Genomic DNA, 111,219 nt, shown 5'->3' on the forward strand with positions numbered 1-111,219 from the left:
GTGTCTGCAGATCTGCCGCCATTTTCGTGTAGAACGCCTGCGCGGCGGGGCCGTTCTGATCATGAATTTCGTTATTCACGGTCACGCTGGTGACCGGACCGGACGCGGCCAGAGCAGCGCCTGCCGACAGGGCCATGACACTGGTCAGAGCAAGGATGCGTTTCATCTTGTTTCTCCATCTGCGCGGGCTGCGATAAGCGCCGCTGTTATGGAAAGTGAACGCATGTTGACGCGAACGGTTCCTTGAACGGCTGTGAGGCCGCGCGGGAAACCGGCGGGTTTGGCGGTTTTATGCCTATGGAATAAAATAAAAAACCCCGAGCACGGACTCGGGGTTTTCGGTGGGTCTTTCCGCGCCGGACTTGCGCCGGTCTGGTATCGGTTAGGCCAGAAGGGTTTCGGTCGAGCTGAAGAACATGGCCTGGCTGACCGCCGATTGGACCTGCGTCTCGGTATAGGGTTTGGTGATCAGGAAGGCCGGTTCGGGGCGCTCGCCTGTCAGCAGACGCTCGGGGAAGGCGGTGATGAAGACGACCGGCAACTGGTCGAACTGGGCCAGAATGTCATTAACGGCATCAATCCCCGAGGAATTGTCGGCCAGCTGGATGTCGGCGAGGATCAGGTCGGGTTTCTCGCGGGCGGCAAGCTCGACAGCCTCTGTGCGGGTGCGGGCGATGCCCGTCACCTGATGGCCGAGTTCTTCGACAATCGCGCGGATATCCATCGCGATGATCGCCTCATCCTCGATGATCATCACTTTGCCAGCCACCGAGTTTTCCATCTCGCGCATGGCTATTTCTACCAGCTCTTCGGCCTCGGCGGTCTCGATCTGCATGATCGAGGCGACCTCCTCAAAACGGAACCCCTCGATGGTGTGCAAAAGCAGGGCTTCGCGGGTGTTGGGCGTCAGGCTTGCCATATGGTCCTGCGCGCGCATCTCGAGGCTGCCCTCGGCTTCGCCCAGCGGCGCGCCGGCAGAGGCCCAGACAAGATGGAAGGCATGGAACAAAGCCACCTTCGGATCCGTTTCATTCTTGAAGATCGCTTCTTCGGCCAGGATCGCCTCAAGGGTCGCCGCCGCATAGCGATCACCCGTGTCTTGGCTCCCGGTCAGCGCACGGGCATAGCGGCGCAGGTAGGGCAGGTTCGCAGCGATGGCGCCGGCGATATCGGTGGGCATGTAAAAACTCCCAAATTTTCGTTTTCCAAGGAACCAACTCCATTGTCCTGCGTTTGGTTCCATGCAAAATAGCTGTGATCGGAACCATAGGTATGACCAACGAAATGGCTGACGACAAGTCGCGAGCCAGCATAAAGGAACAGATCAACAGGAACCTCAAGAAGGCTTACGAGCAGGCCCTGAATGAAGATGTTCCCGATCGCTTCAAAGATTTGCTGGCACAACTACGTGCTAAGGAGGGCGACAAATGACATCGCCCTCCTCTGACACGAACAAGGTCGAAGATCCTCGCGACGAACTGCCCGAACATCTCCCGGCCCTGCGTGCCTTCGCGATGTCTTTGACGCGCAATTCCGCGACCGCAGATGATCTGGTGCAGGATACGATCGTCAAGGCGTGGTCGAATATCGAGAAATTTCAGGTTGGCACGAATATGCGCGCCTGGCTGTTTACGATCCTGCGGAACACGTTCTATTCGGATCGCCGCAAACGCAAGCGCGAGGTGGCCGACCCTGATGGTGTTCACGCCGCAGCCCTGTGTGAACGGCCCGCCCATGACGGGCGTCTGGCGATGAATGACTTCATGGTGGCTTTTGACAAGCTGACCCCCGAACATCGCGAAGTTCTTATTCTTGTTGGGGCATCCGGTTTCTCTTATGAAGAGGCAGCCGAGACCATGGGGGTCGCGGTCGGAACGGTGAAGAGCCGTGCCAATCGTGCGCGTGCACGACTGGCGGAGATGCTGAAGCTGGAGGAGGGCGAGGATATCCTCTCCGGTATGGATGCGACTTCGCTGGCTGTAATGAGTAAATCGGGGACTGCCGCTGCATGATAAGGAAAGAAGGATCGACGGGGTCGTTCATCGACCGTCTCGGTGTGCGTCTGGCGATCTTTCTGGCAGTGGCCCTGTTCCCACTGCTGCTGATCTCGGCCATCCAGTCGAATTCACTGCTGCAAGAGGCACGGGCGCGGTCGGAAGCCGCGCTTATGGGCGAAACCCTGCAGGCGGTCACGGGCGAGACGCGGCTTTTGCAGCAGGCGCAGGCCGAAGCGCGTTTTCTGGCCTATACCCTACCGCCCTTGCTGGGGGATATGGACGCTTGTAGCGCGCAGATGCGCAAAGTCGTGGAAGCCGATCCTGCGCTTTCCCTGGCCGCTTTCGTGGATAAGGACGGGCAGATGGAATGCTCGTCCCGCAGCGTGTCCTATGATTTTTCGAACAACAAGTATTTCCAGAAGCTTCTGCCACTGGACACGCCGAATTTCATTCTCAATCCGCATGGGCCGGTCTCCGGCACGGCGGTGATCGGTGCGACCCATCCGGTTTATGACAAGGATGGGAACAAGCTTGGCTTCGTCAGCTTAAGCCTGCCGCATTCTTCGTTGCTGCACCGTGATCACGAGGACGACACATTGGGATATGATGTCGATAATTCGTTGATGATCCTGACATTCGACACCAGTGGCGCGGTGCTCACCTCGTCGGGCGATCTTGCCCTGACCAAAGACTATCTGCCCGCGCATCGCGCGCTGAAGGCGCTGGCGGGAACCAATGCTGTCACCTTTACCGCGCGGGCGAACTCGGGGCAGGAACGGGTCTATTCGGTTCTGGAGCTTCTTCCGGGGCAGCTTTATGCAATGGGAAGCTGGCCTGCAAAAGCCTCGATCTCGATGAACCCGATCGCCGATGTGTCTCCGATTCTGGTGCCGGGTCTGATGTGGCTTGCCAGCCTGCTTGTGGCGTATTTCGCGATGCAAAAGCTGGTGATCGGCCATATCAAGCGGCTGTCGCGTGCGTTGCGTGGTTTTGCCTCGGGGTCGCGTCGTGTTGGGAACCTGAACTATGCCGGTGCGCCGAAGGAAATTCAGGATCTGGCCCTGTCTTACGAGAAGATGACAGAAACCATCCTGCATGACGAGGCCGAGCTGGAGGATATGATCCACCATCAGGAGGTGCTGCTGCGCGAGGTCCACCACCGTGTGAAGAATAACCTCCAGCTGATCGCCTCCATCATTTCGATGCAGATCCGCAAGGCCCGCTCGCCCGAGGCGAAAGACCTGATGAAAGGGCTGCAGGAGCGCGTGATCAGTCTGGCAACCATCCACCGCGGGCTGTATCAGACATCGGGCTTGACCGATATCACGGCCAACGAGCTTCTTCCCGATATCGTGCGCCAGATTTCCGCACTGGCAACAGGGCCGGAACGCAGGATCGATATCGGTTGTCATGTGGATGAGATCCGGCTGACCCCCGATCAGGCCGTGCCGCTGTCGCTCTTGCTGACAGAAGCCATGACCAATGCGATGAAATATGCGGGCACGGTGGACGGGTCGCGCCCCGATCTGCAGATTTCCCTGCGGAAGACACGGAAGGGCTATGCCTGTCTGGCGCTGGAAAATTCCGTGGACGAAAATGCGCCGCCGGCCTCGCCGGATACCAGCTCGGGGCTGGGATCGCAGCTTGCACAGGCCTTCGTGCAGCAGCTCAACGGGGATTTGCAATCCTCGCAGGAAAATGGCCGCTATCGTCTGACCGCCGAGTTCAAGCTGGCGGAGTTGCAGGAGGCAGAGCTGCGCCATGCCCGTGACGACGAAGATGATGACGAGGATGAGGAAGAAGAATAAGGGGCCGTTTGGCCCCTTTATTCCTTAATGCTGCACGGTGTCAGGCCTTGGCCAGTGCTGCCTTGAGCCGCTCGAAGCTGGCTTGGGTGTTTTTGGTTTCGGCTTCGGCGATAAAGCCATCCAATGCCGGCCAGACCTTGATGGCCTTATCCACGACAGGATCGGAGCCTGCGGCATAAAGCCCTGCCTGAATCATCATCTCGGCTTTGTCATAGGCACCAAGCAACCGTCGTGCCTGTTTGATCAGTTCATTTTCCTGCGCTGTCGCGGCATCCGGCAGGGAGCGCGAGACCGAGCGGAGAAGATCGATGGCGGGGAACCGGCCGCGTTCGGCAATCTTGCGGTCCATGACAACGTGCCCGTCCAGCGTCCCGCGCAGGATATCCGCCACCGGTTCTTCCATATCAGAGCCGGGGACCAGCACCGAGAAGACGGCGGTAATATCGCCCGCCCCCTCCGGCCCCGGGCCGGAGCGCTCGGCCAGCCCCATGATCTGTTGGGATGTCGAGGGCGGAAAGCCGCGTAGGGTCGCGGCCTCGCCACCGGCAAGGGCAACCTCGCGATGGGCTTCGGCAAATCGGGTGATGCTATCGGCCAGAAACAGCACATGCTTGCCTTGGTCGCGGAAATGTTCTGCGACGGTCATCGCCGCCAGCGCACAGCGCCGCCGGACCAGTGGCGATTGGTCGGAGGTCGCAGCGATAATGATCGAGCGTGCCATACCTTCCGGTCCAAGAACCTTTTCAACGAATTCACGCAGCTCGCGGCCACGTTCACCGATCAAGGCGATCACCGCGACATCGGCTTCGACCCCCTTGGCAAAATTGGCCAGAAGCGAGGATTTACCCACGCCAGACCCTGCAAAGAGGCCGATACGCTGGCCTTTGACAAGGGGGAGAAGGGTGTTGAATACCGCAAGACCGGTCTCCAACCGCGCGCCCAGACGACGGCGTTGGGCGGCCGCCGGCGGGCGGGACCGTATGTTGCGTTCGATCGGGCCGCGCATCAGGGGCTGGCCGTCCAGCGGATTGCCGAACGGATCGATGATTCGCCCGATCCAAGAGCTGTCGGGACAGATTCCGGTCTGGCCCAGCAAATCTACCCGGTCATCGATGGCCAGCCCGTCCGCGGCCCCGTCGGCCAGCAATTTGACATGATCTTTTTCAAGCGACAGCACTTCGGCGCCAATTTTCAACCCTGACTGGCAGAGGATTTCCGCGCGATCTCCGAGGGTTGCGACGCGCGAAAGGCCTGTTGCCTCGATCACCCCCTGACCGACACGGCTGATTCTGCCCACTGTATGCACTGCGCCAAAGTCTGAAATTGATGCCCGCAACAGGTCCAAATCTGCATAAGCCATTCTGGCCTCCATTCGTTTTCTAAATGTTTTTTAATGAATCACTCTTAAGCCTTGGTTGAAATCTCAGAGGAGAAGCCTCGGTGTTCGAAAAAATCGATGTGATGAATATGGCTGAGTCGATGGCACGCCACGCCGCTCAGCGCCAATCCGCAGTCTCGCGCAACATGGCGAATGCGGATACCCCCGGTTACAAGGCGCAGGATGTGACGCCTTTTGCCGAAACCTATCAGGAAGAGGTTGCGATGCCGATGAAGGCAACGCGGGCGGGCCATATCGGTGCGGATAATCTGGTGACCTCAGAGGTGACCACCCGCAGTGATCCCGGCACGGCCTCCCCTAATGGCAACACGGTTTCGCTGGAAGACGAGATGGTGAAAGCGGTGGAGACAAAGCGCCAGCATGATCTCGCGTTAACTATATACAAATCAACTTTGAACATTCTGAGAACAAGCGTTGCACGGAGCTGATTATGACTGACTTTGGCGATTCTTTTTCTCTCGCGGCATCGGGTATGAAGGCGCAGGCACAGCGTCTGCGCTATGTGTCCGAGAATATCGCGAATGCGGATACCCCCGGCTATCACCGCAAGCTGACGAAGTTCAAACAGGTGATGGAAGAGGAGGGAGTTACGGGCAAGGTCGAGCTTGGCAAGGTCGATCTGGATCGCTCGGATCTGAAGCAAATCTATGATCCGGGCAGCCCGCTGGCCGATGCGAATGGCTACTATGACGGCTCGAATGTCGATCTGGTGGTGGAAATTGCTGACGCGCGTGAAGCGCAGCGCAGCTACGAGGCGAATATCAAGATGTTTGATCAGACGCGGCAAATGTCCTCGGCTCTGCTCGATATTCTGCGCCGTTAACCTAGGAGAAGTCTAGAATGGACGTGAAAACTTCCTTGGCCGCACAGGGCTATGCCCAAGGCCGTTCCGCTGCACAACTTGGGCTTGAGGGGTCGGGGGGCAATGCCACCGAGGCGACCGAAAATCCGTTTGCAGCTCTGGCCAGCGATTTCGTGGATACCGTCAAGAATGGCGAGGAAACCGCGAAGGCCGCAATGACCGGCGATGCCGATCCCCACACATTGGTGCAGGCCCTGTCGCAGACCGAACTGGCGGTCGAGGCGGCCGTGACGCTGCGCAATAAGGTCGTCGAGGCCTATCAGGAAATCCTACGGATGCCGGTGTAACCCATGAATGATGTCATCTTCTTCGATACGTTGCGCGAGGCTCTTTGGGTCGCGGTGATGATTTCGGCTCCGATGCTGGCTGTCGCCCTGATTGCCGGGGTGTCCATCGGTCTGTTTCAGGCGCTGACATCGGTGCAGGAGATGACCCTGACTTTTGTGCCCAAAGTCGGTGCGATGCTCATCGTTTTCTGGGTGTCCATGTCTTTTATGTCGGAACGATTGGTCGATTTTTTCACCTCGGGCATCATCCCCATGATTGCCGGGAGCTAACTTATGGATAATGCGATTTATGCAACGCTGACCCGTCAATCGGGTCTGATGAAGGAAATGCAGGTGGTGGCGAATAATATCGCCAACACCTCTACCACCGGTTTCCGCAAGGAAGGGGTGATTTTTGCCGAACATGTCGAGGCGTTGGGCAATGACGAGCCGTCTTTGTCGATGGCGCTTGGCAATGGCCGCGAGATCTCGACGCTGCAGGGTGGCCTGACATCCACCGGAAACAACTTCGATTTCGCCATCCAGGGCGATGGCTATTTCATGGTGCAGACCCCGCAGGGCGACGCTTTGACCCGCGCCGGAAATTTCGTGCCCTCCGCAGAGGGGATTTTGCAGAACCAAGACGGCTATCCCGTGCTGGATTCGGGGGGAGGGCCGATCTTTATTCCCGCTGAAGGGCAGCTTTCGGTGGCGCAGGACGGTACGATGTCTGTTGACGGCCAACCTATTGCGCAGCTTGGGGTTTACGACCCTGCTGACCCGAATGGCATGGTGCATTCGGGCGGGACGCTCTTTTATGCGGAAGGGGGCGCACAGGTGCAGGAATTTCCTCAGGTCCTGCAAGGATTTGTTGAGGAATCGAATGTAGACCCAATCACAGAGGTCGCGCGCATGATCGAAGTGCAGCGGGCCTACGAGATGGGACAGAAATTCCTTGATCGAGAAGACGAACGCATCCGCAACGTCATTTCGACGCTGACGAAGTAAGGAGAAGCCTTATGCGTGCCCTACAGATTGCCGCCACCGGGATGGCCGCCCAGCAAATGCGCGTCGAGGTTATTTCGAACAACCTCGCGAATATGTCGACCACCGGCTATAACGCACGTCGTGCGGAATTTGCGGATCTCACCTATCAACAGCTCACCCGTCCGGGAACGATTAGCGCCAGCGATGGCTCGGTCGTGCCGTCCGGCGTACAGCTTGGTCTGGGTGTGCGCCCGACTGCCGTGACGCAGATTCTCGAACAGGGATCTCTGGTGAGCACGGGCGGTGATCTTGATGTCGCCATTGACGGGATCGGCTATCTCGAGGTCGAGATGCCTTCGGGTGTGTCGGCCTATACCCGTGACGGCGGGCTCAAACGTTCGGCAGATGGCGAGATCGTGACCTCGGATGGTTATCCGGTCGTGCCGGGCATTACGATCCCCGATGATGCGACCTCTGTTGCGATCAATACGTCGGGCGAGGTCTATGCCTATTTCAGCGATCAGGTGCAGCCGCAACTGATGGGGCAGCTGACGCTGGCCAATTTCACCAACAAGAAGGGGCTTGAAGCTATTGGCTCGAACCTCTTTCTGGAAACCGGCGCGTCCGGCCCGCCCGTTGTCGGGGAGCCGGGGCAGGACGGGCTGGGGACGCTGCGGCAGGGGTATCTTGAGGAAAGCTCGGTGGATCCGGTGCGCGAGATCACTGAACTGATCAAGGCGCAGCGCGGTTACGAGCTGAATTCCAAAGTGATATCGGCTGCGGACCAGATTCTGAGCGCGACGGTACAGGTGCGTTGATGCGTAGCTTTGCCCCTCTTCTGGTGGCGTTGCTTGCGGTTGCCGGAACCAGCCTTCAGGCCGAAGTCGTTGTGGCGACGCGCACCTTGCGCGCGCAGACCATTCTGACGCCGGATGATCTGGATATCGCCTCTATGGATGTGCCCGGTGCATTGGTGGACCCGATTGACGCGGTCGGTCTTGAGACGCGTGTCGCGATTTATGCCGGACGCCCGATCCGCCCCGAACATCTTAGCCAGCCTGCGATTGTCGAACGGAATCAGACGGTGTCACTGGCATATAATCGTGGCTCTCTGACCATTATCACCGAGGGGCGCGCGCTGGAGCGCGCCGCTATCGGCGACAGCATCCGCGTGATGAATGTCTCCTCCCGCACCACTGTTACGGCCACTATTTCGGCGGACGGTACCGCCTATGTGAACAAGGACTGATTGTCATGCGTCGCCTGAGCCTCCTTCTGATGACCCTTTCGATCCTTGGCTGCCAGCGCCTTGGCGAAGTAGGGCGCACGCCGAGCTTTACGCCGGTGGAAGACACCAATGAATATTTCGCCATGAACACGATCCCGATGCCGGAAATGCCCGAGGACCGCTCGCCGGTCGCGCAGGCCTCGCTTTGGTCCGGCACGCCCAAATCGCTGCTGGGGGACCGTCGCGCGGCCCGCAAGGGAGATATCATGACGGTTGTGATCGAAATCGATGACAGCGCGAAATTTTCCAATTCCAGCGATCGCAGCAGGACGGAATCGCAATCTATGGGGATCCCGTCCTTGTTCGGTATTCCCGAACAGATCAATAAATCCCTGCCGGAGGGGGCCAGTATGGCCAGCGCCGTGTCCACCAATTCGAATTCGTCTTTCGCGGGGGATGGGAATGTCTCCCGTAACGAGCAGCTGACCTTGCGCGTGGCGGCGACGATCATCGATGTTCTTCCCAACGGGGTCCTGCGTGTGCAGGGCAGTCAGGAGGTTCGGGTGAATTACGAAGTGCGTGAACTGATCGTGACCGGCTATGTGCGCCCCGAAGATATCAGCCGCCAGAACGAGATCACCTATGACAAGATTGCCGGGGCGCGGATTTCTTATGGTGGCCGCGGACAGATTTCGGATGTGCAGCAGCCGCGGATCGGGTCCCAGATCGCCGATATCGTGATGCCGTTCTAAGGAGGGCACGATGGGTAAATTGCTTCCGGTCATCTTCGTGATTCTCGGCCTCGCGATTGGCGGAGGAGCAGGGTTCTTCCTGCGTCCTGCGCCGCCGCCTCCGGAAGAGGTGGCCGAAGGAGAAGCCGCTGCCGCCGCAACAGGGGAGACGCATGCCACAGCCGAGGAAGGTCATGGTGAGGAGGGCGGGGAAGAAGGTGTGCCGACCTCCGAGTTTGTTAAGCTGAACAACCAGTTTGTCGTGCCTTTGCTGGATGCGAACCGGGTGCGCGCGATGGTCATTATGTCTCTCTCGATCGAGATGCCGGTGGGTGGCACCGAACGGGTTTATGCCGTGGAGCCGCGTCTGAGAGATTCGTTTCTTCAGGTCCTGTTTGATCACGCCAATAATGGCGGGTTCGAAGGGGTTTATACTTCGACGGACAAGATGGCCGAACTGCGTCGCGCCCTATTGGAAAATGCCCGTTCGGTGGTCGGGCCGGATGTCAAAAGCATCCTGATTTCGGATATCTTGCGTCAGGATAGCTAGGAGCTGGCGCGGCAGGAGAAGAGCGGGGCCAAGCTGCGGCCTTCTGATCTTTGCAGCGCATTCGGATAAGGGATGCTCGCCTTCCTGTGCGCTTCTTTGCCGATTTGCGCGCGGGCTGGGTATTTTCCACAGACTATGTGCGAAGCCTGCGTTGGCAAGCTCCTGTCAAAGCGCCTATATGGGTCCAAAGATAGGAGATTGCGTGTGACGATCTATTTGCACGAGGGGGATCTGCCGGAGGGGCTTGACCTTGGTCCGGTGGTGGCGATTGATACCGAAACGATGGGGCTTGATCCGCGTCGCGACCGGTTGTGCCTTGTGCAACTCAGCAGCGGCGACGGGCATGCCCATCTGGTGAAGATCGCGAAAGGCCAGAAAGACGCGCCGCGCCTCTGCGCTCTTCTGGCCGATCCCGAGGTCGAGAAGCTCTTCCATTTCGCCCGTTTCGATATTGCGGCGCTGTATAACGCGTTCGGCGTGGTGACCGCGCCGGTTTTCTGTACCAAAATCGCGTCTAAAATGGTGCGGACCTTTACAGAACGTCACGGGCTCAAGCTGCTTTTGCAGGAGATTGTCGGTGTCGATATTTCCAAACAGCAGCAAAGCTCCGATTGGGGGGCGGCGGTGTTAACGGATGCCCAGAAAGAATATGCGGCCTCCGATGTGTTGCATCTGCACAGACTCAAGGCCGGTTTGCTGCCGCGCCTGATCCGCGAAGACCGTCTGGAGCTTGCCCAAGCCTGTTTCGATTTTCTGCCAGCGCGTGCGCGTCTTGACCTGATGGGGTGGGATGAGCCAAGCGACATCTTCCACCACTAAGCCGGCATCTCCTTCGATATGATCCGCGATAACCGACATTCCATTCTGGTCGCATGGGCCAAGACAGTACTGCCTCTGGCGGCGCTGGTGCTTTTGTCGCTTGTGTTTCTGGTCGGGCATCGGGTCGAGCCGGGGTCTGTGATCCCCTATTCCGATGTCGATATTGCAGAACTGGCGCGGGAGCCGCAGGTTGTGTCGCCGGAATATTCGGGGCTGACGCAGGATGGTGCTGCCCTTTCGGTGCGCGCGTCCAAGGCCGTTCTGCAACCGATGGGCGCGAATGGCAGCTCGGTGGCCCAGCTCGTCGCGAAACTTCAGGCGCGCTCCGGCCTTGTGGTGGATCTGAACGCCAAGGCGGGTGAATTGCGTCCTGATGCGGGGCTGATCGAGCTGCGTGACCGTGTCGCGCTACAGACGTCAAGCGGATATCGCATGCAATCCGAGCTGGTCGAGATGACGACGGACCGGACCAAGATCGTTTCTCCGGGGGCGGTGCATGGCGAAGCGCCGATGGGCGTTCTGGATGCCGGAGCGATGGAGCTGTCGCAGGCCCAACCCGGTGGCCCGAATAATCTGCTCTTCACCAAGGGCGTGAAGCTGGTATACCAACCCCAAGAATGAAGGTGGGTGACATGCGGCAATTTTTGACGGTGATGATCTTGGGGGCAGGGCTGGCGTTTCCGACGCTGGGCGCCGCGCAGCAGGTGGCTTTCGGGGGGCTGTCGACGGATACCAAGGCACCGGTCGAGATTACCTCTGACAGCCTGCAGGTCGATCAAAGCACCGGAGAGGCCGTTTTCCGCGGAAATGTTCTTGTCGTGCAAAGCGATATGCGCCTGAAAGCCGCAGAGCTGCATGTGGAATACGGAGAAACCCAGAGCGAGATCAACAAGTTGATCGCATCTGGAGGGGTGACGCTTGTGTCCCAGACCGATGCGGCGGAATCGCAGGACGCGGTCTATGACGTGCGCAGCGGCAATCTGGTGATGACGGGAAATGTCCTGCTGACCCAAGGGAAAAATGCGCTATCCGGGAATAAGCTGACGGTCGATATGACCACGGGGACAGGGCAGATGGACGGGCGTGTGCGCACCATTCTGGCACCCGGAGGGCAGTGATGGATCACTCAGCCGAAACGCTTGAACACGGGCTAAGCGTCAGCAACCTCCGTAAGGGCTATCGCAAGAAGGTTGTTCTGCGTGATGTTTCTTTGACGCTGGACCGCGGCGAGGTGGTTGCGCTTCTGGGGCCGAACGGTTCGGGAAAAACCACGTGTTTTTATAACATTGCGGGGCTGATCACGCCGGATGCGGGGCAGGTGCGCATTGATGGCCGCGATGTCACCGGTCTGCCAATGTATCGCCGCGCGCGATTCGGGATTGGTTATCTGCCGCAAGAGGCATCGATCTTTCGCGGGTTGACGGTCGAGCAAAATATTATGGCCGTTCTGGAAATAGCGGTGCAGGACCGTCACCGCCGTCGCGAGCGGCTGGAGGAGCTGCTGAGCGATTTCTCTATCGAGCATCTGCGCAGTTCTCCCGCCCTGGCGCTTTCGGGGGGCGAACGCCGCCGCTGCGAAATTGCGCGCTGCCTTGCGGCGGACCCGAAATATTTGCTGCTTGATGAACCTTTTGCCGGCGTGGACCCGATTGCGGTGGGAGATATCCGCCATCTTGTCGGGCAGTTGAAAGAGCGCGGTATCGGGGTGCTGATTACCGACCATAACGTGCGTGAAACGCTTGAAATCGTTGATCGTGCTTACATCCTGCATGATGGCGCTGTGCTGATGTCCGGAAGCACGGAGGAGGTCGTTAACGATGAAAACGTCCGCCGTGTCTATCTGGGGCAGGATTTCCGCTTTCAATAATATCCCCTATTCCAGACAGAAGTGAGGGCATGGCGTCTGCCCGTCACAGTTGTGTCATACGCCGCAGTGCAGCGACGATCACCCGTTGACTTCCTCTTGGGAACGTTCCCAAATGTAGTCAAATGCGTGATCTGGCTATCATATTCCCGATGCTTCGCGCAGCCCTTGGTTCGGCTGCCCGGTCCGTATTTTTCTTTGCTCGATGTCGGGAACGAGCAGGAAAGGTGTGCCCCCTCACAGAATTTAACCGACTGTAAATATGGTGCCGAGCACCGTGACACAGTCATCAAGGAAGGAGACGCCATGCGTTACCAAATTAGCGGCAAACAGCTTGATATCGGTGAAGCTCTGCAATCCCATGTCAAAACCGAGCTGGGCAGCACGGTCGAGAAATATTCGCAACGACCGACTGATGCCACCGTCGTGTTTTCGAAAAACGCGCATGAGTATATCTGTGAAGCGACCGTGCACCTGTCGACGGGACTGACCGCGCAGGCACGGGGCGTTGCAACGGAGGTCTATGCCGCCTTTGACGCTTTGCAAGAGAAAATGGACAAACAGCTGCGTCGCCATAAACGCCGGTTGAAAGACCATCAGGCCGCACGCACCACCGCAGTTGAATTCGAGGCGGCAGGGCTTTATGTGCTGGCTCCAGAAGAGGAAGACGAATCGACTGGTGCCGAAGGGGGCGATGCGCCCACCATCGTGGCCGAAATGGAGACGCGGGTGCCTACCCTCTCTGTCGGTGATGCGGTGATGCAGATGGAACTCGCGCATAAGCCGCTTTTGGTCTTCCGCAACGAAAAACATGGCGGGGTCAACGTTGTTTATCAGCGTGAAGATGGCAATATTGGCTGGATCGACCCCCGTCACAGCAAGTAAGCGCCTGCACTGAAATGGGCGCGGAAAAAGGACCGATGGATCTATCGTCTCTGCTTCGCCCGGCCGCCGTGCGTGCGGTTGTCAATGTGGCTAGCAAAAAGCGTCTGTTTCAGGATCTGGCAGATATCGCGGCACAGGCCTACGGGCTTGATGCCGCGATCATCGTTGATGCGCTGCAAGAGCGTGAAAGTCTGGGCCCGACCGGTGTCGGGCATGGCGTGGCCTTGCCCCATGCGCGCCTGCATGGGCTGGATCACGTGGTGGGCGTGTTCATGCGCCTTGAGAAACCGCTGGATTTCGATGCGGTAGACCGGCAGCCGGTAGATCTGGTATTCGGTCTGCTGGCGCCCAAAAGCTCTGGTGTGGACCATCTGAAGGCGCTTGCGCTGGTGTCGCGCACAATGCGTAACGAAGATACCTGTAAAAAGCTGCGCTCGAACACTGATCCGGCTGCGTTGCATGGTGTGTTGACCACCACGCAGGGGCTGGCGGCCTAAGCCGACCAGTCGGTAAATCCGAATTGCATGTAATCACGGGGATAGGCGTCACGAACCGCCTGTTCCAACTCTGCCGAATACACATCGCCCAAGGCGATCCGCCCGCAATCGGGCTGCGGCAGGGGGGGCTCATGGGAAAGCCCCGTCGTCGCCAGAAGATAGGCGAGATCCTCCTGAAGACGGTCCTCACGCACCAGAAGATCCGGCGTGGCGAAGCTGGCAAAGGCCTGCAGCATGGTGGATTGGCTGGCCCATAGCTGGTGGACAGGCAGGCTGGTCTGGCTGTTGAGGCTGGATTTCAGCCAGACGGCGAAAGCTGTCAGGGCCGTACGATATGCGTCTTGCTCGAGCGATTGGCCCTCTTTGGGGAGGGGCAGTTTGTAGGCTTTGCGTAAGGTCTCGCGGGTTTCCGCAAAATTCGGCCAGTCGAGGAGCGCCAGAAAGGCCAGATGCACCCGCATCACTGGATGGCGCAGCACCGTGAAACTGCGATGCTGCGGCGTCTGGCGCTTCCATTGGCGCAGGGTCTTTTGCGAAAAACCGTCGCTGATCTCGCCCAGTTTCTGCAACCAGTCGCGGAATTCGGCATCGGGGGCCGGACGAAGCGGCATGTAAAGAAGCCCTGCCTTGTCAACAGCGGTGGCAATGAACCCCGGCACATTCGGCCCGCGACGGGGTTCGAAATTGGGAGTGCGGGAAAGGTTGAAGCGGTCCAGCCGCGCCAGCGAGGCTTCCATCTGGGGGAAGTTGCGCACCTTTTCTTCCAGACTTTCGGGGTTTTGCACAACCAGATTGTCGGGCAGCGCCTCGGGGCCATCCGCCACGCCCAGCCATTTCGCCAGCCCGTTCAGCACCGCAATGTCCTGCGCATCCTCATAATCGATATAGAACGCGGTCTGGCCCGAAACCTGAAGCGCGTTCATGATTTTGATCTGGAAATTCTGCAAGCTTTCCAGATGGTCCTCGAAGTCCGTCGCGTCAAATTCGGCCTGCGCCACGCGGCGGTGCTTGGCATCGCCCAGCTTCCATTGGCCGGTGGAGCGTGCGATCTTCAGGCTCACATAGCTTTCGACCGGATTGCGCGTCAGCACGATCTTGGCGCATTTGGGATCATTGAGCATCAGGCCCAGCACGCGCGGGTCATGTTCATGAAAATAGCGGCAGCCATTCAGACCGGGCGCCTTGCGGATTTTCTTCCATAGCTCTTTGGGATCGGCGTCACGGGCCTCTTTGGAGATCCCCAGAAGATCGGTCCTGTTGGGATAGCCGATCAGGACCGGATTGAACGCCTCGCCGTGGCAATGGGTGTCGGGCAGCATGTTGACCGCCGCTTCCAGCAGGTTCGAGCCGGTGCGCATTTCAGCCAGAATAACGAAGCTTTCAAAATTTGCCATAAGATCACTTTAAAAATTGCGAGCGTCTGCGCCGCGTTGCGTGGGGATCCGGTGTCGAGACGGTCGAGAAATCGCCCATCAGCTGGGGTTGCATGCCTTGGTTCTTGAGGTTCTGCAAAAACTGCCCGAAGCCGCTAAGATCGACCATCTGCGGCGCTTCCGCCAGACGCCGTGCGGCGCGGGGGCTGATCTCGTCGATGATGATCTGCAGATGCTCCATCGGGTTTTCCAGAAATTCCTGCAAATTCCAAAGCCGGATGCGCGCTTTGACATACATCGAGCGCAGGATCTCCAGCTGGGCCAGTTCGATCTTCTGCAGGCGCGCGGCCTCTTTGCGCACCGTCGCGAATGGATCTGTCGAACGATAAAGCGGAATGGCCCATGCGCCCGTAATCACCGAGATCTGTGCATTCGGGTCGGTCGCTGTGAACCAGTTCAGCGCCTGATTGTCACGCGGGCTGAACATGTAGCATTGCCGCTCGCCACGGGAATTCCACATCAGGTTTGTCAGAAAGGCGCGGGGGGCATAGTCGCGCAGCTCGGGGCTGTCGCCCAGACAGCCGTTGAACATCGGATCATGGCCCGAAAACGCAACCTGATCCTTGTCGAAAAGATGGCCATGCACGCGCCCCGCCACATATTTCGACAGCCAGCCTTCGTAATTCTCGTAAAGGTCCGAAAAGCCCTGGAATACCGAATAGGGGCCTGCCGTCTTGCCGTTCTCATGGTCGCGATTGGGATAGCGGGACTGCATATACAGGCCCGGACGGCCCCGCGTGCGCCGTTCGACCGCTTTGGTGAACAGGCGGTCGATCTTCGAGGGGTTGGGCTCTGCGATCTTGGCCGCCGGTTTGCGCTGTTTGAGAAACGTCGCATAAAGCCTGTCGGCCTTGGGCCAGATCTTGCGCGCCACGAAGCAGTCCGAGCGTCGCAGAAGCTGCAAGTGGTCATCATAGAAGATATGCGGCTTGCCCTGAAAATCGAATTTGGTCAGCGTCAGCGACCGGCTCTCGATCGAGGTGGCATAGATCCGCGCCAGCGACTGGAAATAGCTTTCATCCGGTATCCAGACCTTCTTGAAGTAGCGGTCGTAAAGCGGGCGGTCCTTGTCCTTCAGGATGGCGATCAGGGTCTTGCGGGTCAGGCACCACCACTGGCTGCCCATATGCGGCACCAGCCCGTCGGGGATCTTGCGCTGAAATCCGATCTTGCGTTGGAAGGCGACGTAATCATCGAACAGCTTCCGGTGCTTGCGCCATGAGAAGGGGAAGCGCAGGGTGAAACGTTCCATGTCCAGCCCGCCCTGCGTCCAGCCCACTTCCGATGTGGTGACGGATTCGATGAAATCGGTCCAGGGACGGGCATCGAGATAGGCGCGCAGTTCCTCGAGGGGGCGCAGCGGAAGGCAGGAGCCGGAGGCCAGAAAGACATGGCGTGCCTCGGGGTGGCGGTCCAGCATCTGCTCGGCCCCGGCTTGGGCTGCCGCCACCAGAGACCATGTGCCCCACTCGCAGGCGAAACGTTCGCAAAACGAGATATTGGGCAGGTCGGCCAGAGCCGCGACAAAACCGTCATAGGCCGAGGCCGAAACCCGTTTGTCGACATGGATCACCACCGGCGCGTCCTGCGCGGCCCAGTGACGCGCGACTTCGGCGGCGCGGTCCAGTGCGGTATGGCACATCATGACAAACCCGACGCTCATGCCCAGTTGCCCTTCGACATGAGGCCCAGAATCTCAAGCTGGCGCCAGTTGATATATCTTTCGGACCAGCGGCACCAAAGCTCGCCATCTTCCGCCAGCACCTCGGCATAGGCCTTATACTCGCGCGAGGCCGAATAATGCTGCTTGCGGGTGATCTCTTCCGTCACCTTCGCATTCAGCACCGACAGGAATTTGGCATGCAGCAGGCAGCCCGAAGGTTTTTCGCCGCCCCATTCATCATAGACCGTATTGAGCCCGCGCGGCAGCGCCATATGGGTCGAGCTGATATAGACATAGTTTTTCTGCCAGCGGATCAGCGGGATCTTGTTGAGCGAAGGGGCCTCTGCCGGCGCGCTGGCGAAGAATTTGCGCGCGCGTGGTCCGCCCTGAATCCAGAGATTCTGGTAGATCCGGTTTTTCGTGATGGTGTAATTTCCGCTGTCGAACCAGCAGGCAATCTCGAACGGGTTCTGGCCTTCCTCATAGGGCTGCTCTTCCAGCCGCCCCTTGGGATACATATCCAGCAGCATGGCTGGAAAATGCGGGATGTCGTAGGTATCCAGCCAGTCGGTCAGGGCATCCAGCGTGCGGGTGTCACAGAAAGGATAGACGAAGAATTCATCGGGATCGACTGTCAGGCACCAATGCCCCGTGCCATAGCGGCGCAGAAGATGGTTGACCCAGTCCATCCCGAAGCGCGCGCCCTTATAGCTGGCTTTCGTGTGCCAGAGCGAGACATCGGGCTGGGTTTCGAGATATTCGCGCGATCCGTCATCCGAGCCGTTATCGACGATTATGAAATGATGGCAGCCCATCTCGCGGTAATAGCGCAGGAAATAGGGCAGGCGGATACGCTCGTTGCGCAGCGTGACAAAGACCAGAATATCCTCGGTGCGGATGGCACGGGTTCTGTCGGCCAGACAGCTCAATTCGCGGCGTTTGCGAAACGCGCGGAACAAGAACTTTTTCCGTTCCCATCGCAATTTATAAAGCTGTTTCAGTTTCACCTAACCGTCTCGCGCCCGCATTTTGTCTTTCTGCCCGATCTTCTTTTCAACAGGATTAACGGGCCTCGTTGTGCACAAGAGTGCCTGTCTTCTCATGGCGGGTTGATCGGGTTCTTGCACGCTAGGGCATATAGGCGGGCGGGTAAATCAGTCATGGTTGGTCGCACGGATTTCCTTGGCGACTGTGCGTCTAACGCCGCGCAAGCGCCTGTCCGCGGGTGATCAGCCCGCAGGCTTCAAGGCGGGGCGCTGTCGGGCCGCTTTGCGAGGGAGCGCCGCAAAGGGTCGGATTTTCGGTAAGCGCTTCGTAGTAGCGGTGATAGTTCTCGACATGGGTGAAATGCTGCTTGCGGTGCTGGTCCTCGCGGGCGCGGTCCATCGACGAGGCCAGAAACTTGCTATGCAGCAACGCGCCGGTCGTCAGGTTCCGCCGTGCATCGAAGCCGCCATTCAACCGGCGGGGCAGAAGCAGATGCGTCGAGCTCAGATAGGCGTAGCGCCAGTGCCAGCGCAGGAGTGGCGTTTTATGCAGATGGGGGGCGTGATCCGGACGGTCCCGAAAGAACAGGCGTTTGCGCGGGCCGCCACGGATGGAGATATTGCCGTAGCGTGGCTGATACTCCCAGTCATAGCCCCAAGCGTCGAATTCGGTGAGATCGTGCAGGTCATGCGCCTCCGACAAAGGCCCTTTCGGATAGAGATCCAGCATCAGCGCGGCCATGACATCCTGTCCCGCCTGATCCAGCTTGCGGGTCAACCGGGGCAAAGGAAGCCTGTCGTGGTCGGGATAGACCAGAAGCTCGTCGGCATCGACCGTCAGGCACCATCTGCCATGACCATAGGCCAGAAGTAGCCCGTTGATCCAGTCCATGCCGAACCGCGCGGCGCGGTAGCTGGCACCGGTCTGCCAGAGCCAGACATCCGGTTGCGCCGCGAGATAGGCCGTGCTGCCATCCTCCGACCCGTTATCGACCATCAGGAAATGGCCGAGGCCGAGGCGGCGATAATGTTCCAGAAAGGCGGGAAGACGCTCCATCTCGTTGCGCAGGCAACAGAAGAGGACAGGCGCATCGGACGGGGCCGCAAAGGGGCGCGGCGGGGGCGTAAGCCTTCTGCGCGCCATCCATGCGCGCAGAAGAGCGTTTTGTCGTTTTTGCCGCAACCGGTATGCAGACCAGAGCGTTCGGGTCTGCATCGGGCAGGTCTCCTGACTGGGTCAGGAATTATTCTGCATATTCCGGCGCCTGATGCCAGCGCCATGCATCGGCAATCATGGTTTCCAGCTCGGCACGTTTGGGGGTCCACCCCAGCACGTCTTTCGCTTTCACCGACCCCGAGACCAGCACGGCGGCATCCCCCTCGCGGCGGTCGCCTTCGATGATGGGCACTTCGCGATTGGTGACATTGCGCGATTGCGCGATGACTTCCCGCACCGAGAACCCGTTGCCGGTGCCTAGGCAGAAGACCTCGGAGGGTTTGCCCTCTTCCAGCCATTTCAGCCCCAGAACATGCGCATCGACCAGATCGGAGACATGGACATAATCGCGGATGCAGGTGCCATCGCGGGTCTCGTAATCCGAGCCGAACACCGTCAGCGCTGCACGTTTTCCGGCGATTGCATCCAGCATCAGCGGGATCAGATGGGTTTCTGGCACATGTTGTTCGCCCACCTCTGCCTCGGGGTCAGCCCCTGCCACATTGAAGTAGCGGAAGATCACCGAGCGCAGCCCGTGGCTATTGCCGAAATCGCGCAACATATCCTCGATGGCGCGTTTGGACCCGCCATAGGCATTGATCGGGAATTGCGGGGTCTGTTCATTCAGCACCACACCATCCTGATCGCCATAGGTCGCACAGGTGGAGGAAAAGACGAATTTGTCGATCCCTGCATCGGTGGCTGCCTGAATCAGGTTCAGCGCGCAATTCACATTGGTCGCCCAATATTTTGCGGGGTTTTTCATCGACTCGCCCACAAGGGACAGGGCCGCGAAATGCATGATGGCAAGAGGCTGGTACTTGGCAATGACCTCGTCGAGGCGGGCGCGATCGTGCAGATCTCCCACTTCAAGAGGGCCAAATTTGACAGCCTCTTTCCAGCCGGTCGATAAATTGTCAAAGCAGACAGGGACATACCCTGCCTGCTTGAGCGCCTTGCAAGCGTGCGAACCAACATAGCCCGCACCACCTGTGACTAGAACATGTTTGGTCATCTTACTCTGCAGCAGCCCGCATCGTCATGACATCGCCCAGATATTCGGCGAATTCGTCTTTGAGGTCATCGCGTGCCAGACCAAAGGCCACGGTCGCTTGCAGGAAGCCTGCCTTGGAGCCGCAGTCATAACGCTGGCCGTTGAAACGGAAGCCGTAAACCGGATTGCCCGCTTCGATGTCCTGCGCGATTGCATCGGTCAGCTGGAACTCGCCGCCCGCACCGGTGGTGTTGGACTGGATCGCCGCATCGATGTTATGCAGGATTTCGGGGGTCAGGATATAACGCCCGATGACCGCAAGATTGGAGGGCGCTTCCTCGGCTGGCGGCTTTTCAACCATGCCGTTCACCTTATAGGTGTTGCCGTTGACCTGTTCGCAATCAAGCACACCGTAGGACGAGATCTTCGAGGTGGGCACTTCCATCGCCGCAACATAGTTCCCGGGATTTTCGTTATAGGCCTCGATCATCTGTGCCAGACAGGGCTTGTCGGCTGCGATTACGTCATCGGTCAGGATCACGGCGAAGGGCTCATCGCCGATCATCCGGCGCGCACACCAGACCGCATGGCCCAGACCCAGCGCGCGACGCTGGCGGACATAGGCAATGGCACCCGAGGGCATATTGGTTTTTTCAAGCTCTTCGAGGATCGCCGTCTTGTTCTTGGCACGCAGGGAGGCGTCCAGTTCGGGGGCGTCGTCGAAATAGTCCTCGAGTGCGGATTTCCCGCGCGAGGTCACGAAAATGAATTCGGTGATGCCTGCGGCGCGTGCCTCGTCGATGGCATATTGAATCAGCGGCCGGTCAACCAGCGTCAGAATTTCTTTAGGAATAGATTTGGTCGCGGGGAGGAAGCGGGTTCCAAGACCTGCAACGGGAAAGACCGCTTTAGTGACCTTACGTGTCATCAAGCACCTTTTTGGTTTAGGATGCGGAGTTGCATCCATTTCAGTTTAATCAATGTTACACACGAAGTTTGGTTCCAAACAAGATCGCGATGTCGCATCAATTCCCAGAACGCGCGAACGCGCAATTTAGTTCAACGTGTCACGGCATTTTTTAATTTGTTGAGATTTCCGGATTAATCAAGCCGTCCCTCACAGCTTAAGCTGATCTCCGCTGCTTTGGCGAATGGAAAATAACCCTGAGGTTGAGTTAACGTTGCGGAAATTTTATGCGAATTAACCAATTTTTAAATGTTTATAAGAACTGCTCGATCAAATACCGAGCAGTTCTAAACTTTTAGGCGAGTCCCATTTCCGCCATCATGGCCTCGATACGGCTCACATCCGAAGGGTTGTTCAGTTCCCAGAACTGGCGACCACGTGATTCGACCTCGACGCAGAGGATGTCATGGCCGTTTTCGAGGAAGCGCAGCTGCTCCAGCCCTTCGAGCTGTTCGAGCGGTCCGATGTCCCACCCGGGATAGCGTGCCAGTGCTTCGGCGCGATAGGCATAGGCCCCGACATGATGGAAAACGGGCGTCGGTGCATCGGGCGCATAGGTCTGGCTTGTGAAGGGCACGACCTCTTTCGAGAAATAGAGCGCCTGATGGGAGGCCCCGAAGACGGCCGTGGTGCCGCCTACGCGGTCATGGCGACGGTCCTCCTTCAGCGCCTCCAGCATCGCGCCCTCACAACGCAGGACCGGCGTCGCCAGATCCAGATCGCAGCCCTTGATGCCCGCAATCAGCGCCTCGATAAACCAGGGGGGCGTCAGCGGCGCGTCGCCCTGAAGGTTGACCACATACTCGAAGCCACCGCCCAGATTGGCATGGGCCTCGGCGCAGCGCTCGGTGCCATTGCGGCACTCGGGCGAGGTCATCACCACCTCGGCGCCGAAGCTTTCGGCCTCGGCCCTGATGCGCTCGTCATCAGTGGCCACGACAACCCGCAGATCGCCTTGCACCGACATGGCCGCATCCCAGCTCCGGCGGATCAGGGTCTTTTTCTCGCCTGTGGCACCGGTCAGGGCCACAAGCGGTTTCGCCGGATAGCGGGTCGATGCGTAGCGCGCCGGAATAACAATAAGGGTCGACATTATTTTACCAGCAGGACGCCCGGTGCATAGGCGATGAAGAAGGGGTTGCGGAAACCGTCTTTGCCATAAGAGAAGGTCTTGTGATCCTCGAAGTTGATCATAAGGCCGCCCGCGCCACGCAGCACCGCATCCCCTGCGGCGGTGTCCCATTCCATCGTCGGGCCAAGGCGGGGATAAAGATCGGCCTCGCCGGTCGCGACCAGACAGAATTTCAGCGACGATCCGGCCGAGGTCATGTCTTTCACGCCATACTGGCCGATATAGTCGTCGGTCGCCTGATCGCGGTGCGATTTCGAGGCCACCACCATCAGCGCGCGGTTATCGGGGGTCGAAACCGTAATCGGGCTGATCTCGCCGGGCTGCTCTTTGTCGAAGCTGCCTTTTTCCTCGACCGAGCGGCCATCGGCGAGCGTGTAGAAGAGGCGCTTGATCGCAGGGGCGTAAACCACGCCCGCTTTCGGTACGCCGTTTTCGACATAGGCGATATTCACGGTGAATTCGCCGCGACGCTTGATGAATTCTTTCGTGCCATCCAGCGGATCGACAATCAAAAAGGTCGATACTGTCAGATCATGGCTTGCCGCCTGTTCCTCGGTCACCAGAGCCACATCGGGGAATGCCGCGCGCAGCCCGTCCGAGATGATCTTGTCCGCCGCTTCGTCAGCGGCCGTTACGGGGCTGTCGTCGGATTTGGATTTGATCTCGAAATCCGGACCATCATAGATTTCCATGATTCGGTCGCCGGCTTCCAGAGCCAGTTTGCGAATGGTTGGCACGAGCTTTTCATAATCCATGAGGTCTCCAATCCGTCACGTTCGCCGCTTAGTACTGTTTAGGTGTCACAGTTATGATAGGGCATCAAGTAAACAGCAAGTTTTGCAAGACATATTCAGTCCTACGAGGCAGAGTGCGGAATTATGTTCAGAGCGCAACAAAGTAATTCGACAATCGGGTCAACCTTCAGTCTTCTGGAGCTGATCTACCATGCGACGGTGCGTCAAATCCGCAAAACCCACGGCAATGCGCTGGTGGGGCTGCTGATGAACATGATGCAGACGATGATCCTCGTTTTCACCTTCTATGTCATGTATGCGCTGCTTGGTCGCGGCAGTACGGTGCGCGGTGATTTCCTGTTATATATCATGAGCGGGGTGTTCCTGTTCATGACCCATGCCAAGGCCATGAGCGCGGTCTTCGGGGCGGAAGGGCCGACCTCTGCCATGATGAAACACGCCCCGATGACGACCGCCGTCTCGATTACCGCGGCTGCTCTGGGCGCACTTTATATCCAGATGCTGTCGATTGTGGCGGTGCTCTATGTCTATCACGCCGCATTCACGCCGATCTCGTTTTACAACTGGGTCGGTGCCTTGGGGATGGTGATGCTGAGCTGGTTTACCGGTGTGGCGATCGGGATGGTGTTTCTGGCGGCCAAGCCTTGGGCCCCCGACGTTGTGGGGGTGATCCAGCAGGTCTATTCCCGCGCCAATATGATCGCGTCCGGCAAGATGTTTCTGGCCAATACCCTGCCGCACAAGATGCTGGTCCTGTTCAGCTGGAACCCGCTGTTTCATACAATCGACCAAGCACGCGGCTACACGTTCATCAACTACAATCCGCATTTCTCGAATTGGCCCTATGCCCTTTATGTCGGGCTGGCGCTGATGATGATCGGTTTGCTGGGCGAATTTTATACCCGTCAATACGCCTCTGTCTCTTGGGGCGCCCGACGTTAAGGGGGCGAAAACCGCCCCGATCCGGAAGCCCCCGCCACAGCAAAATGCACCGGGGGCTGCCGTCCATGCGGGATCAGCGTTGGGCTTCTACCGCTTCGCGCTGGACAACGTGACCTGCGGTCGAAACGTCCTGACCGAAGCCGTGCACCGTCGAACAGGCCGAAAGCGCGCTGACGGCAACAAGAATAAGGGCGGGGAAAATACGTTTTGTCATGGTGCGACTCCTTTGTCTCTGGGGCCATAACACACGAAAATCATGCAGGTTCCGCAAGTTCCGTCATTATCGTGAATATTCCCGTATGAACGGATTTCTGCCTATGAGCGGTCGGAAATCAGCCGATCGAACATGGTCAGACAGCTTTGCATCTGGTCAAGGCTGACAAATTCGTCAGGCTTATGCGCTTGCGCGATTGACCCGGGGCCGCAGATCACCACATCGGTGCCAAGGGCCTGAAACAGGCCGGCTTCTGTCGAAAAAGGGACACAGGCCGCCTCGTTGTGCCCCGTCAGCCCGAAGACCAGATCGCGGGCCTCGTTTTCCGGCATAGGTTCCAGCCCCGCGACCTCGCCTATGGTTTCCGTCAGGATGCTGGCCTGCGGGTGGGTCTGGCGCATCTCGGCCAGTAGGGTGTCAACATGGCTGGCGACCTCGGATTTCACGAAATGCATGTCATCACTGGTAATGGGGCGGAATTCCCAGTCCAGAACCGCATGATTGGCAATTACATTATGGGCCACACCCCCTTGCAGCCGTCCCACATTCAATGTGGTCCAAGGCGGGTCGAAACGTGACTGCGCAGGGGCGCGGGCCACCAGATGCTGGCGCAGCTCCAACAGGCGGGCAATATAGCGCGCCGCATATTCCACCGCATTCACGCCGCGTTCGGGGGCCGAGCTGTGGCCCTCCAGCCCCGAAAAGGTCACGCTATATTCGCAACAGCCCTTATTGCCCTCGATCACCTGCATCTCGGTCGGCTCGCCGATGATGCAGAGACGGGGGCGGAGGTTGCGTTGGGCAAGCGTGTCGGTCAGTGCGCGCGCACCAAGGCAGCCGACCTCTTCATCATGGGTGAACGCGAAATGGATGGGGTGTTGACCGGCGATGCGCGCCAGATCTTCGGCTTTGGTCAGGCAGCAGGCGATGAAGCCTTTCATGTCACATGCTCCCCGCCCGTAAAGCCGACCGTCTTCTTCCTGCATCTCGAAAGGGTCGGTGCGCCAATTCTGGTCGGCCACCGGCACGACATCGCTATGGCCCGAAAGCACAAGCCCGCCATCCCCCTCCGCCCCGAGCGTGGCCCAGAGATTGGCCTTTTTCCCTGACGGATCGCGCAGGATCTCTACCCTTGCGCCTGCCGCTTCCAGATGGCGGGCGCAATAAGTGATGATATCAAGATTGCTCTCGGCAGAGATACTGGGGAAAGCAATCAGGTCTCCCAGAATAGCCTTTGCATGTTGAAGATCTGACATATTTCCCTCCAAGCTCAGTCTTTGACAAAGAGCTTGCGTTCGATATTGCACAGCGGCTCGGCGGGCCCATCCTCGCGGATCAGGATGGTTTCGGTGGTTTCCATCCCCCAGTCGTCCATCCAGAGGCCCGGCATGAAGTGGAAGGTCATCCCCGGTTGCAGCACGGTCTCATCCATCGCCCTGAGCGAGACGGTATGTTCGCCCCAATCCGGCGGGTAGGAACAGCCGACCGCATAGCCGCAGCGGGCAGGGCGCTCGATCCCCACTTTCAGCAGCTCCGTGTCCAAAGCGCGGGCAATGTCGCAGGCGCGATTGCCGGGGCGGGCGACCTCGATCCCGGCATTCAGCCCCGCCGTCAGCGCCTGCGCCGCATCCAGCATATGCTGCGGCGGCTTGCCCAAGTAAACCGACCGGCAGAGCGGCGCGTGATAGCGCCGGTAACAGCCCGATTGTTCAACGAAGGTCATCTGGTCTTTCTGGAACGCCTCGCCATTCCACGTCAGATGCGGCGCGGAGGCATCGGCCCCCGAGGGCAGCATCGGCACGATGGCGGGGTAATCGCCCCAGCTATCATCCTCGCCCTGAACGGCGGTCTTATACAGCTCGCCCACCAGATCATGCTTGTGATAGCCCGGCTCGATCAGCTCGACCGCGCGCGAGATCACCAGCTCCGAGATCCGCGCGGCACGGCGCATGAAGCGCAGCTCTTCGTCGGATTTAATCAGCCGCTGCCAGTTCACCAGCACCGACGCATCCACCAGCGTGGCGTCGGGCAGCCCCTCGGCCAGAACGGTATGGGCGCGGGCGGTGTAGAAATAGGTCTCCATCTCCACCCCGATTCGCGCCTGACCGTGGCCAAGGATGCGCAGATGCGAGGCGAGGTCTTCCATCGGGTGCACCGTGTCGGATTGCACCATACGGTCGGCATACCACCGGATCTGCTCGTCGCCCATCCAGACGGTGCGCTTGGCACCATTGGCATCCATCATCCGGCCCCACCAGATCGGGTCGCCCTCCATCGTCAGGATAACGCCCTGATGGGTGTAAAAGGACCAGCCGTCATAGCCCGTCAGCCAGAACTGGTTGGATGGGTTGGTGACAAACAGCACATCCAGCCCGCGCTCGGCCATCGAATGGCGCACCAGCGCAATGCGACGTTGATATTCGGGCAGGCTGAAGGGGGCATTCTCGATGGGCATGGAGTCTCCGTCTTGAAATTGCTGGCGTAAACCGGCTGGGGCCGATGGCGTGCGGTGGCGGGCAGCACCTGTTCGGGCGCTGCCTTGCCTATATGGGACACCGCATGCCCTGCGAGCGTCAAACGGAAATCGGCTGCCTTGGCGGAAACCCAAGGCCCATACGCCCCCGAAGGGCGCGTATCTGCTTATTGTCTTGGCGTAATATCCCCTGAATGCAGCACGGGAGCTGCATCGATCGCGCCCGCATCCAGCATCGCGGCGACGCGTTCCAGCGAGGCCACAAGCTGGGCCTGCTCCCAATCGGCCAGATTTTCGAACTTCTTCACAAAGCGCTGTTGCAGGGCGTCGGGGGCTTCGTCCAGCGCGTGGTGGCCGGCTTCGGTGATGACAATATCGGTCTGGCGGCGGTCGATCTCGGACCGCTGGCGCTGCACCATGCCTTTATCGACCAGCTTGTCGACAAGCGAGGTAACGGTGGCCTGACTGACCCCCATGCGGGTCGAGATCGCCTTGGCGGTCGACCAGCCCTTTTCGGCCACCACCTGCAGGACACGGAACTGCACAGGCGTCAGCCCCGCCGATTTCGCAAGGTCACGGCCAAAAAGCTCGGTCGCACGCAGGATGCGGCGCAGGGCAATAAGACTCATATCGGTACGGTCGCTGCTCATACCGTCTCCATAACTGGTTAGAAGCTTCGAATGGCTTAATATCGCAGAGGCGGAGGCGGCGGGCAATTACGATTTCCTTTGCTTTGACTAACGGATATTCCCTTTGTCACTTAGGGTTTCGATGGGTTTATAGCAAATTTAAGCCCATATTTTCAACATTAGAAAAGAAAATTACTTTGAATGTTGAAATTTATACTTCGATGATCTAATTAGATTGACGAAGCAACTGAGGAAGTGGAATCGTGCCGACAGTCGAAGTCATGAAACAGCCAAAGCTTACCTTCCGAAAGCCGGACGCGAAGGACGGGTCGGAAATCTGGTCGCTGGTGTCGCGGTGCAAGCCGTTGGACGAGAACTCGATGTATTGCAATCTCCTGCAATGCGACCATTTCCGCGATACCTGTGTTCTGGTCGAACAGGATGGCCTGCCGATTGGCTGGATTTCGGGATATATCCCGCCTTCGACCCCCAATACCCTTTTTGTCTGGCAGGTGGCCGTGGCGCCCGAAGCGCGCGGTCTTGGCCTGGGCAAGCGTATGCTGGCTCATCTGCTTGACCGCCCCGAGACGGCGGATTGTGCCCGCCTGCAGACCACCATCACCAAATCGAACGAGGCTTCATGGGGCCTGTTCCGCTCTTTCGCGCGCTCTGTTGGCGGCGAATTGACATCGGCTGCACATTTCGACCGCGATGACCACTTCGCAGGCCATGCCGCAACCGAGCACATGGTCACCATCACATTCGAGGAAGAGGCGATGGCGGCGGCCTGATCCGCCCCCTTCTTCCCATTCTCCCCATATCAAACCCAAGAGGTTCTTTATGCCGTTTGACAAAGCAAACGACCGGACAATTTTTACCCAACGCGAATCCGATGCCCGCTCTTACTGCCGTGGTTTCGATACCGTTTTCACCGAAGCCCGTGGTTCGGAGCTGTTCGACGCCGATGGCAAACGCTACATCGACTTTCTGGCGGGCTGTTCGTCGCTGAACTACGGCCATAACGACCCCGATATGAAGCAGGCTCTGGTTGACCACCTGATGGCGGATAAACTGGGCCATGCGCTTGATTTCCATACCGATACCAAGGGCGAATTCATCGAGGTCTTCCGCGACCTGATCCTGCGTCCGCGCGATATGGACCATAAGCTGATGTTCATCGGCCCGACTGGCGCCAATGCGGTTGAGGCCGCGATGAAGATCGCCCGCAAGTCGACGGGTCGTCAGAATATCATCGCCTTCACTAATGGCTTCCACGGGGTGACCATGGGCGCGCTGGCTGCGACCGGCAATGGCTATCACCGTGGTGGGGCAGGGATGATGCCGCAGGGCGTGACCCGCATGCCGTTCGATGGCTATGCAGAGGGCGTGGATTCGGTCGCTCTGCTGGACCAGATGCTGTCGGATGCTTCGGGTGGCGTTGACGCGCCCGCCGCGATCATCATGGAAACCGTGCAGGGCGAGGGCGGGTTGAATGCCGCATCGCCGGACTTCGTGCGCGGCGTCGAGGCCGTGGCCCGCAAGCATGGCGCGCTGTTTATCATCGACGATATTCAGGCAGGCTGTGGCCGGACCGGCACCTTCTTCTCCTTTGAAGAAATGGGCGTGAAGCCCGACATCGTGACCATGGCGAAATCGGTCTCGGGCATGGGCCTGCCGATGGCGCTGGTTCTGGTGCGCCCCGAGCATGACGTGATGGGCCCCGCCGAGCATAACGGCACCTTCCGCGGCAATACCCATGCCTTCCTGACCGCGAAAACCGCGATCGAGAAGTTCTGGGCCGATAATGTCTTCCAACGCCAGCTGGCCGATAAGGCTGTGGTGCTGACGACGGCTCTGTCGCAGGTGGCCGAGATGTTCGATGGCGCCTTCCTGAAGGGCCGTGGGCTGATGCAGGGCGTGGATGTCGGCACCGGCGAACGCGCCTCCGAGATCTGTGGCCGCTGCTTTGAAAAGGGCCTCGTGATCGAGACCTCGGGCAATGAAGACCAGGTGGTCAAGGTGCTGGCACCGCTGACCACGCCGGATGCGATCTTCCGCGAGGGTCTGGACATCCTGATCCAATCGGCCCGCGAAGTCGCTGGCAAGTAATCCGGACTGGCGAATAACCCAGCCCCCAATGAATAGGAGACCACTATGATTGTACGTGATTTCAACGAACTGAAGAACACCGATAAAGCCGTGGCCAATGAGCGCTGGACCTCGGTCCGCATGTTGCTGGCCGATGACAAGATGAACTTCTCGTTCCATATCACCACGCTGGAAGCGGGCTCGGAGCATGAGTTCCACTACAAGCACCACTTCGAGAGCGTCTATTGCATGTCCGGCACGGGGCGCATCATCGAACTGGATAACGACAATAAGACCCATGAGATCAAGCCCGGCGTGATGTATGCGCTCAACCTCCATGACCGTCACCGCCTGATTGCCGATGAGGGCGCGGATCTGGTGATGGCCTGCTGCTTCAACCCGCCGGTGACCGGCAAGGAAGTGCACCGAGAGGACGGCTCTTACGCGCCTGCGGACGAGCTGGAGAAGGCGTAAGCCACTATGGGCAGTGCACCCCAATATCCCGCTCATACCGTCGAAAAGATCGGTGGCACTTCGATGAGCCGCGTGCGCGAATTGCGCGACACACTGTTTATCGGGGATCGCGAAGGGGCCGCGCTTTATGGCCGTGTCTTCGTGGTCTCGGCTTTCGGCGGCATCACCAACCTGCTTCTTGAGCATAAGAAGACCGGCGAGCGCGGCGTCTATGCGCGTTTTGCCGATGCCGATAATGATCACGGCTGGCTGGAAGCGCTGGATGTTGTGGCGCAGGCCATGGGGGAGGCGCATCGCAAGGTGCTGGACCATCCCGCCGATCTGGCGCAGGCCGACAGTTTCGTGCGTGACCGGATCGATGGCGCGCGTAACTGCCTGATCGATCTGGGGCGGCTGTGTTCCTACGGGCATTTCCGGCTGTCGGATCATATGCTGGCGATGCGCGAGATGCTCTCGGGTCTGGGCGAGGCGCATTCGGCCTATGTCACCACGCTGATGCTGCAACGCGCAGGCGTGGCGGCGCGGTTTGTCGACCTGTCGGGCTGGCGCGAAGAGGGCGATCCCGATCTTGAGGGCCGCCTGAAAGCGGGGCTTGAGGGCGTGGATCTGACCTGTGAGATGCCGATTGTCACGGGTTATGCGCAATGCCGCGAAGGGCTGATGGCCGAATTCGACCGTGGTTATTCCGAGGTGACCTTCTCGCGGCTGGCGGCGCTGACCGGCGCGCGCGAGGCGATCATCCATAAGGAGTTCCATCTGTCTTCGGCGGACCCGAACCTTGTGGGGCAGGAGGCCGTGCGCAAGCTGGGTCATACCAATTATGACGTGGCCGACCAGCTATCGAATATGGGGATGGAGGCGATCCACCCCAAGGCAGCCAAGGCGCTGCGTCAGGCCGAGGTGCCGTTGCGCGTGACCAACGCCTTTGAGCCTGACGATCCGGGCACGCTGATCGACGACAAGCCGGCGGATACGCCAGCCGTCGAGATTATCACTGGCCTCGACATTCTGGCGCTCGAGCTGTTCGAGCAGGATATGGTGGGGGTGAAGGGCTATGATGCGGCGATCCTCGAGGTGCTGACGCGCCATGATGTGCGCATCATCTCCAAGGCGTCGAATGCCAATACGATCACCCATTATGTCGATTGCTCGTTGAAGGTGGCGCGGCAGGTGGAGCAGGATCTGAACCGGATCTACCCCTCGGCCAAGGTCTCGGCGCGACCCTTGGCGATGGCCTCGATCATCGGGCGCGATCTGAACGGGCTATCGACCCTGACGCGCGGGCTGCAGGCGATTGCGGCGGCGGGCCATGAGGCATTGGGGGCGACGCAGGGTCCACGCAATGTGGATGTGCAATTCGTGCTGGAGCGCCCGAGCCTGAAGCCGGTGATTGCCGCGCTGCATGGCGAGTTTATCGCGCCCTGCGAGTTGCAGTTGAAAGCGGCCTGAGTTTGGGTTTGTGAATGCGGGAAAGGGGTGCCCTTCGGGGTGCCCCTTTTTCTGTTGGGGGGGGACGGTTTCACCGCGGCCATCGAGGCCCCGGCGAAACCGGTCGGGGGCCTTGCCCCCTCCTTAGCGGCCCGAGGTGAGGGAGAGGAACACGTCTTCCAGATCGGCCTCGGTGGTTTTGACGTCGGCAATGTCGATATGGGCGGCGCGCACCGCGTCGAGGATGGCATTGGCCGAGGTCTTGTGGCGGTTGTAGTCGAAGGCCAGCAGCCCGTCTTCGCGGCGGGTCAGCTGCACGCCTTGGGGCAGGGTGATGTCGGGGGCGTCGCCCATTGGGGTGATCAGCATGGTTTTGGCGTCCATCTGTGCCAGCAGGGCCTCGGTCCTGTCGCGTATGATCAGATCACCATGATTGATGATGGCGATTTCGTCGCACATCTCCTGCGCCTCCTCCAGATAATGGGTCGTCAGGATGATCGTCATGCCTTGTTCGTTCAGCTTGCGGACATTGCGCCACAGCATGCTGCGCAGTTCGATATCCACCCCCGCTGTCGGTTCGTCCAGCACCAGAATCCGCGGGCGATGGACCAATGCCTTGGCCAAGAGCAGACGGCGTTTCATCCCGCCCGAAAGGCTGCGGGCATAGGTTTCCGCTTTATCCGACAGTCCCACCAGTTCGAGGATCTCGTCGGTCCAGCGCTCGGCTTTGGGCACACCATAAAGCCCTGCCTGCAGTTCCAGCAGATCGCGCGGTTTGAAGAAGGGGTCCATGTTGATTTCCTGCGGCATCACGCCGATGGCCGCCCGCGACTGGCGGGGATTCTCATCCTGATCGAAGCCCCAGATTTTCACTTGACCTGCGCTTTTACGCACAAGCCCTGCGAGGATATTGATCGTGGTCGATTTGCCCGCGCCATTGGGCCCGAGCAGTCCGAAGATCGAGCCTTCGGGAATATCAAGGTCCAGCCCTTTCAGCGCCTCTTTCGGGGGCGCATGGCGCGTGCCTGCGTAAGTTTTCCGTAAACCTTTGATCTCGATTGCCGATCCTGCCACTTGCCGGTCCTTTTCGCATTGCTGTATCATGGGCCCGAACCCGGGCGCTTGCTGCCTGTCCCTAATATAGTGGAGCCACCGATGACCGCCACCACCCAGACTGCCGCTACCCCGACCCCTTCTGTGCCGGAAGCCCCTGAAACCGAAATCGTGACGACGTGGAAAGTGTGCTGTGATGGCGGCGTGGGGGCTTTGGGGCATCCGCGTGTCTGGCTGGCCATTCCGCCCGAAACCGGCTTTGTCGAATGCGGATATTGCGACAAGAAATATGTAATCGACCGCGCGCATGCCAAGACGGGGCACTGACCCTGCGGGTTGATTCAATTTGAACCAATGCCCGCATCGCGATTAGGCCCCTGTTAAGCTATTCTTCCTACCGTTGCGTCACGTTTCGGAGGGAAGGATCGTGCTGGACAAGGGCCTGACTGCACTTATTCGCGATAGCTACGCAAAGGCGCTTTTGCGCAGGCCCTGCCTTTTGCAGGATTTCTACCTTTATCTTCTGACCCGCCATCCGGAGATGGAGCCGCTTTTCCCCAGATCTATCGCGCGTCAGGCCGATAAGTTTGCGGGGGCGCTGCAGCTTTTGCTGTCTTATGAAAACGCGCCCGAAGACTTGTCACGGGCATTGCGCCAGTTGGGGCGTGACCATCGCGGGCACGGGGTGCGGGCCGAACATTATCCCGCCGTGATAGAGGCCCTTGTGGCGACTCTGGCGATCCAGTTGGGGCGCGACTGGACAGAGGCCTATGAAACAGCCTGGCGCCGCTTTCTGGAGTTTGTCAGTCGCGAGATGCTGGCCGGTGCATCGGATGAAGCCGCCTGAGAGTTGCAAAATCGGGATTTCAGCCCGATCGCAGCGCAGAGGCGGGCTGCCATATTTGTGCGCGACGTATTCAGCAATGTGAGTACCGGACCGGTTCCGGATCTGCACTTCGCGCCCATCAGGACATCTGCCGGCGCCCTGTCCGGCCCTATCCGTGGGGGGATGCCGGTATAGGCGCCCTGATCGGCGAACAGGATCTGTGCGGTCTGCTGGTCTCACGGGCCACATCGGCTGGCTCATGTCACTGGCGTTGCGCCCATGTGCCTGTAGAAGGTCTTGTAATGAAACAGGGTCTTGTAATGGATCCGGCCGCGCAGATCCCTATGCGCCGCGTCCTGAACCACGGTCACTTCACCAATCCCCTTTCTCTCCGATAGAGGCGCATCCCATAGGGTAACTGGTCGTGTCCTCGGAGAGTTCGCAGGGGTATCTCCCTTCGGGCAAGGTTGTCGGTAACCCGGTCAGACGTCGGGCGGCTTGCTTGTCCGAGGGGGAAAAGAAAGTCCCGGTAGAACTGGAAGAAACCGGCGGATCATGGCAGAACGTCTCGAAATACAGGTATGTAAAAGCTGACCGGAGGGAAGCATATGGCGGAAGGTTTTGGCAAAGGGTGCCACCTGCATCTGATCGACGGATCGGCTTTTATCTTCCGCGCCTATCATGCGCTGCCGCCGCTGACGCGCAAATCCGACGGGCTACCGATCGGAGCGGTGTCGGGCTTTTGCAATATGCTGTTCAAATATGTCGAAGAGGCCAAGGGCGCGGATGCGCCGACCCATGTGGCGGTGATCTTCGATAAGGGCAGCCATACCTTCCGCAATGACCTCTATGACCAGTATAAGGCCAATCGCGAGGCCATGCCCGAGGACCTGCGCCCGCAGATCCCGCTGACCCGTGCGGCCACCGAGGCCTTCAATATCGCCTGTAAGGAACTGGCGGGCTATGAGGCAGATGACATCATCGCCACCCTTGCCCGTCAGGCGCGCGAAGCAGGCGGTCGGGTGACGATCCTCAGCTCCGATAAGGACCTGATGCAGCTTGTCGGCGGCGGGGTCGAGATGCTGGATCCGATGAAGAACGTCCAGATCGGCCCCGAAGAGGTCGAGAAGAAATTCGGCGTGGCCCCCGATAAGGTGATCGACGTGCAGGCGCTTGCGGGCGATTCGGTCGATAATATTCCGGGCGCTCCGGGGATCGGCATCAAGACGGCGGCGCTTCTGATCAATGAATATGGCGATCTGGAAACGCTGCTGGAACGGGCGGGTGAAATCAAACAGCCCAAGCGCCGCCAGACCCTGATCGACAATGCCGACCAGATCCGCCTGTCGAAACAGCTTGTGACACTGGACCCCCAGACCCCCCTTGATTTCACGCTGGACGACCTTGAGGTCCGCGACCCCGAGCCGGAAACCCTGATGAAATTCCTCAACGAGATGGAATTCCGCACGCTCACCCGCCGCGTTGCCGAGAAATCCGGCACCACGCCGCCGCCCGCGCCAGAGCCCGTGGCGAAAGCCACGGGCGGGGCCGCCGAGGCGGGGGGAAGCCCCGTTGAGGCGGCCCCCTTCACCCCCGAAAACTACGTCCATATCAAGGATGCCGCGACGCTTGCCAAATGGCTTGATAAAGCCCGCGCGCGTGGCTGGCTGGCCATCGATACCGAGACGACCTCGCTTGACGAGATGCAAGCCGATCTGGTTGGCGTTTCGCTGGCGATTGAACCCAATGAGGCCGCCTATCTGCCGCTGGGCCATACCGAGGGTGGCGATGACCTCTTCGGTGGCGCGCAGCTTGTGCCCGAACAGATGGGCCTGCAAGAGGCGCTTGCGCTCTTGAAACCCGTGCTGGAAGACCCCTCGATCCTCAAGATCGGGCAGAACATGAAGTATGACTTCAAGATCCTCGCCCGCCATGGAATCCGCATGGCGCCGATCGAGGATACGATGCTTCTGTCCTATTCCCTCCACGCCGGTCTGCATGGCCACGGGATGGATACGCTGTCGGACCGCTATCTCAGCCACCAGCCGATCCCGATCAAGGATCTGATCGGCTCGGGGAAATCGCAGATCACCTTCGACAAGGTGCCGCTTGATAAGGCCGTGGCCTATGCCGCCGAAGACGCCGATATCACCCTGCGCCTGTGGCAACTGTTCAAGCCGCAGCTTCATGCCCAAAAGGCCACCACGATCTATGAAACCGAAGAACGCCCGCTTGTGCCGGTTCTGGCCGATATGGAAATGGCGGGGGTGAAGGTCGATGCCTCGGTGCTGGCGCGCATGTCCAATGTCTTTGCCCAGAAAATGGCGCAGCTGGAAGACGAGATCACCGAGATCGCAGGCCAGAAATTCAACGTGGGCTCCCCGAAACAGCTGGGCGAGATCCTCTTTGATGTGATGGGCGTCGAAGGCGGCAAGAAGGGCAAGACCGGCGCCTATTCGACGGGCGCCGATGTGCTCGAAGACGTCTCGACGATGGAAGACCGCAACCCCGCGGCCGCGAAACTCGCCTCGGCGGTGCTGGACTGGCGCGGGATTTCCAAGCTGAAATCCACCTATACCGACGCGCTGCAGACCCATGTGAACCCCGAGACGGGTCGCGTGCATACGTCCTATTCCATTGCGGGGGCGAATACGGGGCGTCTGGCCTCGACCGACCCGAACCTGCAAAACATCCCCGTGCGCTCGGATGAGGGTCGCCGCATCCGCGAGGCCTTTGTCGCCCCCGAGGGCCGCCGGATCGTCAGCCTTGACTACAGCCAGATCGAGCTGCGGATTCTGGCTCATGTGGCGCAGATCGATGCGCTGAAACAGGCCTTCCGCGAGGGCGTGGATATTCACGCAATGACCGCCTCGGAAATGTTCAACACCCCCGTCGAGGGCATGGACCCGATGATCCGCCGTCAGGCCAAGGCGATCAACTTCGGCGTCATCTATGGCATCTCGGGCTTCGGTCTTGCGCGCAACCTGCGCATTCCCCGCGCCGAGGCGCAGGGATTCATCAACCGCTATTTCGAGCGTTTCCCCGGCATCCGCCAATATATGGAGTACACCACGGCCTTCGCCAAAGAGCACGCCTATGTCGAAACGCTCTTCGGTCGCCGGATCAACACCCCCGAGATCAATGCCAAAGGGCCGGGGGCGGGCTTTGCCAAACGTGCCGCCATCAACGCGCCTATTCAGGGGGCGGCTGCCGATATTATCCGCCGCGCGATGGTGCGCATGCCCGATGCGATCAAGGGCATTGATGCGACCATGCTCCTGCAGGTCCATGACGAACTGATCTTCGAGGTGGCCGAGGCTGATGTGGACCGGCTGATCGCCACCGCCCGCGAGGTCATGGAAGGCGCCGCCGAGCCTGCGGTGAAGCTTGATGTGCCGCTGATTGTCGATGCGGGGCAGGGGCTTTCCTGGGCCGAGGCGCATTGATCACGCGACCGTGACGTAAGGGCTGGCTGTGCAGCCGCCAGCCCCGCGCTAGGGTGGTCCCAAAGGGAGGCCACCCATGCCGCATGATCACCACCATCACCACCACCATCATCTGGACCCGAACAGCGGTGACCGTGCCGTGGTCTGGGCGGTGGCGATCAATATGGCGCTGACGGTTGCACAGGTCGTGGGCGGGGCGCTGGCAGGCTCGATGGCGCTGGTGGCCGACGGGGTGCATAACTTCTCGGATGCGGCGGCGTTGATCCTTGCCTTTGGCGCGCGCAGGCTGGCGCGGCGGGGCCATGATGCGCGTATGACCTTCGGCTGGTCTCGTGCCGAGGTGCTGGCCGCTTTCACCAATTATATCGCACTGATCCTGATCTCGATCTGGCTGCTGGCCGAGGCGGTGGGGCGCATGATCGACCCGCCCGAGGTCGAGGGCTGGACCGTTCTGATTCTGGCAGGGCTGGCGCTGATCGTTGATCTGGGCACCGCTGCGCTGACCTTCAAGCTCTCGAAAGACAGCCTGAATATCCGCGCGGCCTTCCTGCATAATCTGGCGGATGCGGGGGCCTCGGTTGCGGTGATCATCGGCGGTGCGGTGATCCTGATCTGGGACTGGCGGCTGGTGGACCCGATCCTGACGGTGCTGATCTCGGTCTTCATTCTGTGGCATATTTTCGCGGATCTGAAACCCGTCACCAGCATCCTGATGCTGGGCGCGCCCGCCGCGCGTGATAGCGCCGAGATCAAGGAAGCCTTGGGCCAGATCGAGGGCGTGACGGGGGTCCATCATGTGCATCTGTGGCAGATCGATGAAAAGCGTACCTCTTGCGAGGCGCATATCGTGCTGGCCGAAGGGGTGGAATATGCGCCCGTTATCGCGCGGGCCAAGGCGATGCTGGTCGAACGGTTCGGCTTGGCCCATGTGACGCTTGAACCCGAAAGCCCGGCTTTGGGCTGTGCGGATGCCCGCCCCGATCCCCACCCTGCCTGAGTGCTATTCGCGCCACGCCTCTTTGATCCACGGCGTAGGCTTCATGAAGTGGCGCAGATAGCGGAAGGCCGAGCCCTCGTTCTCGGGGCGGTTGGGGAAATTGGCAAGATGGTCGCGCAGGGTAAACCCCTCGCGCCCCTGCCAGCCGCCCTCGATGGCGGTCTGCGGGTAGACCCCGCCCGGAAAGATCACCACGCGGGCATCGGGATGTTTGCGCGCGGGCATCACCCAGTTCAGCGGGAAGACCGGCAGGCATTGATAGCGGAAATGCTGCACCCAGTTCTTCGGGAAAAGGTCGATGCCGCCCGGCGCATTACGGGTCACAAAGCGCTGCTCATAGACATATTCCTCGGCCACGCCCAAAGGATCGGCACAGAATGTCTCTTGCAGGGGCAGGAGCTTGCCCACCGGAAAGCGGAAGCAGGAGGTCTGGCCCAGCCGCTCGAAGGGTTTGGCGGGGTTGCGCGACAGCACCACGCCATCAGGGTCGCCATAGGTAAAGAGATCGTCCAGCGATCCGGTGATCACCAGATCCAGATCCAGAAACAGCACATTGCCCGTCAGGCTGCCCAGCTTCGGCCCCCAAAGGCGCGCCTTGGGCCAGATGCCCTTGCGGGTCTTCGGGATTTCAACCGGAATCTCGGGCAGGGGCTCGGTTTTCACCTCGGGGCGGATGCCCTCGGGGTTGTCGCAAAAGCAGGTGAAGGTGAAGGGCGGCGTGATATTGCGCGCGACCATAGCGTACAGGCGATTGATGAAGGGCGGACCGTATTTGGTGCCCCAGTTGATGCAGATCACCTGCTTGATCATGGCAATTCAGCCTTTCGCCTTGCGGGGTCGCCCCCGTGTCTTCTTGGGGGCGGGCTCCTCGGAGGGAGTGTCCCCTATGATGCGCCTCAGCCATGCAAGCCCGCCTTCGGTGGTCTCGCGCGGCGTATAGTTGGCGCAGACATAGCCGGAATAACCGCCCGCGTCGAGATGGGCGCAAAGCCCCGCCAGATCAAGGGACTCGCCCGCAGGTTCGTGCCCATCGGCCCCTGCCAGCCAGAGATGGCCAAGTTGCGGCAGGTAGGGTGTGATCCATGCAATCGGGTCTTCGCCGGAAGCAAGGGGGCTGCGCAGATCAGCGGCCAGTAACAGGTTTTTGCCGCCGACTTCCGCAAGCACATGGGCACAGCTTGCCAGATCGGGCAGCAGGCTGCCCGCCCCCTCTGGGGTGATCATGAAACGCGCTTTCGGATGGGCTTTGCAGGCGGCCTTGAGATTGCCGATCAGGGTGCCGATCTGCGCCTCGGGTCCCGCCAGCAGTGTCAGGAAGCCGGATTTCAGCACGTCGGCCACCCGCAGGGCCCGCTTGAGATCGCGCAGGAAGCGGTCTTCTTGGCCCGCGACCCCCGCATAGCCCGGCAGACCGCCGGTATAGTTGGGTGGCGGAGCGTCCAGCCCGGTCCAGAACAGGTCGTTCATCACCAGCTGATAGCGCAGATCGGGGGCCGCTGCATCATAGGGGCTGCGCATTTCGACGGCATCGAAACCGGCAGATTTCGCGGCAGAGAACCGGGTCATGAGCGGACGGTCAGAGAAGAGATGATCCAGATCGGCTGCAAATTTCGGCATTCAAAGCTCCGCCATGGGGATGATGGGGAAGAATCGGCCTTCCGACCACAACCCCAGCCAGTCCTCTTCACCATGTTTCCCGCTTTGGGCGAGGTCAACCAGCCTGTAGAAGGTTTTCCTGTCGATCAGCGCCTCCAGACCGCGCCGGATATGTACATAGGGGGAGGGCTCTCCCTGCGCGTCGAGAGTGACGCGGATCGGATGGTCGGCATTGGCGGTGACCGTATCGCCGACATTGGTGGTAAAGCGGATCTGCTGCGTCTCGCCGGTGCCGGTCACGTCGGCATCGACGGCCAGAAAGGGGGTATCGACCACGCGGATGCCCACTTTCTCGACCGGAGTGACCAGAAAATACGCGTCGCCTTCGCGCTTGAGGATCGAGGCGAAAAGCCTGACCAGAGCCTCGCGCCCGATCGGGGTGCCAAGGTAGAACCATGTCCCGTCACGCCGGATTTCTATATCCAGATCGCCGCAGAAGGGCGGGTTCCAGAGATGCACGGGCGGCGGGCCTTTCTGCGTGGCCTGACGGGCCGCTGCTGCCAGCCCGTCGGCGGTGGGGGCCTTCACGGGCTTGTGTGTCTGTGTCATGCGGGCCTTTGAATTAGCTATTTGGTTTTGAGGCGTAATCTGGTTTTCTATATGTAATACTTTTCGCGGAGCATTGTCATGACCGAGCCTACCGATCTTGTCGCTGAAATTGAAACCCTTGGCGCAAAGCTGATGGCGGCAAGGGAATCGATCAATAAGCGTTTCATCGGGCAGGAGCGCGTGGTGGAACTGGTTCTGGCGGCGATGCTGTCGGGCGGGCATGCGCTTTTGTTGGGGCTGCCGGGGCTGGGCAAGACCATGCTGGTGGATACGCTGTCCACCGTGATGGGGCTCAAATCGAGCCGCATCCAGTTTACGCCTGACCTCATGCCCGCCGATATTCTGGGCTCGGAGGTGCTGGAGACCGCCCCCGACGGGGCGCGGGCGTTCCGTTTCCTCGAAGGGCCGGTGTTCTGCCAGCTTCTGATGGCCGACGAGATCAACCGCGCCAGCCCCCGCACCCAGTCGGCGCTGTTGCAGGCGATGCAGGAGCAGGAGGTCTCGATTGCCGGAGAAAGCCGTCCGCTGGGCCGCCCCTTCCATGTGCTGGCCACCCAGAACCCGATTGACCAAGAAGGCACCTATCCGCTGCCCGAGGCGCAGCTTGACCGTTTTCTGGTGCAGGTGAATGTGGTCTATCCCGACCGTGAAACCGAGCGTGCGATCCTGCTGGCCACGACGGGGGCCGAACTGGGCGAGGCGCATGAGGTGTTCACCCCCGACGAGCTGCTGCGCGCGCAAAATCTGGTGCGGCAGATGCCGGTGGGGGCTTCGGTTGTCGAGATGATCCTTGATCTGGTGCGCGCCTGCCGCCCCAATGAGCCCGATGCCTCGGCGCTGGTACAGGACAGACTGTCCTGGGGGCCTGGTCCGCGGGCCGCACAGGCCTTGATGCTGACGGTGCGGGCGCGGGCGCTGATGCAGGGACGTCTGGCCCCTTCGGTCGAGGATGTTCTGGCCTTGGCCGAGCCCATTCTTGTGCACCGCATGGCGCTGAGTTTTTCGGCGCGGGCGCGTGGTGACGACCTGACGCAGATCATTGCCGATGTGGCGCAGGAGGTGGCGTCCAGAGCCGCGAAAGAGGTTGCGGCGTGAACGCCTCCAAAGCTCCGATGACAAAAGCGCCCGTTTCGCAGGCTCCCGTGCTGGGCTTGCGGCGCGAGGCCGACCAGCAGGCGGCGACATTGCCGCCCCTGCTTCTGGCGGCAGAACAGCTTGCGCGCACGGTGCAGATGGGCTTTCACGGCAAGCGCCGTGCGGGAACGGGCGAGGAATTCTGGCAATACCGCCCTGTCCATAGCGGCGACGAGGCACGGTTTATCGACTGGCGGCGGTCGGGTCGTTCGGACAGCCAGTTCGTGCGGGAGCGCGAATGGCAACTGGCGCAGACGCTGCATCTATGGGTGGATGATGCCGCGTCGATGCAGTTTACAGGGGCCGGGACCGGCCGCAATGCCCGACCGGAAAAAGGCGCGCGGGCGCGGCTTCTGGCGCTGGCGCTGGCGGTTCTGTCGGTCCGCTCGGGCGAGCGGGTGGGGCTGACGGGGGCCTTGGTGACCCCCAAGCCGGGGCGCGGGCAGATCATGACGCTGGCGCAGATGATGTCGCAGGCCGGTGCGGTGGATGATTACGGCGTGCCCGAGACCTCTGCCGTGCGGGCGCAATCGAAGGTGGTTTTCCTGTCGGATTTTCTGGGCGATCCGCAACGTATGGCCGAAAGCCTGCGGCGCCTTTCGGAGCGCGGCGTGACGGGGGTAATGCTGCAGGTGCTGGACCCTGTCGAGGAGGATTTCCCCTTTGATGGCCGCACGATTTTTGAATCGATGGCGGGGAGCCTGCGCCACGAGACCCGTAAGGCCGGTGATCTGCGTGCGCGCTACCGCTTGCGTCTGGCCGAGCGGCGCGACAGGCTGGCCCGGATGGCACGGGCCGCGGGCTGGCAGTTTGGAACCCATCATACCGGCGAGACGGCGCAATCGGCGCTTCTTTGGCTGCATGCCGCGCTGGAAAGGGGGCGCTGATGTGGGGTCTTGGACCCGTCGGGTTTACCGCCCCCTGGCTGTTGCTGGGGCTGGTCGCCCTGCCGGTGCTGTATCTTGTGCTGCGCGCCACGCCGCCCGCGCCAGTGCGCCGCCGGTTTCCCGGTGTGGCACTGCTTCTGGGGCTGTCCGATCAGGAAGTGCAGGCTGCGCGCACGCCGTGGTGGCTGATGGCGCTCAGGATGCTGGCGGTTGCTGCCGCGATTGTCGGTTTTGCGGGGCCGGTGCTGCATCCCGTGATGTCGGTGCAGGGCGCATCGGGGCCGCTGGTCATTCTGACCGATGGCAGCTGGGCCTCGGCGCGCGACTGGAGCCGCCGTCAGGACCGGATCTCGCAGGCCCTGGCGCAGGCACAGGCCGACGGGCGGCCCGTGGCGCTGATTTCGCTGAGTGACCCGCCGCCCGAGCCGCCGCCATTCCTGAGCGCCGAGACCGTGGCGCAGGGGCTGGCGGGCGTGCAGCCTATGGCATGGGAGCCGCAGGATATCGAACCGGCGAAGATCCTGCCGAAGGGAAAATTCGAGACGCTCTGGATTTCGGACGGGCTGGACCGCGCCGGACGCGCGGCATTGGTGCAGGCCTTGCAGGCGCGCGGGCCGCTGACCGTCTGGCAGTCTCAGGTGCCGGTGATCGCGCTTGGGCCTGCGCGGATCAGGGACAGTGGCGTCGAGGTTCCGGTCAGGTCGCAAGCCCCGCTGACCGCGACCATCGAGGTCGCGGCCATCGGGCTCGACCCTAACGGGATCGAGCGGGAACTGGCCCGTGTGCCGGTCACGATGGCGGGGGCAGCAGGCGTGGCGCTCTTTGATCTGCCGCCCGAGCTGCGCAATCGTGTGAGCCGTTTTGCCGTGGTGGGCCTCCGTTCCGCAGGGGCGGTGAGCCTGACCGATGATGCGGTCAAGCGGCGCAAGGTGGCGCTGGTGTCGGGCACCAATTCGCGCGAGGGGCTGGAGCTGCTGGACCCTGCCCATTATCTGCGTGAGGCTCTCAAGCCCACCGCCGATCTGATCGAGGGCACTCTGGACGATGTGCTGGTGGCCAATCCCGATGTGATCATTCTGGCCGATATGGCCGAGATTTCCGCTCCTGACCGTCTGGCCGAATGGGTCGAGGAGGGCGGGTTGCTGGTACGCTTTGCGGGGCCGCATATGGCCGCGGCCGATCTGAGCGGCGACCCCCTTCTGCCGGTGCATCTGCGGGCGGGCGGGCGCTCGATCGGGGGGACGATGAGCTGGGGACAGCCACGCCAGCTTGCGCCGTTTCCCGCCGGTTCGCCCTTCGAGGGGCTGGCGGTGCCGTCCGATGTGACCGTGAAGGCGCAGGTGATGGCCGATCCGGCACCGGATCTGGCTTCACGCACCATTGCCGCGCTGGCTGACGGGACGCCTTTGGTGACCCGTTCCAGACTGGGGGACGGGCAGCTTGTGCTGTTCCATGTGGCGGCGGATGCCGAATGGTCTACCCTTCCGCTTTCCGGACTTTTCCCGCAAATGCTTGAACGTCTTGCTATTTCCAGCCGTCCTGCGCAGCCCGATCCGGGCGAGCTGGCGGGCACGACATGGGTGCCGCAAAAGCTGATTGACGGGTTCGGGCGGCTTTCGACCGCCGAAAACGCCGGCGGTGTCGCAGGCGAGACGCTGGCCGCAGGGCCGGCAGGGCCGGATCTGAAGCCGGGGCTTTATACCGCCGATGACCGCGCTGTGGCCCTGAATGCCGTGGCACCGGACCGGCGGCTGGCACCCGCCATATGGCCTGCGGATATCCCCGTCGAGGGGGCGCAGACACAGGTTGCGCGGCCGCTGAAGGGCGCGTTGCTCGGGCTGGCCCTGCTGGCGCTTGTGGTGGATATTCTGGCCTCGCTTCTGCTGTCGGGGCGGCTGCGCGGGCCGCGGGCCACGCATCTGGCCGGAGCGGCGGTTGTGGCGCTGGCTTGCGGGCTGGCGGGGCAGCAGGCCCGCGCGCAAGACCAGATGCCGATTGACCGTGCGATTGCTGCCGCGTCCAATGTGGTGCTGGCGCATGTGGTGACCGGCGATGCCGAGGTGGACCGCATCGCGCAGGCGGGGCTTCAGGGGCTGTCGGACACGCTTTATGCCCGCACCACCGTCGAACCCTCGACACCGATGGCGCTGAATCTGGAAACCGATGATCTGGCGCTTTTCACCTTTATCTACTGGCCCGTGACAGCAGACCAGCCCGCGCCCAGCCCCAAAGCCTATGCCAAGCTCAACCGCTTTCTGCGGGGGGGCGGCATGATACTGTTCGATACCCGCGATGCCGATACCGCCGGTATGGGCGAATCCCCCGAGGGGCAGCGGCTCAAGGCTCTGGCGGCGCCGCTCGATATTCCGCCGCTGACACAGATTCCGCCCGATCATGTGCTGACACGGACCTTCTATCTGCTGGCCAGCTTTCCCGGGCGCTATGACGGGCCGGTCTGGGTCGAGGCGGCGGATGGCAAGGCCGCACAGGCCGAGGGGATGCCGTTCCGTGATCTCAATGACGGGGTGACGCCCGTGGTAATTGGTGGCAATGACTGGGCGGGGGCCTGGGCCGTGGATGCGCGCGGCAACCCGCTGCTGCCGGTCGGGCGCGGCATGGGCGGGGACCAGCAGCGCGAGATGGCGCGCCGGTTCGGGGTCAATCTTATTATGCATGTGCTGACCGGCAATTATAAATCCGATCAGGTGCATGTGCCCGCACTTCTGGAAAGGCTTGGTCAGTAATGAACACCCTCTCGGTGATCTGGGCACCCTTGGTGCCGTGGGAGAGTCTGGTGCTGGCGGGCGTGATCTGCGGGTTGGCCGTGGGGGTCGCGCTCTGGCGGGGGCTGCGCGGCTGGGCCTTGCGGGGCATGGCGCTTGCGGTGCTGCTTCTTGCGCTGGCCCAACCGTCGATCCAGACGGAAGAGGGCAAAAGCCTTTCGGATATCGTGTTCCTGCTGGACGACCGCTCGGCCAGCCAGAACCTGTCGGATCGTAGCGCACAGACCGACAAGGCGGTGGCCAGCCTGACCCGCCAGATCGAGGCGCGGCCCAATACGGAGTTGCGCCGGATCACGGTGGGCGATGCGCCCGAGAATGCGGGCACGCTGCTGGGCTCGGCTATGTCCGAGGCGCTGGCCGCCGAGCCGCGTGCACGGGTGGCGGGCGCGCTGATGGTGACCGACGGGCAGGCGCATGACGCGGGGCTGATGCCGGATCTGCCCGCGCCGCTTCAGGTGCTGCTGACGGGCCATAAGGCGGATTGGGACCGCCGTCTGGTGATCCAGTCCGCGCCGAGCTTCGGGATTATCGGAGAACCCGTCTCGATCCGGCTGAAGGTCGAGGATATGGGGCAGGTGCCTGACAAGGCGCCCAAAACGGCCGAGCTGAAGATTGCCATCGATGGGGCCGCCGCGCAAAGCTATCAGGTGAATGTGGGCGAGGATCTGGAGCTGCCGCTGGTGCTGGACCACGGCGGGCAGAATGTGGTGCAGTTCTCGCTGACGCCGGTCGCGGGCGAGCTGACCGACCGCAATAACGATGCGGTGGTGCAGATGAACGGAGTGCGCGACAGGTTGCGCGTGCTGCTGGTGTCGGGCGAGCCGCATGCGGGCGAGCGTACATGGCGGAACCTGCTGAAATCGGACGCTGCGGTGGATCTGGTGCATTTCACCATTCTGCGCCCGCCAGAAAAGCAGGACGGGGTGCCGGTGTCGGAACTGTCGCTGATCGCCTTTCCGACCCGCGAGCTGTTCGTTGACAAGATCCATGACTTCGATCTGATCATCTTTGACCGCTATGCCGCGCGGGGTATCCTGCCGCAAAGCTATTTTGCCAATATCGCGCAATATGTGCGCGATGGCGGCGCGGTTCTGGTATCGGCGGGGCCGGAATTCGCCACTGTCGAAAGCCTCTGGCAGACGCCGCTCAAGGACATTCTGCCGGCACGGCCTACGGGGCGGGTATTCTCGCAGAGCTATCTGCCGCGCCCGACCAAGCTGGGGATGCGCCATCCGGTGACGGCGGGGCTGGCAGGGATGCCGCCGGTCGATCCCGCGAAGGATGGCGGGACCAAGCATTGGGGCCATTGGCTGCGCCAGATCGAACTGGGCGATGTGCGCGGCGAAACCGTGCTGACGGGCGCGCAGGATGCGCCGCTTCTGGTCATGAGCCGCGAAGGCAAGGGGCGGGTGGCGCTTCTGGCATCCGATCAGGCATGGCTGTGGGATCGCGGCTATGACGGGGGCGGGCCGCAGCTGGAATTGCTCAAACGTATCGCCCATTGGGAGATGAAAGAGCCCGAGCTGGAGGAAGAGGCGCTGTATGCCGAGGTCCAGCCCGGCGCGATGGGCTTTACCATTGTCCGTCGCAGCATGGCCGAGAAAACCGGCCCTGTCACCATTACCAGGCCCGATGGCACGACCGCGCAGGTGGATCTGAAAGAAACCGCACCGGGGCGGTTTACCGCGCAATGGGCCGCGTCCGAGGCGGGGCTGTACCGGCTGAAACAGGGCGATATGGACCGCGTTGTGGCGCTGGGTCCGGCCAGTCCGCGCGAATATGAGCAGACCATTGCCTCGGGCGCACCACTGGCGCAGGCGGTGGCGGGCTCTGGCGGGGCTGTGACGCGGCTGGAAGAGGGGATCCCGCAGATTCGCAGCGTGCGCGAGGGCCGGCCCTCGGCCGGGCAGGGCTGGATCGGGATCACGCCGCGCGGGGCGTCCGAAGTGGCCGATATCCGTGTGATGCCGGTTCTCCCCGCTTGGGCATGGCTGGTGCTGGCGGCACTTTTGACAGTGGGGGCATGGCTTTACGAAGGGCGGGGACGCCGTCGCCAGACAGGATAGGTCCGGCTTGCGGCAGATGCGGATTTAAAGCGAAAACATGATCTCGGTCAAAGTGCTCACCATTTGGTGATATTAAATGGTCGCAATTACTGACGATGATCCATCCCGGGATGAGCCATGTTCACACTCTCTAACCTCTTCAAAGCGGCCCTCGGTCTGGTGGGCGCTGTGCTGTTTTTTCTTGTCGGAAGCTGGGCGGCGCAGGCGCTTTATACTGTGGGCGGCAATGATGCACAGACAGCGGGCATGACCGATGCGCCCGGTGGTCTGATTGGCGGCGACAGTGCGGCGGCACCGGCCGAGGATGTGGTCGAGGTCGTCATGGGCGAGGGGGATGCCGCCGCCGGTGCCAAGGTTTTCAATAAATGCAAGGCCTGCCACAAGGTTGACGGCACGAATGCTGTGGGGCCGCATCTGGATGGCGTGGTCGGGCGCCAGATCGCCAGTGTCGATGGCTTCGCCTATTCCGAGGCGCTGCAGGGGCATGGCGGCACATGGGATTACGAGGCGCTGGATGCATGGCTGACCAATCCCAAAGATTTCGCTCCGGGCAACAAGATGACCTTTGCCGGTCTGAAAAAGGCCAAAGACCGCGCCAATGTGGTCGCCTATATCGAAAGCCTGCAATAACCGCGGCCTTCACGCCAAGCAGAGACCGTTCCAAGAGCCGCCCTCGGGGGTGGCTCTTTTTGCATCACCGCTTCACAATCCTGCGCATCCTCATGAAAAATCGTGCCTTCACAGGTGTTTCACACAGAAGCAACTTGATAGGCGGCCTTTCGCAGTTTTACCTATACGGGGTCCAGCCTGTGTGAAAGGAACGGTAATGCATGACATGACAAAGGCGCCTGTAGAGGCGGTTCCGCAAGAGCGCGGAGCGCGGCGATATATGATGCCTTTTGCTATGATTGCCGTTTTGGGATGCACAAGCCCCCTGCTTGCCGGACCGGCGGCGGCGCAAGAGGTTGCGGGCGAGGTGGGGGCCGCGCAGGTCGGTGGTCAGACCGTGGTGAAAGCCTATGGGATCTCGACCCTGAATGATCTGAAATATCCCGCAGATTTCCAGCATCTCGACTATGTGAACCCCGAGGCTCCGAAAGGGGGGGAGATGTCGGAATGGACGGTCGGGGCCTTCGATAATTTCAACCCCTACTCGGTGCAGGGCCGCGCTGCGGCCTTGGCTTCGGTGCCGCAGGAAAGCATTCTGACCGGCACCTCCGATACGGTGGGGCAGAGCTATTGCCTGATGTGCACGACACTTGAATATCCTGTGTCCAAGGACTGGGTGATCTTCCATCTGCGCGAGGGCATCACTTTCTCGGACGGGACGCCGATGACGGCGCAGGATGTGCTGTTTTCCTTCGAGCAGCTGCGCGATTATGGTCTGTCGAGCTTCCGTCAGCTTGTGGCGCAGCAGGTGGCCTCTGCCGAGGTGCTGGATGACCATACGATCAAATACACCTTCACCAAGGATGCGCCGCGCCGCGATGTGATCCAGATGGTGGGGGGGCTGCCCGTCTTTGAGCAAAAGCAGTTCGAGCGCCTCAATCTGACGCTGGACAAGACCTTCCCCGAGGCGCTGGTCGGCACCGGCCCCTATATGTATGACAGCGATAAGAACAACCGCTCGATCACATGGAAGCGCAATCCCGATTACTGGGGCAAGGACCTGCCGATCAATCGCGGGCGGAACAATTTCGACAAGCTGCGCATCGAGTATTTCGGTGATTACAACGCCGCTTTCGAGGCGTTCAAAGTGGGGATCTATAGGTTCCGCAACGAGGCGTCGTCCAATAGCTGGGCGACAGGCTATACCTTTCCTGCTGTGAAAAGCGGGGCGGTGGTCAAGGCCGAACTGCCCGACGGGAATGTGGCCTCGGGGCAGGCTTTCGTGTTGAACATGCGCCGCCCCATGTTTCAGGACCCGAAGGTGCGTGAGGCCGTTGGGCTGGCGTTCAACTTCGAATGGTCCAATAAGACGCTGTTTCACGGGCTTTACGAGCGGGTGAATTCGATCTGGGAGAATTCGCCGCTGGAGGCCACTGGCAAGCCCAGCCCCGAAGAGTTGAAAATCCTCGAGCCGCTGAAGGCCGATCTGCCCGAAGGGGTGCTGACGGAGGATGCGGTGATGGCCCCCGTATCGGGTGAACGTGCGCTGGATCGCAAGAACCTGCGTCAGGCGGCGAAGCTTCTGGAAGAGGCGGGCTGGACCGTGGGCAGCGACGGTTTGCGCCGCAAGGATGGCAAGGTGCTGCATATCGACATTCTCAATGACAGCCAGTCGATGGACCGTGTCATCAACCCCTATGTCGAGAACCTCAAACAGCTTGGTATCGAGGCGGTCAACGAGCGTGTCGATGACGCGCAATATCAAAGCCGCGAACGCAGCCATGATTTCGATATGGTGATCAGCCATTTCGGGCAGGATCTGCTACCGGGGTCGGATCTGCAGCAATATTTCGGGTCGCAATCCGTGGGAGATGTCTTCAACGCGATGGGTCTGGCCAATCCGGCGGTCGACAAGCTGATCACGCTGGTCGAGCAGGCCACGACGGAAGACGAGCTGACGACCCGTGTCCATGCGCTGGACCGTGTGCTGCGGGCGATCCGCTTCTGGGTGCCGCAATGGTACAAGAACACCTATACGGTTGCGTATTATGACATCTTCGATCACCCCCAGACCCTTCCGCCCTATTCGCTGGGCGAGATGGATTTCTGGTGGTATGACGCCGCAAAAGCAGAAAAACTGAAGGCCTCCGGCGCGCTGTAAGCGCGCAGGGGCTCGGGCAGAAAAGGGGCGAGGCCACTTATGGGCGCCTATATCCTGAAGCGGTTGCTTCTTGTGATACCGACACTTCTCGGCATCATGATCGTCAACTTCACCCTCACGCAATTTGTCCCTGGCGGTCCGATCGAGCAGATCCTTGCGCGGGTCGAGGGGGGCGGCGATTCCATGCGCAACCTGACCGGCGGCGGCGGCGATTCCGGACAGGCGCAGGGCGGCGATGACCAGGGCTATCAGGGCGCGCGGGGGATCTCGCCGCAGCAGCTCGCCCAGCTGGAAGTGCAGATGGGCTTTTCGCGGATCGTTTGCGAAGAGGGCTATCAGGGGGTGCCTTCTGTCACCGCTCCCGAATGCCGCACCGAAAAAATCGGTGCGGTCGAGCGCTTTTTCATCATGATGGGGCATTATCTGACCTTCGATTTCGGCAAGAGCTACTTCCACAACGAGACGGTCATGCAGCTGATTTCGGAGAAGATGCCGGTGTCGATCACGCTGGGGCTCTGGTCGACGCTGCTGGCCTATCTGATTTCGATCCCGCTGGGCATCCGCAAGGCGGTGCGCGATGGCACCTCCTTCGACACCTGGACCTCGGCGGTGATCGTGGTGGCCTATGCCATTCCGGGGTTCCTGTTTGCGGTGCTTCTGCTGGTGCTGTTTGTGTCGGGCAACTGCTTCCACATCCCCTTTATCCCCGAGAGCTGGAACCCGACCTGTTACAGGCTCTTCCCGCTGCGGGGCCTGACGTCGGATAATTTCGACACGCTGAGCACGCTCGGCAAGGCCAAGGATTACCTCTGGCATATCGTGCTGCCGATCACGGCGATCACGATCTCCAGTTTCGCCACGCTGACCCTGCTGACGAAAAACTCCTTCCTTGACGAGATCAACAAGCAATATGTCGTCACCGCCCGCGCCAAGGGGCTGACCGAACATCGCGTCCTTTACGGCCATGTGTTCCGCAATGCGATGCTGATCGTGATCGCGGGCTTCCCCTCGACCTTTCTGGGCGTGTTCTTCGGGTCGTCGATCATCGTGGAAACCATCTTCTCGCTCGACGGCCTCGGTCTTCTGGGCTTTCAGGCGGCGGTCGAGCGGAACTATCCTGTGATCTTCGGCACGCTTTACGTCTTCGGCCTGATCTCGCTGGTGGTCGGCATCCTGTCGGATATGATGTATGTCTTTGTCGATCCACGGATCGATTTCGAGAAGAGGGGCGGCTGATATGGCACTTTCCCCGCTCAACCGGCGCCGCTGGCAGAATTTCAAAGCCAATCGCCGCGCCTTCTGGTCGCTGGTTATCTTTAGCGTGCTGTTTGTCGCCTCGCTGTTTGCCGAGGTGCTGGCCAATGACAAGCCCATCGTGGTGAACTATCGCGGGCATTTCTATTTTCCGGCCTACCGGTTCTACCCCGAGACCACATTCGGTGGGGATTTCCGCACCGAAGCCGTCTATCGCGAGCCGGAGGTGCAATGCCTGATTGTCACCGGCGGTAACGAGGCCTGCTGGGACGACCCCGAGGCCTATATGAAAGAGGCGCGGGAGAAAGGCACGGTCGAGGGCGAAAAGGTCGAGACCGGCTGGATGATCTGGCCGTTGATCCATTATAATTACCGCACCATCAGCGATGTCGCGCCAGCCTTCTCGCCGCCCGACAGCACCCATTGGCTGGGCACCGACAACACTGCCCATGATGTGCTGGCGCGGGTGATCTACGGCTTCCGCACCTCGATCCTGTTCACCTTGATCGTCACCGGCGTCGGCTCGCTGATCGGGGTCGCGGCGGGCGCGGTGCAGGGCTATTTCGGCGGCAAGGTCGATATCGTCTTCCAGCGGCTTCTGGAGATCTGGGCCTCGACGCCCTCGCTCTATGTGATCATCATCCTTTTCGCCATTCTGGGGCGCAGTTTCTGGCTCTTGGTCTTTGTGTCGATCCTGTTTGGCTGGCCTGCCTTGGTGGGGGTCGTGCGCGCCGAATTCCTGCGCGCGCGCAATTTCGAATATGTCCGCGCCGCGCGGGCCTTGGGGGTGAGTGACGGCACGATCATGCGCCGCCATATCCTGCCCAATGCGATGGTGGCGACGCTGACCATGCTGCCCTTCGTGGTGACCGCCACGATCTCGATGCTGGCCTCGCTGGATTACCTTGGCTACGGGCTGCCGTCCTCGGCGCCCTCGCTGGGGGAGTTGGCGCAGCAGGGCAAGGAAAACCTGCAGGCTCCGTGGCTCGGGCTCTCGGCCTTCTTCACATTCGCGGCGATGCTGTCGCTGTTGATCTTCATCTTCGAGGGCGTGCGCGATGCCTTCGACCCGCGCAAGGTGTTCCAATGACCACGATCCTCGATGTCAAAGACCTGAAGATCAGTTTCGGGCGCGGGCCGGAGGTGGTGAAGGGCGTCAGCTTTACCGTGGGGCAGGGCGAGACCGTGGCGCTGGTGGGGGAATCCGGCTCGGGTAAGTCGATCACGGCGCTGTCTTCGGTGCAGCTTCTGGGGCCGAATGCGCATCTGTCGGGGTCTGTGCGCTATAAGGGCCAGGAGATGGTGGGCGCCCCCGAGCGCCTTCTGCGCAAGGTGCGCGGCAATGATATCAGCTTCATCTTCCAGGAGCCGATGACCTCGCTCAATCCCCTCCATACGCTGGAAAAGCAGCTGGGCGAAAGCTTGGCGCTGCATCAGGGTGTACGGGGCGCGCAGGCCAAGGCACGGATTGTCGAGCTGCTGGATAAGGTCGGCATCCCCGACCCCGAAAGCCGTTTGGCCGATTATCCGCATCAGCTCTCGGGCGGGCAGCGCCAGCGGGTGATGATCGCGATGGCACTGGCCAATGGGCCGGATCTGCTGATTGCCGACGAGCCGACCACCGCGCTGGATGTGACGATCGAGGCGCAGATCCTTGACCTGCTGGCCGATCTGAAGCGCGACATGGGCATGAGCCTGCTGTTCATCAGCCACGACCTTGGCGTGGTGCGCCGTATCGCGGACCGTGTCTGTGTCATGCAGAATGGAGAGATCGTGGAGCAGGGGCTGGCCGAGGAAATCTTTGCCAATCCGCAGCACCCCTATACCCGCAAGCTGCTGGCCGCCGAACCTAAAGGTCTTGCCGATCCGGTGCCCGAGGATGCGCCGGAACTGGTGCGTACCGAGGATCTCAAGATCTGGTTTCCCGTGAAACGCGGGCTTTTGCGCAAGGTGACGGGCCATGTAAAGGCCGTCAATGGCGCGTCTTTGTCGGTGCGGGCGGGGGAGACGCTGGGCATTGTGGGCGAAAGCGGGTCCGGCAAGACCACGCTGGCGCTGGCCATCATGCGGCTGATCGAAAGCGACGGGCCGATCATCTATGCGGGCGAGAATATCGCCCAGTGGGAGGGCAAGCGCCTGCGCGCGCTGCGCCGCGATATGCAGATTGTGTTCCAGGACCCGTTCGGCTCGCTCAGCCCGCGGATGACGGTCGAACAGATCATCGCCGAAGGGCTGACCGTGCATGGGCTCGAGCCCGGGCGCAACCGCACCGAAATGGTGGCGGAGATCATGGCAGAGGTCGGCCTACCGCCCGAGGCGATGCATCGCTACCCGCATGAATTCTCGGGCGGGCAGCGGCAGCGCATCGCCATTGCCCGCGCCATGATCCTGCGCCCCAAAGTGGTGGTTCTGGACGAGCCGACCTCGGCGCTGGATATGACGGTGCAGGTGCAGATCGTCGATCTTCTGCGCAATCTGCAACGCAAACACGGGCTGGCCTATCTGTTTATCAGCCATGACCTGCGGGTGGTGCGGGCGCTGAGCCATAAGGTTCTGGTGATGAAGCGCGGCGAGGTGGTCGAGCAGGGCGCGGCGGGCGATGTCTTTGCCAACCCCAAAACCGCTTATACCCGCAACCTGATGGCGGCAGCTTTGGGGGAGGCGGTGTGAAGGTCCTCTTCGCGCACCAGAACTTTCCCGGCCAGTTTCCGCATCTGGCTCCGGCGCTTCAGGCGCGCGGCCATGATGTTCTGGCCCTGACGGCCGAGAAAAACACCCGCCCTTCACCGGTCAGGGTGGTGAAATACCGCCAGCCCGACGAGGTAACCCTGTCGTCGAACCTTACGCGGATGTATGCGCAGGTTTCCGAGCGCGGGATGAAGGCGGCCCGTGCCGCGCGGCAATTACGCAGCGAGCATGGCTATGTGCCGGATGTGATTTTCGGCCATCCCGGTTGGGGCGAGACCCTGTATCTGCGCGAGGTCTGGCCGGAAGCGCGACTGCTGATCTATGGCGAACTGATGTACCGGACATCGGGGCTTGATACCGATTTCGATCCCGAATTCGCCCGTGACATGTTCGAGAGCCGTATCTCGACCGTGGCGCGCTCGGCACATCTGATCCAGACCATGGTGCAGGCCGATGCGGCCCTGTGCCCCACACGGTTTCAGGCCGAGACCTTCCAGCCCGAATTCCGGCACAAGATCACCATCTGTCATGACGGGGTCGATACCGACAGGCTGTGCCCCAACCCCGATGCGGTCTTCGAGATTGCGCAAAAGGGGCTGCGTTTCCGTCCCGGAGACGAGGTGCTGACCTTCGTCAACCGCTCCTTGGAGCCCTATCGCGGCTATCACAGCTTCATGCGGGCGCTGCCCGACGTGCTGGCGGCGCGTCCGGAGGCCCATGTGTTGATCGTGGGCGAGGAGGGGCAGAGTTACGGCGGCCCCCCGAAAGACGGGATCAGCTGGAAAGAGCGTTATCTCAACGAGGTCCGCGACAGGCTGGATCTCTCGCGGGTGCATTTTCTGGGGCGTATCCCCTATGACCGCTATATCGCGATGCTGCAGGTCAGCCGTGCCCATGCCTATCTGACCTATCCCTTTGTGCTGAGCTGGTCGCTGATGGAAAGCATGAGTGCGGGGTGCCATGTCGTGGCCTCCGATACCGCCCCCGTGCGCGAGATGATCGCGGATGGGGAGACCGGAGAGCTGGTCGGCTTTTTCGATATTCAGGGGTGGTCGGACCGGCTGATCGCGGCTCTGGCCGCCCCCGAGCGTTTTATCCCGATGCGGCTTGCCGCGCGTGCCCATATGGTCGCGCAATATGATCTGCGCCGCCAGTGTCTGCCCAGACTTGTCGAGTTTGTCGAAACCGCAGGGCGTGCCTGAGGCGGTTCCAGCGTGTTGCCGCCTTGTGGGGGAGCGGGGGCAGGCGCGCCCTTGTCCTGCGGGGGGAGCGAAACGGAGCAGGGCATCGAGCCCCGCTCCGTTTCGGTCGGGGGCACTGCCCCCTCCGGCTTTGCCCCCTAACGCTGGTTTCAGATGGCCGAGCTGTGGCCCGCCTTCGAGAGATCGTAGGCATCGAAATACCGCGCGATCAAACGGGTCAGGGGGCGGCCTTTCTCGGGGATCACAAGGCCGAAGCTTGTCATCTCGACGCAGTCCTCGAATTCGGCCGCACAATGGCTGAACATCTGTGTCAGATGGGCGAGCGTCACATCATGATGGCGGAGAAGGTCATCCGTGCGGACCTCGAAATCGCACATCAGGGCTTCGATGATACGTGCGCGCAGGTGATCCTCGCGGCTGAGGATATGGCCGCGCGCCGTCGAGAAGCTGCCATCGCGGATCGCGCCCACATGCTTGCCCGTGGCCGAGGCGTTTTGCGCATAGCCCTGCGGGAAGCGGGAGATCGCGCTGGCCCCGAGGCCGACCAGAACATTGGCCTGATCGTCGGTATAGCCCTGGAAATTGCGCCGTAGCTGGCCTGCCTTCTGCGCCACGGCCAGACCGTCATCGGGCAGCGCGAAATGGTCGATGCCGATTGTGTCATAGCCATCCGCGCGGAACAGCATCGCCGCGCGGTCGAACAGGTCGAGCCGCTCTTCCGGTGTGGGCAATTCGTCGGAGGGCAGCATGTTCTGGCGACGGGCCATCCACGGCACATGGGCGTAGCCGTAAAGTGCGACACGATCGGGGGCCAGCGACAGCAGTTTCTGCACCGAAGACGAAATCCGCTGCGGCGTCTGCCGTGGCAGGCCGAACAGGATGTCGGCATTGAGGCTGGAGATGCCTCGTGCCCGGATCATCTCGACCGCGCGGGCCGTCACCTCGAAACTCTGGTCGCGCCCGATGATCTTCTGGATCTCGGGATCGAAATCCTGCACCCCGATCGAGGCACGGTTCATGCCCGACTGCGCCAGCGCATCCAGACGTGCGGCATCGATCTCGTTCGGGTCGATCTCGACCGAGAATTCGGCCCCTTCGGCCAGAGGCACCGCGTTGAAGGTGGCCTCGGCCAGACGGCGCATCATATCGGCGGGCATCAGCGTCGGCGTGCCGCCCCCCCAATGCAGACGCGACAAAGTGACGCCGGGGGCGAGCCGCTGTTTGAGCATTTTCAACTCGCGCAGCAGCACTTCGGAATAGGCCTGCACTGGCTCGGCGCTTTGCGTGCCCTGCGTTCTGCAGGCGCAGAACCAGCAGAGCCGCCGACAGAAAGGCACATGCATATAAAGCGAGATAGAGCTTCCCGCAGGGATGGCTTCGATCCAGGAGGAGAAGGCCTCCGGTCCCACATCCGCACTGAAATGCGGGGCCGTCGGATAGCTGGTATAGCGGGGGACGCGTGCGTCAAACAATCCCAGACGGGCGAGTTGCGATTTGTGTTCCATGCAGATATGTTTAGAAGATCAACGCGCAGCAGAAATTGACTCATATCAAATGTCCATTACGAAAGATGATGTGCCTTCGCTCACGCTTCAGTGTGGGGACTGCACCATCCGCCACAGGGCGGTCTGTGCTCGCTGTAGCGCGGAGGAAATCGACGAGCTTGAGGCGATCAAGTTCTACCGCACCTACGAGGCGGGCCAGACGATTGTCTGGGCCGGTGATGAAATGGAATTCGTGGCTTCTGTGGTGACGGGAATCGCCACGATCACGCAGGCGATGGAAGACGGGCGCACGCAGATGGTGGGGCTTTTGCTGCCCTCGGATTTTGTCGGGCGTCCGGGGCGGTCCAACGCCGCTTACAACGTGACGGCCACCACCGATGTGCTGATGTGCTGCTTCCGGCGCAAGCCTTTCGAGGCGATGATCGAGCGCACCCCGCATCTGGCGCAGCGCCTGTTGCAGATGACGCTGGACGAGCTGGATGCCGCGCGTGAATGGATGCTGCTTCTGGGGCGCAAGACCGCCCGCGAGAAGATCGCCTCGCTGCTGTCGATCATCGCGCGGCGCAATGCGTCCTTGCAGATGAAAAACCCCTCGGAAAGCATGACATTCGATCTGCCGCTGACCCGCGAGGCGATGGCCGATTATCTGGGCCTGACGCTTGAAACGGTGTCGCGCCAGATTTCGGCGCTCAAGCGGGACGGGATCATTTCGCTGGAAGGCAAGCGCCATGTGACCGTGCCCGATATGGATGCGTTGCAGCTTGAGGCGGGAGATGATGCGGATGGCGGGATCTTCAACTAGGGCGTTTGTCACGCTTGATGTCTTTACAACGACGCCCTTCGCGGGAAATCCGCTTGCCCTTCTGCCCGATGCGACGGGGTTGAGCGATGCGCAGATGCAGACAATCGCGCGCGAGTTCAACCTCTCCGAGACGATCTTCGTCTTTCCGCCCGCCGATCCGGCCCACCGTGCCCGCGTCCGGATCTTCTATCCGCAGGGCGAAATGTCCTTTGCCGGTCATCCCACCATTGGCTGCGCGATCTTTCTGGCGCTTGAGGATCTTGCTCCGGATACGGACGGGGCCGATTTCGACCGTGTGCTGGTGCTGGAAGAGGAAGCGGGGCTTGTGCCGGTGCGTGTCTGGCGTGAGGCCGGAGAGATCCGTGCCGAATTTCAGGCACCTGTCCTGCCCGAATGCCTGTCCGACGACCTGCCGCAGAGCGCAGCGCCGGATCGTTGTGCCGCCGCGCTTGGGCTAGGCCCTGCGGATCTGGATGACGCGCCTCTGGCGGTGATTGCCGGCGGGCCGCGTTTTGCATTTATCGGTCTGCGCGATACAGAGGCGCTGGCGCGGGCGTGGCCGGTGCAGCCCGCCTTCGACCTTTTGCAGACAGAGCTGGCGGCGGCGGGGGTGTATCTTTATGCGCCCACAGGGGCGTATCGCTGGCAGGGGCGGATGTTTGACCCGATGGGCGGTATTCCCGAAGACCCCGCGACAGGGTCTGCCACCGCACTTTTTGCCGCGCAGCTTCTGGCACGAGGGGCTCTGCGGAATGGCGAGACCTGCTTTGCCTTGCAGCAGGGTGTCGAGATGGGGCGCATCTCGGATCTTGGACTGCGCGTGATCTGTCGGGGCGGGCGCTTGGCCTCGGTCCATGTGTCCGGCGCGGCGGTCGAGATCAGCCGCGGCAGGCTCAGGCCCCCCCGGTCCTGATCCCCGATCAGATCGGGCAGCGCGTATAGCGTAGCGGGGCAGGGGCCGCGCCATCGCCGGTTTCGGTGCGGATCACGGTCTGGCCCTTGTCCTTCAATTCCAGCATTTCGTGATAGGACCATGACTGGCCCTCGCCGGTAAAGTCGAACAGGCCCGCAAGCTTGGTTGCGGATTGTTCCTGCGGTTCGGTCAGAACACCGCGCGATTCGTAAAAGGTCAGGGTATCGGCGCTGACCGTCATCAGCCCTTTGGCATCGCCCTTCGTCGAGGTGCAGTCGTTCAGGCTCATGCCCCAGCGGCCCTGAAACCCTGCGGGGATCGGTCCGGCTGCGGCCACGTTCCCCGCATCCGGCTTGGCGCTGCCCGGCGGCATGCAGGCCGCAAGCGCGAGGGTTCCTATCAGGGGCAGGGCGAGCAGTCGCATCAGTCTCTCCAGTCTCCAATGGCCGGTTTTTCGGGTGACAGCCGCAGGATTGGGGTGTGGCGGCACGACTGTCCAGCACAGTGTGGAACGGGCGGCATAAAGCCGCCCGTTCGTGAGTGCCATCAGAGATTTCTTGCCGGTTTAATGCGACATCAGCACCGGAACGGCAGCCATTTCCAGCATGTGACGGGTTGCCCCGCCAAGAATCGCCTCGCGGAAGCGCGAATGGCCATAGGCCCCCATCACGATCATATCGGCGCTCGTGTCGCTGACATGGCGATTGATCACATCGGAGATGCGCGGCATGGTTTTGGGCAGCACCGTCACTTCGGCGGCCACACCGTGGCGCACAAGCATCTGGCAAAGCGCACTGCCGGGATCGGCGCGTTCGGGCCCATGTGCGGGCGGCGCGACAAGGGTGATATCCACCTTCTCCGCAGCTTTCAGCAGCGGCAGGGCGTCGCGCACCGCATTGAGCGATTCGTCGGACTGATTCCACGCAACCACCACATGGCGGCCACTCAGGCGACCGTTGAAATCGTCGGGGACGATCAGCACCGGCACATTTCCCTCGAACAGGGCGGCCTCGATGGTGGCCTCGATTTCCTGTCCACGATCTTCGCCATAGGGGCGTCCCATCACGACCAGATCGGCAAACCGCGCACGGATCGCCACAGCCGGAGAGATCGAACCAAGCTGCACGACCATGGTTTCGGTGGCCCAGCGGATGTCTTCGGCTTTCAGCCGCGCCAGCACGCCTTCCTCGATCTTGCGGGCTTCGTCTTGCGCCTGTTCGATGATTTCCTTCTGAACATAGGCAGTTGCGCCTGCATAATAGTAGCCCGTCTGCGAAACATCGACGCCGAGGCAGAGCACATCAAGATGCGCCTGCTCCTGACGGGCCATCACAACGGCCGCGTCCAACTGGGCTTTCGCCGCGCCCAGATCGGTAACAATAGTCAGAATAGATTTATAGGACATGGCTTTGCCTCGTCATTTCAGTTCGGAAAATATCATATGCCTGCTTCTAATTCACCACTTTGACAAGGATCAATTCATGGATTGAAGACCTACTTTTTGCCCTCTCGAAGAGTTGATGCAGATCAATGCATAGTGAAGGCGTCCCCCGCAAAAGGGACTGAAGTCGTGCCCCTTTCATTTGAGCAGGGGAGAATAAGACGAAGGGACGCAATATGTGGGATTATCTCAAGCTAGCTATGCTGGGGCTCGTCGCGGTGCTTGCCGCGATTGCTGCCAGCTATGGCCGCGATCTCGCCTATACCGTGAATGCGATCGAAGTATTTGTGGCGGCTGTGATTGCACTGATCTGGGTGATGCGGGGAATGGAAAAATCCAAACCCGTCTCGCAAACGGAATATTTTGACAGTGTCATTCGCTATGGCGTGGTGGCAACGGTTCTATGGGGTATCGTCGGCTTTCTGGTCGCCGTGTTCATCGCTTTCCAGCTGGCCTTTCCGGTGCTGAATTTCGAATGGGCGCAGGGCTATCTGAATTTCGGCAAGCTTCGTCCCCTACACACCTCTGCGGTGATCTTCGCCTTTGGCGGGAACGCGCTGATCGCGTCGTCCTTCTATGTGGTGCAGCGCACCTCGGCGGCGCGGCTGTTTGGCGGCAGCCTCGGCTGGTTCGTGTTCTGGGGCTATAACCTGTTCATCGTTCTGGCGGCGTCTGGCTATATCCTCGGGGCCACCCAGTCGAAAGAATATGCCGAGCCGGAATGGTATGTCGATCTGTGGCTGACCGTCGTGTGGGTGGCCTATCTCATCACCTTCCTCGGCACGATCCTCAAACGCCGCGAGCCGCATATCTATGTGGCCAACTGGTTCTACCTTTCGTTCATCGTGACTGTGGCGATGCTGCATATCGTCAACAACCTCGCTCTGCCGGTCTCGATCTTCGGGTCGAAATCCGTGCAGCTCTTCTCGGGCGTGCAGGATGCGATGACGCAGTGGTGGTATGGCCATAACGCGGTGGGCTTTTTCCTGACGGCAGGCTTCCTCGGGATGATGTACTATTTCGTGCCCAAACAGGCCGAGCGTCCCGTCTATTCCTACAAGCTGTCGATCATCCACTTCTGGGCGCTGATCTTCCTCTATATCTGGGCTGGTCCCCACCACCTGCATTACACCGCGCTGCCCGACTGGGCCTCGACGCTGGGGATGGTGTTCTCGATCATGCTGTGGATGCCCAGCTGGGGCGGGATGATCAACGGTCTGATGACGCTCTCGGGCGCGTGGGACAAACTGCGCACCGATCCGGTGATCCGTATGATGGTGGTGTCCATCGGCTTCTACGGCATGTCCACCTTTGAAGGTCCGATGATGTCGATCAAGGCCGTCAACTCGCTGTCGCACTATACGGACTGGACCATCGGTCACGTGCATTCCGGCGCGCTTGGCTGGAACGGGATGATCACCTTCGGGATGCTCTACTTCCTTGTTCCGAAACTGTGGAAACGCGAGCGTCTCTATTCGCTCAAGGCCGTCAGCTGGCATTTCTGGCTCGCGACGATCGGGATCGTGCTCTACGCCGCCTCCATGTGGGTGACCGGTATCATGGAAGGTCTGATGTGGCGTCAGGTGGATGCGCAGGGCTTCCTGGTGAACTCGTTCGCTGACACCGTTTCCGCCAAATTCCCGATGTATGTCGTGCGGGCTCTTGGGGGTGTGATGTATCTGACCGGTTCGCTGATCATGGCCTGGAACCTTTGGGCGACGGTTGCCAAGCAGCCCAAGGCCGTGGCCGCGGCACCTGTTGCGGCAGAGTAAGGAGAGAGACCTATGTCCATTCTGGATAAACACGGGATCATCGAGAAGAACGCGACGCTGCTTCTGATCGGCTCCTTCCTTGTGGTGACCATCGGCGGGATCGTCGAAATCGCGCCTCTGTTCTATCTCGAGAACACGATCGAGAAGGTGGAAGGGGTTCGCCCCTACACCCCCCTCGAACTGACCGGCCGCGATATCTATGTCCGCGAGGGCTGCTATGTCTGCCATAGCCAGATGATCCGCCCGATGCGGGACGAGTATGAACGCTACGGTCATTACTCGCTGGCGGCGGAATCGATGTATGACCACCCGTTCCAATGGGGGTCCAAACGCACGGGGCCGGATCTGGCGCGTGTGGGCGGGCGTTACTCGGATGCGTGGCATGTCGATCACCTGACCAATCCGCAATCGGTCGTGCCGGAATCGGTGATGCCGAAATACGGCTTCCTGAAGAACCGTCTGATCGATACGGCCCATCTGGAAGAACGTCTGACAACCGATGCGGCGGTCGGGGTGCCCTATAGCTCCGATATGATCGAGGCGGCCAAGGCCGATTTCGCGGCCCAGCTGGATCCTTATGCCGATACCGATGGCCTGTTCGAGCGCTATGACGACCGTGTCAATGTGCGCAATTTTGATGGTCAGCCCGCCGTGACCGAGATGGATGCGCTGGTTGCCTATCTGCAGGTTCTGGGCACGATGGTCGATTTCTCGACCTTCGAACGCGATGCAAGCCGGTAAGGAGGGCATGATGGACTATCATATCTTCCGTGAATTTGCCGATAGCTGGATGCTGCTGTTCATGGTGGTGATGTTTGTGGGCGCGATCTTATGGGCCTTCCGGCCCGGTGCCCGCAAAGCACAGCGCGACAGCGCCTCCATCCCGTTCCGTCACGAGGACCGTCCCGCAACCGCAGCCGACAAGGAGGTGGGCAAATGAGCAAGACACCCAAGAAACTGCCGAATGATCCTTCGACCACGGGCCATAGCTGGGATGGTATCGAAGAGTTCAACAACCCCCTGCCGCGCTGGTGGCTGTGGACGTTCTATGCCTGCATCATCTTCGCTCTGGGCTATTCGGTTGCGATGCCCGCATGGCCGCTGTTGAACGGGGCAACGCCGGGGCTGTTGCACAAGTCGACCCGCGCCGATCTTGAAGCCGATCTGGAGCGCTTCGATGCGATGAATGCGCCCGTCGAGGAAAAACTGGTGAATACCGACCTCGCGGCCATCGCTCAGGACCCCGAACTGGTGAACTATACCCAGAATGCGGGGGCTGCGGTGTTCCAGACATGGTGTGCGCAATGTCACGGGGCAGGGGCCGGTGGCCAGCAGGGTCTGGGCTATCCCAGCCTTCTGGATAGCGATTGGCTCTGGGGTGGTACGATCGACGATATTTACTTCACCGTCACCCACGGTATCCGTAACGAAACCGATCCCGATGGCGAGGCGCGCTATAGCCAGATGCCTGCCTTCGGCACCGACGGTATTCTGGATGAAGAGCAGATAGCACAGGTCGTGCAGCATGTGCGCCAGATCTCCGGTCAGGACTTCGATGCGGATCTGGCCAAAGAAGGGGCGGCGGTCTTCGAAGAGAACTGCACGAGCTGCCACATGGAAGATGGCACCGGTGACAAGTCCCAAGGCGCGCCGAACCTGACCGATGCGATCTGGCTTTACGGCGGCGATGTCGCCACCCTCACCAAGACCGTGCATGATGCCCGTTTCGGTGTGATGCCCAACTGGAACACCCGCCTGAGCGAAGCCGAGATCCGCGCTGTGGCCTCTTATGTCCACGGTCTGGGCGGCGGCCAGTAAACGAGATCTCCGCGCCATGCCCTAAAGCTTGGCGCGGAGTGCACCGGCACCTTGTCCTGTTCGCGCGTTTCCATGGGGGTGCCGGTGCTTTTTTATAAATCCACCATGACTGCCGGTCCAAGCCTTTGCTTGGGCCGCTTTTTTATGGCGTCTGCGGGGGTAACACCTTTGGTCAATTGTATTCGAAAAAATGCATGCCAAAGTGGAATTTTGACGCAAGTCAAGGAAAGGTGAGGTTGGAAAGCGCATTCAGAACTCCGACCTGACGACGATCCCAAGGAGATTGCACCGTGAGCGCCCCAGATCCTGTCGCCCCGCCGCCGCTCTATGCCAGCCGCGAGCCGATTTTTCCGCGCCATGTCCGTGGTAAGTTCCGCAGCCTGAAATGGTGGTTGATGGGGATGATGCTGGGCATCTACTACATCCTGCCTTGGGTGCGTTGGGACCGTGGTCCGGCATTGCCCGATCAGGCGGTGCTGGTCGATCTGGCCAATCGTCGGTTTTTCTTCTTCATGATCGAGATCTGGCCGCATGAATTCTATTTCGTGGCGGGCCTGCTGATCATGGCGGGGCTCGGGCTGTTTCTGTTTACCGCTGCGATGGGGCGGGTGTGGTGTGGCTATGCCTGTCCGCAAACGGTCTGGACCGATCTTTTCATGCATGTCGAACGTTGGATCGAGGGGGACCGGAACGCGCAGATCCGCCTTCTGCGTTCGCGCTGGACGGGAGAAAAGATCCGTAAGCGCGCGTTGAAATGGGCCTTGTGGCTGGTGATCGCCGTCGGCACGGGCGGGGCGTGGGTGTTCTATTTTGCCGATGCACCGACCTTGTTGCGCCAGCTGGTGACCGGACAGGCGGCGATGGTGGCCTATCTTACGCTGCTGGTGCTGACCGCGACGACCTTCTTCTTCGGCGGTTTCGCCCGCGAGCAGATCTGTATCTATGCCTGCCCGTGGCCGCGCATTCAGGCCGCGATGATGGACGAGGATACCCTGACCATCGGGTATCGCAACTGGCGCGGCGAACCGCGCGGCAAGCTGAAAAAGGGCGTGAAAGCCGATGCGGCGCAGGGGGATTGTATCGACTGCAATGCCTGTGTGAATGTGTGCCCTATGGGGATCGACATCCGCGACGGCCAGCAGATGGAATGCATCACCTGCGGCCTGTGTATCGATGCCTGCAACGAGATCATGGACAAAACCAACCAGCCGCACGGGCTGATCGGCTATATGGCGCTGCGCGACGAGGAGCGCGAGAAGAAAGGCGAGGCCCGTGTCAGCCCTTGGCGGCATATCTTCCGGCTGCGCACGATCATCTACTTCGTGCTCTGGGGAGGGATCGGTGTCGGGTTGATCGTGGCATTGCTGGTGCGCTCGCCGATCGAGTTCAACGTTACGCCGAACCGTTCGCCGCTTTATGTCACGCAGCCCGACGGGACGATCCGCAATATCTATGCGCTTCGTCTGCGCAACAAGGAGCATGACCCGACCGCCTATGTCATTTCGGTGACCGGTATGGATGGCCAGCCTGTGGATGGTCTGAGGGTCAAGGTCGAGGGACGGGATGGGGCGTTGGTGATCGTGCCTGCCGATACGACCTTGTCGGCACGGCTTTATCTGGAAGCGGTGCGCGGTTCGGCGCTGGCCGATGCGACACGCAGCGATCTGGTTCTACGGGTCAGTCAGAAGGATGGCGACCGGTCTGTAACCGAAAAAACGGTCTTTAACGGCAAGGGGCGGAACTGAGATGATGACGCGTGAGCTGACCGGTAAACATGTTCTGGTGACCGTGGTCGGGGCCTTTTCGGTGATTATCGGGGTCAATATCTTTATGGCCTATAATGCGATCTCCAGCTTTCCGGGGCTGGAGGTGACCAATTCCTATGTGGCAAGCCAGCAATTCGACACATTGCGGGCGGCGCAACAGGCGCTTGGCTGGACGGTCGAGCCGCTTTACGAGAATGGCCAGCTCAGCTTCCGGCTGACGGATAAGGAGGGCCTGCCCGCGCCGGTCTCGCGGTTTTCCGCGCTTGTCGGGCGCACAACCATGTCGCGCGAGGATGTCACCCCGCAATTCCGTCGGGTGAACGGGGCCTATCTGGCCGATCTCACTCTGGCACCGGGGGCGTGGCTTGTGCATCTTGATGCGGTGGCGGCGGATGGCACGGCCTTCCGGCAGCGGATCGATCTGTTTGTCAGGAACTGAGCGGTGAGCGCTGCGCCAGATATCGAAACCGCTGTTTCGGCCTGTCCGGCCTGTATCGCAGCCCCTGCGGCGCAGGATCTGGCGCGGCGTGCCATCGCGGCCCCCAGCCTGTCGTTGTCTTTGCCCTCGATCCATTGCGCGGCCTGTATCACCGATGTCGAGGCCTGTCTGGGCGCGATCGACGGGGTGCGCGATGCACGGGTCAACCTGACGCTGAAGCGTGTTGCGGTGCAGGCGGGGCCGGAGATCACCGCCGCGCAGCTGATCGGCGCGCTGGAGGGCATCGGCTATGAGGCGCATGAGCTGGACCCTGATGTGCTGCGCGCCACCGAGACAGACAGGCAGGGCCGCGATTATCTGATGCGGATCGGGGTCGCGGGCTTTGCCATGATGAATATCATGCTGCTTTCGGTCGCGGTCTGGTCGGGGGCGGGCGATGCCACGCGCGATATGTTCCACTGGATTTCGGCAGCGATCGCCTTTCCGACGGTGATCTTTGCGGGCCAGCCCTTTTTCGCTTCGGCCTATCGGGCGCTGCGGGCGCGCAGATTGGGAATGGATGTACCGATTTCGCTGGCGATCCTGCTCTCGACGGGGATGTCGCTGTTTGAAACCATCCATTCAGGGCGGCATGCCTATTATGACGCAGCCGTAATGCTGATCTTTTTCCTGCTGGTCGGGCGCTATCTGGATTACCGCTCGCGCTCGGCGGCGCGTTCTGCCGCAGAGGAGCTGGCCGCGCTGGAGGTGCCGCGTGCATGGCGTGTGACCGATGCGGGCGAAACCGAAGTGCCGGTGGCGGATTTGCGCGTGGGCGATCACCTGCGCCTGCGTCCGGGCGGGCGGCTGGCCGCGGATGGGGTGGTGCTCGAGGGACGCTCGGAAACGGACCGGTCCTTGCTGACCGGTGAGAGCCTGCCTGTCAGCGTCGGGCCGGGGGCTGTGCTTTCGGCGGGGGAGGTCAATCTGACAGGGCCGCTGCTGGTGCGTCTGACCGCTGTCGGTCGCGACAGTTCGCTCCACCGGATGGCCCAGCTGGTGGCCGCTGCCGAGACCGCGCGGACCCGATACACCACGCTGGCCGAGCGGGCGACCCGTGCCTATACGCCCTTGGTGCATCTGATGGCCTTTTCAGCCTTTGCGGTATGGATGTGGCTTTCGGGCGATCTGCGTCTGGCGCTGAATATCGCCGCAGCCGTGCTGATCATTACCTGTCCCTGCGCCTTGGGGCTGGCGGTGCCTGCCGTTGTGACGGCCGCCTCGGGACGGCTGTTCCGGCAGGGGCTTCTGGTGAAGGATGGCAGCGCGCTCGAGCGGCTGGCCGAAGTGGATTGCGTGGTGTTCGACAAAACCGGCACGCTGACGATGGGCCTGCCCGAACCGGCGGATCTGGCAGGGATGGAGGCACAGGCGCGCCGCATTGCCCTTGCTCTTGCGGCGGCCTCGTCGCATCCGCTTTCCGTGTCGCTGGCTGAAATGCTACGCGCCGAAGGCGTCGAGCCGCAGGTGGTGGAGGGCCTTTGCGAAGTTCCGGGATGTGGGGTCGAGGCCCGCGATCAGGGGCGGAGGATCCGTTTGGGACGGGCCGACTGGGTGGGCGCACAGGGCGAGGGCACATGGCTTGATGCGGGGCAGGGGAACCTGACGCGCCTGCGCTTTCAGGACCGTTTGCGCCCCGGAGCGGCTGAAGCCGTGCGTGCCTGTGTGGCGCGCGGGCTTTCGGTTCGGCTGGTGTCGGGCGATACCACAGCTGCGGTCTCGGCACTGGCCGCGCGTCTGGGGATTGCCGACTGGCAGGCCGAGGCACGCCCCGAAGACAAGGCCGCGACGCTGGCCGCTTTGTCCGGGGCAGGCCATCATGTGCTGATGGTGGGGGACGGGTTGAATGACACGATTGCACTGGCGCAGGCCCATGTGTCGATCTCTCCGGCCTCGGCGCTTGATGCCGCGCGCACGGCCTCCGATATCGTGCTCTTGGGCCAGAATCTGGAGCCGATTGCCGAGGCCCTGCAGATTGCCCGCAAAGCCCGTGCGCGGATCAAGCAGAATTTCGCGATTTCCATCGGCTATAACATGATTGCCGTGCCGATCGCGCTTCTGGGGTTGGCCACGCCGCTGGCTGCAGCCCTTGCGATGTCGGCCAGTTCCATTACCGTGTCCCTCAACTCCTTGCGGCTCAAGTAATCTCGAAAGGCGGGTTTAATGTCGATCCTCGGATTTCTGATTCCGATTTCCCTTTTCCTCGGCGGCGTGGGCCTGCTGGCCTTTTTCTGGGCGCTGAAAAGCCGCCAGTTCGAAGACCCGAAAGGCGATGCCGAACGTATCCTGTCGACCGCGTGGGATGATCATCCCAAGGGCTAGTCTCGGGACTTGCGCGGGCCGTCAGCCAAGGGCAAGGGTGCCTGCCGCGATAAAGCCGCCGTCCTGTCGGCGGTTTTTGCATATGCGTGCTGCGGATCAATGGCGCGCCGCAATGTGCCCGCCCCACCGTCCTCACAAGGTCCACCGGCACAGAGCCCCCTTTGCGCCGTGAAAGGGCACGCGCCGTCAGGGGACCAAAGAAAAACGGACCGCATCAGGGATGCAGTCCGTGAGATTAGGCAGATAGAAGAGTGGCTTCAGGGGCCGACGACGCCGCATTCCATGCTGCGTGCGGCCAGACGGGCGCAGGCAAGGCTGGCCTGTTGCTGGCTCATGCCGACAAAGGTGGCCTCGTAACCGAGCTTGCGCTTGACCACTTTGCGTAGGGCATCGCCCAAGGTGTCGCTTTCCATCAGCGCCACTTTCAGCATGTCCTGCTGGGCGTGGAATTCGGAATTCTTCAATCCCAGTGTCACGCCCCAGTTCCGCCCGCCCGAGCTGGACGCACGCGCCACGACACGCGGCGTCTCCGAGGCGCTTGCCTGCGGCGGGTTCAGAGCGGCCAGAATCACCGTATCGGATTTCTTGCCCTTGCCCATCATCGCCAGAGTTTCCGGCTGCGGTTTGCTGGTCTGCTGGAAGATAGGACCACCCGGATCGGTGTCGCCCTGTGCGATCTCGCCTGCAAACTGCGCCTCGTCCTCTTCGTCGGCGCTGTCCTGAACGCTGGCCATCTGGACTTCCTCGCCTGCCAGATCCTCGCTCTCGTCGACGGGTTTGGCAGTGGCGAAGCTGCGATTGGGGGCCGAGACCGGACGTGGGCTGGCTTCCAGACCATCGGTCGAAGCCATTGCCACGGCGTCTTCCACGGCCTCCGTGTCCACCGCAGGGGCGGCATTGGCCACGGCCACGGCGGCTGCGATAGCATCCGCATCATGGGTTGCCACACCGGGACGCGATTGCGGGCGCGGGCTGCTTTGCATGGGCGCGCTGGCCACCAGCATACCGGCACTGGGTTGGTTCAGCTCGATCATATCGGGCGCGTTGGGCTTGTTGACGGGGCTGTGGTCCTGAACCCGTTTGAAGCCCAGATCCAGCAGTTCCGCCATTTTCGCATTCCGCTGTGCGGTCGAGGTGCCGCCGAAGATGGTTGCGATGATCCGCTCGTCGCCGCGCTGCGCCGAAGCACAGAGGTTGAAACCCGCAGCCACGGTGTAACCGGTCTTGATGCCGTCCGCGCCTTTATAGGCGTCAAGGAAGCGGCGGTTGGTCGAATAGACGGTCTTCATGCCGGCATCGGCAGAACGGCGCGAGAAGATGTTGTAATATTGCGGGAAATCATAAAACAAATGACGCCCGAGAATGGTCATGTCATGGGCGGTCGACATATGCCCCTTGCGGGTCAGGCCGTTGGCATTGAGAAAGGTCGAATTTTTCATGCCAAGCGATTTGGCGGTGGCGGTCATCCGTGCGGCCCAGTTGGCCTCGTTGCCGCCAAGCGCGTCCCCGATGGCCGAGGCCGCGTCATTCGCCGATTTGATCGCCGCTGCACGGATCAGATAGCGCAGCTTGATTTTCTGACCGGCGCGCAGCCCCAGCCGTGACGGGGGCTGGGAGGCCGCATTTTGCGACACGGTGATTTCGGAATCCAGACTGACCTCACCGGCTTCGATAGCCTGAAAGGCGATGTAGAGCGTCATCATTTTGGTCAATGACGCAGGGTAGAGTCGCGTGTCGGCGTTTTTCTCGTAGAGGACCTCACCAGAGCGCATGTCCATCACATAGGCTGCATAGGGCGCGGCATACACAGCCAACGGCAAAAGCAACAATGTGAAGAACGCGCAAACTCCTGCTCGGATCCAGCGCAAAAGCGTGGTCACGGTTCTTATCCTTATATCTGCCTCGGTGCCCCGGTTTGATTTTAAAGTGGGGCTTATGGAAAGAACGATAACACGCGGAATCGTTTGTGAAAATTGGGAAGTTTCAGTCACCTTTACTGCGGTTTTCTTGCATCACCACATCATGTAGGTGGCATGGCGACAATATGCGCATTATATTGTGCCATTAACCCTTCCTTAACACTCCATTCCCTTACGGCAGTTAATCATTTTTCACGCGCCTGTGAGAGGTTTTTACTCACATTCATTCACGGGCGCGTGATAATGCGGATCGACTCCACCAGATTCGCCATAGAGCCAAGCGTGGTGAGTCGAGGATGGGACTCGGGCGGTTCGGCATGATCCAGCGCCCAGGGCTGTGCACCATCGGGAATGTGGACCGCATGGCCGCCTGCCTGAAGCATCGGCAGGATGTCTGATTTCATTGAATTTCCAACCATCACGCCGTTGGTTGCCCCGCGCCCGTGACGGTTGAAGAGGCGGGTATAGGTTGCGGCGGTTTTCTCCGAAACCACCTCGACCGCCTGAAAATAGGGGCCCAGCCCCGATTGCGCCAATTTGCGTTCCTGATCGAGAAGATCGCCTTTGGTGATCAGGACAAGTTTGTGATCCTGGCTGAGCGTGGCAATCGTGTCTTCGACATGGGGCAGCAATTCGATGGGATGGGCCAGCATCTCGCGCCCTGCCTGCAACAATTCGGCGATCACTGTGGCATCGACGCGGGCCTCGGAAACCTCGATGGCGGTTTCGATCATCGACAATGTAAACCCTTTGACGCCAAAGCCATAGCGCCCGATGTTGCGGCGCTCTGCCGCCAGAAGCCGCGCGTCCAGATGGGGCTTCTCGACAAATTCGCCCATCAATTCGGCAAATCGCTCCTGTGTGAGCCGGAAGAACCTCGCATTTTGCCAAAGCGTGTCATCGGCGTCGAAACCCAGCATTGTCAGCGGCACTATTTACTCCCTATTGTAAGGTCAGAGTTTAACGTTCGAATTGCGAGCAGAGGCAGAAGGGGTTTCCTTCCGCCCCCGTCTTCCTATATTCGCCACGAGACCTGAGATGTTCGGAACCCGGGAAAGCGATGATGACAGGCGACTTCAAGCCCTTCAGCATGATGGCCGATGATGAAAATGGCAATGACGGCGATGCCGGCCTTGCTACGAAAACGCGGCCGAAAACCCGTAAGCCTCCGATGTATAAGGTGATGCTGCTGAATGATGATTACACTCCGATGGAGTTCGTGGTGCATATCCTCGAGCGGTTCTTCGGCCTCAATCATGCGCAGGCCTTCGAGATTATGTTGACCGTGCATAAAAAGGGTCTGGCGGTTGTTGGCGTGTTCTCCTTCGAGATCGCCGAGACCAAGGTTGCGCAGGTCATGGATTTTGCGCGCCGCCATCAGCACCCGCTGCAATGCACGATGGAAAAGGAATGAGCGCGGATCTCCGCGACGCGACCCCATGACACATCCCAGACTTTCGCTGGCGCTGGAACAGGCGCCCCTGCCGGAGGACGGCACGATCCTTGTGATCGGCGCTCTGGCCGAAACCGATCTCTCCGATCTGCCGAAGGACCGGCTGGAGCTGGTACAGGGCTTTGCGCCCGATCACGCGGGGCTATCCGCGCGTGGCTTTGCCGTTAGCCCCGCGCCGCAGTCATCTGACTATGCGGCGGCGGTGATCTTTCTGCCCCGCGCCAAGCAGGAGGCCCGCAACGCTTTGGCACGCCTATGCGATCTGGTGATCGGCGGCGGGATGATCGTGGTGGATGGCGCCAAGAATGACGGTGTGGATTCGGTTCTGAAATCGCTCAAGCCTCTGGTGGCGCCCTCGGCGGCGATTGCCAAGGCGCATGGGAAGGTGTTCCGCTTTGCCGCGCGCCGTGGGGCTCTGGCTGATTGGGTCGTGCAGGCGCAAACCCCTACCGAGGGCTTTGTTACCACCCCCGGCGTGTTCTCGGCGGATAAGGTTGATGCGGGTTCGGCCCTTCTGGCGCAGGCGCTGCCGGGCCGCCTTCCGGCGCGTCTGGCCGATCTGGGCGCGGGCTGGGGCTGGCTGTCGGCGCAGATCCTTGCGCGTGAGGGCGTTGAGACGCTGGATCTGGTCGAGGCCGATTACGCCGCCCTCGACTGCGCCAAGCGCAATATCACCGACCCGCGTGCCAGCTTCCATTGGGAGGATGTCACGGGCTACGAGCCTGCCGCCCGCTATTCCGGTATCATTATGAACCCGCCCTTCCATGTGGGCCATGCGGGGGATCCGAACCTCGGGCAGGCCTTTATCCGCAAAGCGGCCTCTATGTTGTCGCTTTCGGGCAAGCTCTGGATGGTGGCCAACCGCCATCTTCCCTATGAAGACACGCTGCGGCAGGTCTTCCACCATGTCGAGGAAATCGGCGGCAATGCGCAGTTCAAACTGTTCTTCGCGGAAAAGCCCCTGACGAAATCGCAGGTGAGCAAATCGCAGGCCGCAAAGGCCGATACTCAGACCAAACGCGGCCGCTAACCGGCCGCGTCTTTGCTTCAACCACTCCGCAGGAGACTGCATGTCGCTTTCCATTTCCGGCAAGACCGCCATTGTGACGGGCGCGGCCCACGGGATCGGGCTTGCCATTGCGCGCCATTTCGTGGATCGCGGGGCCAATGTGATGTTTGCCGATATCGACGAAAGCCGTCTGAAGGACGAGTTCGCCGATACCGACACATCCGAGGGGCCGGTGCGGACTTTTGCCGGTGATCTGTGCCAGAAGCTGAATGTGGCGAATCTTCTGTCGGCGACCATCGATGCCTTTGATCGGGTGGATATTCTGGTCAATACCAACCGCTGCTTCACGCCCTGCGACCCGCTGGACCCTGACCAGAGCGTGCTGGATGACATGCTGCAGCAGAATATGAAATCCTCGCTGCGGATTTCCCAGCTGACCGCCAAGCGTATGATTGCGCAGGCCGAGAAAGACGGGCGCACCGAGGGCGAGATCGGGTCGATCATCAATATCTCGACGCTGGCCTCGACGCGCTCGCAGCCCGAAACTCTGGCCTATTCCATCGCCTGTGCGGCGCAGGAACAGGCGGTGCGCGGGCTGGCCGTGGCTTTGGCGCCGCATCGCATTCGGGTAAACGGGGTCAGCTTTGCCTCTGTCATGAGCCGCTCTTTGCAGGACGCTCTGAAGGAAAACGCCGAATGGCGCGAAGAGATCATCGAGGGCACGCCCTTGGGCCGGATCGCCGCGCCGAATGAACTGGCCGAGACGGTGCAGTTTCTGGCATCCTCGGGCGCCAGCTTTACCACCGGCCAGATCATCCGCATCGACGGCGGGCGCGGGTTGCTGGATGCGGTGCAGGTTCCGGTTTTCTGATCACTCTTCGGGGTAGGTTGCCTTGCAGGCGGCGATATTCGCGCGCGCCTGCGGCTCGAGCGATTGGATCTTGGCCACCAGCCCGTCACGTTTGCGCGTCTCGGAGGCCGGATCGATCGGCACGCGGCGTTGCAATGTCTCGGTGACCTCTTTCCAGCAATGGACAGGACGGCGGATCTTCTTGCCGTCTTTTGTTTCATGCGTTTCATAGCCGCATATCCCGAAATGCTGGCGCTCGACCTCATAGCTTTCCCACGCATAGCCGCGTGCCAGATTGCCGTTCACCTCTTCCAGAAGCCCGTTCAGCACGCGGATTTCCTTGGTGGAGCGGTTGATGCAGCGCTCCTGCGGGGTGCCGCAGGCGGCCAGCAGGCCAAGGGCGCTCAGGCCAAGCAGGGCGGGGGTGAAAATGCGGGTCATGGGATCCTCCTCCGGCCATCAGCTTAGCTTCTGCCTCTGCGGTCGGCTAGGGGGCTTTGCACCAAACTGCTATTTGCTCCTGCCGCTGCGGCCCGCTAAGACTGCGGGCAGGAAAAGGAGACCCCATGACCGACCAGCCCCTGTTCGAAGACGAAAAAGCCCGCGCCAGCCAGTGGTTTTCCGATTTGCGCGACAAGATCGTGGCCGCGTTCGAAGGGCTGGAGGACAGTCAGGTCACGGGCCCCCATGCCGAAGCGCCCGCAGGCCGTTTCGAGGTCACGCCCACCGTCCGCACAGGCCCCGATGGCGAGGACCACGGCGGCGGCAAGATGAGCGTCATGCGCGGGGGCCGTGTCTTCGAGAAGGTGGGCGTCAATATCTCGACCGTCTGGGGCACATTGGGCGAGCGCGCGCAAAAGGCGATGGCCGCGCGTGGCGTGCCGGGCATGGCGGATGACCCGCGCTTCTGGGCCTCGGGGATCAGCCTTGTGGCGCATATGCAGAACCCGCAAACCCCTGCGGTGCATATGAATACGCGAATGTTCTGGACGCCGGGGGCATGGTGGTTTGGGGGTGGGGCGGATCTGAACCCCTGTATCGAATATGACGAGGACACCGCCGAATTCCACGCGGCACTCAAGGCGGCCTGCGACGGGCATGACGCAAGCTACTACCCGCGGTTCAAGGACTGGGCGGATGAGTATTTCTATATTCCGCACCGCAATCGCGCCCGTGGTGTGGGCGGCATCTTCTATGACGATCTGAACACCGGCGATTGGGCCAAGGATTTCGCCTTTACGCAGGATGTGGGCCGCGCTTTCCTCAAGGCCTTCCTGCCGGTGACCGAAAAACGCCGCAACCAGCCCTGGACCGATGCCGACCGCGAGGCGCAATTTATCCATCGCGGGCTTTATGCCGAATATAATCTGGTCTACGATCGGGGAACGAAGTTCGGTCTGGAAACCGGTCACAATGCCGATGCGGTCTTGATGAGCCTTCCGCCGATAGCCAAATGGGTGTGAGCGCGTAACCAAAGGCGCAGATTCCCCCTATACAGAAGGCCGCAAAGGGCGTATGAGCCGCTCCTTGCGCCGCAGTTGAGTGCGCCCGTTCCATTCCAGACCCGAAAGTCCCCGCCATGAGCATTGATATCGCCATTCACCCCGCGCTTGCCTCCGCGCTGGAGAAGAAAGGCTACGAAACCCTCACCCCCGTGCAAACCGCTGTGGGTGACCCTGCTCTGGCGGAGAAAGACCTTCTGGTATCGGCGCAGACCGGCTCGGGGAAAACCGTGGCCTTCGGTCTGGCGATGTCGGCGCAGCTTCTGGCCGAGGGTGTGCCTACCCGCGCCGATGTGCCGCGTGCCATCGTGATCGCGCCGACGCGCGAGCTGGCGCTGCAGGTGAAACGCGAATTCGAATGGCTCTATGGCGCCGCTGGCATGATCATCGCAGGCGCGGTTGGCGGTATGGACCCGCGCAACGAACGCCGTGCGCTGGAACGCGGGGCGCATATCGTCGTGGGGACGCCGGGCCGTATTTGCGACCACATCCGCCGTGGTGCGCTGGACCTGTCGGAGCTGCAGGTTGCGGTTCTGGACGAGGCCGACGAGATGCTGGATCTGGGCTTCCGCGAGGATCTGGAATTCATTCTGAACGAAGCCCCCGAAGAGCGTCGCACGCTGATGTTCTCGGCCACGGTTTCGCCCGAGATCGAGCGTCTGGCTGGCACCTTCCAGAAGGATGCGCAGCGGATCTCGACCATCGATCGCAAGGCACAGCACAGCGATATCGAGTATCGCGCGCTGGTCGTGGACCGTTCGGATCGCGAGAACGCCATCATCAACCTGCTGCGCTTCTACGAGGCCCGCAACGCGATTGTCTTCTGTGGCACCCGCGCGATGGTGACCCATCTGACGACCAAGCTGCTGAACCGTGGCTTTGCCGTGGTGGCTCTGTCGGGCGAGCTCAGCCAGGAAGAACGTTCGCGCGCGCTGCAGATGATGCGCGATGGCCGTGCCCGCGTCTGTATCGCCACCGATGTGGCCGCACGCGGGATCGACCTTCCGGGTCTGGAACTGGTGATCCATGCCGATCTGCCGCAGAACAAAGAGGCGCTTCTGCACCGGTCTGGCCGGACGGGGCGTGCGGGCTCCAAGGGTGTGTCCGCTCTGGTCGTGCCGATCAACATCAAGGCCAAGGCCGAGCGCCTGTTGAAATTCGCCAACCTCACCGCAGACTGGGCACCCGCGCCCTCGGCCGAGGAAGTGCTGGAGCGGGATCGTGTGCGGATGCTGGAACAGCCGTCGCTGGTCGAGCCCATTCAGGACGACGAGAAAGAGGCGGTTCAGGCGCTGCTCAAACGGTTCGACGCAACCGAACTGGCCGCAGCCGTGGCGCGTGCCTTCATTGCGGGGCGTTCCGCGCCGGAAGATATCACCCCGATCAGCGTGGACGGGCCGAAACCGCGTGCGAAGGTCGAGTTCGAGCGCTCGACCTGGATGCGCCTGTCGATGGGCCGTGACAGCGGCACCGATCCGAAATGGCTCTTGCCGATGCTTTGCCGCGCGGGCGATCTGACCCGCCGTGACATCGGTGCGATCCGTATCATGAACGACCATACCTTCGTGCAGATCCATGCTGATGCGGCCGACCGCTTCCTGCAATCTGTCGGCCCCGAGCGGTCGCTGGAGGATAAATGCGGTGTGGATGTGCTGGACAAAGCCCCCGAGGGTCTTGACCGCCCGAACCCGCGCCCCGCGAAATGGGACCGCAAGCCGGGCGGCCCGCGCCGTGATTTTGGGGACCGTGGTGATCGTGGCGACCGCGAGTTCAAGAAGCCGCATCGCAAGGGTGGTTCTGACGATGGCGCGCCGCGCAAGTCGTGGAAAAGCCGCGACGAAGCGGGCGAAGGGAAAGCGGGCAAGTTCAGCAAGCCCGCCGGCAAGTCCTTCAAAGACAAGCCGAACCCCAAGGATAAGGGCAAGCCGAAAGCCAAATACGGCAAGCCTGGCAAGAAGTAATAAAAGGGCGGCCTCTCGGGGCCGCCTTTTCAGTTTCGGGGTTTGGCACGCAGCGTCGGGTCGGCCTCGCGCGGGTTTTCGGGCCAAGGGTGTTTGGGGTAGCGCCCGCGCATATCCTTGCGCACATCCGCATAGGACCCGTCCCAGAAGCCCGGAATATCCAGCGTCACCTGTATCGGCTTATGGCCGGGCGATAGAAGCGTCACCCGCAGCGGCAGGCGTTTGGGGCCGATGCTGGGATGGGCCGTCACGCCGAACATCTCCTGCAGGCGGATCTCGATGCCGGGATGTTCGCCGCCATAGTCGATGGGCACGCGCCGCCCAAGAGGCGTCTCGAAATGCGCGGGCGCAAGGCGGTCGACCAGTTGTAGCTGTTCCCAATCAAGACGGCCGCGCAGGGCGTCGGTGATATCCATCTTGCGCAGGTCGGTTTCGGTCCGCTTGCCACCCAGATAGGGCAGAAGCCAGTCCTCGGCGCGTTCCATCAGGGAAGCGTCGTCAAAGGCGGGAAGCTCTGCGCCCTCTTGGTGCAGCAGTTGCACACGCGCCTGAAAGCGCCGCGCGGCATCGGTGAAGGGCAGGCCGATCTGGCGGATACCGTCCAGCGCCCCACGGGCAATCGCCTCGCGCGGGGCGTCTTTCCAGATCCGGTCATCCAGCACCAAAGCGCCGAAACGCTCCTGCTTGCGGGCGACCACACGGCCCTCGCGGCGCGACCATTCGCAAAGATCAACCCATTGGATCTTCTCGCTAAACAGCCCGCGGATCTGTGCCTCGGAAATCTGGGTGCCTTGGCGCAGCATGGCCTCGCGCGGGTCGCCATTGGTATCGGTGGCAACGATCAGGCGGGCCGAGCCAAGCGGGTCGCCATCGGCCACCTGCACCCCTTTGCCCCCCGACAGCACATAGCGCGGCTGATCGCCAGAACGGCGTAGCCCCACGCGGTCGGGATAGGCAAGCGCTGCCATCTCGGCGGGCTCTAGTGCTGTGCTATGATCGACCATCTTCGCCAGACGGCGGGCCTCTTGGCGGATACGTTCCACCGTGCCGCGATGGGGCTGCCAAGGATGATCGGCGGCAAAGCCCTTCGGGTCGCGCACCGCCTTCAGGCGCAGGGTCAGATCGGCAGGCGCCCCGCGCAGAGGGTCACGTTCGGCCAGAAGCGCGGCCAGATCGGCGGCACCTTGGCCCGCCTTCAGCAGCATATGGCCAAGGCGCGGATGTAGCGGCAGGCGGGCTAAAGCCTGCCCGTGGGGCGTCAGGCTGATGCCCTCCAGCGCGCCCAGACCTTCCAGCAGGCTCCGCGCCTCGGCCAGCGCAGGCGCGGGAGGCGGCGTCAGAAAGGCCAGATCGCTGCCGTCAGACCCCCATTGCGCCAGCTCCAGCGCAAGGCCCGACAGATCGGCCACCTCGATTTCGGCAGGGGGGAAGGCGGGCAGCGCCCCTTCGGCACCTTTGGTCCAGAGGCGGTAGCAGATGCCCTCGGCCACGCGGCCCGCACGGCCCCGACGCTGTTCGGCCTCGGCGCGGCTGACGGGTTCGGTCACCAGACGCGCCATGCCCGAACCCGCGTCAAAGCGCATCCGGCGGGCGCGGCCCCCGTCGATCACCACGCGCACGTCCTGAATGGTCAGCGAGGTCTCGGCAATCGAGGTCGCCAGCACCAGTTTACGCCCCGTCTTGGCAGGTTCGATCGCGGCACGTTGCGCGGCAAATTCCATTGCGCCAAAGAGCGGGCGGATGGTCACATCGGAGGGGAGACGGCCTGCCAGCAGACCCTCGACACGGCGGATTTCGCCTTCTCCCGGAAGGAAGGCAAGGATACTGCCTGTGGTCTCGGCGGCGGCCTGTTCAATCAGCCCCGCAAGCGCAGGTTCAAAGCGCATCGTCCGGTCTACGGGGCGGTCCAGCCAGCGGGTTTCTACCGGAAAGGCGCGGCCTTCCGACACCACCACCGGCGCATCCTCCAGCATGGCTGCCACCGGACCCGCGTCCAGCGTGGCCGACATCACCACCACCGCCAGATCGTCGCGCAGCGCGCCGCGCACCTCCCAAACCAGGGCCAGCCCCAGATCGGCATTCAGTGAGCGTTCATGGAATTCGTCAAAGATCACACAGCCCACGCCCGAAAGCTCGGGGTCGGATTGGATCATGCGGGTCAGGATGCCCTCGGTGACCACCTCGATACGGGTGGTCTTCGACACCTTCGCCTCGCCACGGATGCGGTAGCCCACGGTCTGGCCTACCGTTTCGCCCAAAGTGTCGGCCATGCGCTCGGCGGCGGCGCGGGCGGCCAGACGGCGGGGTTCAAGCATCAGGATGCGGCCCTCGACCTGATCCATCAGCGCCAGAGGAACCCGCGTGGTTTTGCCCGCCCCGGGCGGCGCCATCAGGACGGCGCGACCCTCGCGGGCGATGGCCTGTTGCAGCTCGGGCAGGACGGTGTCTATCGGCAGGCGGGTCACGGGATCAGCGCCGTTTCAGACGGCCTTCGCCATAGATCGTGTCGGTGGTGATCTCGGTCACTTCCAGCCGCCCGTTGCCCGTCGGGCTATAGGTCAGCGTGAAGGGGAAGACGGATTTCTTGGCCATGTCCGATTTCGAGAACCCCGCAAGGCGGCGGTATTCGCCGGTGCAGACCACGGTATTGCCCTGCTTTTGCGGCGCATTCAGCGTGACCTGACTGCGGCGGGTGCCATCAAAGATCTGCTCGGAGCGGTTGCAGGCCTCATCGGGGGTCACCGAGCGCAGCACCGAATAAAGCGCGGTCAGCGGATCAACCGTGCCATGCTGCCGGGTCGGGTCCAGATCGGTGCTGCGGGGCTTGCGCGGCGGCTCCTGACTGACCGAAATCGGCGTGCCGCGGTTATAGACCATCGTGGAGACGCGGTCGCGGTCGGGGGTGTCGGCTTTTTCGACATAGCGGGTCGGGGTGAAGCGGCTGCCGGTGATATGTCCGCTGGTGGTGGCATCATAGCGCAGCTTGCGCAGGAACCCCAGCAGGCCCGAGGTCTGCAATGTGCCATTGGCCCCGTAGCCGTTATTCTCGACCTTGCCATTGATCAGCAATTCGCCCGCTTTCAGCCCCTTGAGCTGCACATCGAACACGATCTGGTCGCTCTGGTCGGCCCGTGCCATCTGCCCGAAGGCCAGCAGGGCCAGTGTTGTGGCGAGGCCGATTTTGCGCGCAATCCGTGATCTCATGATGGTCCTTTCGTCGTGACGAAATCTGCAGCCCTTTCGGCTATGGGCTGGACATATACCTTTTGCGCGATGCAAGAAACAGAGAGCGTTTCACACATGCTCACATCTTTACGCTTGGTAGCGACGATTGGCCGATGGGAGGAAAGCTATGCGCAATACCGCCGAGGATCTGGCTCAGGGAATTCTTGCGGGTGACAGGCGCGCTTTGGCGCGTGGCATTACCTTGATCGAATCGAACCGTGCCGACCATCGGGCCGAGGCCTTGCGGCTGCTGGATATGCTGGCCGGTCAGGGCGCCGCGCTGCGGGTCGGGCTTTCGGGCACGCCCGGTGTGGGCAAATCGACCTTTATCGAGAGCTTCGGTCTGATGCTGACAGGGCAGGGCAAGAAGGTGGCCGTGCTGGCGGTGGACCCGTCTTCGGCGCGTTCGGGCGGGTCGATCCTTGGCGACAAGACGCGGATGGAGCAGCTCTCGCGCGACCCCAACGCCTTTATCCGCCCCTCGCCGTCGCAGGCGCATCTGGGGGGCGTGGCGCGGCGCACCCGCGAGGCGATCCTGCTGTGCGAGGCGGCGGGCTTCGACCTGATCCTGATCGAGACGGTCGGGGTGGGGCAGTCCGAGACGCTGGTGGCCGATATGGTCGATCTTTTCGTGCTGCTGATGGCCCCTGCGGGGGGCGATGAATTGCAGGGCGTCAAACGCGGCATCATGGAGATGGCCGACATCCTCTTGGTGAATAAGGCGGATGGGGACCTGAAGATGACGGCAATGCGCACGGTGGCCGATTATGCCGGTGCGCTGCGGCTTTTGCGCAAGCGCCCGCAAGATCCCGAAGGCTTTCCCAAGGCGATGGCGGTTTCCGCGCTGGAAGAGGCGGGGCTGGAAAAAGCATGGGACGAGATCTGCGCCTTGGCGCAGTGGCGCAAGGAGGAGGGGTTCTTTGCCAGCCGCCGCGCCGAGCAGGCCCGCCACTGGTTCGAGGCCGAGGTGCGTGAGGGGTTGCTTGCCCGCCTTCGCACCGACCCCGAGATCCGTGCGAAGATGGCCGGATTGGGGGATCAGGTCGCGCAGGGCCGGACCGCGCCTGCGGTGGCGGCCGCCAGTATGCTGGACCTGCTGGGCTGAGATGCGCCCCGGAAGGGCGCATCTTTGCGGTGGGTCAGTTGCCCTGAGACATATGGTTCATGCCGCTATGCGACATTCCCAGCATAGCGTTCTGGCCCTGCATGGCGCTCTGACCATGCATCGCGCTATGATCCATACCGGCTTCGCCCATCGTGACTTGCATATCGACCGTGACGGGATCGGCGTTTTTGAAATCGAGCACGACCTGCACATGATCGCCCTCTTTCAGCGGGGCTTTCAATCCCATGAACATGATATGGTCGCCCCCGCGGGCCAGCGCATGCGTGCCCTGCGCCGGAATGGCGAATCCTTCCGGCACGGCCAGCATCTGCATCATGCCGTCGGCGGCTTCCTTATGGGTATGTAGCTCGGTCCGGTCGGCAATGTCGGAATGCGCCGCAACAAGCTGGTCGGCGGTGTCGGACTGGTTCTCGATGGTCATGAAGGCCGCGCCGGATTTGGCGACGGGGGAAGAGACGCGCATATAGGCGTCATGGATAAGGATGCCATCAGCAAAAGCGGGCAGGCCAAAGGCAAGGGTGGCCGTGGCGGCCAGAAGCATAGAGCGGATCATGGAACTCTCCTGAAAGATCGCGTCGGGTGTCGGTAACAGAAACGGATGTCAGACGACCGAGGCAGGAGGATCGCGCGCTTTGGGAGGAACGGAATGCGTGCCGCGCAGGCGCGCCGTGATCGGGGCAGGGGCGAAACGGTGCATACCCTCGGGGCGGATAAGCGCCGGCGCTGTCGGTACAAGCGATGCCAGAAGCGCCAACGCCATATCCGGACAGATCTTCACATGGCGAATCGGCGTGCCATTGGCGTCGACCGTAACAGTGACCAGCCCCTGACCGCTACAGAGCACGATCTGGCCTGCCGCACGGGTCTGGCCACGTGCTGACGCGAATTCAACGCTGGTCAGCGCGAAGACAGCTGCCAGAAAAAGGATCAGAAAGGGCAGTTGCCGCAGCATTCTCATGGAACGGGTTATAGGATGTGCCAGCCTGCCGGCCAAATGATTTCAATCAACTTGGCCGTGTCGTCGTAATGAAAAACCCCGCGCCTGAGGCACGGGGTTCGGTAATCCGTCAGGATCGCAGGGATCAGGCTGCTGCCTGTGCCTTGACGATGGCCTTTTTGATTTTCAGAGCGTTGACCGACAGGTCTGCGTCTTTTGCTTTGGCAAGGAACGCATCCAGACCGCCACGGTGGTCGACCGAGCGCAGGCCATGAGCCGAGACGCGCAGCTTGAACGACTGACCGAGGGTCTCGGAGATCAGGCTTACATCATTGAGGTTCGGCAGGAAGCGGCGACGCGACTTGTTGTTCGCGTGGCTTACAGTGTTGCCCGTCATCGGGCCTTTGCCGGTTAGTTCGCAAACGCGCGACATGGCATCATCCTTTGTTTCCATATGGGCGAAGATCGCCCGTTTTCGCAACATATGAAGGCGCCGCAAGAGCAGCGCCCAGAATTCTGTCCGCGGGAAATACGAGTAAATGCGGCTCAGGTCAAGCGATTCATCGCTGAATACGCCGCCTCCCCTGCAGGTTTTTGCGCAGTTTGCCTATGCCAGCAGCTTGTCCACCCAGTCTGGCACAAGTTCTGTGGCAGGACCATGACGGGATTCGTCAAAACGTGACGTCCCCGAAGAGGGGTCAAGGTTCAGTTCCAGCGTGGCCACTCCGGCCCGCGAAGCATCCTGTACGAACCCCGCCGCCGGATAGACATTGCCCGAGGTCCCGATCGAGACGAACAGGTCCGCGGCGCGCAGGGCCGTCCAGATTTCGTCCATGCGGTAGGGCATCTCGCCGAACCAGACGATATCGGGGCGGGTCGCGCGCTGGCCGCATTCGGGGCAGGGGGTGCTGGCCTGCATCACCTCGGGCGCGGGCCAGCGTGCGCCGCAGGCATGGCACAGCGCGCCATACAGGCTGCCATGCATATGGATGACATTTTGCGAACCGCCTCTTTCATGCAGGTCATCCACATTCTGCGTGACAATCAGCACCTCATAGCGCGGGTCGGCCGCAAGTCTGGCCAGCGCGATATGGGCGGCATTGGGCTGGGCGGCACTGGAGGCCGCGCGGCGCATGTTATAGAATTCATGCACCAGCTCCGGGTCGGCCTCGAACCCTTCCGGCGTGGCCACATCCTCGATCCGGTGATCTTCCCATAGCCCGTCCGACGCGCGGAAGGTGCGGATGCCGCTTTCGGCGGAAATACCGGCACCGGTGAGAATCACGATCTTCTGTACGGGCTTGGCCATAGTATTCTCCTGCTTTAGGGTCCTCCTATGCGTATCCTGTTTCTCTGCTTAGGCAATATCTGCCGCTCCCCTGCCGCCGAAGGCGTGTTTCGCGATATGGCGCGGGAGGCGGGTCTGGCGGTGGTCACCGATTCGGCGGGCACCGGTGGCTGGCATGTGGGCGAACCGCCCTATGGCCCGATGCAAGCTGCGGCACGGGCGTGTGGCTATGATCTGTCGGATTTGCGCGCCCGCCAGTTGCAGGCTGCGGATTTTACCCGATTCGATCTGATTCTGGCGATGGACCGGCAAAATCTGGCGGATGCCCGCGCTTTGGCACCGCGCTCTGGCGGGGCGGAGCTGCGGCTGTTCCTGCCGGAGGATCTGGCCGCGGGCGAGGTGCCGGACCCCTATTATACCCGTGATTTCGACGGGGTCCTGCACCTGATCGAGGCGGGGTCCCGGCATGTGATAGAGCGTCTTCAGGCGCGGGGCTGAGACGAAAACGGGCCGGAAAACCGGCCCGATCCATATGCAGAGCGATGCAGCTTAGCCGCAATAGCCCTCTGCCGCAGAAACGAAATTCTTGTAGCGCGCCCAGAAGTCCGTATCGGAGGGGCGGCTGGAGGTGCGGACCTCCTGGGCTTTGTCGGGGTCGGTGAAAAACTTGGCGGCGCGGCGTTGGTCGCTATTGCTGAGCGTGATGTCCGCGACATTCTGGATGCAGCTGCACAGCTCGGAATTCGAGGTGCGTCCGCCTTGCTGGCAGGCGCGGTCCAGCGGGCCGGCCTTGGCGATGGAGCCCATGCACAGGCTAAGGGTGAACGCAGTGGCTGCGATCCGGATGACGTTTTTCATGCTCTGCCTCGATGTTTTTGGGTCGATTTTATGGGCGCTGCTCGCACATCTTTAATTTGCCAAGATAGTTAACAAAATATGAATGACATCTCAAAGCTCGCATGTGCCGCTCGCCGGAACGTGAAGTCTTATTCGATGATTTCTGCCGGATAGCCCGCGCCTTTCAGGGCTGCCAGAACGGTCTCGGGGGGCAGGCCGGTGACTTCGACCTCTTTGTCTTCCAGAAAGACGTCCGCCTTGCCGCCAACCTCTTCGATGGCGCTTTCGACAGCCGCTTTGCAATGGTTGCAGGTCATAGTGGGCACGGACAGGATCATGGCGGTCTCCTTGGGATGATACCTGCCTTAACTTGCGCGGCCTTCGCGAAAGGTCAATGGATTCGCATGAATTGGCCCCGTGACATGCGCGGAAGGCTTGCCAAACCCTTTTCCACAGGCCATAGCGGGTCATTCTCGGGTAGCTTAGGGCCTGCCCTGTGAATTTCTCTTCCCGCAACGTCGAAACCTATATATATCGCGCGCCATGACCGATCTCGACCGTATTCGCAATTTCTCCATCGTGGCGCATATCGACCACGGTAAATCCACTCTCGCCGACCGGCTCATCCAGATGACCGGGACGGTGGCCGAACGTGACATGAAGGCGCAGCTTCTTGATGCGATGGATATCGAGCGCGAGCGCGGTATTACGATCAAGGCGAACTCTGTCCGGATCGAATATCCGGCGAAGGATGGCAAAACCTACATCCTGAACCTGATCGACACCCCCGGCCACGTCGACTTCGCCTATGAGGTCTCGCGCTCCATGCAGGCCGTTGAGGGCTCGCTTCTGGTGGTCGATGCCTCGCAGGGCGTCGAGGCGCAGACGCTGGCCAACGTCTATCAGGCCATTGATGCCGACCATGAAATTGTGCCGGTCCTCAACAAGATCGACCTTCCCGCCGCCGATCCGGAACGGGTGAAGGAAAACATCGAAGACGTGATCGGCATCGATGCGTCGGATGCCGTGGAAATCTCGGCCAAGACCGGCCTTGGTATCCCCGATGTGCTGGAAGCCATTGTCCACCGTCTGCCCGCGCCCAAGGGCGAGCGGGACGCACCGCTGAAGGCCATGCTGGTCGATAGCTGGTATGACAGCTATCTGGGCGTTGTCGTTCTGATCCGCGTCATGGATGGCGTGATCAAGAAGGGCGACCAGATCAAGATGATGAAGACGGGCGCCACCTATAAGCTGGACCGCCTGTCCGTGCTCAAACCGCAGATGGTCGATATTGCCGAGCTGGGTCCGGGCGAGATCGGGGTGTTTACCGCCTCGATCAAGCAGGTGCGCGACACCAAGGTGGGCGATACGATCACCCATGACAAAAAGCCCTGTGCGCAACCGCTTCCGGGCTTCAAACCGTCGATTCCGGTGGTGTTCTGTGGTCTGTTCCCCGTTGATGCTGCCGATTTCGAGGCCTTGCGTGACGCGATCGAAAAGCTTCAGCTGAACGACGCGTCCTTCAGTGCCGAGATGGAGACCTCGGCGGCGCTTGGGTTCGGCTTCCGGTGTGGCTTCCTTGGTCTTTTGCACCTCGAGGTGATCCGCGACCGTCTGGAACGCGAATATGATCTGGACCTGATCACAACGGCGCCCTCGGTGGTGTTCAAGCTGCATATGAAGGATGGCGAGGTCATCGACCTGCATAACCCCGCGGATATGCCGGATCTGACCTATGTCGACCATATCGAAGAGCCGCGTATCAAGGCCACGATCATGGTGCCCGACGAATATCTGGGCGATGTGCTCAAGCTGTGTCAGGACCGTCGCGGGATCCAAATGGACCTGACCTATGCGGGCTCGCGCGCGATGGCGGTTTATGACCTGCCGCTGTCCGAGGTGGTCTTCGACTTTTATGACCGTCTGAAATCGGTGACCAAAGGCTATGCGTCCTTCGATTATCAGCTGATCGGCTATCGTGAGGATTTCCTTGTGAAAATGTCGATCCTCGTGAATGACGAGCCGGTGGATGCGCTGGCGATCATGGTCCATCGCGACCGCGCCGAGGCCCGTGGCCGTGCCATGTGCGAAAAGCTGAAGGACCTGATCCCGCGGCATATGTTCAAGATTCCGATTCAGGCCGCGATCGGTGCCCGCGTGATCGCGCGCGAGACCCTTTCGGCCATGCGCAAGGACGTGACCGCCAAATGTTATGGCGGGGACGCGACGCGGAAGAAGAAGCTGCTTGAAAAGCAGAAAGCCGGTAAGAAGAAGATGCGGCAGTTCGGCAAGGTCGAAATCCCGCAATCGGCCTTTATCGCCGCGCTCAAAATGGATGATTGACATCGCCGCCCCCTCGGGGGCGGTTTTGTTTTACAGGCCCAGATAATCGGCAAGCATTCGGCCCTCATGCGCGGTGAGACAGGGGCGGGCAAGCGCGGGCGGCGAGGCGGCAAGCTCTGGGAAAAGCTGCAGGAAAGCGCGACGCTGTGGCTGTTGCAGACTGGCCAGTCCGGCTTGACCGGGGTGGAAGCTTTCGGACGGAATGCCATTGGCCGAGATGATTTCGTGGGTGTCGAAGAGCAGATGGAAATAATCGACCATCCCGCCTTGCCGGATATAGATCGTGCGGTCGTTCTGGAGATCGCTTGCGCAGACAAGCACCTCGTCCTCGTCAAACAGACATTCGGCCTGCCAGCCGCGCATCAGCATCCGGTGCTGTTGCGACACCTCAAGCGGCTGCGTGTTGCCAAGTGTCCCTGCGGCAAAACGGATGGGCGCAAAACGGTCTTTCGCCTCGACACGGCGATGCCCGATCCAGAGGATCGGTTGCGGCCCGTGATCGGCGGTCTGCACGAAATCCCCCTTTTGGAGCGTTTCAACAGGGCGCGGCCCGTAGAGTGTGTCGATCAGTGTGCCCGCCCCGAAACATAGGGGAAACCGCAATGCATTCTGGTTGCTGAGGGTAAATTGCAACCGCGCGTTTGCCAGGATCAGGCGTCGGAGTGCCGCAATACCGAGGCCGCATAGACCCGCATCGGTACAAGCGGCTTCGAGGAGCGCGGCAAGCAGCGTTTCGGGACCAGCGTCCGGATAGCAGACATAGCTGGTGCCCGCCACGTCCCATGCGCTGACATCGACAGGCGTTCCGGTCGTCAGGCGGTAGCCTTGCAATGTGATGAGGGCCGTGGCCGTGCCGCTACCGACATAGCGGGGCGTATTCCCGCACCATTGCCGATGGGCATGATCGTCTTGATCCGTGCCGATGGCCCCCATCCCGAACGGGAGGCCGCCTGTGCTTTCGGTCCGGAAACTGCGTGCTCTTGGGGCGGCCTCGGGGGCAAGCAAACCGCCCGTATAGGATTGGACCAGTCCGAAATCTTGCCGGTGCAATGTCATAGGGAAACTCCGAAGACGTGTCTGATCAACAGGGCACTGGCTATCGGGCAATGAGGTAGAACAACGGGACAAAAGCGATACGGAAACTGCCACCGAGCGACAAAAGCCGCAAGGTTGACCATAAGGGCGGTGGCGGAAGGTGAGTCTTTTGTTGAAATCCTACCTTATCAAAAAATCTATGAATTGAAACGTTTGACAACCCACGCTTCGCGAAATGGCGTCATTTTATGCGCTGACCTGATGATGTATCGGTAAACCTGTTCATTCCGATAAAGAGGGTCGGATGAATTGGGGGCGGATGCCGTTTTTTGCAGCACGGCTGGGCTATGGGCTAGCGCAGCAGGTAAAGGAGCGCCGAAAGCGTGAAGAAGGACAGCGCGGTTGCGGTAATCAGCGCCGTGGCCGCAACATCCTCGCGGTGGAAGCGGATACCGAAAAGCATATAGACCGACATCATGGGCAGGGCGGCATTGACGATGGCTGCGGCTTGCAATGTGCCCAGATCGCTATGGGTGCCTAAAAACAGCAGGCTGGTTGCGCCGACCAGCAGCGGATGGCCCAGCAGTTTGCAAAGGGTGATCCGGATCACGCCCCAACGGAACGTCTTGAGCGATAGCTCTGCCACCGCGCCGCCAACTGCCAGCAAGGCAATCGGCGCGGCCACGGGGGTCATCAGCCGGATCGCCTCCAGAAGCACCGTGGGCAGCCCGAGCCCCGTTGCTTTCCAGACCAGTCCCGACAGGGCACCGATCAACAGCGGGTTGGTCAGGATTCCGGCAAACAGGCGCCGCAGCTTGGCCCATGTCAGGCCGCTTTCCACCTCGATCACGCTGACCGCCAATGGCGTGATAATGAGGTTTTCGATCAGAAGTGCCATCGCGAAAATGTCGAAAGCGATCTGCTGGCCGAAAACGAAGGTCGAGATCGGCAGGCCGAAAAAGGCCGAATTCGAGCACGAACACCCCATTGCCTCGAAGGCGCGCACGCCGTGGGGCTTGCCTGCAAGCAAGGCTGTGCCATAGCCCAGCCCGTAGCTTAGCAGTGACCCGATCGTGTAGGAAATGAAAATAGCCGGATGCAGCGCCGTGTCATGATCTCCGGCCGCAACGGCTGCAAAAACCACAAGCGGCAGGAAAAACCGGATCACCAGCCGCCCTGCGCCGCGCAGATCTGCCGCCGCGATATAGCGGATGCGGATCAGGACGAAGCCCACCACAATCAGGATGTAAATCGGTAAGATCAGGCGAATAATGTCAGACATCGGGGGCACCGTTTCTCTCGCCTTGCCTTGATAGCATGCAAGAAACGGGGTGCAACGTGAATGAAATCCCTCTTTTGGCGCTAAAATGTCGGTTTCGGTCTTGACCGGTTTTCCCTAGCTGCGAATTAGGCAGGGAACGCGCGGCAGGGATGTCTGATGAAGGTTTTATTTGAGTGCGGCCCGCTGGGGAAAGAGACGTGTTTTGACGCGCCAGCCGAGATTTTACGGGCCGACAGTCCAGAAGAGGTTCCCGCAGTTCTGGCGCGGATCGAGCGGTTGCGGGCTGAAGGGTTCTGGCTGGCGGGGCTGTTTTCCTACGAGTTGGGCTATTGCTTCTCCGAGAAACTCGCCGCGCTTCTGCCCGAGGAACGGCGTGATCCGCTGATTGCGATGGCGGCCTATCCCGCGCCGCGGGTTGCCGCGCCGCAGACCGGCGAGGCGCATGTGCACGATCTGGTGCCGCTCTGGTCGGCGGCCGATCACGCACGGGCATTCGACCGTTTGGCCGAACATATCCGCGCGGGAGATTGCTATCAGGTCAATCTGACCTTTCCCATTCGGGGCCGTCTTTCGGGGCAGGCCGAGGCGCTTTACGCCCGTATGTCGCAGCACGCCCCCATGCCGCATGGGGCCTTTCTGGATTTGGGCGATGTGCAATATGTATCCCGCTCGCCGGAACTGTTTTTCGAGGTCGAGCCGGAGGGAAAGATCCGGACGCGCCCGATGAAAGGAACCCGTCCGCGAGAGGCCGATCCGCTCTCCGATCAGGCGCAGATCGAGGACTTGTACTCCTCCGAGAAGGATCGCGCCGAGAATCTGATGATCGTTGATCTGCTGCGCAATGACCTGTCGCGTGTGTCGCGGCTGGGCAGCGTCAAGGTGCCCGAACTGTTCAGGATAGAAACCTATCCCACTGTCCATCAGATGGTTTCAACGGTCGAGGCGCGGTTATGGCCCGAGAGTGGCGCGGCAGAGATTATCAAGGCGCTCTTTCCCTGTGGCTCCATCACGGGCGCGCCGAAAATCCGTGCCATGCAAATTATCCGCGATCTCGAACCCTGGGCGCGCGGGGCCTATTGCGGGGCTATCGGCTGGATGGCACCGGATGGTGGGATGCGCTTCAATGTGGCGATCCGCACATTGCGCTGCGAAGCGGAAGAGGTCACGCTAAATGTCGGGGGCGGGATCGTCTATGACAGCCGCGCCGAGGCCGAATATGAGGAAGCGCTATGGAAAAGTCGCTATGCCGGACCTGTCCGCCCGATCTGAACGTTATCGAAACCTTCCGTGTGGATGCGGGGCATATCGCCTTCTGGCCGCTCCATCTGGCCAGATTGCAGCGAACCTGCCTGAAACTCGAGATACCCTTTGATGCCAAGGCTGTGCAGGCGGCCTTGGCCGCATTGCCGAAAGAGGGGGTATTGAGGGGGCGGCTGACCGTGGATCTGGCCGGCAGGCCGACATTGGGCTTCGCGGATTTGCCTGCCACGAAAACGGTCTGGAACGTCGCGATTGCCCCGCAGATGCTGCGTTCGGATGATCCTTGGCTATCTGTCAAGACAACCCAGCGGGGGCTCTATGACACGTTCCGCGCCAACTTGCCGCAGGGGATCGACGAGTGGATCTTCCTGAATGAGCAGGGGCGGCTTTGCGAGGGCACGATCACCAATATATTTGTTGGCGAGCTGCAAAACCTGCGGACGCCACCTTGCGCGGCGGGACTTCTGCCGGGGGTTCTACGGCAAAGTCTTTTGGAAGCGGGCCACGCTTATGAAGATGATCTTGCCCCGAGCGACCTGCGTGACGGCTTCTGGATTGGCAATGCGCTGCGCGGCTTGATCCCCGCGCAGCTTGTTGCAGTGGAAAGGGCATAGGCGCCTATCTGTTTGAGACAGGCGCCTATTGTGGTCAGTTCAGGCTCTCAAGAAGCTGGCTGAGCGCGTCTCGTTCTTCCGCACTCTGGTTAAGAAGGCGCTGCGCATTTGACAGTTCTCCATCAGCGGGGGCCTCGGGCGAGGGATTGGCCAGATCAAAGGCCTGAACAAAGGCTTTTTCCGAGTCAGATCCGGATTGCGCCAGCGCCGTCCAGTCCCGACGACGCAAGGCGCTATCCGGACTTTCATCCGAAAGCTGCGGGGCGGCGCCGCCTTGGTTCAGGGCATCTCCGCCGGCAAAGTAGTTTTGCGCCTGCACGCGGATCGCCTGTGCCTCGTCACTTTCCAGCCCGCTGACATAGGTCATTGCCGCCGGGCCGTCATGCTCCAGCAGTGCTGCCTTCGCCATCAGAAGGCGCGATGCAGGAGAGAGAGGCTGATCCGATTGCAGCAGGCTTTGCACATTGCTTGGCAGCCCCAGATCAATCAGGCGCTTGGCAATAAGCTGGTAATCTGCCGTGTCCAGCCCTGCTTGGGCGATGACGTCCTTATGCTGGAAATAGAAGACCAGAAGATCCTGATCCGCGAGATCGCGGATCGCGCGTTGTAGGATCATTTTGCGGCTCGAGTCATGCAGAGGCGCATCCAGTGTTTTCGGCCAGTTCGCCAAAGTGGTCATGGCACCGTTCCAGTCCGAGCGGCTGGCGCGCCCCAAGGCCTCTGCGCGCAGCAGCTTGGCGGCGTCGGGTGACGGCTGCAATTCGATTGCCAGCGCGGCCGCATTTTCCAGAACCAGCTCATCCATCGGATGATGATCGCGGAACGCGGTTTCGGCGATCATGAGTGTCGCGACGACCGCATCTTCGTTATCGCGTTCGACAACCGGTTTCAGGCTCTGTTCGATTGCCGCCGCATCCGCATGTCCGTGGTCGATTGTCGCGTCGAGCATAACGGCTTGCAGGCTTTTCTCATTTTCGCCGCGTTCCAGAGAAAACCGAACAGTTTCAGCCTCTTCCGGATATCCCAGCGTTGTCAGCTTGTTGACCAGAGGAACGCCCAAAGTGCGACGCAGCGAGATCGGAAGATCCGAATATGTCCGCTGGACTGCCTTGAGATTGACGCTGAGAGGGTCGCTTTTCTCCTGTCCCATCATTGCCCAGAAGGCAACGGCACCGTCACACGCGCTCATCGCCAACAAGGGGTTGGCCGAAGAGACCGGCTCGCCATCTATGACATTCGCCATCAGCTTCACAGCATCCTGCGCTTCCGGATCTATCGGGAAGTTTTGCAGAATCGATTGCGCTTCGGCACCGAAACCAAAGGCCAGGTAGGTCTGTGCCAAACGCAATGCCCCTTGTTCGTTCGGCTTGTCGAACTCTCCGATCAGCGAACGCCGAAGGCTGGAAATAAGGGCGAAAGGATCCCCTTCTTCGGACCATTCGCGCAATGCAAAATCGGCATTCGGTGCGCAGCGGCTGTCATTCAGCATGTCGCCGAACTGCATCTGTAACGAGCCTGCATCCCGATCAACCACTGTTTCCGAGTGGATCGCGATATGCTCGGTCTTGCGGGTCGGTTCCGGCGGGGGCGGAGTGACTGCGGCGGGGGCGGGTTCCGGGTCGGGGATCGTCGGCAATTCGAGCTCGATCAGCCCTTGCGAGGCTGCGCGGCTTAATTGATGCAACAGCTGCGTTTCTGCTTCAGAGACGCGCTTGTCTTTTTCTTCCATCAACTGATCAAGCGCCAAAGCGCCCTGCACCGGCGGAACCTCTTTCGTGCGGGCGGGGGCGGGCTCGACGCTGGGCCGGACGTTCACGGGTGCCGGTGTTACCGATGTTTGTGCCGCCGGAGTTTCGGACAAACGCCAGTAGATATCGGGATCAGGCAGGGCGATTCGTGTCGCGGGAATGCTTGGGTTTTGGATCGGGGTGGTGATTTCGATTTGTGGCGCAGCGGGGGACTGCGGTCGGGCGGGGGCTTCCTGCGGGGCCAGACGCGCATCAACGACCACGGCCCCAGAGGCCAGCTCAAAGGCGGTAAGCGCGATCCCTTCCGGTGTCGCAATATCCAGCGCAGACGATCCATTGACAGGATACAGCTCACTGATCCGCGTGCGGGGAATAAAATAGAAAACCTTGGAAAGATCGTATTTTACATCTGGTTTGTTGACCGAAAACGCGTAGCCGTTTTCATTTTGTTCCAGTGACCAGTCAACTTTTCCGCGAAACAGGAAGACCAACCGCGTAAAATCGGGATGTTCTCCCGATTGTACAGTGACGGTCTGCGCTGCGGCAACAGACGCAATGGTTGTCAGCAGTGTGCCGAGAAACAGATGCCTCATGCTGCCTCCGATTTTACGGATTTAAGCGCCTCTTCCAGAGCAGAAAAGCTCGGGCGGATATGGTGGGGCGTATTCTGGCGGCCAACTTCGATACAGATATTCGTTGCGTGGTTGTGCAGGTTTGCCACAAGCACTTCACGGATCAATTTATAGAAATGCGAGTCTTCATCCACCACCGCTTTGATGCGCGAGGCAAAGGGGCCGATGAAGCCATAGGCCAGAAACACACCGAGAAACGTCCCGACAAGCGCGCCGCCAATCATTTTACCCAGAACTTCTGGCGGTTGGTCGATGGACCCCATGGTCTTGATCACCCCGAGCACGGCTGCCACGATCCCAAGTGCCGGCATCGCGTCCGCAACGTTCTGGATGGCGTGGCTTGAATGCATGGCATGATGGTAATTCGCCTCAAGCTGCTTTTCGAGAACCTCTTCCACCTGATGGGGGTCATCATAGTTCATCGAGGCCGAGCGCAATGTGTCGCAAATCATTTCGACTGCTTCATGATCATGAAGGATCTTCGGATATTTACCGAAGATCGAGGAGTTTTCCGGATCTTCGATATGCTCTTCAATGGCCACAGGATTTTGCCGCTGTAGCCGGATTAGCTCAAACAGCAGACACAGGAGATCCCGATAGTCATCCGGCTTCCATTTCGGGCCTTTGAAGACTTTCCCGATGTCCTTGAGCGCATGTTTGATTGAGGCCATATCGTTTGACAGAACGAAGGCCCCGACCGCGGCTCCACCGATCATGATCATCTCAAATGGCAACGATTTCAAGATGATGCCCATCTTGCCACCGGCAGCAACATAGCCGCCAAATACCATAGCGAAGATGATCACGATTCCAACTATGCCAATCATCGTCCGTCTCCATTGTTACGATGTGAGCATCGCAAAGGACGTTTAAAAAACTACTGACGCGCTTTACCTTTTTGGCGCGTTGGCGTTCCGGCCAGCCATAAGAACGCTGATCGTATAGGCTGTGTCGGGGGAAAGCCCCGCCATGATAGAGGCGGCGGCGGCAGGCTGCATGCGCCCCAAAAATCCTGCAGCAAATTCGGGGGCCATTGTCTCGAAAAGTGGAACCGCTTGTTTTGGCTTCATGTTTTCATACAAAGTCACAAGGCGCGTTACATCGTCTTCTGCACCGCGATCTGCAATCTGGACTGTCTTGGCCAGCTCTTCTTCAGCGGTTTTCATTTCTTGAATGCGTTGCTTGAGCCTGTCTTCCGCGACGCTGATCGCAGTGGCGCGGTCTGCAAGCAATGCTTCGCGTTCATCCAGCTTGCCCGAGCGGGCATTGACCTCCGATAGAAGTGCCATCACGCCTTCTTCGGTTGTGCAGTTCTGGGCCGCGACCGTGTTGGTAAGGTCGGCGGCCTTTGCCAAAGCCGTATCTGCCCCGGCAGCGATACGGACCGCCGCAGATCCTGCCAGGAGCGTTGCGATAATCAGAAGGGTATGTGCGGGTTTACGTTGGACCTTCCGGCCTTTGGCGGCTTTCGGGGGGGTGGGTTTGGCGGAAGGAGCCGCTTTCGGATCTGTCTTGCTCATTCGGCGGCCTCAATATTGCTTTCGCGTTGGCGGCGGCGCACGACCCGCGCACGTTTGGGCGATTCGGCTTCATCTGCTGCTGTGGGGATCTCTTCCTCGACCTCAAGGGGCGGGGTGCTGGCCGCAGGGCGGGGCGCAGCTTGGGGCGGCGCGGGAAGATCGTGTAGCGAAGCCAGCATGATCTCAAGCTTTTCTGCCCCGATCTCCGCGCGCTTTGTCAGGTTGCGCAATTGTTCTGCGGAGGTATTTGCCGTGGTCTGGGCTTTTTCCAGTGCCTTGGTCATTTCATCGACCTGAGCGGACAGCACGGCAATCGCGCCGCCCATACCACTTTCAAGCTGATTGAATTTCTTGAGACGGCGCGACAGGACGATACAGTAGACCGCAGCCCCCAACGCGCCGGCGATGAGCAAGATATTCGAGATAAGTTCCATAATCACAATCCTCAGTTCAGCACGAATTCGATGATGAGCAGATCGTTGACGCGGCCTTCGCCGGTGACGATCTGGATGCGGCGCAGCATCTGGGCGCGCAGCTTGATAAGGGCTGTGCGGTCTTCAAGCTGGCTCAGCTCGACCGCGCGCAAATACCCGTTCAGAACATCCATCACCCGCGGACGCAGCTTTTCGACATCGGCCTGATAGGCCGTCGGGACTTCCAGCTCTGCACTGAAGCGCAGGTGGCGGGAACTCGAACCGCTAAGCGAGATGACCATAGGATCAAGCTTGATAAAGGAAATATCCGGCAGCTCTGCCGGTGGAGGGGGTTCATCGGCATGGGCGTCTTCGGCTTCGGGAGCGCCAAGAATCATGCCTGAATAGACTGCGAAGAAACTGCCGCCACCAAAAAGGAGCATCAGCACAAGGCCGATAATAAGCGGAAGTTTCGACTTTTTCTTCGGCTCTTCTGAGCCTTCTACCTGATCTGCTGTTGCATCTGCCATGGGATCATTCCGATTACTTCGTTGAAACCGTAATAAACCCAGACCCACTAACCGATTGTTAAGGGCGATCGGTGAAACATGAGGCGACGACTGGACAGAAGGTCCGCTCATGGAGGTGCGTCTTGGAACAGGTAACGGCCGTTTGGCAGGGAATGGATACGCGGCGGCGTTTCATCGTGCTCGCAGCAACCGGAATCGTTTTTGCTGCGATCTTGCTTCTTTCTGGTATGGCGTCGAAGCCATCCTATTCGCTGCTTTATGCAGGGCTGGAAGGAAAAAGTTCGGGAGAAGTCGTGACGGCTTTGGAGCAGCGCGGCGTTGCCTACGAAATTCGGGGCGATTCGATCTATGTCGACGCGACCCGACGCGATGAGCTGCGGATGACCCTTGCTGCCGAAGGGCTTCCGGCAATGGGGGGCGCGGGTTACGAGCTGCTTGATTCGATGTCGGGTTTCGGGACGACGTCGCAGATGTTCGATGCGGCCTATTGGCGCGCCAAAGAAGGTGAGCTGGCGCGGACGATCGTTGCAAATCCCGGCATCCGCTCGGCGCGTGTGCATATTGCGCATGGCACCGACAATGCCTTCCGCCGCAGTATCGAACCTACCGCTTCCGTGTTTATTACGGCGACTTCCGGCTCGATCAGCCAGCAGCAGGCGCGGGCTCTGAAATATCTGGTGGCCTCTGCTGTGACCGGGATGAAGCCGGAAGATGTGTCTGTTATCGATGCCAACGGGGGCCTGATCTCGACGGGGGATGACGAGAATCTCAGCCAGAATACGGAAGATCGCGCGGCGGAACTGAAGAAAAATGTCGAGCGTCTGCTGGAGGCCCGTGTCGGTCAGGGCAATGCGGTGGTCGAGGTGTCTCTGCGCACCGCCCTCGAAAGCGAATCGATTACCGAGCGCACGATTGATCCTGCAAGCCGCATCGCCATTTCGACCGATACGCAGGAACAAAGCGATAGCTCGCAGTCGACCGATCCTGCCAATGTCACTGTGGCCTCGAACCTCCCGACCGGAAATGCCAATGCAGGTGGTCAGTCGCAGAGTAACAGCTCGCAAACCCGAGAGCGGACGAATTTCGATGTGTCTGAAACCCGCCGTGAAGTCTTGCGCAAACCCGGGACGGTGACACGTCTGACCGTCGCGGTGCTGGTGAATGGTCTGCCGACCACGGGTGCGGATGGCACGGTCACCTGGACGCCGCGACCGCAGGCAGAACTTGATCAATTGCAGGCGCTGGTGGCCTCTGCTGTCGGGTTCGATGAAAGCCGCGGCGATGTGATCACGCTGCAAAGCATGCAGTTCGAGCCGCTGACGGTTCAGGGCACCGAGGCGACATCTGTCGGCTTTATGGGCGGGCAGAATCTAGATGTGATGCAACTGATCCAGCTGGGCGTTCTTGCGGTTGTCGCATTGATCCTTGGTCTCTTCGTGATGAAGCCGATCCTGACCCAGCGCCGTCAGGTCGAACAGTTGCCGTCTTCCGTCGGGGATCCGAATGCCCTGACTGGCGAGATCGCGGATGGGGATGATGTTCCCGATGATATGCCGCTGGTGTCCGGCTTGGGCGGCGGAGACGACCTTGGCTTCGATCTGCCTTTCGCGATGGGGAATGCTTTCGATGATGCCGAAAATAATGCGGATCCAGTGGATCGCCTGAAGCGCCTGATCGAGGAACGCCGCGACGAGACTGTAGAGATCCTGCGCAGCTGGATGGATGAGAAGGAGGAACGCGCGTGATGCAACGCTTCGAACTGGAATCGTTTGAGACCACATCCCGTGTCCCGCAATCTGTCACGATCGATCATGGCGAGCTGGAGGAAATCAAGCTCGCGGCCTTCGAGAAAGGCTATTCCGCCGGTTGGGAAGATGCGGTGGCCGCCCAGAATGCCGAACAGGCGCGTTTGCGGGCCGATCTGGGGCAAAACCTTCAGGCACTGTCTTTCACCTTTCACGAGGCGCGGCAGCATGTTCTGGACGCGATGAGGCCGCTGCTTGTCGATATGACGGCAAAGGTGCTTCCGGTTGTCGCGCGTCAGACGCTGGCGCAGACCATTGCAGAACAGGTCATGCCTTTGGCCGACGGGCTGGCAGATACGCCTTTGACGGTCGTGGTTAATCCAAACAGCATCGAACAGGTGCAAGAGCTTCTCTCGCAAGAGAAAAGCCTACCCCTGACATTTGTTGCAGAAGAAACGCTAGGCGAGGGGCAGGTGTATCTGCGCTTCGGTGGCAAAGAAACGCATATCGATCTCGACGGTGTCATCGCACTGATCGGAGATGCGATCGCCAGCTATTTTGGCGCGGTCCAGAAGGAGCAAAAGAATGACTGAGGCAGCAACCCATTCCTCGAACCCGTTTACCCAAGTTCCGATTGAAATCACGATTTCGGTCGGGAAGGCACGCCCGATGGTGCGTGACCTGCTGCGGATGAAGCGCGATTCCGTTATGCCGCTGGATAGCCGCGTGGATGATCCTGTGGAGTTGTATGTGGGAGATAAGCTGATTGCGCGCGGGGAACTCACCGAGATGCAGGGGGAGCATGCCGGCCAGCTCGGGGTCCGCTTGACGGAAGTGATCGATCTGCAAAACGGGCTGTGACATGCAGATGTCACGGCTCGCCCTCTACGGGGCATTAACGTTAATACTTTCTGCGCTGCCGACGATGGCGCAGGAAGTCACGCTTGATTTCGGTGGCGAGAATAGCCTGACCGGAAGCTCGGTCCTGCTGATTTCAGCCGTTACCCTGCTCAGTCTGGCTCCGGGCATCATGATCATGGTGACCTGCTTTCCCTTTATCGTGACGGTGCTTTCCATCCTGCGTCAGGCCATTGGTCTACAGCAGGCACCGCCGAACATGCTGATCATTTCGCTGGCCCTGTTTTTGACGTGGTTCATCATGGAACCGACATTTATGGAGTCCTATACCAACGGGATTTCGCCGCTGATGAATGGCGAGCTGGATATGATGCCCGCATTGGAAAAAGCCATCGCGCCGTTCCGCGTTTTCATGGCAGGGCGAACCAATCCTGAAACCTTCGCGTCGCTGGCCCAGCTGCGTTCGCCGGAGGCCACGCTGGTTCTGTCGCCGGATGTCCCGCTGTCGACGCTGGTGCCTTCCTTCATGCTGTCGGAGATCGCGCGCGCCTTCCAGATCGGGTTTCTGGTGTATATCCCGTTTCTGGTGATCGACCTTGTGGTATCGGCGGTGCTGATGTCGATGGGGATGATGATGGTCCCGCCTGCGGTCGTATCCTTACCCTTCAAGCTGGCCTTCTTTGTGGTGGCCAATGGATGGGTGCTGATCTCGGATGCGTTGGTCCGCAGCTATTTCTAACAGAAAAGGCGCCTGAAAGGGCGCCTTTTTCGACTATGACACCAAGGGGTTATTTAACCTTGGCGGAGGCTTCTTCCATGCGTACGGCATGTTCTTTGCGCAGATCGCGGCGCAGTTCTGCGGCATCCCAGCGATGCTGCTCTTCTTCCGTCTGCGGGGTCAGTTTCGGCACCTCGACGGGCTTGCCGATTTCGTCCACGGCGACCATCGTGAAATAGCAGCTATTGGTGTGACGGCGGCGGCCTGCGGTGATGTTCTCAGCCTCGACGCGGATCCCGATTTCCATCGAGGAGCGGCCCGTATGGTTTACGGCCGCCTGAAAACGCACCAGCTCGCCGACGAGGATGGGTTGTTTGAAGGTCACCTGATCCACCGACAGCGTCACCGCATAGGACCCCGAATAGCGGGAGGCCAGCGTAAACGCGACACGGTCCAGCTCTGCCAGCAATGCGCCCCCATGCACCTTGCCCGAGAAATTGGCCATATCCGGCGTCATCAAGACGTTCATCTCGAGCGTTTTACGCTCGTCTTCGGTCAATCTACTGTTCATACTCGTCATGTCCCGTTTTGTTGCGGGCCTTAAGACATGTTGCGATAGAAATGGGAACCCCTCAGGAATGCAAATGCGCTTTGCATCAGCGGGATAGGTCGCAGCGATCTGTGGCTTGGGCGGCATTTCCGGCGCGCGCCTGCGCGGCTATTGCGCCAGATGCCGCAGCCCTTGGGTGACATCGGTGCGCACTGCCAGCCGGAGACCGGGTTCGTCGCCCGCCCGTAGCGCGGCCAGAATAAGCCGGTGATGGCGCGGAGGTTCGTTGCGCTGCATCTGGTTATACACCGCCCGCATGGTCGGCCCGAGCTGTAGCCAGACCGTTTCGATCACCGCCAGAATGGCCGGAGCCTGTGCGCGCAGATACAGGGTACGGTGGAATTCCAGATTGGTCCGGATATAGCCGATCGCATCCATTTTCACGACAGCCTCCGCATTGGCGTGATTGATCGTCGTCAGCCGGTCGATCAGCGCCATATGCGCACGGGGCAGGGCGCGCGAGGCCAGCTCAGGCTCGATCAGCGCGCGCAAGGCGGCCAGCTCCTCGATCCGGTCATTCGACAGCAAGGGGGTAATCACGCGCCCCGACGCCGAAAGGAACAGCGCGCCCTCGGCCACCAGCCGCCGCAGGGCCTCGCGCACGGGGGTCATCGACACGCCGTTCTCCTTGGCCAGGCCACGCAATGTCAGCGGTGTCCCGGGGGGGATTTCCCCATGCATGATCTGCATCCGCAACCGACGATACAGTTTATCGTGGACGGCGGTGTCGATCTGGCGTGTGGAGATGGTTGTCATGGTCTCTATGTGATCACGAATGCGGGCAAGGTCAATCGCGGAAATGGGTCGCATGCAGGCGCCCACCCTCATCGCGGAGCCAGCGCCGTTCCGCCCGCCAGTCAGGGCGCAGCTTTTCGACGATGGCCCAGAATGCCGGTGAATGGTTCATTTCGACCAGATGGGCCACTTCATGCGCGGCGACATAGTCCAGCACCTCGGGAGGCGCCATGATCAAGCGCCAGCTATAGCTGAGTGCGCCTTTGGAACTGCACGAACCCCAGCGCGAGCGGGTATCGCGCAGGGTGATGGCGCTGAAGCTCTGCCCGATCTGTGCGGCATATTGCTCGGTGGCCACCTGTAGCCTGCGCCGCGCATGGTGCTTGAGGAAGCTCTCAAGTTTGCGGGCCATGCGATCTTCGGGGCCGGGAACAAACAGCATCTGGCCCTCTTGGACGGGCAGGCGGCCCTGACCGGGGACAAGCTGCACCTCTGTGCCTTCATAAAGGATCGAGGCACCGTAGCGGATGCGGGTCACGGGCGGCAGACGGGCCACGGCTTCGCGCAGCCAGTCCTGATGGGCGAGCGCGAATTCCAGCGCGTCTTTCTCGGTGCCACGCGCGGGAATGGTCAGGGTCACGGCACCACCGCTGCGCGACACGCGCAGCCCGTAACGCCGTGCGCGGGCATTGTTGTGAAGCTTGATCTGCACATCAGGCAGGTCGCGCAGCGTGACGAAGCGCTGTTCGGCCTTGGCAGGTGCTTTCCCTGCAAAGCGCATTTTCGACGATAAGGCCATGATTGTGATGCAACCTCTTCATCTCATTCGGCGAAAAACTCGAAAAAGCTTTGACACGCCCCGGTCATTGTGGCAGTTGGCGTCGACTCTTTCTCTCAGAGCGTAGCCAGGAGAATTCCATGCCCAAAGAGGAATGGGGCGTCAAGCGCCTCTGTCCGCATTGTCAGAGCCGGTTTTACGATCTGAACCGCGACCCGATGATCTGCCCGGTCTGCTCGAACAGTTTCACGCTGGAAAGCGTTTCGAGCGGGCGAGGTCACGTTCTGGTGGCGGACAAAACCGGTAACAAACAAGCCGATCTGGATGTCGATGATCTCGGCGATGATGATCTGGATGATGATGCAGGTGATGTCGATCTGGATGATGATCTGCTCGACGAGGATGATGACGATAATGTCTCGCTCGACGATATTGCGGATGTCAGCTCGGATGACGACGACAACTAAGTCTGTAACCAGACTGTTCTGATAAAAGGGCGCGGCTATTGGCTGCGCCCTTTTTATTGTGTCTGCGGCCTGTGTTCCGGCGCGGTTCACATGCCCGTCCGGCATGAAAAAGGGCAGCCCGAAAGCTGCCCTTCCTGTTGCGCTCGAAGCCCGATCAGGCGTGGATTGCGCCGTCACCACAGGCCAGAGCCGCCTCACGGACCGCTTCCGAGAAGGTCGGGTGCGCGTGGCAGGTCAGGGCCAGATCTTCGGCAGAGGCGCCGAATTCCATCGCCACACAGACTTCGTGGATCAGGTCGCCTGCGCCCGGGCCGATGATATGCGCCCCGAGAATGCGGTCGTTCTCATCCACGATCAGCTTGGCGAAACCATCCGCCTGGAAGACGGCCTTGGCGCGCGCATTGCCCATGAAGGGGAATTTGCCAACCTTGTATTTCACGCCCTCTTTCTTCAGCTCTTCCTCGGTTTTGCCGACCGATGCCACCTCGGGGGTGGTGTAGATCACACCGGGGATGACGCCATAATTGACATGGCCATGCTTGCCCGCGATGACCTCGGCAACGGCCATGCCCTCGTCTTCGGCCTTGTGGGCCAGCATCGGGCCGATGATCGCATCGCCGATCGCATAGACGCCTTTGACAGTGGTCTGCCAATGGGCATCGGTCTTGATCTGGCCGCGCTGTTCCATCTCGACGCCGATTTCCGCCAGACCCAGACCATCGGTATAGGGCTTGCGGCCGGTGGCCACGAGAACGGTATCCGCGTCGATGGTGACCTCGCTGTCATCCTTGCGCAGCTTGTAGGTGACCTTGGCCTTGCCGCCCTTGGTCTCGACCGATTGCACAGCCGCGCCGAGGACGAACTCCATGCCCTGCTTGGCAAGGATCTTCTGGAACTGCTTGGACACCTCGCCATCCATCGTGGGGGTGATCACGTCGAGGAATTCGACCACGGTCACCTTGGCGCCCAGACGCGCATAGACCGAGCCCATTTCCAGACCGATAACGCCTGCGCCGATCACAACGAGCGATTTCGGGATTTTTTTCAGCGACAGCGCGCCGGTGGAGGACACAACGGTCTCTTCGTCGATCTCGATCCCCGGCAGCGAGGACGGCACCGACCCCGAAGCGATCACGATGTTTTTGGCGGTGTGAACCTCATCACCGACCTTGACCTGACCGGCGGCAGGGATCGAGCCCCAGCCTTTGAGCCAAGTGACCTTGTTCTTCTTGAACAGGAACTCGATGCCCTTGGTATTGCCGTCGACGACCTCTTGCTTATAGGCCTTCATCTGGTCCCAATCGACCGAAGGCGTTTTGCCCTTCAGGCCCATCTTGGCGAAGTTATGTTCGGCTTCATGCAGCTCGTGGGTCGCATGCAAGAGCGCCTTGGAGGGGATGCAGCCCACATTGAGGCAGGTGCCGCCCAGCGTCTCGCGGCCTTCGACACAGGCGGTTTTCAGCCCCAGTTGGGCACAGCGGATAGCGCAGACATAGCCACCCGGGCCGCCGCCAATCACGATCACATCAAATTCAGCCATTTTTTGCTCCTATCTGTCAGGTGCGGATTATATCAGTCGGGCAGGGATAGCCCCGCCCTCGTTTCAGATCAGGCCGATCAAAAGCACGGCCAGAGTTGCAAGAAGCCCGATCCCCCAGAACAGCGAACGCCACGGCGTCCAGCCCAGTGCATAGGCGGGGATAAAGGCGAACCTTGCGACAAGAAAGATGCCGCAAAGCGTGGTTGTCAGGGGGCCCGTCTGCCGTGTCAGTACCACCAGAAGCACCGCAGGCGTGAACAGGATGAGGCTTTCAAAGGAGTTGTTCATCGCGCGCTGGAGGCGGGCGGTCACCACCGACAGCGGCTTGGCCGGAGGGGTGTCGCGCGGGCTGAGCGCATAGCCGCGCGGCAGTTCCAGATTGGCGCGCACCGCAAACAGCACCATCAGGGCGATATGCAGCAGCACGGCCAGACCGAGCGCGCTAAGTTCGGGGGTGGTGAATTCGATCATGGGAGCCTCAGAGGATTGCCGACAGGATCATAACAAGCGTGGCCGCAAGACCCGCCAAGAAAATCACAGAGCGCCACGGCACCCAGCCGAAAGCATAGGCCGGAAGATAGAGCGCCCGCGCAGCCACATAGACCCAGGCGCAAAGCGCGCTCAGCCAGCCATTCGTGCCGGTGAACTGCACCATGACCACCGCAATGACAAACGGCCCGATATTCTCGGTATGGTTCGACAATGCACGGCGCAGGCGCAGGGTTTTTTCCGACAGCCGCGCCTCGAGATTTTCACGGGTGCCCAGATTCCCCTCTTTGCCGATATCGGCCTCGAGGGATCTTTGTGACCACAGCACGGCCGCCAGATGTATCAGCACGGTTGCGGCAAGGGCGTAGAGTTCGGGGGTCATGCCAGAACCCTTTCCGGTTTACGCAGCGCAAGCGAAAATCCTGCGATTGCGGCCAGAATGCCGTCCAGCAGCGGCCAGAAATTTCCAAGGCTCAGCCCGCCCGAAATGGCATGCAGGTAATGCAGCGCGCAGAGGGCAAGGGCAAACAGCCAGACCGGACGTTGCGGCGCGCGCAAAGAAAACTGGAGACAGAGCAGCAGAGCAAGGTCGACAACCAGAATGATCATATCGGTTGCCTCGGCCCGCCCCATCGCAAGGAACGCGGTGAGAGCCGGGAAATAGAACGCCCGAAGCGCAATCTCCGCCCAGATCATCCATCGTGCCAGTTGCATCAGTCTTGCCTCGAAACGCACCTGTAGGGGGTGCAGGGGTGTGGCGCCCCGTGACAGGGCGCCACATATCGGATTACAGATCCATCAGCAGGCGGCGCGGATCTTCCAGCGCTTCTTTCACGCGCACGAGGAAGGTCACAGCCCCTTTGCCGTCAACGATACGGTGGTCATAGGACAGCGCGAGATACATCATCGGACGGATCTCGATCTTGCCATTGATGACCATCGGACGGTCCTGGATCTTGTGCATCCCGAGGATACCCGATTGCGGCGGGTTCAGGATCGGCGAGGACATCAGCGAGCCATAGACACCACCGTTCGAGATGGTGAAGGTACCGCCCTGCATCTCTGCCATCGACAGCTTGCCGTCACGCGCGCGCTTGCCTTTTTCCGAGATCGCTTTCTCGATATCGGCAAAGGACATGCTGTCGGCGTCGCGGATCACCGGAACGACCAGACCCTGCGGGGTGCCAGCGGCCACGCCCATATGGACGTAGTTCTTGTAGACGATCTCGTTGCCGTCGATCTCTGCGTTCACTTCCGGCACTTCTTTCAGAGCGTGGCAGCACGCTTTGGTAAAGAAGGACATGAAGCCCAGACGTACGCCATGTTTCTTCTCGAACATGTCTTTGTACTGGTTACGCAGCGCCATCACTTCCGTCATGTCCACCTCGTTATAGGTGGTCAGCATGGCGGCGGTGTTCTGGCTGTCTTTCAGGCGCTTGGCGATGGTGGCCCGCAGACGGGTCATTTTCACGCGCTCTTCGCGGGCTGCGTCATCGGCATTTGCGGTGCCGCGCGGCATCTGCACGGGGGCTGCCGCCACTGCCGGAGCAGGGGCCGAACCCGCTTTGGCCACATCTTCTTTCATGATGCGACCATCGCGGCCGGTGCCGGTGACCGAAGCGGGGTTGATGCCCTTTTCCGCCATCGCTTTTTCCGCCGAAGGCGCGTTTTTCACGCCTGCGCCCGAGGCCGCTTCTGCCGGTGCGGCTGCGGGGGCCGGAGCCGCTGCAACGGAGCCTGCCGATGCGCCTGCCATGATCACGGCCAGCTTGGCCGATGCGTCCACCGTGGTGCCTTCTGCGGCCACGATTTCCGACAGAACACCCGCAGCGGGGGCCGGAACCTCGACCGAAACCTTATCGGTTTCCAGCTCGCACAGCATTTCGTCCTGTGCGACCACATCGCCGGGTTTCTTGAACCAGGTCGAAACAGTGGCTTCGGATACCGACTCGCCCAGCGACGGAACCATCACATCCACGGCTTTGCCTTCGGAGCCACCCGCTGCCGGAGCCGCTGCCGCAGGGGCCTCGGCTTTGGGAGCGGTGGCTGCGGCTGCGCCGCCCTCGGTGATCATGGCCAGAAGCGCATCCACACCCACGGTGGTGCCTTCTGCGGCCACGATCTCGCCCAGCGTGCCTGCCGCGGGGGCCGGAACTTCGACGGTCACTTTGTCGGTTTCCAGCTCACACAGCATTTCGTCTTGGGCAACCGCGTCACCCGGCTTCTTGAACCAAGTGGCGACAGTGGCCTCGGTCACAGATTCGCCCAGCGTGGGGACGCGAACTTCGGTACTCATGGATTATCCCTCCAGTGCATCATTGACGAGCGCGTCCTGCTCGGCCTTGTGCGATTTCGCCAGACCCGTTGCGGGCGAAGCGGAAGCGGCACGGCCTGCATAGCGGGCGCGGGAATGTTTGGCGTCGAGTTTCGACAGGACCCATTCCAGGTTCGGTTCGATGAAGGACCAGGCGCCCTGGTTCTTCGGTTCTTCCTGACACCAGACCATCTCTGCGCCTTTGAAGCGGCTCAGCTCGTTCGTCAGCGAATTCGCGGGGAACGGGTAGAACTGCTCGACACGCAGCAGATAGACATCATCAAGACCGCGCGCATCGCGTTCGGCCAGCAGGTCGTAATAGACCTTGCCCGAACACATCACGACGCGTTTGATATCGGCATCGGGTTTGAGCTTCATATCGGAATTGCCTTTTTCCGCATCGTCCCACAGGACGCGGTGGAAGAAGGAACCGGTGATGAAATCTTCCTTGGTCGAGATCGCTTTCGGATGGCGAAGCAGCGATTTCGGCGTCATCAGAACCAGCGGTTTACGGAAATTCCGGTGGATCTGGCGGCGCAGGATGTGGAAGTAGTTTGCGGGCGTGGAGCAGTTCGCGACGATCCAGTTGTCTTCCGCGCACATCTGCAGGAAGCGTTCCAGACGCGCCGAGGAGTGCTCGGGGCCCTGGCCTTCGAAACCATGCGGCAAGAGCATCACCAGACCGGACATCCGCAGCCATTTGCGTTCGCCCGAGGAGATGAACTGGTCGAACATGATCTGCGCGCCGTTGGCGAAGTCACCGAATTGGGCTTCCCAAAGGGTCAGCGCATTCGGCTCTGCCAGCGAGTAGCCATATTCAAAGCCCAGAACCGCATATTCGGACAGCGCCGAGTCGATCACCTCGTAGCGGGACTGGCCTGCCTTGATGTGATTGAGCGGGTAGTAACGCTCTTCGGTTTTCTGGTCGATGAAGGCCGAGTGACGTTGGCTGAAGGTGCCGCGGGTCGAATCCTGACCGGCCAGACGCACCGGATAGCCTTCCGACAGCAGCGAGCCGAACGCCAGTGCCTCGCCGGTTGCCCAGTCAAAGCCCTTGCCGGTCTCGAACATCTGGGTCTTGTTGTCCAGCAGACGCGCCACGGTCTTGTGCATGTTGAAATCGTCGGGCGCGCTTACCAGCGCCTTGCCGACTTCGTTATAGGTCTCTTCCGAGATCGCGGTGGAACCCGCGTCATAGACCTGACCCTCGCGCTCCATGTTCTTCCAGCGGCCATCAAGCCAGTCAGCCTTGTTCGGCTTGAAGGTCTTGCCCGATTCGAACTCTTCGTTCAGATGCGCCTGGAAGGCGGCTTTCATATCCTCGATCTCGCCCTCGGGGATCAGGCCGTCTTTCACTAGACGCTCGGTATACAGCTGCAGCGTCGTCTTGTGACCCTTGATGTTGGTATACATCGCGGGGTTGGTGAACATCGGCTCGTCGCCTTCGTTGTGACCGAAGCGGCGGTAGCAGAAGATGTCCAGAACGACGTCCTTGAGGAACTTCTGGCGGAACTCGGTCGCCACTTTCGCGGCATGCACAACGGCTTCCGGATCATCGCCATTGACGTGGAAGATCGGCGCTTCCACCATCAGGGCGATATCGGTCGGGTAGGGCGAGGTGCGCGAGAAATGCGGCGCGGTGGTGAAGCCGATCTGGTTGTTCACCACGATATGGATCGTGCCGCCGGTGCGGTGACCACGGATGCCCGACAGCTGCAGACATTCCGCCACAACGCCTTGGCCCGCAAAGGCCGCATCGCCGTGCAGCAGGATCGACAGAACCTCGCGGCGCTCGCTATCGTTGAGCTGGTCCTGCTTCGCACGGACCTTGCCCAGAACAACGGGGTTCACCGCCTCAAGGTGCGAGGGGTTCGCGGTCAGCGAAAGGTGGACCTTGTTGCCATCGAACTCGCGGTCCGAAGATGCGCCAAGGTGATATTTCACATCGCCCGAGCCATCGACGTCTTCCGGCTTGAACGAGCCGCCCTGGAATTCGTTGAAGATCGCGCGATAGGGTTTCATCATCACGTTCGACAGCACCGACAGACGGCCGCGGTGCGGCATGCCGATGACGATCTCTTTCAGACCGAGATTGCCGCCGCGCTTGATGATCTGCTCCATCGCGGGGATCAGAGCCTCGCCACCGTCCAGACCGAAGCGCTTGGTCCCCATGTATTTCACATGCAGGAACTTCTCGAAGCCCTCGGCCTCGACCAGCTTGTTCAGGATCGCGCGGCGGCCTTCACGGGTGAAGGTGATCTCTTTGTCATAGCCTTCGATACGCTCTTTCAGCCATGCCGATTGCTCGGGGTCCGAGATATGCATGTATTGCAGCGCGAAGGTGCCGCAATAGGTGCGCTTCACGATCTCCATGATCTGGCGCATCGAGGCGATTTCCAGCCCCAGCACCTTATCAAGGAAGATCGGGCGGTCCATATCGGCATCGGTGAAGCCGTAGGATTTGGGGTCGAGTTCCGGATGCGGAACATCGTCATGCATTTTCAGCGGGTCGAGATCTGCGGCAAGGTGGCCACGGATCCGGTAGGCGCGGATCAGCATCAGCGCGCGCACGGAATCCAGAACGGCGCGCTGGATCGCGCCCTCGTCCAGCTTGACACCTTTTTCTTCGGCTTTCTTGCCGATTTTCTTGCCTGCATCCTTGGCTTCGGCCACGGGCCATTCGCCGGTCAGGGCCCCCATGATCTCGCTCGGCGCCGAAGCCGGCCAGTCACGGCGTTCCCAGCTGGGACCGGAGGCCGATTTCTTGACGCTGGTTTCATCGTCATGCAGGGTGCGGAAGAACTCTGCCCATGCCGCGTCGACCGAGGTCGGATCATTGGCAAAACGGGCATAGAGCTGCTCGACATATTCGGCGTTGCCCCCCTGAAGGAAGCTGGATGCCTGGAATTGGCTGTTTGGAGATTCGTCGTTCATATGGTCACCTGTTCAGGTGGATGGGTTTGGAGCGGCCCGCGCGTGTCGCGGACCGTGATACGAAGTTGGGCCTTACTTGCTGTAAGGCGAGATGTAGGGCTGGCTCGCCGCAGACAAGCCCGCGGCATGTGCACAGCCGTCAGAGTATTTGGACCAGTCATTGGCGCTCGTGCACCGAGCTGCCTGTCCGTTGACGATTGTCCCGTTGGTGCGGGCGCTGTTGGCCACCGCATAGCCTGTGTCACCGGTCGGGGTGGTGCCCGCCGGAACCTTGCTGCGACCGACAATAGGCCCTGTGGTGATTGGGCCGGGGGCGGCTTTCACCATCTGATCTTGAATTTCCGAACCGGCGGTGTCGGCCTGCTCGTGAATTTTTCCGCTCCCCCAATAGTTACCCGGACCACAGGCCGTCAGCCCGACCGCGCAAGCCCCCAGCAAAGCGGCTTTGCCCAGACGGAAGAAACTGGTTGTCTTCGTGGTGTTCATGTTGAAAGCCCTTCTTCGCGGCATGTTTGCGCGTGCCATGCGGACGCCATTTGCAGAGTAAGTCGGAGAGAAAGTTTCCGCATTATCAAGAGCTGTCGCTCCGCGCGCGGAAAACTGCATAGAGTTAAGAGAAAAACTCCCTGATACCGAAGCATGCGGAATGATCGCGTGGCCCAAAGCAGAAAGGCCACCCTGACCAGGCGCGGTCCGGGTGTTTTTAAGCAAGTCTGCAATCCGTCTTTTCATCATTCCGTCCTCTACCCGACCTTTTATCGGGCTGACGTTTTCGAAAGCGACCTCGGAAGGGCAAAACAGAGAAGCCATCTCTGCTCAGCTCTGCCGAGCGGCACCCAATCGGCGCCGAGGGCCCGCGCAAATCACCTGCGCGGGCACCGGTAGTCAAGTCCTTAGCCTTTGATGGCTTTCATCACGGCTTCGCCCAGCGTTGCGGGGCTGTCTGCCACGACGATCCCTGCCGATTTCATGGCTTCGATCTTCGATTCCGCATCGCCTTTGCCGCCAGCGACGATTGCGCCTGCGTGGCCCATGCGGCGGCCCGGAGGGGCCGTGCGCCCTGCGATGAAGCCCGCAACCGGTTTCCAACGGCCTTTTTTCTTCTGCTCGGCGAGGAATTCTGCGGCTTCTTCTTCCGCCGAACCACCGATTTCCCCGATCATGATGATCGACTGGGTTTCCGGATCGTCAAGGAACATGTCGAGCACATCGATATGCTCGGTGCCTTTGATCGGGTCGCCGCCGATGCCCACAGCCGAGGACTGGCCCAGACCCATATCGGTCGTCTGTTTGACGGCCTCGTAGGTCAGGGTGCCCGAACGCGACACAACGCCGACCGAGCCACGCTTGTGGATATGGCCGGGCATGATGCCGATTTTGCAAGCGTCGGGGGTGATGACGCCCGGGCAGTTCGGCCCGATCAGGCGCGATTTGCTGTCGATCAGCGCGCGCTTGACTTTCATCATGTCGAGCACCGGAATGCCCTCGGTGATGCAAACAATCAGTTCCATTTCCGCGTCGATCGCTTCAAGGATCGAGTCGGCCGCGAAGGGCGGGGGAACATAGATCACGGTCGCATTCGCTTCGGTGACATGCTTGGCTTCATGGACCGAGTTGAACACCGGCAGGTCCAGATGTTTCTGGCCGCCTTTGCCGGGGGTCACGCCGCCAACCATCTTGGTGCCGTAAGCGATGGCCTGTTCCGAGTGGAAGGTCCCCTGCGAGCCGGTGAAGCCCTGACAGATGACTTTGGTGTTTTCGTTGACGAGAACTGCCATGATCTTAGCCTTTCACCGCTTTCACGATTTTCTCTGCGCCGTCCGACAGGTTGTCTGCGGCAATCACGTTCAGGCCGGAAGTCGCAATGATTTCCTTGCCTTTTTCGACATTGGTGCCTTCAAGGCGGACAACCAGCGGAACCTGCAGGCCGACTTCTTTCACGGCGGCCAGAACGCCTTCCGCGATGATGTCGCAGCGCATGATGCCGCCGAAGATGTTGACCAGAATGCCTTTGACGTTCTTGTCGGAGGTGATGATCTTGAAGGCCTCGGTGACCTTTTCCTTGGTCGCGCCGCCGCCCACATCAAGGAAGTTCGCAGGCTCTGCGCCATAGAGCTTGATGATGTCCATCGTGGCCATCGCCAGACCCGCGCCGTTCACCATGCAGCCGATTTCGCCGTCGAGCGCGATGTAGTTCAGGTCGTATTTCGACGCTTCGAGTTCCTTGGAATCTTCCTCGGTCTCGTCGCGCAGGGCCTGGATGTCGTGGTGACGGTAAAGCGCGTTGCCGTCAAAGCCGACTTTGGCGTCCAGCACCTTGAGGTTGCCATCGGGCATGACGATCAGCGGGTTGATCTCGAGCTGCTCCATGTCCTTCTCGATGAAGGCTTGGTAGAGCTTGGCCAGAAGGCCGACCATCTGTTTGACCTGACCCCCTTCGAGACCCAGCGCGAAGGCCACACGGCGCCCGTGATAGGCTTGGTAGCCCGCCGCCGGATCGATCGAGAACGACAGGATTTTTTCGGGGGTCGCTGCGGCGACTTCCTCGATATCCATACCGCCTTCGGTCGAGCATACGATCGACACGCGGCTCGACTGGCGGTCTACCAGAAGCGCCAGATACAGTTCGCGGTCAATGTCCGAACCGTCTTCGATATAGATGCGGTTGACCTGCTTGCCTGCGGGGCCGGTCTGGTGTGTCACCAGCGTCTTGCCCAGCATCTGCTTGGCCATCGCTTCGGCTTCTTCCACCGATTTGGCCAGGCGCACGCCGCCCTTTTCGCCGGCTTCCGGCTCTTTGAAATGGCCTTTACCACGGCCACCGGCGTGGATTTGTGCCTTCACAACCCAAAGCGGTCCGTCGAGTTCGCTTGCTGCGGTCTTGGCCTCCTCTGCCTTCAGAACCGCGCGACCCTCCGAAACCGGGCAGCCGTAGCTCTTGAGGAGCTGCTTCGCCTGATATTCATGAATGTTCATGATCTCCGTCCCATGCTGGTGCGATTTGCGGCAGACTGGTACAGATTGTCGCAGGCTGACAAGCTCAAATTGCCCTGCGCGCTCAGATGTGAGCGGAAATCCGTCTTTTGTGATCACAGCCTTATCGGGTGTGATCACAAGCAAGATTCTGTTAGC

General features: G+C 60.7%; 114 protein-coding genes (1 of these 114 only partly in view). 62 read left to right on the top strand and 52 right to left on the bottom strand.

The window, feature by feature from the left end:
- Positions 1–166, bottom strand: the beginning of a protein-coding gene (locus WDB88_RS04025) for a hypothetical protein (protein WP_339108916.1). 323 nt of this gene lie to the left of the window's left edge; only the first 166 of its 489 coding nucleotides appear in the window; its start codon is at positions 164–166; its stop codon lies beyond the left edge, outside the window.
- A gap of 216 nt (positions 167–382) precedes the next feature.
- On the bottom strand, positions 383–1,180 hold the full coding sequence (locus tag WDB88_RS04030; RefSeq protein WP_339108918.1) for a response regulator: 798 nt from the start codon (positions 1,178–1,180) through the stop codon (positions 383–385).
- Positions 1,181–1,272: 92 nt separating this feature from the next.
- Between WDB88_RS04030 and WDB88_RS04035 the strand changes: the two genes are divergently transcribed.
- Genes WDB88_RS04035 through WDB88_RS04045 form a run of 3 tightly spaced genes read left to right on the top strand, consistent with a single transcriptional unit; the run spans position 1,273 to position 3,805 of the window.
- Positions 1,273–1,431: a NepR family anti-sigma factor gene (locus WDB88_RS04035; protein ID WP_339108919.1), complete on the top strand. Its 159-nt coding sequence runs from the start codon at positions 1,273–1,275 to the stop codon at positions 1,429–1,431.
- A complete protein-coding gene (locus WDB88_RS04040) occupies positions 1,428–2,012 on the top strand; it encodes an RNA polymerase sigma factor (protein ID WP_339108920.1) in 585 nt (194 codons plus the stop codon). The genes WDB88_RS04035 and WDB88_RS04040 overlap by 4 nt, the downstream gene beginning before the upstream one ends.
- A complete protein-coding gene (locus tag WDB88_RS04045) occupies positions 2,009–3,805 on the top strand; it encodes a sensor histidine kinase (protein ID WP_339108921.1) in 1,797 nt (598 codons plus the stop codon). Before WDB88_RS04040 ends, WDB88_RS04045 begins: the two co-directional genes overlap by 4 nt.
- A gap of 40 nt (positions 3,806–3,845) precedes the next feature.
- On the opposite strand, the gene WDB88_RS04050 is transcribed toward WDB88_RS04045, so the two are convergent.
- Positions 3,846–5,165: a FliI/YscN family ATPase gene (locus WDB88_RS04050; RefSeq protein WP_339108922.1), complete on the bottom strand. Its 1,320-nt coding sequence runs from the start codon at positions 5,163–5,165 to the stop codon at positions 3,846–3,848.
- 80 nt (positions 5,166–5,245) lie between these two features.
- Here WDB88_RS04050 and WDB88_RS04055 point away from each other — a divergent pair, with 80 nt between their 5' ends.
- The 15 genes from WDB88_RS04055 to WDB88_RS04125 all read left to right on the top strand — a co-directional run bounded on the left by WDB88_RS04055 (position 5,246) and on the right by WDB88_RS04125 (position 13,893).
- Entirely contained in the window at positions 5,246–5,632 is a 387-nt protein-coding gene (locus tag WDB88_RS04055; protein ID WP_339108923.1) for a FlgB family protein, read from the top strand.
- 2 nt (positions 5,633–5,634) lie between these two features.
- Positions 5,635–6,027 carry a flagellar basal body rod protein FlgC gene (gene flgC / locus WDB88_RS04060; RefSeq protein WP_339108924.1) on the top strand — a complete coding sequence of 131 codons (393 nt, stop codon included), beginning with the start codon at positions 5,635–5,637 and terminating at the stop codon, positions 6,025–6,027.
- A gap of 17 nt (positions 6,028–6,044) precedes the next feature.
- Complete coding sequence (gene fliE, locus WDB88_RS04065; RefSeq protein ID WP_339108925.1) at positions 6,045–6,353, top strand: flagellar hook-basal body complex protein FliE; 309 nt, start codon at positions 6,045–6,047, stop codon at positions 6,351–6,353.
- Between the two features lie 3 nt (positions 6,354–6,356).
- The gene (locus WDB88_RS04070; RefSeq protein WP_339108926.1) at positions 6,357–6,623 is read left to right on the top strand and encodes a flagellar biosynthetic protein FliQ; all 267 of its coding nucleotides are present in this window, start codon (positions 6,357–6,359) and stop codon (positions 6,621–6,623) included.
- Between the two features lie 3 nt (positions 6,624–6,626).
- Positions 6,627–7,340, top strand: a complete 714-nt coding sequence (locus WDB88_RS04075) for a flagellar hook-basal body complex protein (protein WP_339108927.1) — start codon at positions 6,627–6,629, stop codon at positions 7,338–7,340.
- Positions 7,341–7,351: 11 nt separating this feature from the next.
- The gene (gene flgG, locus WDB88_RS04080) at positions 7,352–8,137 is read left to right on the top strand and encodes a flagellar basal-body rod protein FlgG (protein WP_339108928.1); all 786 of its coding nucleotides are present in this window, start codon (positions 7,352–7,354) and stop codon (positions 8,135–8,137) included.
- Positions 8,137–8,568: a flagellar basal body P-ring formation chaperone FlgA gene (gene flgA, locus WDB88_RS04085; RefSeq protein WP_339108929.1), complete on the top strand. Its 432-nt coding sequence runs from the start codon at positions 8,137–8,139 to the stop codon at positions 8,566–8,568. Before flgG ends, flgA begins: the two co-directional genes overlap by 1 nt.
- 5 nt (positions 8,569–8,573) lie before the next feature.
- Positions 8,574–9,299 carry a flagellar basal body L-ring protein FlgH gene (gene flgH, locus WDB88_RS04090; RefSeq protein WP_339108930.1) on the top strand — a complete coding sequence of 242 codons (726 nt, stop codon included), beginning with the start codon at positions 8,574–8,576 and terminating at the stop codon, positions 9,297–9,299.
- A gap of 10 nt (positions 9,300–9,309) precedes the next feature.
- Positions 9,310–9,828 (top strand): flagellar basal body-associated FliL family protein, encoded by a 519-nt coding sequence (locus tag WDB88_RS04095; protein ID WP_339108931.1) that lies wholly within the window; start codon positions 9,310–9,312, stop codon positions 9,826–9,828.
- 204 nt (positions 9,829–10,032) lie between these two features.
- Positions 10,033–10,647 carry a ribonuclease D gene (locus WDB88_RS04100; protein WP_339108932.1) on the top strand — a complete coding sequence of 205 codons (615 nt, stop codon included), beginning with the start codon at positions 10,033–10,035 and terminating at the stop codon, positions 10,645–10,647.
- Positions 10,648–10,665: 18 nt separating this feature from the next.
- Positions 10,666–11,268, top strand: coding sequence for a hypothetical protein (locus tag WDB88_RS04105; protein WP_339108933.1), 603 nt, complete (start codon positions 10,666–10,668; stop codon positions 11,266–11,268).
- A gap of 11 nt (positions 11,269–11,279) precedes the next feature.
- Positions 11,280–11,765, top strand: a complete 486-nt coding sequence (gene lptA / locus WDB88_RS04110; RefSeq protein WP_339108934.1) for a lipopolysaccharide transport periplasmic protein LptA — start codon at positions 11,280–11,282, stop codon at positions 11,763–11,765.
- Positions 11,765–12,514 carry an LPS export ABC transporter ATP-binding protein gene (gene lptB / locus WDB88_RS04115; protein ID WP_339108935.1) on the top strand — a complete coding sequence of 250 codons (750 nt, stop codon included), beginning with the start codon at positions 11,765–11,767 and terminating at the stop codon, positions 12,512–12,514. Before lptA ends, lptB begins: the two co-directional genes overlap by 1 nt.
- 303 nt (positions 12,515–12,817) lie before the next feature.
- A complete protein-coding gene (raiA, locus tag WDB88_RS04120; RefSeq protein WP_339108936.1) occupies positions 12,818–13,396 on the top strand; it encodes a ribosome-associated translation inhibitor RaiA in 579 nt (192 codons plus the stop codon).
- 35 nt (positions 13,397–13,431) lie between these two features.
- On the top strand, positions 13,432–13,893 hold the full coding sequence (locus WDB88_RS04125) for a PTS sugar transporter subunit IIA (protein ID WP_339108937.1): 462 nt from the start codon (positions 13,432–13,434) through the stop codon (positions 13,891–13,893).
- On the opposite strand, the gene WDB88_RS04130 is transcribed toward WDB88_RS04125, so the two are convergent.
- The 8 genes from WDB88_RS04130 to cysQ form a co-directional block, all read right to left on the bottom strand.
- Positions 13,890–15,287, bottom strand: a complete 1,398-nt coding sequence (locus WDB88_RS04130; protein WP_339108938.1) for a nodulation protein NodH — start codon at positions 15,285–15,287, stop codon at positions 13,890–13,892. The genes WDB88_RS04125 and WDB88_RS04130 overlap by 4 nt on opposite strands.
- Positions 15,288–15,291: 4 nt before the next feature.
- Positions 15,292–16,989 carry a beta-1,6-N-acetylglucosaminyltransferase gene (locus WDB88_RS04135; protein WP_339108939.1) on the bottom strand — a complete coding sequence of 566 codons (1,698 nt, stop codon included), beginning with the start codon at positions 16,987–16,989 and terminating at the stop codon, positions 15,292–15,294.
- The gene (locus tag WDB88_RS04140) at positions 16,986–17,996 is read right to left on the bottom strand and encodes a glycosyltransferase family 2 protein (RefSeq protein ID WP_339108940.1); all 1,011 of its coding nucleotides are present in this window, start codon (positions 17,994–17,996) and stop codon (positions 16,986–16,988) included. Before WDB88_RS04140 ends, WDB88_RS04135 begins: the two co-directional genes overlap by 4 nt.
- Before the next feature lie 190 nt (positions 17,997–18,186).
- The gene (locus tag WDB88_RS04145; RefSeq protein ID WP_339108941.1) at positions 18,187–19,032 is read right to left on the bottom strand and encodes a glycosyltransferase family 2 protein; all 846 of its coding nucleotides are present in this window, start codon (positions 19,030–19,032) and stop codon (positions 18,187–18,189) included.
- Between the two features lie 187 nt (positions 19,033–19,219).
- Positions 19,220–20,206, bottom strand: coding sequence for a UDP-glucose 4-epimerase GalE (gene galE, locus WDB88_RS04150; protein WP_339108942.1), 987 nt, complete (start codon positions 20,204–20,206; stop codon positions 19,220–19,222).
- Between the two features lies 1 nt (position 20,207).
- A complete protein-coding gene (galU, locus tag WDB88_RS04155) occupies positions 20,208–21,113 on the bottom strand; it encodes a UTP--glucose-1-phosphate uridylyltransferase GalU (RefSeq protein WP_339108943.1) in 906 nt (301 codons plus the stop codon).
- A 334-nt stretch (positions 21,114–21,447) separates the two neighbouring features.
- A complete protein-coding gene (locus WDB88_RS04160) occupies positions 21,448–22,245 on the bottom strand; it encodes a manno-octulosonate cytidylyltransferase (RefSeq protein ID WP_339108944.1) in 798 nt (265 codons plus the stop codon).
- A complete protein-coding gene (gene cysQ / locus WDB88_RS04165; RefSeq protein ID WP_339108945.1) occupies positions 22,245–23,039 on the bottom strand; it encodes a 3'(2'),5'-bisphosphate nucleotidase CysQ in 795 nt (264 codons plus the stop codon). Before cysQ ends, WDB88_RS04160 begins: the two co-directional genes overlap by 1 nt.
- Before the next feature lie 123 nt (positions 23,040–23,162).
- Here cysQ and WDB88_RS04170 point away from each other — a divergent pair, with 123 nt between their 5' ends.
- Positions 23,163–23,981 carry an ABC transporter permease gene (locus WDB88_RS04170; protein ID WP_339108946.1) on the top strand — a complete coding sequence of 273 codons (819 nt, stop codon included), beginning with the start codon at positions 23,163–23,165 and terminating at the stop codon, positions 23,979–23,981.
- A gap of 73 nt (positions 23,982–24,054) precedes the next feature.
- Here WDB88_RS04170 and WDB88_RS04175 read toward each other — a convergent pair whose 3' ends face one another.
- From WDB88_RS04175 to WDB88_RS04190, 4 genes are all read right to left on the bottom strand, one after another.
- A complete protein-coding gene (locus tag WDB88_RS04175) occupies positions 24,055–24,195 on the bottom strand; it encodes an entericidin A/B family lipoprotein (RefSeq protein ID WP_339108947.1) in 141 nt (46 codons plus the stop codon).
- 101 nt (positions 24,196–24,296) lie between these two features.
- Complete coding sequence (gene argE, locus WDB88_RS04180) at positions 24,297–25,451, bottom strand: acetylornithine deacetylase (protein ID WP_339108948.1); 1,155 nt, start codon at positions 25,449–25,451, stop codon at positions 24,297–24,299.
- A 14-nt stretch (positions 25,452–25,465) separates the two neighbouring features.
- The gene (locus WDB88_RS04185; protein WP_339108950.1) at positions 25,466–26,650 is read right to left on the bottom strand and encodes a M24 family metallopeptidase; all 1,185 of its coding nucleotides are present in this window, start codon (positions 26,648–26,650) and stop codon (positions 25,466–25,468) included.
- 185 nt (positions 26,651–26,835) lie between these two features.
- Positions 26,836–27,318, bottom strand: a complete 483-nt coding sequence (locus WDB88_RS04190) for a MarR family transcriptional regulator (protein WP_339108951.1) — start codon at positions 27,316–27,318, stop codon at positions 26,836–26,838.
- A 260-nt stretch (positions 27,319–27,578) separates the two neighbouring features.
- On the opposite strand from WDB88_RS04190, the gene ectA reads away from it, so the two are divergent.
- Genes ectA through WDB88_RS04210 form a run of 4 tightly spaced genes read left to right on the top strand, consistent with a single transcriptional unit; the run spans position 27,579 to position 31,308 of the window.
- Positions 27,579–28,088 (top strand): diaminobutyrate acetyltransferase, encoded by a 510-nt coding sequence (ectA, locus tag WDB88_RS04195; RefSeq protein WP_339109466.1) that lies wholly within the window; start codon positions 27,579–27,581, stop codon positions 28,086–28,088.
- Between the two features lie 49 nt (positions 28,089–28,137).
- Positions 28,138–29,406 (top strand): diaminobutyrate--2-oxoglutarate transaminase, encoded by a 1,269-nt coding sequence (gene ectB / locus WDB88_RS04200; RefSeq protein WP_339108952.1) that lies wholly within the window; start codon positions 28,138–28,140, stop codon positions 29,404–29,406.
- A 45-nt stretch (positions 29,407–29,451) separates the two neighbouring features.
- The gene (locus WDB88_RS04205; RefSeq protein ID WP_339108953.1) at positions 29,452–29,859 is read left to right on the top strand and encodes an ectoine synthase; all 408 of its coding nucleotides are present in this window, start codon (positions 29,452–29,454) and stop codon (positions 29,857–29,859) included.
- A 6-nt stretch (positions 29,860–29,865) separates the two neighbouring features.
- A complete protein-coding gene (locus tag WDB88_RS04210; RefSeq protein WP_339108954.1) occupies positions 29,866–31,308 on the top strand; it encodes an aspartate kinase in 1,443 nt (480 codons plus the stop codon).
- Positions 31,309–31,431: 123 nt separating this feature from the next.
- On the opposite strand, the gene WDB88_RS04215 is transcribed toward WDB88_RS04210, so the two are convergent.
- The gene (locus tag WDB88_RS04215; RefSeq protein ID WP_339108955.1) at positions 31,432–32,361 is read right to left on the bottom strand and encodes an ABC transporter ATP-binding protein; all 930 of its coding nucleotides are present in this window, start codon (positions 32,359–32,361) and stop codon (positions 31,432–31,434) included.
- 81 nt (positions 32,362–32,442) lie between these two features.
- Here WDB88_RS04215 and WDB88_RS04220 point away from each other — a divergent pair, with 81 nt between their 5' ends.
- The 4 genes from WDB88_RS04220 (at position 32,443) to WDB88_RS04235 (ending at position 37,609) form a co-directional block, all read left to right on the top strand.
- Positions 32,443–32,667 carry a zinc-finger domain-containing protein gene (locus WDB88_RS04220; RefSeq protein ID WP_339108956.1) on the top strand — a complete coding sequence of 75 codons (225 nt, stop codon included), beginning with the start codon at positions 32,443–32,445 and terminating at the stop codon, positions 32,665–32,667.
- Between the two features lie 100 nt (positions 32,668–32,767).
- Positions 32,768–33,187 carry a globin domain-containing protein gene (locus tag WDB88_RS04225; protein ID WP_339108957.1) on the top strand — a complete coding sequence of 140 codons (420 nt, stop codon included), beginning with the start codon at positions 32,768–32,770 and terminating at the stop codon, positions 33,185–33,187.
- Between the two features lie 587 nt (positions 33,188–33,774).
- A complete protein-coding gene (gene polA / locus WDB88_RS04230) occupies positions 33,775–36,612 on the top strand; it encodes a DNA polymerase I (protein ID WP_339108958.1) in 2,838 nt (945 codons plus the stop codon).
- A gap of 76 nt (positions 36,613–36,688) precedes the next feature.
- Complete coding sequence (locus WDB88_RS04235; RefSeq protein WP_339108959.1) at positions 36,689–37,609, top strand: cation diffusion facilitator family transporter; 921 nt, start codon at positions 36,689–36,691, stop codon at positions 37,607–37,609.
- A gap of 3 nt (positions 37,610–37,612) precedes the next feature.
- Here the strand turns inward: WDB88_RS04235 and WDB88_RS04240 are convergent, their stop codons facing one another.
- From WDB88_RS04240 to WDB88_RS04250, 3 genes are read right to left on the bottom strand one after another with little or no spacing between them, the layout of a single operon-like run.
- Positions 37,613–38,419, bottom strand: a complete 807-nt coding sequence (locus WDB88_RS04240) for a glycosyl transferase (RefSeq protein WP_339108960.1) — start codon at positions 38,417–38,419, stop codon at positions 37,613–37,615.
- A 6-nt stretch (positions 38,420–38,425) separates the two neighbouring features.
- Positions 38,426–39,226: a TIM barrel protein gene (locus tag WDB88_RS04245; protein ID WP_339108961.1), complete on the bottom strand. Its 801-nt coding sequence runs from the start codon at positions 39,224–39,226 to the stop codon at positions 38,426–38,428.
- Positions 39,227–39,814, bottom strand: coding sequence for a DUF1285 domain-containing protein (locus WDB88_RS04250; RefSeq protein WP_339108962.1), 588 nt, complete (start codon positions 39,812–39,814; stop codon positions 39,227–39,229). It abuts the gene before it with no gap.
- A gap of 78 nt (positions 39,815–39,892) precedes the next feature.
- Here WDB88_RS04250 and WDB88_RS04255 point away from each other — a divergent pair, with 78 nt between their 5' ends.
- The 10 genes from WDB88_RS04255 to WDB88_RS04300 all read left to right on the top strand — a co-directional run bounded on the left by WDB88_RS04255 (position 39,893) and on the right by WDB88_RS04300 (position 54,598).
- Positions 39,893–40,909: a MoxR family ATPase gene (locus WDB88_RS04255; RefSeq protein WP_339108963.1), complete on the top strand. Its 1,017-nt coding sequence runs from the start codon at positions 39,893–39,895 to the stop codon at positions 40,907–40,909.
- A gap of 17 nt (positions 40,910–40,926) precedes the next feature.
- The gene (locus WDB88_RS04260; protein WP_339109467.1) at positions 40,927–41,835 is read left to right on the top strand and encodes a DUF58 domain-containing protein; all 909 of its coding nucleotides are present in this window, start codon (positions 40,927–40,929) and stop codon (positions 41,833–41,835) included.
- Entirely contained in the window at positions 41,835–44,579 is a 2,745-nt protein-coding gene (locus tag WDB88_RS04265; RefSeq protein ID WP_339108964.1) for a DUF4159 domain-containing protein, read from the top strand. Before WDB88_RS04260 ends, WDB88_RS04265 begins: the two co-directional genes overlap by 1 nt.
- Complete coding sequence (locus tag WDB88_RS04270; RefSeq protein WP_339108965.1) at positions 44,579–46,684, top strand: hypothetical protein; 2,106 nt, start codon at positions 44,579–44,581, stop codon at positions 46,682–46,684. Before WDB88_RS04265 ends, WDB88_RS04270 begins: the two co-directional genes overlap by 1 nt.
- Positions 46,685–46,801: 117 nt before the next feature.
- Entirely contained in the window at positions 46,802–47,314 is a 513-nt protein-coding gene (locus tag WDB88_RS04275; protein WP_339108966.1) for a cytochrome c family protein, read from the top strand.
- 259 nt (positions 47,315–47,573) lie between these two features.
- A complete protein-coding gene (locus WDB88_RS04280) occupies positions 47,574–49,454 on the top strand; it encodes an extracellular solute-binding protein (protein WP_339108967.1) in 1,881 nt (626 codons plus the stop codon).
- A 39-nt stretch (positions 49,455–49,493) separates the two neighbouring features.
- Positions 49,494–50,690: an ABC transporter permease subunit gene (locus WDB88_RS04285; protein ID WP_339108968.1), complete on the top strand. Its 1,197-nt coding sequence runs from the start codon at positions 49,494–49,496 to the stop codon at positions 50,688–50,690.
- A 1-nt stretch (position 50,691) separates the two neighbouring features.
- Complete coding sequence (locus WDB88_RS04290; RefSeq protein WP_339108969.1) at positions 50,692–51,798, top strand: ABC transporter permease; 1,107 nt, start codon at positions 50,692–50,694, stop codon at positions 51,796–51,798.
- A complete protein-coding gene (locus WDB88_RS04295) occupies positions 51,795–53,378 on the top strand; it encodes an ABC transporter ATP-binding protein (protein ID WP_339108971.1) in 1,584 nt (527 codons plus the stop codon). Before WDB88_RS04290 ends, WDB88_RS04295 begins: the two co-directional genes overlap by 4 nt.
- Positions 53,375–54,598, top strand: coding sequence for a glycosyltransferase (locus WDB88_RS04300; protein ID WP_339108972.1), 1,224 nt, complete (start codon positions 53,375–53,377; stop codon positions 54,596–54,598). The genes WDB88_RS04295 and WDB88_RS04300 overlap by 4 nt, the downstream gene beginning before the upstream one ends.
- Before the next feature lie 149 nt (positions 54,599–54,747).
- Here the strand turns inward: WDB88_RS04300 and hemN are convergent, their stop codons facing one another.
- Positions 54,748–56,103 (bottom strand): oxygen-independent coproporphyrinogen III oxidase, encoded by a 1,356-nt coding sequence (hemN, locus tag WDB88_RS04305; protein WP_339108973.1) that lies wholly within the window; start codon positions 56,101–56,103, stop codon positions 54,748–54,750.
- A 49-nt stretch (positions 56,104–56,152) separates the two neighbouring features.
- Between hemN and WDB88_RS04310 the strand changes: the two genes are divergently transcribed.
- Both WDB88_RS04310 and WDB88_RS04315 read left to right on the top strand, forming a co-directional pair.
- Positions 56,153–56,905, top strand: coding sequence for a Crp/Fnr family transcriptional regulator (locus tag WDB88_RS04310; protein ID WP_339108974.1), 753 nt, complete (start codon positions 56,153–56,155; stop codon positions 56,903–56,905).
- On the top strand, positions 56,886–57,818 hold the full coding sequence (locus WDB88_RS04315) for a PhzF family phenazine biosynthesis protein (protein ID WP_339108975.1): 933 nt from the start codon (positions 56,886–56,888) through the stop codon (positions 57,816–57,818). The genes WDB88_RS04310 and WDB88_RS04315 overlap by 20 nt, the downstream gene beginning before the upstream one ends.
- Before the next feature lie 7 nt (positions 57,819–57,825).
- Here the strand turns inward: WDB88_RS04315 and WDB88_RS04320 are convergent, their stop codons facing one another.
- Both WDB88_RS04320 and WDB88_RS04325 read right to left on the bottom strand, forming a co-directional pair.
- Positions 57,826–58,365, bottom strand: a complete 540-nt coding sequence (locus WDB88_RS04320; RefSeq protein WP_339108976.1) for a hypothetical protein — start codon at positions 58,363–58,365, stop codon at positions 57,826–57,828.
- A gap of 18 nt (positions 58,366–58,383) precedes the next feature.
- Positions 58,384–59,223: a universal stress protein gene (locus tag WDB88_RS04325; protein WP_339108977.1), complete on the bottom strand. Its 840-nt coding sequence runs from the start codon at positions 59,221–59,223 to the stop codon at positions 58,384–58,386.
- A 212-nt stretch (positions 59,224–59,435) separates the two neighbouring features.
- On the opposite strand from WDB88_RS04325, the gene ccoN reads away from it, so the two are divergent.
- The 8 genes from ccoN (at position 59,436) to ccoS (ending at position 67,415) form a co-directional block, all read left to right on the top strand.
- Complete coding sequence (ccoN, locus tag WDB88_RS04330; protein WP_339108978.1) at positions 59,436–61,031, top strand: cytochrome-c oxidase, cbb3-type subunit I; 1,596 nt, start codon at positions 59,436–59,438, stop codon at positions 61,029–61,031.
- Between the two features lie 12 nt (positions 61,032–61,043).
- The gene (ccoO, locus tag WDB88_RS04335) at positions 61,044–61,772 is read left to right on the top strand and encodes a cytochrome-c oxidase, cbb3-type subunit II (RefSeq protein ID WP_339108979.1); all 729 of its coding nucleotides are present in this window, start codon (positions 61,044–61,046) and stop codon (positions 61,770–61,772) included.
- Positions 61,773–61,779: 7 nt separating this feature from the next.
- Positions 61,780–61,971: a cbb3-type cytochrome c oxidase subunit 3 gene (locus tag WDB88_RS04340; RefSeq protein WP_339108980.1), complete on the top strand. Its 192-nt coding sequence runs from the start codon at positions 61,780–61,782 to the stop codon at positions 61,969–61,971.
- On the top strand, positions 61,968–62,849 hold the full coding sequence (gene ccoP / locus WDB88_RS04345; protein ID WP_339108981.1) for a cytochrome-c oxidase, cbb3-type subunit III: 882 nt from the start codon (positions 61,968–61,970) through the stop codon (positions 62,847–62,849). The genes WDB88_RS04340 and ccoP overlap by 4 nt, the downstream gene beginning before the upstream one ends.
- A gap of 290 nt (positions 62,850–63,139) precedes the next feature.
- Positions 63,140–64,594 carry a cytochrome c oxidase accessory protein CcoG gene (ccoG, locus tag WDB88_RS04350; protein WP_339108982.1) on the top strand — a complete coding sequence of 485 codons (1,455 nt, stop codon included), beginning with the start codon at positions 63,140–63,142 and terminating at the stop codon, positions 64,592–64,594.
- Between the two features lies 1 nt (position 64,595).
- Positions 64,596–65,054 (top strand): FixH family protein, encoded by a 459-nt coding sequence (locus WDB88_RS04355; RefSeq protein WP_339108983.1) that lies wholly within the window; start codon positions 64,596–64,598, stop codon positions 65,052–65,054.
- A gap of 3 nt (positions 65,055–65,057) precedes the next feature.
- Positions 65,058–67,238: a heavy metal translocating P-type ATPase gene (locus WDB88_RS04360; RefSeq protein WP_339108984.1), complete on the top strand. Its 2,181-nt coding sequence runs from the start codon at positions 65,058–65,060 to the stop codon at positions 67,236–67,238.
- Between the two features lie 18 nt (positions 67,239–67,256).
- Positions 67,257–67,415: a cbb3-type cytochrome oxidase assembly protein CcoS gene (gene ccoS, locus WDB88_RS04365; protein WP_339108985.1), complete on the top strand. Its 159-nt coding sequence runs from the start codon at positions 67,257–67,259 to the stop codon at positions 67,413–67,415.
- A gap of 257 nt (positions 67,416–67,672) precedes the next feature.
- Here the strand turns inward: ccoS and WDB88_RS04370 are convergent, their stop codons facing one another.
- Together WDB88_RS04370 and WDB88_RS04375 are read right to left on the bottom strand one after the other, a co-directional pair.
- A complete protein-coding gene (locus WDB88_RS04370; protein ID WP_339108986.1) occupies positions 67,673–69,295 on the bottom strand; it encodes a D-alanyl-D-alanine carboxypeptidase family protein in 1,623 nt (540 codons plus the stop codon).
- A gap of 266 nt (positions 69,296–69,561) precedes the next feature.
- Entirely contained in the window at positions 69,562–70,254 is a 693-nt protein-coding gene (locus WDB88_RS04375; protein WP_339109468.1) for an HAD family hydrolase, read from the bottom strand.
- Positions 70,255–70,424: 170 nt separating this feature from the next.
- Here WDB88_RS04375 and clpS point away from each other — a divergent pair, with 170 nt between their 5' ends.
- The 3 genes from clpS to WDB88_RS04390 are packed head-to-tail and all read left to right on the top strand — an operon-like array spanning position 70,425 to position 72,667.
- The gene (gene clpS, locus WDB88_RS04380; RefSeq protein ID WP_339109469.1) at positions 70,425–70,748 is read left to right on the top strand and encodes an ATP-dependent Clp protease adapter ClpS; all 324 of its coding nucleotides are present in this window, start codon (positions 70,425–70,427) and stop codon (positions 70,746–70,748) included.
- A 25-nt stretch (positions 70,749–70,773) separates the two neighbouring features.
- Complete coding sequence (locus WDB88_RS04385; RefSeq protein WP_339108987.1) at positions 70,774–71,817, top strand: class I SAM-dependent methyltransferase; 1,044 nt, start codon at positions 70,774–70,776, stop codon at positions 71,815–71,817.
- Between the two features lie 40 nt (positions 71,818–71,857).
- Entirely contained in the window at positions 71,858–72,667 is an 810-nt protein-coding gene (locus WDB88_RS04390; RefSeq protein ID WP_339108988.1) for an SDR family oxidoreductase, read from the top strand.
- Here WDB88_RS04390 and WDB88_RS04395 read toward each other — a convergent pair whose 3' ends face one another.
- A complete protein-coding gene (locus WDB88_RS04395) occupies positions 72,668–73,087 on the bottom strand; it encodes a hypothetical protein (protein WP_339108989.1) in 420 nt (139 codons plus the stop codon).
- A gap of 125 nt (positions 73,088–73,212) precedes the next feature.
- On the opposite strand from WDB88_RS04395, the gene hemF reads away from it, so the two are divergent.
- Both hemF and WDB88_RS04405 read left to right on the top strand, forming a co-directional pair.
- Positions 73,213–74,109, top strand: a complete 897-nt coding sequence (gene hemF, locus WDB88_RS04400; RefSeq protein ID WP_339108990.1) for an oxygen-dependent coproporphyrinogen oxidase — start codon at positions 73,213–73,215, stop codon at positions 74,107–74,109.
- 116 nt (positions 74,110–74,225) lie between these two features.
- Positions 74,226–76,109, top strand: a complete 1,884-nt coding sequence (locus WDB88_RS04405; RefSeq protein ID WP_339108991.1) for a DEAD/DEAH box helicase — start codon at positions 74,226–74,228, stop codon at positions 76,107–76,109.
- Between the two features lie 29 nt (positions 76,110–76,138).
- On the opposite strand, the gene hrpB is transcribed toward WDB88_RS04405, so the two are convergent.
- Together hrpB and WDB88_RS04415 are read right to left on the bottom strand one after the other, a co-directional pair.
- Positions 76,139–78,574, bottom strand: a complete 2,436-nt coding sequence (gene hrpB / locus WDB88_RS04410) for an ATP-dependent helicase HrpB (protein WP_339108992.1) — start codon at positions 78,572–78,574, stop codon at positions 76,139–76,141.
- A gap of 4 nt (positions 78,575–78,578) precedes the next feature.
- Positions 78,579–79,313 carry a DUF3108 domain-containing protein gene (locus WDB88_RS04415; RefSeq protein ID WP_339108993.1) on the bottom strand — a complete coding sequence of 245 codons (735 nt, stop codon included), beginning with the start codon at positions 79,311–79,313 and terminating at the stop codon, positions 78,579–78,581.
- Positions 79,314–79,461: 148 nt separating this feature from the next.
- On the opposite strand from WDB88_RS04415, the gene meaB reads away from it, so the two are divergent.
- The gene (gene meaB, locus WDB88_RS04420; protein ID WP_339108994.1) at positions 79,462–80,439 is read left to right on the top strand and encodes a methylmalonyl Co-A mutase-associated GTPase MeaB; all 978 of its coding nucleotides are present in this window, start codon (positions 79,462–79,464) and stop codon (positions 80,437–80,439) included.
- A 34-nt stretch (positions 80,440–80,473) separates the two neighbouring features.
- Here the strand turns inward: meaB and WDB88_RS04425 are convergent, their stop codons facing one another.
- The 4 genes from WDB88_RS04425 to WDB88_RS04440 all read right to left on the bottom strand — a co-directional run bounded on the left by WDB88_RS04425 (position 80,474) and on the right by WDB88_RS04440 (position 82,706).
- Positions 80,474–81,013 carry a copper chaperone PCu(A)C gene (locus tag WDB88_RS04425; protein WP_339108995.1) on the bottom strand — a complete coding sequence of 180 codons (540 nt, stop codon included), beginning with the start codon at positions 81,011–81,013 and terminating at the stop codon, positions 80,474–80,476.
- Positions 81,014–81,061: 48 nt separating this feature from the next.
- Entirely contained in the window at positions 81,062–81,412 is a 351-nt protein-coding gene (locus WDB88_RS04430) for a hypothetical protein (RefSeq protein WP_339108996.1), read from the bottom strand.
- A gap of 130 nt (positions 81,413–81,542) precedes the next feature.
- Entirely contained in the window at positions 81,543–81,830 is a 288-nt protein-coding gene (gene rpmB, locus WDB88_RS04435) for a 50S ribosomal protein L28 (protein ID WP_339108997.1), read from the bottom strand.
- A gap of 174 nt (positions 81,831–82,004) precedes the next feature.
- Positions 82,005–82,706, bottom strand: a complete 702-nt coding sequence (locus WDB88_RS04440; RefSeq protein ID WP_339108998.1) for an NAD-dependent deacylase — start codon at positions 82,704–82,706, stop codon at positions 82,005–82,007.
- Between the two features lie 27 nt (positions 82,707–82,733).
- On the opposite strand from WDB88_RS04440, the gene WDB88_RS04445 reads away from it, so the two are divergent.
- Entirely contained in the window at positions 82,734–83,183 is a 450-nt protein-coding gene (locus WDB88_RS04445) for a low molecular weight protein-tyrosine-phosphatase (protein ID WP_339108999.1), read from the top strand.
- Between the two features lie 51 nt (positions 83,184–83,234).
- Here WDB88_RS04445 and WDB88_RS04450 read toward each other — a convergent pair whose 3' ends face one another.
- Positions 83,235–83,543: a hypothetical protein gene (locus WDB88_RS04450; RefSeq protein WP_339109000.1), complete on the bottom strand. Its 309-nt coding sequence runs from the start codon at positions 83,541–83,543 to the stop codon at positions 83,235–83,237.
- A 128-nt stretch (positions 83,544–83,671) separates the two neighbouring features.
- A complete protein-coding gene (locus WDB88_RS04455; protein ID WP_339109001.1) occupies positions 83,672–83,860 on the bottom strand; it encodes a heavy-metal-associated domain-containing protein in 189 nt (62 codons plus the stop codon).
- A 205-nt stretch (positions 83,861–84,065) separates the two neighbouring features.
- Here WDB88_RS04455 and lepA point away from each other — a divergent pair, with 205 nt between their 5' ends.
- On the top strand, positions 84,066–85,865 hold the full coding sequence (gene lepA, locus WDB88_RS04460) for a translation elongation factor 4 (protein WP_339109002.1): 1,800 nt from the start codon (positions 84,066–84,068) through the stop codon (positions 85,863–85,865).
- 30 nt (positions 85,866–85,895) lie between these two features.
- Here the strand turns inward: lepA and WDB88_RS04465 are convergent, their stop codons facing one another.
- Together WDB88_RS04465 and WDB88_RS04470 are read right to left on the bottom strand one after the other, a co-directional pair.
- Entirely contained in the window at positions 85,896–86,921 is a 1,026-nt protein-coding gene (locus tag WDB88_RS04465; RefSeq protein WP_339109003.1) for a Hint domain-containing protein, read from the bottom strand.
- 331 nt (positions 86,922–87,252) lie between these two features.
- On the bottom strand, positions 87,253–88,182 hold the full coding sequence (locus WDB88_RS04470) for an AEC family transporter (RefSeq protein WP_339109004.1): 930 nt from the start codon (positions 88,180–88,182) through the stop codon (positions 87,253–87,255).
- 156 nt (positions 88,183–88,338) lie between these two features.
- On the opposite strand from WDB88_RS04470, the gene WDB88_RS04475 reads away from it, so the two are divergent.
- Both WDB88_RS04475 and WDB88_RS04480 read left to right on the top strand, forming a co-directional pair.
- The gene (locus tag WDB88_RS04475; protein ID WP_339109005.1) at positions 88,339–89,451 is read left to right on the top strand and encodes an aminodeoxychorismate synthase component I; all 1,113 of its coding nucleotides are present in this window, start codon (positions 88,339–88,341) and stop codon (positions 89,449–89,451) included.
- Entirely contained in the window at positions 89,412–90,056 is a 645-nt protein-coding gene (locus tag WDB88_RS04480) for an aminotransferase class IV (protein ID WP_339109006.1), read from the top strand. The genes WDB88_RS04475 and WDB88_RS04480 overlap by 40 nt, the downstream gene beginning before the upstream one ends.
- A gap of 34 nt (positions 90,057–90,090) precedes the next feature.
- On the opposite strand, the gene WDB88_RS04485 is transcribed toward WDB88_RS04480, so the two are convergent.
- From WDB88_RS04485 to WDB88_RS04505, 5 genes are all read right to left on the bottom strand, one after another.
- The gene (locus WDB88_RS04485) at positions 90,091–92,397 is read right to left on the bottom strand and encodes a hypothetical protein (protein WP_339109007.1); all 2,307 of its coding nucleotides are present in this window, start codon (positions 92,395–92,397) and stop codon (positions 90,091–90,093) included.
- Positions 92,394–93,263 carry a flagellar motor stator protein MotA gene (gene motA / locus WDB88_RS04490; protein ID WP_339109008.1) on the bottom strand — a complete coding sequence of 290 codons (870 nt, stop codon included), beginning with the start codon at positions 93,261–93,263 and terminating at the stop codon, positions 92,394–92,396. Before motA ends, WDB88_RS04485 begins: the two co-directional genes overlap by 4 nt.
- Positions 93,264–93,326: 63 nt before the next feature.
- Entirely contained in the window at positions 93,327–93,791 is a 465-nt protein-coding gene (locus WDB88_RS04495; RefSeq protein WP_339109009.1) for a hypothetical protein, read from the bottom strand.
- A 161-nt stretch (positions 93,792–93,952) separates the two neighbouring features.
- Positions 93,953–94,390, bottom strand: coding sequence for a hypothetical protein (locus WDB88_RS04500; protein ID WP_339109010.1), 438 nt, complete (start codon positions 94,388–94,390; stop codon positions 93,953–93,955).
- 11 nt (positions 94,391–94,401) lie between these two features.
- Positions 94,402–94,899, bottom strand: coding sequence for a flagellar basal body-associated FliL family protein (locus WDB88_RS04505; RefSeq protein WP_339109470.1), 498 nt, complete (start codon positions 94,897–94,899; stop codon positions 94,402–94,404).
- Between the two features lie 122 nt (positions 94,900–95,021).
- Between WDB88_RS04505 and fliF the strand changes: the two genes are divergently transcribed.
- From fliF to fliP, 4 genes are read left to right on the top strand one after another with little or no spacing between them, the layout of a single operon-like run.
- Positions 95,022–96,644 carry a flagellar basal-body MS-ring/collar protein FliF gene (gene fliF / locus WDB88_RS04510; protein ID WP_339109011.1) on the top strand — a complete coding sequence of 541 codons (1,623 nt, stop codon included), beginning with the start codon at positions 95,022–95,024 and terminating at the stop codon, positions 96,642–96,644.
- Positions 96,644–97,237 carry a flagellar biosynthesis protein gene (locus tag WDB88_RS04515; RefSeq protein WP_339109012.1) on the top strand — a complete coding sequence of 198 codons (594 nt, stop codon included), beginning with the start codon at positions 96,644–96,646 and terminating at the stop codon, positions 97,235–97,237. Before fliF ends, WDB88_RS04515 begins: the two co-directional genes overlap by 1 nt.
- Positions 97,230–97,505, top strand: a complete 276-nt coding sequence (locus WDB88_RS04520; RefSeq protein ID WP_339109013.1) for a FliM/FliN family flagellar motor C-terminal domain-containing protein — start codon at positions 97,230–97,232, stop codon at positions 97,503–97,505. Before WDB88_RS04515 ends, WDB88_RS04520 begins: the two co-directional genes overlap by 8 nt.
- 7 nt (positions 97,506–97,512) lie before the next feature.
- Entirely contained in the window at positions 97,513–98,241 is a 729-nt protein-coding gene (gene fliP, locus WDB88_RS04525; RefSeq protein WP_339109014.1) for a flagellar type III secretion system pore protein FliP, read from the top strand.
- 49 nt (positions 98,242–98,290) lie between these two features.
- Here the strand turns inward: fliP and WDB88_RS04530 are convergent, their stop codons facing one another.
- From WDB88_RS04530 to WDB88_RS04540, 3 genes are all read right to left on the bottom strand, one after another.
- Positions 98,291–98,791, bottom strand: coding sequence for an acyl-CoA thioesterase (locus tag WDB88_RS04530; RefSeq protein WP_339109015.1), 501 nt, complete (start codon positions 98,789–98,791; stop codon positions 98,291–98,293).
- A 147-nt stretch (positions 98,792–98,938) separates the two neighbouring features.
- The gene (locus WDB88_RS04535; protein ID WP_339109016.1) at positions 98,939–99,586 is read right to left on the bottom strand and encodes a GntR family transcriptional regulator; all 648 of its coding nucleotides are present in this window, start codon (positions 99,584–99,586) and stop codon (positions 98,939–98,941) included.
- A gap of 31 nt (positions 99,587–99,617) precedes the next feature.
- Positions 99,618–100,364: a SprT family zinc-dependent metalloprotease gene (locus tag WDB88_RS04540; protein ID WP_339109017.1), complete on the bottom strand. Its 747-nt coding sequence runs from the start codon at positions 100,362–100,364 to the stop codon at positions 99,618–99,620.
- A gap of 119 nt (positions 100,365–100,483) precedes the next feature.
- Here WDB88_RS04540 and WDB88_RS04545 point away from each other — a divergent pair, with 119 nt between their 5' ends.
- A complete protein-coding gene (locus WDB88_RS04545; protein WP_339109018.1) occupies positions 100,484–100,810 on the top strand; it encodes an FYDLN acid domain-containing protein in 327 nt (108 codons plus the stop codon).
- Positions 100,811–100,964: 154 nt separating this feature from the next.
- Here WDB88_RS04545 and lpdA read toward each other — a convergent pair whose 3' ends face one another.
- The 9 genes from lpdA to sucC all read right to left on the bottom strand — a co-directional run bounded on the left by lpdA (position 100,965) and on the right by sucC (position 111,063).
- Positions 100,965–102,350, bottom strand: coding sequence for a dihydrolipoyl dehydrogenase (lpdA, locus tag WDB88_RS04550; RefSeq protein ID WP_339109019.1), 1,386 nt, complete (start codon positions 102,348–102,350; stop codon positions 100,965–100,967).
- A gap of 63 nt (positions 102,351–102,413) precedes the next feature.
- Complete coding sequence (locus WDB88_RS04555) at positions 102,414–102,821, bottom strand: MAPEG family protein (RefSeq protein WP_339109020.1); 408 nt, start codon at positions 102,819–102,821, stop codon at positions 102,414–102,416.
- A 7-nt stretch (positions 102,822–102,828) separates the two neighbouring features.
- Complete coding sequence (locus WDB88_RS04560; RefSeq protein ID WP_339109021.1) at positions 102,829–103,221, bottom strand: MAPEG family protein; 393 nt, start codon at positions 103,219–103,221, stop codon at positions 102,829–102,831.
- Positions 103,218–103,553: a hypothetical protein gene (locus tag WDB88_RS04565; RefSeq protein WP_339109022.1), complete on the bottom strand. Its 336-nt coding sequence runs from the start codon at positions 103,551–103,553 to the stop codon at positions 103,218–103,220. Before WDB88_RS04565 ends, WDB88_RS04560 begins: the two co-directional genes overlap by 4 nt.
- Positions 103,554–103,626: 73 nt before the next feature.
- The gene (odhB, locus tag WDB88_RS04570) at positions 103,627–105,135 is read right to left on the bottom strand and encodes a 2-oxoglutarate dehydrogenase complex dihydrolipoyllysine-residue succinyltransferase (RefSeq protein ID WP_339109023.1); all 1,509 of its coding nucleotides are present in this window, start codon (positions 105,133–105,135) and stop codon (positions 103,627–103,629) included.
- 3 nt (positions 105,136–105,138) lie between these two features.
- Positions 105,139–108,087, bottom strand: coding sequence for a 2-oxoglutarate dehydrogenase E1 component (locus WDB88_RS04575; RefSeq protein WP_339109024.1), 2,949 nt, complete (start codon positions 108,085–108,087; stop codon positions 105,139–105,141).
- Between the two features lie 72 nt (positions 108,088–108,159).
- Complete coding sequence (locus WDB88_RS04580; protein ID WP_339109025.1) at positions 108,160–108,822, bottom strand: hypothetical protein; 663 nt, start codon at positions 108,820–108,822, stop codon at positions 108,160–108,162.
- 158 nt (positions 108,823–108,980) lie between these two features.
- Entirely contained in the window at positions 108,981–109,865 is an 885-nt protein-coding gene (gene sucD, locus WDB88_RS04585; protein ID WP_339109026.1) for a succinate--CoA ligase subunit alpha, read from the bottom strand.
- Between the two features lie 4 nt (positions 109,866–109,869).
- On the bottom strand, positions 109,870–111,063 hold the full coding sequence (sucC, locus tag WDB88_RS04590; protein WP_339109027.1) for an ADP-forming succinate--CoA ligase subunit beta: 1,194 nt from the start codon (positions 111,061–111,063) through the stop codon (positions 109,870–109,872).
- Positions 111,064–111,219: the final 156 nt, after the last annotated feature.

Source organism: Thioclava sp. GXIMD4216 (assembly GCF_037949285.1).
Lineage (GTDB): Bacteria > Pseudomonadota > Alphaproteobacteria > Rhodobacterales > Rhodobacteraceae > Thioclava > Thioclava litoralis.

Bases quoted from the DNA above. Each gene is read 5' to 3' on its own strand.
- WDB88_RS04275 (WP_339108966.1), top strand. From the start codon at position 46,802: ATGTTCACACTCTCTAACCTCTTCAAAGCGGCCCTCGGTCTGGTGGGC.
- WDB88_RS04470 (WP_339109004.1), bottom strand. From the start codon at position 88,182: ATGTCTGACATTATTCGCCTGATCTTACCGATTTACATCCTGATTGTG.
- WDB88_RS04255 (WP_339108963.1), top strand. From the start codon at position 39,893: ATGACCGAGCCTACCGATCTTGTCGCTGAAATTGAAACCCTTGGCGCA.
- WDB88_RS04260 (WP_339109467.1), top strand. From the start codon at position 40,927: ATGACAAAAGCGCCCGTTTCGCAGGCTCCCGTGCTGGGCTTGCGGCGC.
- WDB88_RS04395 (WP_339108989.1), bottom strand. From the start codon at position 73,087: ATGACCCGCATTTTCACCCCCGCCCTGCTTGGCCTGAGCGCCCTTGGC.
- WDB88_RS04560 (WP_339109021.1), bottom strand. From the start codon at position 103,221: ATGACCCCCGAACTCTACGCCCTTGCCGCAACCGTGCTGATACATCTG.
- WDB88_RS04105 (WP_339108933.1), top strand. From the start codon at position 10,666: ATGATCCGCGATAACCGACATTCCATTCTGGTCGCATGGGCCAAGACA.
- ccoP (WP_339108981.1), top strand. From the start codon at position 61,968: ATGAGCAAGACACCCAAGAAACTGCCGAATGATCCTTCGACCACGGGC.
- WDB88_RS04540 (WP_339109017.1), bottom strand. From the start codon at position 100,364: ATGGCCTTATCGTCGAAAATGCGCTTTGCAGGGAAAGCACCTGCCAAG.
- rpmB (WP_339108997.1), bottom strand. From the start codon at position 81,830: ATGTCGCGCGTTTGCGAACTAACCGGCAAAGGCCCGATGACGGGCAAC.
- WDB88_RS04270 (WP_339108965.1), top strand. From the start codon at position 44,579: ATGAACACCCTCTCGGTGATCTGGGCACCCTTGGTGCCGTGGGAGAGT.
- WDB88_RS04175 (WP_339108947.1), bottom strand. From the start codon at position 24,195: ATGACAAAACGTATTTTCCCCGCCCTTATTCTTGTTGCCGTCAGCGCG.
- WDB88_RS04320 (WP_339108976.1), bottom strand. From the start codon at position 58,365: ATGGCACTCACGAACGGGCGGCTTTATGCCGCCCGTTCCACACTGTGC.
- WDB88_RS04265 (WP_339108964.1), top strand. From the start codon at position 41,835: ATGTGGGGTCTTGGACCCGTCGGGTTTACCGCCCCCTGGCTGTTGCTG.
- WDB88_RS04030 (WP_339108918.1), bottom strand. From the start codon at position 1,180: ATGCCCACCGATATCGCCGGCGCCATCGCTGCGAACCTGCCCTACCTG.
- hemN (WP_339108973.1), bottom strand. From the start codon at position 56,103: ATGGAACACAAATCGCAACTCGCCCGTCTGGGATTGTTTGACGCACGC.
- WDB88_RS04340 (WP_339108980.1), top strand. From the start codon at position 61,780: ATGATGGACTATCATATCTTCCGTGAATTTGCCGATAGCTGGATGCTG.
- WDB88_RS04315 (WP_339108975.1), top strand. From the start codon at position 56,886: ATGGCGGGATCTTCAACTAGGGCGTTTGTCACGCTTGATGTCTTTACA.
- WDB88_RS04160 (WP_339108944.1), bottom strand. From the start codon at position 22,245: ATGTCGACCCTTATTGTTATTCCGGCGCGCTACGCATCGACCCGCTAT.
- WDB88_RS04130 (WP_339108938.1), bottom strand. From the start codon at position 15,287: ATGGCAAATTTTGAAAGCTTCGTTATTCTGGCTGAAATGCGCACCGGC.
- WDB88_RS04485 (WP_339109007.1), bottom strand. From the start codon at position 92,397: ATGAGGCATCTGTTTCTCGGCACACTGCTGACAACCATTGCGTCTGTT.
- WDB88_RS04445 (WP_339108999.1), top strand. From the start codon at position 82,734: ATGCGTATCCTGTTTCTCTGCTTAGGCAATATCTGCCGCTCCCCTGCC.
- WDB88_RS04280 (WP_339108967.1), top strand. From the start codon at position 47,574: ATGATGCCTTTTGCTATGATTGCCGTTTTGGGATGCACAAGCCCCCTG.
- WDB88_RS04405 (WP_339108991.1), top strand. From the start codon at position 74,226: ATGAGCATTGATATCGCCATTCACCCCGCGCTTGCCTCCGCGCTGGAG.
- WDB88_RS04240 (WP_339108960.1), bottom strand. From the start codon at position 38,419: ATGATCAAGCAGGTGATCTGCATCAACTGGGGCACCAAATACGGTCCG.
- WDB88_RS04575 (WP_339109024.1), bottom strand. From the start codon at position 108,087: ATGAACGACGAATCTCCAAACAGCCAATTCCAGGCATCCAGCTTCCTT.
- sucC (WP_339109027.1), bottom strand. From the start codon at position 111,063: ATGAACATTCATGAATATCAGGCGAAGCAGCTCCTCAAGAGCTACGGC.
- WDB88_RS04190 (WP_339108951.1), bottom strand. From the start codon at position 27,318: ATGAGCAGCGACCGTACCGATATGAGTCTTATTGCCCTGCGCCGCATC.
- WDB88_RS04455 (WP_339109001.1), bottom strand. From the start codon at position 83,860: ATGATCCTGTCCGTGCCCACTATGACCTGCAACCATTGCAAAGCGGCT.
- WDB88_RS04290 (WP_339108969.1), top strand. From the start codon at position 50,692: ATGGCACTTTCCCCGCTCAACCGGCGCCGCTGGCAGAATTTCAAAGCC.
- sucD (WP_339109026.1), bottom strand. From the start codon at position 109,865: ATGGCAGTTCTCGTCAACGAAAACACCAAAGTCATCTGTCAGGGCTTC.
- WDB88_RS04355 (WP_339108983.1), top strand. From the start codon at position 64,596: ATGATGACGCGTGAGCTGACCGGTAAACATGTTCTGGTGACCGTGGTC.
- fliE (WP_339108925.1), top strand. From the start codon at position 6,045: ATGGACGTGAAAACTTCCTTGGCCGCACAGGGCTATGCCCAAGGCCGT.
- WDB88_RS04170 (WP_339108946.1), top strand. From the start codon at position 23,163: ATGTTCAGAGCGCAACAAAGTAATTCGACAATCGGGTCAACCTTCAGT.
- WDB88_RS04450 (WP_339109000.1), bottom strand. From the start codon at position 83,543: ATGAAAAACGTCATCCGGATCGCAGCCACTGCGTTCACCCTTAGCCTG.
- WDB88_RS04285 (WP_339108968.1), top strand. From the start codon at position 49,494: ATGGGCGCCTATATCCTGAAGCGGTTGCTTCTTGTGATACCGACACTT.
- raiA (WP_339108936.1), top strand. From the start codon at position 12,818: ATGCGTTACCAAATTAGCGGCAAACAGCTTGATATCGGTGAAGCTCTG.
- WDB88_RS04375 (WP_339109468.1), bottom strand. From the start codon at position 70,254: ATGCTGGGTTTCGACGCCGATGACACGCTTTGGCAAAATGCGAGGTTC.
- WDB88_RS04235 (WP_339108959.1), top strand. From the start codon at position 36,689: ATGCCGCATGATCACCACCATCACCACCACCATCATCTGGACCCGAAC.
- flgG (WP_339108928.1), top strand. From the start codon at position 7,352: ATGCGTGCCCTACAGATTGCCGCCACCGGGATGGCCGCCCAGCAAATG.
- WDB88_RS04310 (WP_339108974.1), top strand. From the start codon at position 56,153: ATGTCCATTACGAAAGATGATGTGCCTTCGCTCACGCTTCAGTGTGGG.
- fliP (WP_339109014.1), top strand. From the start codon at position 97,513: ATGTCACGGCTCGCCCTCTACGGGGCATTAACGTTAATACTTTCTGCG.
- WDB88_RS04050 (WP_339108922.1), bottom strand. From the start codon at position 5,165: ATGGCTTATGCAGATTTGGACCTGTTGCGGGCATCAATTTCAGACTTT.
- WDB88_RS04045 (WP_339108921.1), top strand. From the start codon at position 2,009: ATGATAAGGAAAGAAGGATCGACGGGGTCGTTCATCGACCGTCTCGGT.
- WDB88_RS04385 (WP_339108987.1), top strand. From the start codon at position 70,774: ATGACACATCCCAGACTTTCGCTGGCGCTGGAACAGGCGCCCCTGCCG.
- WDB88_RS04295 (WP_339108971.1), top strand. From the start codon at position 51,795: ATGACCACGATCCTCGATGTCAAAGACCTGAAGATCAGTTTCGGGCGC.
- WDB88_RS04185 (WP_339108950.1), bottom strand. From the start codon at position 26,650: ATGCCCATCGAGAATGCCCCCTTCAGCCTGCCCGAATATCAACGTCGC.
- WDB88_RS04040 (WP_339108920.1), top strand. From the start codon at position 1,428: ATGACATCGCCCTCCTCTGACACGAACAAGGTCGAAGATCCTCGCGAC.
- polA (WP_339108958.1), top strand. From the start codon at position 33,775: ATGGCGGAAGGTTTTGGCAAAGGGTGCCACCTGCATCTGATCGACGGA.
- WDB88_RS04325 (WP_339108977.1), bottom strand. From the start codon at position 59,223: ATGTCCTATAAATCTATTCTGACTATTGTTACCGATCTGGGCGCGGCG.
- lpdA (WP_339109019.1), bottom strand. From the start codon at position 102,350: ATGGCTGAATTTGATGTGATCGTGATTGGCGGCGGCCCGGGTGGCTAT.
- meaB (WP_339108994.1), top strand. From the start codon at position 79,462: ATGCGCAATACCGCCGAGGATCTGGCTCAGGGAATTCTTGCGGGTGAC.
- motA (WP_339109008.1), bottom strand. From the start codon at position 93,263: ATGATTGGCATAGTTGGAATCGTGATCATCTTCGCTATGGTATTTGGC.
- WDB88_RS04035 (WP_339108919.1), top strand. From the start codon at position 1,273: ATGACCAACGAAATGGCTGACGACAAGTCGCGAGCCAGCATAAAGGAA.
- WDB88_RS04505 (WP_339109470.1), bottom strand. From the start codon at position 94,899: ATGGCAGATGCAACAGCAGATCAGGTAGAAGGCTCAGAAGAGCCGAAG.
- lptA (WP_339108934.1), top strand. From the start codon at position 11,280: ATGCGGCAATTTTTGACGGTGATGATCTTGGGGGCAGGGCTGGCGTTT.
- galU (WP_339108943.1), bottom strand. From the start codon at position 21,113: ATGACACGTAAGGTCACTAAAGCGGTCTTTCCCGTTGCAGGTCTTGGA.
- ccoS (WP_339108985.1), top strand. From the start codon at position 67,257: ATGTCGATCCTCGGATTTCTGATTCCGATTTCCCTTTTCCTCGGCGGC.
- WDB88_RS04095 (WP_339108931.1), top strand. From the start codon at position 9,310: ATGGGTAAATTGCTTCCGGTCATCTTCGTGATTCTCGGCCTCGCGATT.
- clpS (WP_339109469.1), top strand. From the start codon at position 70,425: ATGATGGCCGATGATGAAAATGGCAATGACGGCGATGCCGGCCTTGCT.
- ccoN (WP_339108978.1), top strand. From the start codon at position 59,436: ATGTGGGATTATCTCAAGCTAGCTATGCTGGGGCTCGTCGCGGTGCTT.
- ectB (WP_339108952.1), top strand. From the start codon at position 28,138: ATGCCGTTTGACAAAGCAAACGACCGGACAATTTTTACCCAACGCGAA.
- WDB88_RS04075 (WP_339108927.1), top strand. From the start codon at position 6,627: ATGGATAATGCGATTTATGCAACGCTGACCCGTCAATCGGGTCTGATG.
- WDB88_RS04475 (WP_339109005.1), top strand. From the start codon at position 88,339: ATGAAGGTTTTATTTGAGTGCGGCCCGCTGGGGAAAGAGACGTGTTTT.
- WDB88_RS04500 (WP_339109010.1), bottom strand. From the start codon at position 94,390: ATGGAACTTATCTCGAATATCTTGCTCATCGCCGGCGCGTTGGGGGCT.
- lepA (WP_339109002.1), top strand. From the start codon at position 84,066: ATGACCGATCTCGACCGTATTCGCAATTTCTCCATCGTGGCGCATATC.
- WDB88_RS04520 (WP_339109013.1), top strand. From the start codon at position 97,230: ATGACTGAGGCAGCAACCCATTCCTCGAACCCGTTTACCCAAGTTCCG.
- WDB88_RS04250 (WP_339108962.1), bottom strand. From the start codon at position 39,814: ATGACACAGACACACAAGCCCGTGAAGGCCCCCACCGCCGACGGGCTG.
- WDB88_RS04125 (WP_339108937.1), top strand. From the start codon at position 13,432: ATGGATCTATCGTCTCTGCTTCGCCCGGCCGCCGTGCGTGCGGTTGTC.
- WDB88_RS04070 (WP_339108926.1), top strand. From the start codon at position 6,357: ATGAATGATGTCATCTTCTTCGATACGTTGCGCGAGGCTCTTTGGGTC.
- WDB88_RS04220 (WP_339108956.1), top strand. From the start codon at position 32,443: ATGACCGCCACCACCCAGACTGCCGCTACCCCGACCCCTTCTGTGCCG.
- WDB88_RS04515 (WP_339109012.1), top strand. From the start codon at position 96,644: ATGCAACGCTTCGAACTGGAATCGTTTGAGACCACATCCCGTGTCCCG.
- WDB88_RS04535 (WP_339109016.1), bottom strand. From the start codon at position 99,586: ATGACAACCATCTCCACACGCCAGATCGACACCGCCGTCCACGATAAA.
- ectA (WP_339109466.1), top strand. From the start codon at position 27,579: ATGAAACAGCCAAAGCTTACCTTCCGAAAGCCGGACGCGAAGGACGGG.
- WDB88_RS04565 (WP_339109022.1), bottom strand. From the start codon at position 103,553: ATGCAACTGGCACGATGGATGATCTGGGCGGAGATTGCGCTTCGGGCG.
- flgC (WP_339108924.1), top strand. From the start codon at position 5,635: ATGACTGACTTTGGCGATTCTTTTTCTCTCGCGGCATCGGGTATGAAG.
- WDB88_RS04135 (WP_339108939.1), bottom strand. From the start codon at position 16,989: ATGAGCGTCGGGTTTGTCATGATGTGCCATACCGCACTGGACCGCGCC.
- WDB88_RS04145 (WP_339108941.1), bottom strand. From the start codon at position 19,032: ATGGAGCGTCTTCCCGCCTTTCTGGAACATTATCGCCGCCTCGGCCTC.
- WDB88_RS04390 (WP_339108988.1), top strand. From the start codon at position 71,858: ATGTCGCTTTCCATTTCCGGCAAGACCGCCATTGTGACGGGCGCGGCC.
- ccoO (WP_339108979.1), top strand. From the start codon at position 61,044: ATGTCCATTCTGGATAAACACGGGATCATCGAGAAGAACGCGACGCTG.
- WDB88_RS04415 (WP_339108993.1), bottom strand. From the start codon at position 79,313: ATGAGATCACGGATTGCGCGCAAAATCGGCCTCGCCACAACACTGGCC.
- galE (WP_339108942.1), bottom strand. From the start codon at position 20,206: ATGACCAAACATGTTCTAGTCACAGGTGGTGCGGGCTATGTTGGTTCG.
- WDB88_RS04545 (WP_339109018.1), top strand. From the start codon at position 100,484: ATGCCCAAAGAGGAATGGGGCGTCAAGCGCCTCTGTCCGCATTGTCAG.
- cysQ (WP_339108945.1), bottom strand. From the start codon at position 23,039: ATGGATTATGAAAAGCTCGTGCCAACCATTCGCAAACTGGCTCTGGAA.
- WDB88_RS04210 (WP_339108954.1), top strand. From the start codon at position 29,866: ATGGGCAGTGCACCCCAATATCCCGCTCATACCGTCGAAAAGATCGGT.
- WDB88_RS04480 (WP_339109006.1), top strand. From the start codon at position 89,412: ATGGAAAAGTCGCTATGCCGGACCTGTCCGCCCGATCTGAACGTTATC.
- WDB88_RS04580 (WP_339109025.1), bottom strand. From the start codon at position 108,822: ATGATGAAAAGACGGATTGCAGACTTGCTTAAAAACACCCGGACCGCG.
- WDB88_RS04440 (WP_339108998.1), bottom strand. From the start codon at position 82,706: ATGGCCAAGCCCGTACAGAAGATCGTGATTCTCACCGGTGCCGGTATT.
- WDB88_RS04465 (WP_339109003.1), bottom strand. From the start codon at position 86,921: ATGACATTGCACCGGCAAGATTTCGGACTGGTCCAATCCTATACGGGC.
- argE (WP_339108948.1), bottom strand. From the start codon at position 25,451: ATGTCAGATCTTCAACATGCAAAGGCTATTCTGGGAGACCTGATTGCT.
- WDB88_RS04430 (WP_339108996.1), bottom strand. From the start codon at position 81,412: ATGCTGCGGCAACTGCCCTTTCTGATCCTTTTTCTGGCAGCTGTCTTC.
- WDB88_RS04530 (WP_339109015.1), bottom strand. From the start codon at position 98,791: ATGAACAGTAGATTGACCGAAGACGAGCGTAAAACGCTCGAGATGAAC.
- odhB (WP_339109023.1), bottom strand. From the start codon at position 105,135: ATGAGTACCGAAGTTCGCGTCCCCACGCTGGGCGAATCTGTGACCGAG.
- WDB88_RS04555 (WP_339109020.1), bottom strand. From the start codon at position 102,821: ATGATCGAATTCACCACCCCCGAACTTAGCGCGCTCGGTCTGGCCGTG.
- WDB88_RS04245 (WP_339108961.1), bottom strand. From the start codon at position 39,226: ATGCCGAAATTTGCAGCCGATCTGGATCATCTCTTCTCTGACCGTCCG.
- flgH (WP_339108930.1), top strand. From the start codon at position 8,574: ATGCGTCGCCTGAGCCTCCTTCTGATGACCCTTTCGATCCTTGGCTGC.
- flgA (WP_339108929.1), top strand. From the start codon at position 8,137: ATGCGTAGCTTTGCCCCTCTTCTGGTGGCGTTGCTTGCGGTTGCCGGA.
- hemF (WP_339108990.1), top strand. From the start codon at position 73,213: ATGACCGACCAGCCCCTGTTCGAAGACGAAAAAGCCCGCGCCAGCCAG.
- WDB88_RS04425 (WP_339108995.1), bottom strand. From the start codon at position 81,013: ATGATCCGCTCTATGCTTCTGGCCGCCACGGCCACCCTTGCCTTTGGC.
- lptB (WP_339108935.1), top strand. From the start codon at position 11,765: ATGGATCACTCAGCCGAAACGCTTGAACACGGGCTAAGCGTCAGCAAC.
- WDB88_RS04205 (WP_339108953.1), top strand. From the start codon at position 29,452: ATGATTGTACGTGATTTCAACGAACTGAAGAACACCGATAAAGCCGTG.